General features: G+C 52.5%; 116 protein-coding genes and 4 tRNA genes (1 of these 120 running past the window's edge). 94 read left to right on the top strand and 26 right to left on the bottom strand.

Annotated elements, in window-relative coordinates; translation table 11 throughout:
• Positions 1–691 precede the first annotated feature (691 nt).
• Together VRZ32_RS09095 and VRZ32_RS09090 are read left to right on the top strand one after the other, a co-directional pair.
• Positions 692–1,675: a metal ABC transporter solute-binding protein, Zn/Mn family gene (locus VRZ32_RS09095; RefSeq protein WP_414525424.1), complete on the top strand. Its 984-nt coding sequence runs from the start codon at positions 692–694 to the stop codon at positions 1,673–1,675.
• Positions 1,676–1,778: 103 nt separating this feature from the next.
• Positions 1,779–2,279, top strand: coding sequence for a peptide deformylase (locus VRZ32_RS09090; RefSeq protein WP_414525423.1), 501 nt, complete (start codon positions 1,779–1,781; stop codon positions 2,277–2,279).
• A gap of 69 nt (positions 2,280–2,348) precedes the next feature.
• Here VRZ32_RS09090 and topA read toward each other — a convergent pair whose 3' ends face one another.
• A complete protein-coding gene (gene topA / locus VRZ32_RS09085) occupies positions 2,349–5,156 on the bottom strand; it encodes a type I DNA topoisomerase (RefSeq protein WP_414525422.1) in 2,808 nt (935 codons plus the stop codon).
• Between the two features lie 270 nt (positions 5,157–5,426).
• Between topA and VRZ32_RS09080 the strand changes: the two genes are divergently transcribed.
• Positions 5,427–5,795, top strand: coding sequence for a hypothetical protein (locus VRZ32_RS09080; protein ID WP_414525421.1), 369 nt, complete (start codon positions 5,427–5,429; stop codon positions 5,793–5,795).
• 88 nt (positions 5,796–5,883) lie between these two features.
• Positions 5,884–6,501, top strand: a complete 618-nt coding sequence (locus VRZ32_RS09075) for a copper chaperone PCu(A)C (RefSeq protein ID WP_414525420.1) — start codon at positions 5,884–5,886, stop codon at positions 6,499–6,501.
• A 98-nt stretch (positions 6,502–6,599) separates the two neighbouring features.
• Here the strand turns inward: VRZ32_RS09075 and VRZ32_RS09070 are convergent, their stop codons facing one another.
• Both VRZ32_RS09070 and VRZ32_RS09065 read right to left on the bottom strand, forming a co-directional pair.
• On the bottom strand, positions 6,600–7,001 hold the full coding sequence (locus VRZ32_RS09070) for a hypothetical protein (RefSeq protein WP_414525419.1): 402 nt from the start codon (positions 6,999–7,001) through the stop codon (positions 6,600–6,602).
• A 118-nt stretch (positions 7,002–7,119) separates the two neighbouring features.
• The gene (locus VRZ32_RS09065; protein WP_414525418.1) at positions 7,120–7,884 is read right to left on the bottom strand and encodes a hypothetical protein; all 765 of its coding nucleotides are present in this window, start codon (positions 7,882–7,884) and stop codon (positions 7,120–7,122) included.
• Between the two features lie 319 nt (positions 7,885–8,203).
• On the opposite strand from VRZ32_RS09065, the gene VRZ32_RS09060 reads away from it, so the two are divergent.
• On the top strand, positions 8,204–9,061 hold the full coding sequence (locus VRZ32_RS09060; RefSeq protein ID WP_414525417.1) for an SDR family NAD(P)-dependent oxidoreductase: 858 nt from the start codon (positions 8,204–8,206) through the stop codon (positions 9,059–9,061).
• A gap of 25 nt (positions 9,062–9,086) precedes the next feature.
• On the opposite strand, the gene ppk2 is transcribed toward VRZ32_RS09060, so the two are convergent.
• Complete coding sequence (gene ppk2 / locus VRZ32_RS09055) at positions 9,087–10,022, bottom strand: polyphosphate kinase 2 (RefSeq protein ID WP_414525416.1); 936 nt, start codon at positions 10,020–10,022, stop codon at positions 9,087–9,089.
• Between the two features lie 131 nt (positions 10,023–10,153).
• Here ppk2 and VRZ32_RS09050 point away from each other — a divergent pair, with 131 nt between their 5' ends.
• The 7 genes from VRZ32_RS09050 to phoB all read left to right on the top strand — a co-directional run bounded on the left by VRZ32_RS09050 (position 10,154) and on the right by phoB (position 17,181).
• Positions 10,154–11,428 (top strand): ATP-binding protein, encoded by a 1,275-nt coding sequence (locus VRZ32_RS09050; RefSeq protein WP_414525415.1) that lies wholly within the window; start codon positions 10,154–10,156, stop codon positions 11,426–11,428.
• 263 nt (positions 11,429–11,691) lie between these two features.
• Positions 11,692–12,711, top strand: coding sequence for a phosphate ABC transporter substrate-binding protein PstS (gene pstS, locus VRZ32_RS09045; protein ID WP_414525414.1), 1,020 nt, complete (start codon positions 11,692–11,694; stop codon positions 12,709–12,711).
• Between the two features lie 184 nt (positions 12,712–12,895).
• A complete protein-coding gene (pstC, locus tag VRZ32_RS09040) occupies positions 12,896–13,888 on the top strand; it encodes a phosphate ABC transporter permease subunit PstC (protein WP_414525413.1) in 993 nt (330 codons plus the stop codon).
• Between the two features lie 2 nt (positions 13,889–13,890).
• On the top strand, positions 13,891–14,730 hold the full coding sequence (gene pstA, locus VRZ32_RS09035; RefSeq protein WP_414525412.1) for a phosphate ABC transporter permease PstA: 840 nt from the start codon (positions 13,891–13,893) through the stop codon (positions 14,728–14,730).
• The gene (gene pstB, locus VRZ32_RS09030) at positions 14,727–15,536 is read left to right on the top strand and encodes a phosphate ABC transporter ATP-binding protein PstB (RefSeq protein ID WP_414525411.1); all 810 of its coding nucleotides are present in this window, start codon (positions 14,727–14,729) and stop codon (positions 15,534–15,536) included. Before pstA ends, pstB begins: the two co-directional genes overlap by 4 nt.
• Before the next feature lie 155 nt (positions 15,537–15,691).
• Positions 15,692–16,402, top strand: a complete 711-nt coding sequence (gene phoU, locus VRZ32_RS09025; RefSeq protein ID WP_414525410.1) for a phosphate signaling complex protein PhoU — start codon at positions 15,692–15,694, stop codon at positions 16,400–16,402.
• 71 nt (positions 16,403–16,473) lie between these two features.
• The gene (phoB, locus tag VRZ32_RS09020) at positions 16,474–17,181 is read left to right on the top strand and encodes a phosphate regulon transcriptional regulator PhoB (protein WP_414525408.1); all 708 of its coding nucleotides are present in this window, start codon (positions 16,474–16,476) and stop codon (positions 17,179–17,181) included.
• A 633-nt stretch (positions 17,182–17,814) separates the two neighbouring features.
• Here the strand turns inward: phoB and VRZ32_RS09015 are convergent.
• On the bottom strand, positions 17,815–18,420 hold the full coding sequence (locus tag VRZ32_RS09015) for a GcrA family cell cycle regulator (RefSeq protein ID WP_414525407.1): 606 nt from the start codon (positions 18,418–18,420) through the stop codon (positions 17,815–17,817).
• Between the two features lie 749 nt (positions 18,421–19,169).
• On the opposite strand from VRZ32_RS09015, the gene VRZ32_RS09010 reads away from it, so the two are divergent.
• The 4 genes from VRZ32_RS09010 to VRZ32_RS08995 are packed head-to-tail and all read left to right on the top strand — an operon-like array spanning position 19,170 to position 22,593.
• Entirely contained in the window at positions 19,170–20,348 is a 1,179-nt protein-coding gene (locus VRZ32_RS09010) for an aspartate aminotransferase family protein (protein WP_414525406.1), read from the top strand.
• 27 nt (positions 20,349–20,375) lie between these two features.
• On the top strand, positions 20,376–21,362 hold the full coding sequence (gene argF / locus VRZ32_RS09005) for an ornithine carbamoyltransferase (protein WP_414525405.1): 987 nt from the start codon (positions 20,376–20,378) through the stop codon (positions 21,360–21,362).
• Complete coding sequence (locus VRZ32_RS09000) at positions 21,359–22,372, top strand: Hsp33 family molecular chaperone (RefSeq protein WP_414525404.1); 1,014 nt, start codon at positions 21,359–21,361, stop codon at positions 22,370–22,372. Before argF ends, VRZ32_RS09000 begins: the two co-directional genes overlap by 4 nt.
• Complete coding sequence (locus VRZ32_RS08995; RefSeq protein ID WP_414525403.1) at positions 22,369–22,593, top strand: alkylphosphonate utilization protein; 225 nt, start codon at positions 22,369–22,371, stop codon at positions 22,591–22,593. The genes VRZ32_RS09000 and VRZ32_RS08995 overlap by 4 nt, the downstream gene beginning before the upstream one ends.
• Before the next feature lie 277 nt (positions 22,594–22,870).
• Here the strand turns inward: VRZ32_RS08995 and VRZ32_RS08990 are convergent, their stop codons facing one another.
• Complete coding sequence (locus VRZ32_RS08990; protein WP_414525402.1) at positions 22,871–23,386, bottom strand: group III truncated hemoglobin; 516 nt, start codon at positions 23,384–23,386, stop codon at positions 22,871–22,873.
• Between the two features lie 438 nt (positions 23,387–23,824).
• Between VRZ32_RS08990 and VRZ32_RS08985 the strand changes: the two genes are divergently transcribed.
• From VRZ32_RS08985 to VRZ32_RS08975, 3 genes are all read left to right on the top strand, one after another.
• The gene (locus VRZ32_RS08985) at positions 23,825–24,307 is read left to right on the top strand and encodes a type III secretion system chaperone (protein WP_414525401.1); all 483 of its coding nucleotides are present in this window, start codon (positions 23,825–23,827) and stop codon (positions 24,305–24,307) included.
• Between the two features lie 49 nt (positions 24,308–24,356).
• Positions 24,357–24,617, top strand: a complete 261-nt coding sequence (locus VRZ32_RS08980; protein ID WP_414525400.1) for a hypothetical protein — start codon at positions 24,357–24,359, stop codon at positions 24,615–24,617.
• 248 nt (positions 24,618–24,865) lie between these two features.
• On the top strand, positions 24,866–25,081 hold the full coding sequence (locus tag VRZ32_RS08975; protein WP_414525399.1) for a hypothetical protein: 216 nt from the start codon (positions 24,866–24,868) through the stop codon (positions 25,079–25,081).
• A 72-nt stretch (positions 25,082–25,153) separates the two neighbouring features.
• On the opposite strand, the gene VRZ32_RS08970 is transcribed toward VRZ32_RS08975, so the two are convergent.
• Positions 25,154–25,237, bottom strand: a tRNA-Leu gene (locus VRZ32_RS08970).
• Positions 25,238–25,324: 87 nt separating this feature from the next.
• On the bottom strand, positions 25,325–25,987 hold the full coding sequence (locus VRZ32_RS08965; RefSeq protein ID WP_414525398.1) for an alpha/beta hydrolase: 663 nt from the start codon (positions 25,985–25,987) through the stop codon (positions 25,325–25,327).
• 590 nt (positions 25,988–26,577) lie between these two features.
• Between VRZ32_RS08965 and VRZ32_RS08960 the strand changes: the two genes are divergently transcribed.
• The 7 genes from VRZ32_RS08960 to VRZ32_RS08930 all read left to right on the top strand — a co-directional run bounded on the left by VRZ32_RS08960 (position 26,578) and on the right by VRZ32_RS08930 (position 33,704).
• Positions 26,578–27,798, top strand: coding sequence for a cysteine desulfurase family protein (locus tag VRZ32_RS08960; RefSeq protein WP_414525397.1), 1,221 nt, complete (start codon positions 26,578–26,580; stop codon positions 27,796–27,798).
• Between the two features lie 55 nt (positions 27,799–27,853).
• Positions 27,854–29,326 (top strand): Fe-S cluster assembly protein SufB, encoded by a 1,473-nt coding sequence (sufB, locus tag VRZ32_RS08955; RefSeq protein WP_414525396.1) that lies wholly within the window; start codon positions 27,854–27,856, stop codon positions 29,324–29,326.
• Positions 29,327–29,417: 91 nt separating this feature from the next.
• Entirely contained in the window at positions 29,418–30,167 is a 750-nt protein-coding gene (sufC, locus tag VRZ32_RS08950; protein WP_414525395.1) for a Fe-S cluster assembly ATPase SufC, read from the top strand.
• A 7-nt stretch (positions 30,168–30,174) separates the two neighbouring features.
• A complete protein-coding gene (sufD, locus tag VRZ32_RS08945) occupies positions 30,175–31,500 on the top strand; it encodes a Fe-S cluster assembly protein SufD (RefSeq protein WP_414525394.1) in 1,326 nt (441 codons plus the stop codon).
• Between the two features lie 63 nt (positions 31,501–31,563).
• Complete coding sequence (locus VRZ32_RS08940) at positions 31,564–32,805, top strand: cysteine desulfurase (RefSeq protein ID WP_414525393.1); 1,242 nt, start codon at positions 31,564–31,566, stop codon at positions 32,803–32,805.
• Positions 32,806–32,835: 30 nt separating this feature from the next.
• Positions 32,836–33,189 (top strand): SUF system Fe-S cluster assembly protein, encoded by a 354-nt coding sequence (locus VRZ32_RS08935; protein WP_414525392.1) that lies wholly within the window; start codon positions 32,836–32,838, stop codon positions 33,187–33,189.
• An 89-nt stretch (positions 33,190–33,278) separates the two neighbouring features.
• Positions 33,279–33,704, top strand: a complete 426-nt coding sequence (locus tag VRZ32_RS08930) for a HesB/IscA family protein (protein WP_414525391.1) — start codon at positions 33,279–33,281, stop codon at positions 33,702–33,704.
• 107 nt (positions 33,705–33,811) lie between these two features.
• Here the strand turns inward: VRZ32_RS08930 and VRZ32_RS08925 are convergent, their stop codons facing one another.
• From VRZ32_RS08925 to VRZ32_RS08905, 5 genes are all read right to left on the bottom strand, one after another.
• Positions 33,812–34,675: a DUF1223 domain-containing protein gene (locus VRZ32_RS08925; RefSeq protein WP_414525390.1), complete on the bottom strand. Its 864-nt coding sequence runs from the start codon at positions 34,673–34,675 to the stop codon at positions 33,812–33,814.
• Between the two features lie 175 nt (positions 34,676–34,850).
• Entirely contained in the window at positions 34,851–35,789 is a 939-nt protein-coding gene (locus VRZ32_RS08920; protein WP_414526179.1) for a lipid A biosynthesis lauroyl acyltransferase, read from the bottom strand.
• 134 nt (positions 35,790–35,923) lie between these two features.
• Positions 35,924–36,589, bottom strand: coding sequence for a methionine ABC transporter permease (locus VRZ32_RS08915; protein WP_414526178.1), 666 nt, complete (start codon positions 36,587–36,589; stop codon positions 35,924–35,926).
• Entirely contained in the window at positions 36,579–37,700 is a 1,122-nt protein-coding gene (locus VRZ32_RS08910; protein WP_414525389.1) for a methionine ABC transporter ATP-binding protein, read from the bottom strand. Before VRZ32_RS08910 ends, VRZ32_RS08915 begins: the two co-directional genes overlap by 11 nt.
• A 204-nt stretch (positions 37,701–37,904) precedes the next feature.
• Complete coding sequence (locus VRZ32_RS08905) at positions 37,905–38,135, bottom strand: hypothetical protein (RefSeq protein ID WP_414525388.1); 231 nt, start codon at positions 38,133–38,135, stop codon at positions 37,905–37,907.
• A 661-nt stretch (positions 38,136–38,796) separates the two neighbouring features.
• On the opposite strand from VRZ32_RS08905, the gene VRZ32_RS08900 reads away from it, so the two are divergent.
• From VRZ32_RS08900 to gmk, 20 genes are all read left to right on the top strand, one after another.
• Entirely contained in the window at positions 38,797–39,858 is a 1,062-nt protein-coding gene (locus tag VRZ32_RS08900; RefSeq protein WP_414525387.1) for a sulfate ABC transporter substrate-binding protein, read from the top strand.
• 136 nt (positions 39,859–39,994) lie between these two features.
• Positions 39,995–40,861, top strand: coding sequence for a sulfate ABC transporter permease subunit CysT (gene cysT, locus VRZ32_RS08895; protein WP_414525386.1), 867 nt, complete (start codon positions 39,995–39,997; stop codon positions 40,859–40,861).
• On the top strand, positions 40,854–41,720 hold the full coding sequence (gene cysW / locus VRZ32_RS08890; protein ID WP_414525385.1) for a sulfate ABC transporter permease subunit CysW: 867 nt from the start codon (positions 40,854–40,856) through the stop codon (positions 41,718–41,720). Before cysT ends, cysW begins: the two co-directional genes overlap by 8 nt.
• Complete coding sequence (locus VRZ32_RS08885; protein WP_414525384.1) at positions 41,710–42,801, top strand: sulfate/molybdate ABC transporter ATP-binding protein; 1,092 nt, start codon at positions 41,710–41,712, stop codon at positions 42,799–42,801. The genes cysW and VRZ32_RS08885 overlap by 11 nt, the downstream gene beginning before the upstream one ends.
• Positions 42,802–42,940: 139 nt before the next feature.
• On the top strand, positions 42,941–43,300 hold the full coding sequence (locus VRZ32_RS08880; RefSeq protein ID WP_414525383.1) for a 2Fe-2S iron-sulfur cluster-binding protein: 360 nt from the start codon (positions 42,941–42,943) through the stop codon (positions 43,298–43,300).
• A 279-nt stretch (positions 43,301–43,579) separates the two neighbouring features.
• Positions 43,580–45,013 (top strand): siroheme synthase CysG, encoded by a 1,434-nt coding sequence (gene cysG, locus VRZ32_RS08875; protein ID WP_414525382.1) that lies wholly within the window; start codon positions 43,580–43,582, stop codon positions 45,011–45,013.
• A gap of 4 nt (positions 45,014–45,017) precedes the next feature.
• On the top strand, positions 45,018–45,353 hold the full coding sequence (locus VRZ32_RS08870) for a DUF2849 domain-containing protein (RefSeq protein ID WP_414525381.1): 336 nt from the start codon (positions 45,018–45,020) through the stop codon (positions 45,351–45,353).
• A gap of 18 nt (positions 45,354–45,371) precedes the next feature.
• On the top strand, positions 45,372–47,045 hold the full coding sequence (locus tag VRZ32_RS08865; RefSeq protein WP_414525380.1) for a nitrite/sulfite reductase: 1,674 nt from the start codon (positions 45,372–45,374) through the stop codon (positions 47,043–47,045).
• Positions 47,020–47,742 carry a phosphoadenylyl-sulfate reductase gene (locus VRZ32_RS08860; protein WP_414525379.1) on the top strand — a complete coding sequence of 241 codons (723 nt, stop codon included), beginning with the start codon at positions 47,020–47,022 and terminating at the stop codon, positions 47,740–47,742. The genes VRZ32_RS08865 and VRZ32_RS08860 overlap by 26 nt, the downstream gene beginning before the upstream one ends.
• Complete coding sequence (locus VRZ32_RS08855; RefSeq protein ID WP_414525378.1) at positions 47,742–48,263, top strand: DUF934 domain-containing protein; 522 nt, start codon at positions 47,742–47,744, stop codon at positions 48,261–48,263. Before VRZ32_RS08860 ends, VRZ32_RS08855 begins: the two co-directional genes overlap by 1 nt.
• 253 nt (positions 48,264–48,516) lie before the next feature.
• Complete coding sequence (gene cysD / locus VRZ32_RS08850; protein WP_414526177.1) at positions 48,517–49,368, top strand: sulfate adenylyltransferase subunit CysD; 852 nt, start codon at positions 48,517–48,519, stop codon at positions 49,366–49,368.
• The gene (cysN, locus tag VRZ32_RS08845; RefSeq protein ID WP_414525377.1) at positions 49,368–51,284 is read left to right on the top strand and encodes a sulfate adenylyltransferase subunit CysN; all 1,917 of its coding nucleotides are present in this window, start codon (positions 49,368–49,370) and stop codon (positions 51,282–51,284) included. The genes cysD and cysN overlap by 1 nt, the downstream gene beginning before the upstream one ends.
• Positions 51,285–51,557: 273 nt before the next feature.
• Positions 51,558–52,643: a recombinase RecA gene (gene recA, locus VRZ32_RS08840; protein WP_414525376.1), complete on the top strand. Its 1,086-nt coding sequence runs from the start codon at positions 51,558–51,560 to the stop codon at positions 52,641–52,643.
• A gap of 290 nt (positions 52,644–52,933) precedes the next feature.
• Positions 52,934–55,588, top strand: coding sequence for an alanine--tRNA ligase (gene alaS, locus VRZ32_RS08835; protein ID WP_414525375.1), 2,655 nt, complete (start codon positions 52,934–52,936; stop codon positions 55,586–55,588).
• A gap of 27 nt (positions 55,589–55,615) precedes the next feature.
• Positions 55,616–56,569 (top strand): ACP S-malonyltransferase, encoded by a 954-nt coding sequence (gene fabD, locus VRZ32_RS08830; protein WP_414525374.1) that lies wholly within the window; start codon positions 55,616–55,618, stop codon positions 56,567–56,569.
• A gap of 13 nt (positions 56,570–56,582) precedes the next feature.
• On the top strand, positions 56,583–57,323 hold the full coding sequence (gene fabG, locus VRZ32_RS08825; protein ID WP_414525373.1) for a 3-oxoacyl-[acyl-carrier-protein] reductase: 741 nt from the start codon (positions 56,583–56,585) through the stop codon (positions 57,321–57,323).
• Positions 57,324–57,911: 588 nt separating this feature from the next.
• On the top strand, positions 57,912–58,151 hold the full coding sequence (locus VRZ32_RS08820) for an acyl carrier protein (protein WP_414525372.1): 240 nt from the start codon (positions 57,912–57,914) through the stop codon (positions 58,149–58,151).
• A gap of 94 nt (positions 58,152–58,245) precedes the next feature.
• A complete protein-coding gene (gene fabF, locus VRZ32_RS08815; protein ID WP_414525371.1) occupies positions 58,246–59,511 on the top strand; it encodes a beta-ketoacyl-ACP synthase II in 1,266 nt (421 codons plus the stop codon).
• A gap of 135 nt (positions 59,512–59,646) precedes the next feature.
• On the top strand, positions 59,647–60,990 hold the full coding sequence (gene mltG, locus VRZ32_RS08810; RefSeq protein WP_414525370.1) for an endolytic transglycosylase MltG: 1,344 nt from the start codon (positions 59,647–59,649) through the stop codon (positions 60,988–60,990).
• 30 nt (positions 60,991–61,020) lie between these two features.
• Positions 61,021–61,662 carry a guanylate kinase gene (gene gmk / locus VRZ32_RS08805; protein ID WP_414525369.1) on the top strand — a complete coding sequence of 214 codons (642 nt, stop codon included), beginning with the start codon at positions 61,021–61,023 and terminating at the stop codon, positions 61,660–61,662.
• Between the two features lie 68 nt (positions 61,663–61,730).
• On the opposite strand, the gene rsmA is transcribed toward gmk, so the two are convergent.
• From rsmA to lptF, 4 genes are all read right to left on the bottom strand, one after another.
• Entirely contained in the window at positions 61,731–62,609 is an 879-nt protein-coding gene (rsmA, locus tag VRZ32_RS08800; protein WP_414526176.1) for a 16S rRNA (adenine(1518)-N(6)/adenine(1519)-N(6))-dimethyltransferase RsmA, read from the bottom strand.
• Positions 62,610–62,622: 13 nt separating this feature from the next.
• On the bottom strand, positions 62,623–65,130 hold the full coding sequence (locus tag VRZ32_RS08795) for an LPS-assembly protein LptD (protein ID WP_414525368.1): 2,508 nt from the start codon (positions 65,128–65,130) through the stop codon (positions 62,623–62,625).
• Between the two features lie 137 nt (positions 65,131–65,267).
• Positions 65,268–66,353 carry an LPS export ABC transporter permease LptG gene (lptG, locus tag VRZ32_RS08790; protein ID WP_414525367.1) on the bottom strand — a complete coding sequence of 362 codons (1,086 nt, stop codon included), beginning with the start codon at positions 66,351–66,353 and terminating at the stop codon, positions 65,268–65,270.
• Positions 66,354–67,505: an LPS export ABC transporter permease LptF gene (gene lptF, locus VRZ32_RS08785; RefSeq protein WP_414525366.1), complete on the bottom strand. Its 1,152-nt coding sequence runs from the start codon at positions 67,503–67,505 to the stop codon at positions 66,354–66,356.
• Positions 67,506–67,961: 456 nt separating this feature from the next.
• On the opposite strand from lptF, the gene VRZ32_RS08780 reads away from it, so the two are divergent.
• From VRZ32_RS08780 to VRZ32_RS08770, 3 genes are read left to right on the top strand one after another with little or no spacing between them, the layout of a single operon-like run.
• Positions 67,962–69,464 (top strand): leucyl aminopeptidase, encoded by a 1,503-nt coding sequence (locus VRZ32_RS08780; protein ID WP_414525365.1) that lies wholly within the window; start codon positions 67,962–67,964, stop codon positions 69,462–69,464.
• Positions 69,461–69,913, top strand: a complete 453-nt coding sequence (locus tag VRZ32_RS08775; protein ID WP_414525364.1) for a DNA polymerase III subunit chi — start codon at positions 69,461–69,463, stop codon at positions 69,911–69,913. Before VRZ32_RS08780 ends, VRZ32_RS08775 begins: the two co-directional genes overlap by 4 nt.
• A 34-nt stretch (positions 69,914–69,947) precedes the next feature.
• Positions 69,948–71,486, top strand: coding sequence for a S10 family peptidase (locus VRZ32_RS08770; protein WP_414525363.1), 1,539 nt, complete (start codon positions 69,948–69,950; stop codon positions 71,484–71,486).
• A 73-nt stretch (positions 71,487–71,559) separates the two neighbouring features.
• Here the strand turns inward: VRZ32_RS08770 and VRZ32_RS08765 are convergent, their stop codons facing one another.
• From VRZ32_RS08765 to VRZ32_RS08755, 3 genes are all read right to left on the bottom strand, one after another.
• On the bottom strand, positions 71,560–71,925 hold the full coding sequence (locus VRZ32_RS08765) for a PRC-barrel domain-containing protein (protein WP_414525362.1): 366 nt from the start codon (positions 71,923–71,925) through the stop codon (positions 71,560–71,562).
• A gap of 162 nt (positions 71,926–72,087) precedes the next feature.
• The gene (gene tyrS, locus VRZ32_RS08760; RefSeq protein WP_414525361.1) at positions 72,088–73,344 is read right to left on the bottom strand and encodes a tyrosine--tRNA ligase; all 1,257 of its coding nucleotides are present in this window, start codon (positions 73,342–73,344) and stop codon (positions 72,088–72,090) included.
• 209 nt (positions 73,345–73,553) lie between these two features.
• Entirely contained in the window at positions 73,554–73,877 is a 324-nt protein-coding gene (locus tag VRZ32_RS08755; protein WP_414525360.1) for a hypothetical protein, read from the bottom strand.
• Between the two features lie 572 nt (positions 73,878–74,449).
• Here VRZ32_RS08755 and VRZ32_RS08750 point away from each other — a divergent pair.
• Complete coding sequence (locus tag VRZ32_RS08750; protein ID WP_414525359.1) at positions 74,450–75,589, top strand: anhydro-N-acetylmuramic acid kinase; 1,140 nt, start codon at positions 74,450–74,452, stop codon at positions 75,587–75,589.
• A gap of 390 nt (positions 75,590–75,979) precedes the next feature.
• Here VRZ32_RS08750 and VRZ32_RS08745 read toward each other — a convergent pair whose 3' ends face one another.
• Positions 75,980–77,662, bottom strand: a complete 1,683-nt coding sequence (locus tag VRZ32_RS08745) for an MFS transporter (RefSeq protein WP_414525358.1) — start codon at positions 77,660–77,662, stop codon at positions 75,980–75,982.
• Positions 77,663–77,974: 312 nt separating this feature from the next.
• The gene (gene rlmB, locus VRZ32_RS08740; protein WP_414525357.1) at positions 77,975–78,811 is read right to left on the bottom strand and encodes a 23S rRNA (guanosine(2251)-2'-O)-methyltransferase RlmB; all 837 of its coding nucleotides are present in this window, start codon (positions 78,809–78,811) and stop codon (positions 77,975–77,977) included.
• Positions 78,812–79,020: 209 nt separating this feature from the next.
• Here rlmB and VRZ32_RS08735 point away from each other — a divergent pair.
• The 38 genes from VRZ32_RS08735 to crcB all read left to right on the top strand — a co-directional run bounded on the left by VRZ32_RS08735 (position 79,021) and on the right by crcB (position 103,630).
• Positions 79,021–79,105, top strand: a tRNA-Tyr gene (locus tag VRZ32_RS08735).
• 22 nt (positions 79,106–79,127) lie between these two features.
• Positions 79,128–79,201, top strand: a tRNA-Gly gene (locus tag VRZ32_RS08730).
• 191 nt (positions 79,202–79,392) lie between these two features.
• Positions 79,393–80,583, top strand: a complete 1,191-nt coding sequence (gene tuf / locus VRZ32_RS08725; RefSeq protein WP_414525353.1) for an elongation factor Tu — start codon at positions 79,393–79,395, stop codon at positions 80,581–80,583.
• A 91-nt stretch (positions 80,584–80,674) separates the two neighbouring features.
• Positions 80,675–80,751 (top strand) — tRNA-Trp (locus VRZ32_RS08720).
• 577 nt (positions 80,752–81,328) lie between these two features.
• Positions 81,329–81,700: a 30S ribosomal protein S12 gene (gene rpsL / locus VRZ32_RS08715; protein WP_414525356.1), complete on the top strand. Its 372-nt coding sequence runs from the start codon at positions 81,329–81,331 to the stop codon at positions 81,698–81,700.
• Between the two features lie 95 nt (positions 81,701–81,795).
• A complete protein-coding gene (rpsG, locus tag VRZ32_RS08710) occupies positions 81,796–82,266 on the top strand; it encodes a 30S ribosomal protein S7 (protein WP_414525355.1) in 471 nt (156 codons plus the stop codon).
• 27 nt (positions 82,267–82,293) lie between these two features.
• Entirely contained in the window at positions 82,294–84,363 is a 2,070-nt protein-coding gene (gene fusA / locus VRZ32_RS08705) for an elongation factor G (RefSeq protein WP_414525354.1), read from the top strand.
• A gap of 89 nt (positions 84,364–84,452) precedes the next feature.
• Entirely contained in the window at positions 84,453–85,643 is a 1,191-nt protein-coding gene (gene tuf / locus VRZ32_RS08700; RefSeq protein WP_414525353.1) for an elongation factor Tu, read from the top strand.
• 71 nt (positions 85,644–85,714) lie between these two features.
• On the top strand, positions 85,715–86,023 hold the full coding sequence (gene rpsJ / locus VRZ32_RS08695) for a 30S ribosomal protein S10 (protein WP_166949830.1): 309 nt from the start codon (positions 85,715–85,717) through the stop codon (positions 86,021–86,023).
• A 49-nt stretch (positions 86,024–86,072) separates the two neighbouring features.
• Complete coding sequence (gene rplC, locus VRZ32_RS08690; protein WP_414525352.1) at positions 86,073–86,792, top strand: 50S ribosomal protein L3; 720 nt, start codon at positions 86,073–86,075, stop codon at positions 86,790–86,792.
• The gene (gene rplD, locus VRZ32_RS08685) at positions 86,789–87,409 is read left to right on the top strand and encodes a 50S ribosomal protein L4 (protein WP_414525351.1); all 621 of its coding nucleotides are present in this window, start codon (positions 86,789–86,791) and stop codon (positions 87,407–87,409) included. Before rplC ends, rplD begins: the two co-directional genes overlap by 4 nt.
• Positions 87,406–87,702 (top strand): 50S ribosomal protein L23, encoded by a 297-nt coding sequence (locus VRZ32_RS08680; protein WP_414525350.1) that lies wholly within the window; start codon positions 87,406–87,408, stop codon positions 87,700–87,702. Before rplD ends, VRZ32_RS08680 begins: the two co-directional genes overlap by 4 nt.
• Positions 87,703–87,723: 21 nt before the next feature.
• Positions 87,724–88,563 (top strand): 50S ribosomal protein L2, encoded by an 840-nt coding sequence (rplB, locus tag VRZ32_RS08675; protein ID WP_414525349.1) that lies wholly within the window; start codon positions 87,724–87,726, stop codon positions 88,561–88,563.
• A 10-nt stretch (positions 88,564–88,573) separates the two neighbouring features.
• Positions 88,574–88,852, top strand: a complete 279-nt coding sequence (gene rpsS / locus VRZ32_RS08670) for a 30S ribosomal protein S19 (protein ID WP_414525348.1) — start codon at positions 88,574–88,576, stop codon at positions 88,850–88,852.
• Positions 88,853–88,857: 5 nt separating this feature from the next.
• Entirely contained in the window at positions 88,858–89,238 is a 381-nt protein-coding gene (gene rplV / locus VRZ32_RS08665; protein WP_414525347.1) for a 50S ribosomal protein L22, read from the top strand.
• A 10-nt stretch (positions 89,239–89,248) separates the two neighbouring features.
• Positions 89,249–89,959, top strand: coding sequence for a 30S ribosomal protein S3 (gene rpsC / locus VRZ32_RS08660; protein WP_414525346.1), 711 nt, complete (start codon positions 89,249–89,251; stop codon positions 89,957–89,959).
• A 20-nt stretch (positions 89,960–89,979) separates the two neighbouring features.
• Positions 89,980–90,393, top strand: coding sequence for a 50S ribosomal protein L16 (gene rplP / locus VRZ32_RS08655; protein ID WP_414525345.1), 414 nt, complete (start codon positions 89,980–89,982; stop codon positions 90,391–90,393).
• 11 nt (positions 90,394–90,404) lie between these two features.
• On the top strand, positions 90,405–90,620 hold the full coding sequence (gene rpmC, locus VRZ32_RS08650) for a 50S ribosomal protein L29 (protein ID WP_414525344.1): 216 nt from the start codon (positions 90,405–90,407) through the stop codon (positions 90,618–90,620).
• 10 nt (positions 90,621–90,630) lie between these two features.
• Positions 90,631–90,882: a 30S ribosomal protein S17 gene (gene rpsQ, locus VRZ32_RS08645; RefSeq protein ID WP_414525343.1), complete on the top strand. Its 252-nt coding sequence runs from the start codon at positions 90,631–90,633 to the stop codon at positions 90,880–90,882.
• Positions 90,883–90,972: 90 nt separating this feature from the next.
• Positions 90,973–91,341, top strand: a complete 369-nt coding sequence (gene rplN / locus VRZ32_RS08640) for a 50S ribosomal protein L14 (protein WP_414525342.1) — start codon at positions 90,973–90,975, stop codon at positions 91,339–91,341.
• Positions 91,341–91,658 carry a 50S ribosomal protein L24 gene (gene rplX / locus VRZ32_RS08635; protein WP_414525341.1) on the top strand — a complete coding sequence of 106 codons (318 nt, stop codon included), beginning with the start codon at positions 91,341–91,343 and terminating at the stop codon, positions 91,656–91,658. The genes rplN and rplX overlap by 1 nt, the downstream gene beginning before the upstream one ends.
• Positions 91,651–92,226 carry a 50S ribosomal protein L5 gene (gene rplE, locus VRZ32_RS08630; protein WP_414525340.1) on the top strand — a complete coding sequence of 192 codons (576 nt, stop codon included), beginning with the start codon at positions 91,651–91,653 and terminating at the stop codon, positions 92,224–92,226. The genes rplX and rplE overlap by 8 nt, the downstream gene beginning before the upstream one ends.
• Positions 92,227–92,266: 40 nt before the next feature.
• A complete protein-coding gene (gene rpsN / locus VRZ32_RS08625; RefSeq protein ID WP_414525339.1) occupies positions 92,267–92,572 on the top strand; it encodes a 30S ribosomal protein S14 in 306 nt (101 codons plus the stop codon).
• Positions 92,573–92,585: 13 nt separating this feature from the next.
• On the top strand, positions 92,586–92,984 hold the full coding sequence (gene rpsH, locus VRZ32_RS08620) for a 30S ribosomal protein S8 (RefSeq protein WP_414525338.1): 399 nt from the start codon (positions 92,586–92,588) through the stop codon (positions 92,982–92,984).
• A 61-nt stretch (positions 92,985–93,045) separates the two neighbouring features.
• Positions 93,046–93,579 carry a 50S ribosomal protein L6 gene (gene rplF, locus VRZ32_RS08615; protein ID WP_414525337.1) on the top strand — a complete coding sequence of 178 codons (534 nt, stop codon included), beginning with the start codon at positions 93,046–93,048 and terminating at the stop codon, positions 93,577–93,579.
• 12 nt (positions 93,580–93,591) lie between these two features.
• Positions 93,592–93,954 carry a 50S ribosomal protein L18 gene (gene rplR, locus VRZ32_RS08610; protein WP_414525336.1) on the top strand — a complete coding sequence of 121 codons (363 nt, stop codon included), beginning with the start codon at positions 93,592–93,594 and terminating at the stop codon, positions 93,952–93,954.
• A gap of 83 nt (positions 93,955–94,037) precedes the next feature.
• Complete coding sequence (gene rpsE / locus VRZ32_RS08605) at positions 94,038–94,607, top strand: 30S ribosomal protein S5 (RefSeq protein ID WP_414525335.1); 570 nt, start codon at positions 94,038–94,040, stop codon at positions 94,605–94,607.
• A 12-nt stretch (positions 94,608–94,619) separates the two neighbouring features.
• On the top strand, positions 94,620–94,832 hold the full coding sequence (gene rpmD / locus VRZ32_RS08600) for a 50S ribosomal protein L30 (protein ID WP_414525334.1): 213 nt from the start codon (positions 94,620–94,622) through the stop codon (positions 94,830–94,832).
• A gap of 10 nt (positions 94,833–94,842) precedes the next feature.
• On the top strand, positions 94,843–95,322 hold the full coding sequence (rplO, locus tag VRZ32_RS08595; protein ID WP_414525333.1) for a 50S ribosomal protein L15: 480 nt from the start codon (positions 94,843–94,845) through the stop codon (positions 95,320–95,322).
• A 221-nt stretch (positions 95,323–95,543) separates the two neighbouring features.
• The gene (secY, locus tag VRZ32_RS08590; protein WP_414526175.1) at positions 95,544–96,881 is read left to right on the top strand and encodes a preprotein translocase subunit SecY; all 1,338 of its coding nucleotides are present in this window, start codon (positions 95,544–95,546) and stop codon (positions 96,879–96,881) included.
• Entirely contained in the window at positions 96,878–97,474 is a 597-nt protein-coding gene (locus tag VRZ32_RS08585; protein ID WP_414525332.1) for an adenylate kinase, read from the top strand. Before secY ends, VRZ32_RS08585 begins: the two co-directional genes overlap by 4 nt.
• 145 nt (positions 97,475–97,619) lie before the next feature.
• Positions 97,620–97,988, top strand: a complete 369-nt coding sequence (gene rpsM, locus VRZ32_RS08580; RefSeq protein WP_414525331.1) for a 30S ribosomal protein S13 — start codon at positions 97,620–97,622, stop codon at positions 97,986–97,988.
• A gap of 137 nt (positions 97,989–98,125) precedes the next feature.
• Positions 98,126–98,515 (top strand): 30S ribosomal protein S11, encoded by a 390-nt coding sequence (rpsK, locus tag VRZ32_RS08575; RefSeq protein WP_414525330.1) that lies wholly within the window; start codon positions 98,126–98,128, stop codon positions 98,513–98,515.
• Between the two features lie 112 nt (positions 98,516–98,627).
• Positions 98,628–99,647, top strand: coding sequence for a DNA-directed RNA polymerase subunit alpha (locus VRZ32_RS08570; protein ID WP_414526174.1), 1,020 nt, complete (start codon positions 98,628–98,630; stop codon positions 99,645–99,647).
• Positions 99,648–99,785: 138 nt separating this feature from the next.
• Complete coding sequence (rplQ, locus tag VRZ32_RS08565) at positions 99,786–100,202, top strand: 50S ribosomal protein L17 (protein WP_414525329.1); 417 nt, start codon at positions 99,786–99,788, stop codon at positions 100,200–100,202.
• Positions 100,203–100,387: 185 nt separating this feature from the next.
• Entirely contained in the window at positions 100,388–101,833 is a 1,446-nt protein-coding gene (locus VRZ32_RS08560; RefSeq protein WP_414525328.1) for a Do family serine endopeptidase, read from the top strand.
• Between the two features lie 97 nt (positions 101,834–101,930).
• Positions 101,931–103,244, top strand: coding sequence for a replication-associated recombination protein A (locus VRZ32_RS08555; protein WP_414525327.1), 1,314 nt, complete (start codon positions 101,931–101,933; stop codon positions 103,242–103,244).
• On the top strand, positions 103,241–103,630 hold the full coding sequence (crcB, locus tag VRZ32_RS08550; RefSeq protein ID WP_414525326.1) for a fluoride efflux transporter CrcB: 390 nt from the start codon (positions 103,241–103,243) through the stop codon (positions 103,628–103,630). The genes VRZ32_RS08555 and crcB overlap by 4 nt, the downstream gene beginning before the upstream one ends.
• A 150-nt stretch (positions 103,631–103,780) precedes the next feature.
• Here the strand turns inward: crcB and VRZ32_RS08545 are convergent, their stop codons facing one another.
• Entirely contained in the window at positions 103,781–104,008 is a 228-nt protein-coding gene (locus VRZ32_RS08545; protein ID WP_414525325.1) for a helix-turn-helix domain-containing protein, read from the bottom strand.
• 12 nt (positions 104,009–104,020) lie between these two features.
• The gene (locus VRZ32_RS08540; protein WP_414525324.1) at positions 104,021–104,614 is read right to left on the bottom strand and encodes a DUF2975 domain-containing protein; all 594 of its coding nucleotides are present in this window, start codon (positions 104,612–104,614) and stop codon (positions 104,021–104,023) included.
• Positions 104,615–104,817: 203 nt separating this feature from the next.
• Between VRZ32_RS08540 and VRZ32_RS08535 the strand changes: the two genes are divergently transcribed.
• Positions 104,818–106,083, top strand: a complete 1,266-nt coding sequence (locus tag VRZ32_RS08535; protein WP_414525323.1) for an RluA family pseudouridine synthase — start codon at positions 104,818–104,820, stop codon at positions 106,081–106,083.
• A gap of 85 nt (positions 106,084–106,168) precedes the next feature.
• Here VRZ32_RS08535 and metC read toward each other — a convergent pair whose 3' ends face one another.
• Positions 106,169–107,362 carry a cystathionine beta-lyase gene (metC, locus tag VRZ32_RS08530; RefSeq protein WP_414525322.1) on the bottom strand — a complete coding sequence of 398 codons (1,194 nt, stop codon included), beginning with the start codon at positions 107,360–107,362 and terminating at the stop codon, positions 106,169–106,171.
• Between the two features lie 344 nt (positions 107,363–107,706).
• Between metC and VRZ32_RS08525 the strand changes: the two genes are divergently transcribed.
• The 5 genes from VRZ32_RS08525 to VRZ32_RS08505 all read left to right on the top strand — a co-directional run bounded on the left by VRZ32_RS08525 (position 107,707) and on the right by VRZ32_RS08505 (position 113,022).
• Positions 107,707–108,729: an amino acid ABC transporter substrate-binding protein gene (locus tag VRZ32_RS08525; RefSeq protein ID WP_414525321.1), complete on the top strand. Its 1,023-nt coding sequence runs from the start codon at positions 107,707–107,709 to the stop codon at positions 108,727–108,729.
• A gap of 248 nt (positions 108,730–108,977) precedes the next feature.
• Positions 108,978–110,168 (top strand): amino acid ABC transporter permease, encoded by a 1,191-nt coding sequence (locus tag VRZ32_RS08520; RefSeq protein WP_414525320.1) that lies wholly within the window; start codon positions 108,978–108,980, stop codon positions 110,166–110,168.
• A gap of 9 nt (positions 110,169–110,177) precedes the next feature.
• A complete protein-coding gene (locus VRZ32_RS08515; RefSeq protein ID WP_414525319.1) occupies positions 110,178–111,356 on the top strand; it encodes an amino acid ABC transporter permease in 1,179 nt (392 codons plus the stop codon).
• Positions 111,357–111,418: 62 nt separating this feature from the next.
• Entirely contained in the window at positions 111,419–112,135 is a 717-nt protein-coding gene (locus VRZ32_RS08510) for an amino acid ABC transporter ATP-binding protein (RefSeq protein WP_414526173.1), read from the top strand.
• Positions 112,136–112,515: 380 nt separating this feature from the next.
• Complete coding sequence (locus tag VRZ32_RS08505) at positions 112,516–113,022, top strand: hypothetical protein (RefSeq protein WP_414525318.1); 507 nt, start codon at positions 112,516–112,518, stop codon at positions 113,020–113,022.
• Between the two features lie 217 nt (positions 113,023–113,239).
• Here the strand turns inward: VRZ32_RS08505 and VRZ32_RS08500 are convergent, their stop codons facing one another.
• A protein-coding gene (locus VRZ32_RS08500; protein ID WP_414525317.1) for a type III secretion system chaperone crosses the window boundary here: on the bottom strand, positions 113,240–113,414 show its final stretch. The gene runs 296 nt beyond the window's last position; the window shows 175 of its 471 coding nt (coding positions 297–471); the start codon falls outside the window, past its right edge; the stop codon is at positions 113,240–113,242.

The following is a 113,414-nucleotide window of genomic DNA, read 5'->3' as shown; positions in this document are numbered from 1 at the left end:
TCGTCTCGCACTGACATAAATTTCCATGCATCCAGGAGCCACTGCACCAGCATCGCTACCCTATTGATCGGACGGAATCACATATGACGGACGGCTGATCAATGGCACAAGTTGTCGGACAACTCTATACCACGCATGCATTTTTTGGAGGCCGCGCTGTTGCACTGATATGTTACATACGCAATCTCAGCTGCTTACGGCATAGTTTTGATTTCTTACATTTTGTTAAGGTGCAGCGCGAGAATGTCTGTGGCTGTAAGGCGCAATAAACAATAATCTCAATCCTGAGATCACTTAATCAATACCAGTAAATTAACAATCTGGGGACGCATTTGCCTAACGCAACTCCGGAAATGCATCCCCATAACTGAAAATTAACGCATTATTAACATTTTCATTGTGCCAAAAATCACACGGAATGTGCAGCTCTGAATCGGTCGTATAGTGCTGGTTTTATTGGATAATATCTGTTTTATACTGACTTCAAGTTTCTACGTGTTAACATCTCTTGCTAAGCCCCCGCCTTATCCGTCGCCCCCCATCGTACTGCTAATTCAGCCTCACTTGGTGCCTTTGAGGGCGCCCGTAAGCCTTGGCGGTAAATGACAATCGCATTGCGGCAACACTTGTGCAGATGCAATAAGTCCGCTATATTTGCAATTGCGATCCATTTGCAAAAACGAAGGTTATGATGCGCAAACTGACGAGGCGATCAATTCTGGTGCGATCCGCTGTGGCCGCTGCGGCATTCGCTGCCGCTTGCACAGTTGGTCTGGGGCCGGTGTTGGCTGCAGAGAAGCTTAATGTTGTTGCGACTAGCGGGTATATTGCCGATGCGATCAGAAATGTTGGCGGAGATCATGTCACGGTAAAGACACTTCTTGGTCCCGGTGTCGATCCCCATCTTTACCGGCAGACGAGTTCCGATATCGCTCTGGCTACAAAGGCCGACGTGGTTTTCTGGCACGGTTTGCATCTGGAGGCGCAGTTATTATCGTTTCTCGAAGGCCTTGCCGTGCGCAAACCTGTGATTGCCCTGGCGGAGAGTGTGCCGAAAGATCAGCTGCTGAGCGCTGATGCGGATGCCGCATTGCCCGATCCCCACATCTGGTTCGATCCGCGTTTGTGGGTTCATGTTGTTGAAGCTGCACGTGATTCTCTCATTCGTTTGTGCCCTGAAGGAAAGGCCGATTTTGAGGTGAACGCGCAGCGCTATCTGGCGGAAATTTCGAAGATTGCTGATTACGCATCGGCTTCCTTGGCCTCTGTACCAGCTTCATCGCGGGTGCTGGTAACGGCGCATGATGCCTTTAATTATTTTGGGCGGGCCTATCAGTTTGAGGTTGCAGGTATCCAGGGTATCTCCACCGAAAGCGAAGCGGGGCTGCGCCGGATTGAAGAACTGGTGGATATGCTCGTGAAGCGCAATATCGGTGCGATATTTGTCGAGTCTTCGGTTTCTGATCGCAATGTAAAAGCGCTGATAGAAGGCGCGGCAGCAAAGGGCCATAAAGTTGTTGTCGGCGGCGAGTTGTTCTCGGATGCTACCGGTGAGGCTGGTACCTATGAGGGCACCTACATCGGTGTTATCGACCACAATGCAACCATCATCACCCGCGCACTTGGCGGTGGCGCGCCAGAGAAGGGCATCAGCGGGCAGCTGGCTGGCATGTAAGCTCTGGCATCAGCAGTTAATCTGGAATAAGCATGCCGGCCTTTCATGATGGAAGGTGTGCCTTGATATTGGTATTTTCACTTCTGGCATTTGAGAGATTCAGGTGGCGAAACGGCCTATCATTCTTTTTCCCGATCCACGGTTGCGAACTCCAGCACGTGCTATTGGGGTATTCGATGACGCTCTCAAGGTGCTCGCTCACGATCTGTTGGAAACCATGCGCGCTGCGCCCGGCATTGGCATAACCGCCTGCCACATTGGTATTCTGGAACGTGTGGTGGTCATTGAGCTGCCGGAGCAGGCAGAGCCAGCATTTTATATCAACCCGGAAGTCATATGGGCATCGGATGAGTTAATGCGCTATGATGAGGGTAGCGTATCGATGCCGGGTGTTATTGAGGCAATCGAACGTCCGAAGCAAGTGCGACTTCGCTGGCAGGATTTGGCAGGGGCTTCGCATGAGGGTGATGCCGAGGGGCTCTTGGCAATCTGCTTGCAACATGAGATCGATCAACTCGATGGCATTTTCTGGCTTGATCGCTTATCGCGCCTCAAGCGGGAACGTGTGGTGCGTCGGTATGAGAAATTGCGCTTGAGTGCTTGAGTTACAAATTTGAAACAAAAAACCCGCACCTGAAGGCGCGGGTTTTTATCAGCTGTCTGCAGCGCGGTTTTATTCTGCCCCGGCCTCTGCGGCCTTTTTCGTTGTGCGCTTGCGAGCGGGAGCCTTTGGCTTATCTGCCCCTTCATCAGTAGTTTCCGAAGCAGCTTTCTTAGTAGCTGGTTTTTTAGCGGCGGTTGTCTTGGCTGTGGTAGCCTTCTTGGCAGTCGTAGCCTTTTTGGTAGTAGCCGCGGCCTTCTTCGCTGGAGCTTTCTTTGCAGGTGCCTTCTTCTTGCCCGTGGCGCGCTTGGCGCGAAGCAGTATGACGGCCTCTTCAAGCGTGTAGCTTTCGGACTCTATGCCCTTGGGCAGCGTGGCATTGGTCGTGCCGTCTGTCACGTAGGCACCATAACGGCCTGCCTTCAGCGAGATGGTCTTGCCGGTTTCAGGCTCTTCGCCTAGCACCTTGCCGGGATCTGACGCCGCACCTCGGCGACCGCCACCCTGCTCCTTGGTGATGATCAAGTCGATGGCGCGGTTTGCGCCAATCTCAAGCACGTCATCATCCTTGCCAAGGCTGGCAAAGGTTTTTTCGTGTTGAACGTAAGGGCCAAAGCGTCCGATGCCAGCCTTGATTGGCTTGCCGGACTCAGGGTGCGTTGCTACCGGACGCGGCAGCGACAGCAGCTTAAGGGCGATTTCCAAATCGATATTATCAGGCGCCAGGCCACGCGGGATTGTCTGACGTTTAGGCTTCTCTTTGGTCTTGGCAGCTTTTTTATCAGCCTTTGCATCTTCGCTTTTTGTCTCTTCACCCTTGGCGTCATCGCCTTCGGGGGCATCGCCGCCGAGCTGGATGTAGGGGCCAAAGCGGCCGTCGCGTAGCGTTACATCAAGGCCGGTTTCCGGGTCTTTGCCCAGCACTTTCGGCCCGCCATCGCCAGCACCGCCTTCACCTTCACCAGCCGAGAGCTGACGCGTATAGCGGCATTCGGGGTAGTTTGAGCAACCGATGAACGAGCCAAACTTGCCAATCTTCAGCGACAATTTACCGTTACCACAGGATGGGCAGGCCCGTGGATCGCCGCCATCTGCACGCGCGGGGAAGATGCGTGGAGCCAGGACATCGTTGAGCGAGTCGATGACCTGCGTCATCCGCAGTTCGCGTGTACCCTCGATGGCAGCAATGAAGTCACGCCAGAAATCCCGGAGAACCTCTTTCCAGTCGATCTCGTGGTTCGACACACGGTCGAGCTTTTCCTCAAGATCGGCCGTGAAGTCGTACTCTACGTAGCGCTGGAAAAAGCTTTCCAGAAACGCCGTAACGATACGGCCCTTGTCTTCTGGCACGAGACGTTTTTTGTCGATGCGCACATATTCGCGCTCCCGCAGCACAGCGAGAACAGCTGCGTAGGTGGAGGGGCGGCCGATGCCGAGTTCTTCCATGCGCTTCACAAGGCTGGCCTCGGTAAAGCGTGGTGGCGGCTCTGTGAAGTGCTGTGTTGCGCGGATTTCACGACGTTCAAGCACTTCGCCAGCCTTCATGGCTGGCAGGCGACCGCCGTCTTCATCAGCTTCGTCATCGCGGCCTTCTTGATAGAGCTTGAGGAAGCCATCGAACACGACAACCTGGCCCGTGGCGCGTAGATCAAGTGTGCGTGCGCCCACTTGCGCCTTGATTTCTGCGGTGGTGCGTTCAAGCACCGCCGATTCCATCTGACTCGCGATTGTACGCGTCCAGATGAGGTCGTAGAGCTTTGCCTGCTCAGGATCGAGATAGCGTGCCACGGATGAGGGCAAGCGGCCTGCATCAGTGGGGCGAATAGCCTCATGCGCTTCCTGCGCATTCTTGGCTTTGGTGGTATACTTGCGGGCAACGCCGGGCACATATTTATCGCCGAACGTGCGGCCAATGACGGCGCGCGTTGCGCTCACGGCTTCTGGCGCCATGTCGACACCATCAGTTCGCATATAAGTGATCAGACCTACAGTCTCGCCACCGATCTCCACGCCTTCATAAAGTCGCTGCGCGAGTTGCATGGTACGCGCTGGGGCAAAGCCCAGTTTGCGTGAGGCTTCCTGCTGCAGTGTCGAGGTTGTGAATGGTGGTTGCGGATGGCGCCGGGTGGGCTTGGCCTCGATGTCGGCTACGGAAAATGCGGCAGCTTGCAGCGCCTGCTTGAAGGCTGCAGCCTCTTCGCCATTGCCGATATCCAGCCGGGTGATCTTCTTGCCGTCCGCACCAACCAGACGTGCTTCGAATGGCGCACCGGCATCCGTTGCAAGCAGGGCAACCAGCGACCAGTATTCACGGGTTATGAAGGTTTCAATTTCACGCTCGCGATCGCAAACAAGGCGCAGCGCAACTGATTGTACACGCCCAGCCGAGCGTGCGCCCGGCAGCTTGCGCCACAGCACTGGTGAGAGGTTGAAGCCGACGAGATAATCCAGTGCGCGACGCGCCAGATAAGCATCCACAAGCGCCTGATCGATCTGGCGTGGGTTTGCCATGGCCTCGGCGACCGAATCACGCGTGATGGCGTTGAAGGTCACACGCTCGACTGGCAGGTCTTTCAGCAATTTTTTCTGTGTCAGCGCTTCAATGACGTGCCAGGAGATGGCCTCACCTTCGCGATCCGGATCGGTTGCGAGAATGAGCTTTTCAGCTCCCTTCACAGCACGTGCGATATCCGCAACGCGCTTGGCGCCACGGTCCTCGACCTGCCAGATCATGGCGAAATCAGCGTCTGGATCAACCGAACCGTCCTTGGCGGGTAGATCGCGGATGTGGCCGAAGGACGCCAACACCTCATAATCTGGACCAAGGTACTTGTTGATCGTCTTCGCTTTTGCGGGCGACTCGACGACAACGACTTTCATGATTCCATCCCTGACAGCTGAGACAATGATTGCACTTGAGTTTTATGCAATGGGCGCGATAAGTGGGGGCAAAAGGGTGCACAAGTCAAATGGTGCTGCGCATCTTTCTTGCAAATAGTCAGGCAATTCGCTGCATATGTGGTTGATTTTGCCTTTATCGTTATGTCCGCAAACAGGCATCTGATGGTCGGTTATTCCAACATAACCTATTGTGATATTTCGCTTAATCGCATAATGCGACAAGTGATAACCATGCTTGTGGCTTATGGCATGGCGGCGCATCTCATATTGTTTGCATTCGCTGTTACTGCAATGTCTGTCGGCATGCAGGGGCAGGGTGATTCCTTATTTGCCGGTTCCGCATCGACACAGCGGCTGATTATGGTGCTTTGTCGCCCCAGCACGCTCTGGACTGATGGCACCGATGCAAATGATGCCGACATGCCAGATGGCACGCACCTACGCGGCTGTTGTGGTGTCTGCGCAGTGCAGAGCGCTGGCTTGTGGGATGCGCCTGCCGATTATTTCTCGATATCGCCTTACCGTGAGAGCGCGGAACTTCGCTGGCTTATCGGGGCTGTGGCCGTATCCGATTGTGAAAGTATCACGCCTTCAGCGCGCGGGCCGCCAGTTGTTTGATGGTACGGCAATCGCTATTTATTTTCTCAAGTTTACATGGCGCTGATCAATCCGCAAAAAATGCGGTATCGCGCTTTGGAGATCTATCATGACAGCTAACACGAATGCTTTCACCCGTTTTGCCGCTCGCACTTCTTTCATCGCGGCTCTCGCTTTGACAACAGTGGCGTTCGCATCAATGGCGCATGCTGAATGCGAATGCAGCAAGGATCAGGAAGCAGCAACCCAGATGACGCAGGCAACACCTGTGGCGGATATTGTGGTTGATGGTCTCACCATCTCCCAGCCATGGTCACGTGCAACCGCTAAGGGCGCTCGCGTGGCAGGTGGTTATCTTGTGCTCACGAATAAGAGTGACAAGGATGATGTCCTGCTTTCTGGCTCCACCGATATTTCGGAAAAATTTGAAGTGCACGAAATGGCCGTCACCGATGGCGTGATGCGTATGCGCAAGCTCGCAGATGGCCTGCCCATCAAGGCTGGAGAAACTGTCGAGCTGAAGCCAGGCAGCTACCACGCTATGTTCATCGATATGAAGCGCCCGCTATTGGAAGGTGATACCTTCACCGTCGATATGGTATTCAAGAATGCCGGCAAGGTGCCGGTCAAGTTCACTGTTCGTGGAATTGGTGCGCGCGATGCTGGCCATGCTGAAAAGCACACACATAAAAATGACAAGGCCGAGAAGGCAACACACGTTAACTAAGCAATTCTGACAATAGGCAGTATCTGTCTTTGTATGAAGCGATAATCGCTGAGAGAGATGAGATTGGTTCTTCTCTCTCAGTTTGCAGCGAATGCGGTTTAAGCGCGCTGTAGCGCTGGAATAAAGCGCAGCGTGAAAATGCGCCCTGCAACTGATTGACCGAACGATGCGCTGAAGCTCAAGGGCGTGCAGGCCAGAAATGCATCCGCGATCGACTGCAGAAACGCACGTGAGCGTGCATCATCATTGCCCAAGCGGGAAAATGTGATTTGCGGTGGGCCCATGAGGTTGCCATCACGCTTGAAACTAAAACGAGCCGTTGCACTGAGACCTTCAGACCCTGCAGGTGGTTGCCAGCAGGATTTCAGCGCGGAGCTGATATCGCGAGGAGTGGTGATGAGCGCAGAATGTGCCGTGGCGGCGCCGTTGGCTGCTGGTAACGATAACTGGCCGCAAACGAAAGCCGTTGCTATGAAAAAATGATAGCGCCAATGAGGCATTCTTCTTACCTCCAGGCCGATCAGATGTTAGCTTATCCCCATGCCTGGAATGAAGCAATGCGGGCGGTCAAACATCAATGCTTCATGGTGCATGAGATGCATTTGTTTATCGTTCTAATTAATCGTCCAAACCCGGGGGGAGGAGCATTAAGTCACCTATTTTATCCCCAAACCAGCTATCGGCGAGGATATCAAGGGCCTTATAGTGAAAAGCAACGATTGCGCCTCCTACATGACCTACACCAGAGAGAATGGTATTGCCGGCTTGTTGGGACAGCGAACTTGCAGAGTCGCGTATTACTTCGCTTGAACTCTTGATCCTAAATTGTTCTTTATAGCGCGCGTCCAAAGGACTGAAGGTTCTTTCCAGTTGGATGGCCGTTGCGAGAATGAACTTATTCGCAGGTCTTGAATGCGGCATTAAAAGCTTTTGAAGTTCCTGAAGCTTGATGTTTAATTCGCAAAAATTATTGGAGTCTTCAAGAGGAACAAGCCACTCACTTGGAGGAACACCAAGTTGTTTTGGCAATGTGTTCGCGAGACCTTTGAATGTCGAACTTTCTCCAATTTGCTTAACAATTCGCATGGCTTCAGCTTGGGCAGCCATTGCGTCGCCACCCCAGTGGTTAAGCAGGAATGCAGCGGCTTTTGTATCCGTACCAAGAAATTTGGCCGCTTCTTCAGCATTGATAAAGAAGCGTGAAATCACTTTCGCTACAAGATTTGGCATCCAGCTTGATGGGCTAGCATGGTGAGCGACGGTTTTATTGATCGCCCAGGCCGACCAAGAACCTGCCTTAATGGTGCTCGGTAAAGCAGACAGCGAAGGTGTATTGCCCGCATTGGCAGGTAATTGCGCTGAAACTGTATTAATAGCAGTCATTGATAAATCCTAATCCGCAATAATTACTATAAATTGTAACACCAATTCAAAACCGAAATTCCAACCATTACCACTGACTGGCTTTAGTCTGTTTGATTGTCAATTTGTCGCTCGAAAGTCAAGCTTGTTATAGGTTATGACGATGCTAATTTATAATTAAGTATTTTTTATGGTTCCAGTCGGATTTCCATATTAACTATTTGAAATAATTGATGTATTTCAATGGTTGGGGATGATCTCAAGGCAACTGGGGTTGCGTGGTCGAATGGGCTGAGGCATTGTCCCAGCCCTGAAGACGCATCCGGGTGGGAGAAAAACAATGACTGTCAACGCTTCAGCTAGCCAAACAGCAGAAAATAAGAACACCTTACCACGCAGACTTGAGGGCCGAACTGCGCTCATTACTGGCGCTTCGCGTGGGATTGGACGAGGCGTGGCGCTGCGTTTTGCGCGTGAGGGTGCAACTGTTGCCATCAATGATCGCGATGGGGGAGCGGATGCTGAGGCTACGCTCGCCGATCTCCATGCTGCCACTCGGGAATCAGGCTTTGCGCCATGCGATCATCGTCTGATAATGGCTGATATCGCCTCGCCTGAAGCTGTGCCTGCTATGATTGACGCAGCTGTGGCAGAGTTGGGGCGACTTGATATTCTCGTCAATAATGCTGGCATTCAATATGAAGAGCCAAGCGAGTCATTTGATGATGCGCGCTTTGCCCGTGTGCTGGAAGTGAACCTGATTGGGGCTGCGCGTGCGTCGCGGGGCGCAATTGCGCACTTTCTCAGCCGTGAAGGTGGTGGCGTTATCATCAATACGTCGAGCGTACATGCGCTCATCCCCAAGCCGGGTTATTTATCCTATTCGCTATCCAAAGCGGGCATCACCAACCTCACGCGTACGCTGGCGCTGGAGTTTGCAGGCCGTGGCATTCGTGTGAATGCTGTTGGCCCGGGCGCTGTGATTACCGATATCAACGCCGCCTGGAAGGATAACCCCAAAGAGCGCGCGATGGTGGAAAGTCATATCCCGCTTGGTTATGCAGCTGAGGTTGATGATATTTCGCCCGTATTTGCCTTTCTGGCATCTGATGATGCACGCTACATCACTGGCCAAACGCTCTATGCCTGTGGAGGGTTGACGCTGTTTGGCGAGTTTCGTGAGAACTGGTCTTCCTGAGGCTGTTTTGGAGAAAGGCGGCGGTTCAATCGTCGCCATTCGCAATAGGTTCTCCGCCTTTGCACAGAAAACGCTTTGCAGACAGTATGACACCGGAGTCTTTCTCGCCGATCGCTTCCAGATCCTTATCATTATAAGGCGTTACTGTGAGTACGTGGCGAATGATGGCAAGACGTGCGCGTAACTTATCATTGCCACGAATGATGGTCCATGGTGCATATGCGGTGCTTGTGTGCTCAATCATACGGTCGAATGCGCGCGAATATGCATCGAAATGGTCGATGGCCGCATAATCTATCGGTGATAGCTTCCAGTGCTTGAGTGGGTCATGTTGGCGTGCATGCAGGCGTGCCATTTGCATTTCTGGCCCAATCGTCAGCAAAATCTTGATAAGGCGGATACCATCATTGGTCCAAAGCTTTTCAACGATGGGTGCTTCATGCAGAAAGCGCTCTGTCTGATTGGGGGCGCAGAACCCCATCACTTCCTCTACACCCGCCCGGTTATACCAGGAGCGGTCGAATAGCACAATTTCGCCAGCGGTCGGTAGTTCATTGATATAACGCTGAAAATACCATTGCTGTGCTTCAACGTTTGAAGGACGGGGCAATGCGACAGTGCGCACGGATCGTGGGTTTAGATGCTGAGTAAAACGGGTGATTGCGCCACCTTTGCCAGAGCCATCTCGTCCTTCAAACACAATAACCAGGCGCTCCTGGGCATCGCGCACCCACGTTGCGAGCTTGAGAAGTTCTATTTGCAGGCTACGCAGCTCTTTTTTATAAATTTTGCGCGATAGTTTCTCATCATAAGGAAACCCGCCGGAACGCATGGCCGCATCAGCAATGGCTGGGGGCAGTTCCGGTGCGGTGATGTCGAATTGTGCGAAAATGTCTTTTGGCAGTGTGTGGTCAGTTTGCGTTTTGGGGGATTTCTGGCTTTTTTTGTTATGCTTGGCCACCTTGCCGTCTCCCTGTCATGAATTTCGTGACATGATAACCTGTTATAAAGAACACGAAAGCAGTTTGCCGCAAATCCCGAGATTTCATGTGCGCTGTATCAATTAAAGATGGAATAGAGCAGGGACGCCATATGGAGTTGAGTGCACGCACAATTGCGCTTCGATCTGCTGCGTTGGCCAGTGCTATATTTGTGATGATAGCGCTGCTTCAAGGCGCATTTTATTGGGGCTTGCTGGTTGCTTGCACCCTGTCGATGCTAGCGGCCGCGGCCTTCTTTCGTGATGAACATCCATTGCATGGGCGGATCAGAGGGCGAGGCAGCAAGCCTGTTACGTTGGCTGGTATAGTGCCCGTCGAGTTGTTGGCAGGCTTTCCCGATCCGGTGGTGGTAGTTGATCAGCGCGGTATTGTCGTGCAGCTCAATCCGGCTGCTCGCGCATTATTTCCGCTGTTGGTTGAGGCGCGGCCATTGGCATTTATTGTGCGCGCACCCGCCGTACTCGAAGGCATCGACACGGTGCTTCAAGGCGGTGTCGCTATGGAGGCGGAATTTCGTGAACATGGTTTGGTCGAGCGCACTTTAGTTGCCCATATCGCACCCTTGGCTTCAGAGGCGAGAGAGGGAAGGGATGGCGTGATGTTAGTGATCCGCGATCTTACAAGCGCCCGCCGTCTGGAGCATATGCGGGCAGATTTTGTGGCTAACGCCAGCCATGAATTGCGCACACCGCTTGCCTCGCTCATCGGTTTTATCGAGACCTTGCAAGGGTCTGCCCGCAATGATGAGAGCGCCCGTGAGCGCTTCCTTGTTATCATGCGTGAGCAGGCCAGGCGCATGTCGCGGCTGATTGACGATCTGCTGTCATTATCGCGCATTGAAATGCATCTGCACGTTCCACCAAGCGGTAAGGTTGAGATGGGGGGGCTGGTGCGCCATATCATTGAGACACTTGCACCGCTTGCCAAAGAGCGCGGTGTGATTGTGATGCTTGAGCAGGTTGCGCCTTCTCTGTTTGTCAATGGGGATCGTGATGAGCTGCTGCGTGTGGTTGAGAACCTTATCGAGAATGCAATCAAATATGGCCAGGCAGGCGGCCGTGTGGATGTCTCGGTCAAGGTCGCGCCATTTGCGGATAAGCCCGGTGAGAATGCGATTGTGATGGAAGTGCGTGACTATGGCCCCGGCATTTTCCCGGAGCATCTGCCACGCCTGACGGAACGTTTCTACCGGGCGGATATTGCGGATAGCCGCGAGAAAGGCGGCACGGGGCTTGGCCTGGCTATTGTGAAGCACATCGTCAATCGCCATCGTGGGCGTCTTGATATCGTGAGCAGGCATGGTGAGGGGGCGCTGTTCCGAGTATCGCTTCCGAAAATTAATAATGAGCCTGAGATGGTAAGTTAATGATGGCGTAGCGTAAAAAACAATTCTGAAACAGATAGATAGAAGGAGTTTGGAGCGTAGGAATCAGTAATAAAGCGCACCATCCTCTAGTAAGAATTTTCGCAAAAGGCATGATTACGGCTGCACTGTCATTGAAGCGTCATCCATACGTCATAGAGCTGTGTGGCCGGTGAAGACATACCGGTCTGTCCATGACGACGATGCTACGTAGGCCGCAACATGGCGGCAGATAGTCTAGACATTCGCAATTTTGGAGACGTGCCGTGAAGTTTTCCCACCTCTATGCTGCTGTTGGTCTTGCTGCCGTTGCTTTTTCTGCGCCGGCCTTCGCCCAAACCGTGACGGGTGCTGGCGCCAGCTTTCCTGCGCCTGTTTATGGGAAGTGGGCTGAGGCGTTCAACAAGGAAACCGGTATCCAGATTAATTATCAGTCCAGCGGTTCCGGCAACGGCATCAAGTCAATCAAAGGCAACACCGTTGTGTTTGGGGCCACCGATGCGCCACTTTCCGGCAAGGACCTTGAGGATGCGGGTCTTGTGCAGTTCCCCACCGTTATCGGGGGCGTTGTGCCGATTGTGAACATTGAAGGTATCAAGCCGGGCGAGCTTGCGCTTGATGGCGATACACTGGCCAAGATTTTTATGGGTGACATCAAGCAGTGGGACGATGCAGCCATCAAGGCGCTGAACCCTGATGTGAAACTGCCTGCGACAGCCATCGCTGTCGTGCGTCGTGCTGACTCATCTGGCACGACATTCAATTTCACAAGCTATCTGTCGAAGGTCAGCGCGGATTGGAAAGACAAGCTCGGCGTTGGCACAACGGTGCAATGGCCGGTGGGGCTTGGCGCGCCTGGTAACGATGGCGTGGCCAACAACGTAGCCAAAATCTCAGGCGCAGTTGGTTACGTTGAATATATCTACGCGAAGAAAAACAAGCTCTCGCATACCCGCCTGAAGAACAAGGCTGGCAAGTTGGTTGAACCCGATATCGCTTCTTTCCAGGCGGCTGCGGCAAATGCTGATTGGAAGAGCGTGCCCGGTTTCGGCGTAATCCTTGCTGATGAGCCAGGTGATGCTTCGTGGCCCATCACAGCTGCAACTTTCATTCTTATGCACAAAGAGCCGAAGGATAAGGCGCAGTCGGCAACGGCGCTGCAGTTCTTTGATTGGGCTTACAATAAGGGTGGTTCGATTGCTGAAGAGTTGGCGTACATTCCATTGCCCAATACTTTGACGGATGAAATCCGTGCGGTTTGGGCTGCTGAGATTAAGGATAAATAAGCAGCGGCTTTGCTTGAATGCTTGCGAGGGGATACTGCAAAAAGTACCCCTCGTTCCTTCCACGGCGGCGTTTTGTCTTGCTGATTGCTGAGTGAGTGCGATAGGTTTCGGCCGTCGCTCGCTATTGAGGCAAATCAGGACTGCGGGTCGATGAAAGCTCCTTTCGCACATAGTCAGAGAAGTCATGGCCGACGTTGCAATCAAAGACACGCCTCCTCCTGATGCTGCTGCGCAGAACAGGGCGCGCGCGCTACAGCGGTTCAGGCAGGGTGATGCTTTCTTTTTCCATATGACGCGAACGGCGGCGCTTCTGGTGCTGGCTCTCATGTTCGCTATCATGGTGTCGCTTGCCTATGGTGCATGGCCTGCGTTCAGCCAGTTTGGCCTTGATTTTTTCATCTCGCAATCGTGGGATCCGAACGCTGAAAAGTTCGGCGCACTCGCTACAATTTACGGCACGCTGATGACATCGCTGATTGCGATGCTGATTGCAGTTCCGGTGGGGATCGGCATTGCTGTATTTCTCACCGAGCTATGTCCGCAATCATTGCGCCGCCCCATCGGCATTGCAGTTGAACTGCTCGCAGGCATTCCATCGATCATCTATGGCATTTGGGGCTTCTTTGTCTTTGCGCCCTTCCTGCAGCAAACATTGCAGCCATTCCTGATCTCGTTTTTTGGTCCGGTGCCAATCCTGAATGCGGTATTTGCGGGGCCTCCCTATGGGTTGGGCACGCTGACGGCAGGTCTTATTCTGGCGATTATGGTGCTGCCATTCGTGGCTTCGGTTTCACGTGATGTGTTTGAGACCGTACCATCCGTGATGAAAGAAGCAGCCTATGGCTTGGGTTGCACCACGTGGGAAGTGGTGCGCAATGTCGTTATTCCGCATACCCGCGTGGGCCTCGTCGGCGGTGTCATGCTGGCGCTGGGGCGTGCGCTTGGTGAGACGATGGCGGTGACATTCGTTATCGGTAATGCCAAGCAGATATCGGCTTCAATCCTGCAGCCGGGTACAACAATTTCTGCGACCATCGCGCTTGAATATGCTGAGGCATCGGAAGGGCTCTATCGCTCATCACTGGTTGCGCTTGGCCTTATCCTGTTTGTCATCAGCTTCATTGTGCTGGCAATAGCCCGCTTGATGCTGGCGCGTCTTAATAAAGCGGGAACGTGATCATGGTCTCTTACTCATCTCGCAGACGCAAGAATGCCATCACCATGGGCTTATGCCTGGCTGCAGCATTATTTGGTATCTTGTGGTTAGTGATGATCTTAGGGGTGCTCGTCTGGGAAGGTTTTTCAGGGCTATCCTGGTCCGTCTTTACGGAAATTACGCCAAGTATGGGCAGCGATGGTGGCGGTCTTCTGAATGCGATTGTCGGCTCATTGATGATGACGTTCTTCGCTGTATTGATCGGTACCCCGCTGGGTATTCTCGCAGGTACATATATGGCGGAGTATGGCCGCTATCATCCGCTGACAAGTATTGTGCGTTTTATCAATGATATCCTGCTCTCGGCGCCTTCTATTGTCATTGGCCTCTTCATTTATGAAGTGCTTGTGGCGCCCTTCGGCGGGTTTTCGGGCTGGGCTGGCTCTGCGGCGCTCGCCGTGATCGTTATTCCGGTTGTGGTGCGCACCACTGAAGATATGCTGTTGCTTGTGCCCAGCCAGTTGCGTGAGGCTGCAATGGCGTTAGGGCTGCCGCGCTCGGTTGTGATCCGGCAGGTGGCGTATAAGGCAGCGCTTGCTGGCATGGTGACAGGTGTGCTGCTGGCGGTTGCACGCGTCAGTGGTGAAACGGCTCCGTTGCTGTTTACGGCGCTTAGCAACAACTTCATGTCGACGTCGATGTCTCAGCCGATAGCGAGCCTTCCGGTTGTGATCTACAACTTCACCAAAACGCCCGATGAAAACATGCAGCAACTGGCCTGGACAGGCGCTTTGCTGATCACCTTCACGGTTCTTGCAATGAGCATCACGGCACGCGCCCTTTCGTCGAGGATTAAGAAATGACCAGTCACAGCGTCATACAATCAACGCCGTCGAGCATTTCAGCTGAGTCGCTGACCGAAAAGGTTTTGGTGCGCAATCTCAAATTCTACTACGGCGATAATCTGGCGCTGAAGGGCATCAACCTCCCGCTCTATAACGGGATCGTGACGGCATTCATCGGCCCCTCCGGTTGTGGTAAATCGACACTGCTGCGGGTGCTGAACCGCATGTACGATCTCTATCCCGGCCAGCGTGCGGAAGGTGAGGTGCTGATTGACGGTCAGAACGTGCTCAGTCCCGGTCAGGATCTCAACGCCTTGCGCGCCAAGGTCGGCATGGTATTTCAGAAGCCGACGCCTTTTCCGATGTCGATCTATGATAACATTGCGTTTGGTGTGCGCCTGTATGAAAATCTCAACAAGGCGGATATGGATGAGCGGGTCGAATCCTCGTTGCGCCGCGCCGCCATCTGGAATGAAGTGAAGGATAAGCTGGGCGCTTCCGGCCAGAGTCTTTCCGGCGGTCAGCAACAGCGTCTGTGTATTGCACGTACGGTTGCGGTAAAGCCGGAGGTCATTCTGTTCGATGAGCCATGCTCGGCGCTCGATCCGATTTCCACCTCCAAGGTGGAAGAATTGATCGACGAGTTGAAGGAAGATTATACGATCGCTATTGTCACGCATAACATGCAGCAGGCTGCGCGCGTTTCGCAGTTTACGGCGTTTATGTATCTGGGTGAACTGGTGGAATTTGCGGAAACGACCAAAATTTTCACCACGCCACAGGATAAACGCACGCAGGATTATATTACAGGTCGTTTTGGCTAGCGAAAATCGCATTAAATCTGAAATGCAATTTGGCGCTAGATCATTGTTAGTGCATCAGGTTTATTCAAAAAGCGGTATCCACTTTTTGATTTGATGCAAAGTCTAAGACGCAGGTGGCAAGTGCCTGCACTGTTTCTGTACAGGGGTATTTGGCAATGGCCGAACATATCGTAACTGCTTTTGACGCCGATCTCGAACTCTTGCGTAGCAAGATCGCCGAAATGGGCGGTATCGCCGAAAAAATGCTGGACGATTCCACGCGTGCCCTCGTGCGTCGCGACAGCGCCCTTGCCCAGCAGGTAATCGATGCAGACGTGCGTCTTGATAATCTGCAACGTGAAATTGAAGAGCTTGCTGTTGTCACCATCGCACGGCGCCAGCCGGTGGCAGTGGATCTGCGCGATATCATCTCCGCCATTCGGGTTGCGGGTGATATCGAGCGGATTGGCGATCTGGCAAAAAATACCTCGAAGCGCGTTTTGGCTATCAGCAATGAGTTGCAGCCTGCGAAGATCGTTGGTGGCGTGCAGCACATGAGTGACCTCGTGCAGGCACAGCTGAAAGACGTGCTTGATGCTTATGCCCAGCGCGATGAGAAGAAGGCGCTGGAAGTATGGAACAGCGATGAACGGATCGATGCGCTCTATAACTCGATCTTCCGTGAGCTGCTGACCTATATGATGGAAGACACGCGCAACATTACTTTCTGTACGCATCTTCTTTTCCTGGCCAAGAATATTGAGCGGATCGGCGATCACACGACAAACGTCGCTGAGACAATCTACTTCCTGACCACTGGTGAGACCCTCGCGGCAGAGCGCCCCAAGGGCGATACCACAAGCTTTGCGACAACCGCATCGCTCTGACAAAATACCTTACTTGCATCATGGCAGGCCTTATGATGCATGCTTAACGAGTTTGGCGATGGCACGAGGATATGATGGCAGGACCGCGTATTCTGATCGTTGAAGATGAGGAAGCACTAACGCTGCTCCTTCGTTATAATCTTGAAGCCGAAGGTTATTCTGTCGATAGCGTGGCGCGTGGTGATGATGCCGAAATACGGCTCAGAGAGCAGGCGCCCGATCTCATTCTGCTCGATTGGATGCTGCCGGGTATCTCTGGCATCGAATTGTGCCGCCGTGTGCGTGCGCGTTCTGAGACTGAGCGTCTTCCGATCATCATGCTGACAGCCCGCGGTGAGGAGGGGGAGCGTATTCGCGGCCTTGCTACCGGAGCTGATGATTATGTGGTGAAGCCTTTTTCCGTGCCAGAGCTTCTCGCCCGCGTGCGCGCCCTGCTAAGGCGCGCAAAGCCCAGCCAGGTGGCGACATTGCTGCTGGCAGGCGATATTGAGCTTGATCGTGAAACCCGCCGTGTGCGTCGCAGTGGTCATGAGCTCCATTTGGGCCCGACGGAATTCAAGCTGCTCGAATTTCTGATGCAAAGCCCAGGCCGGGTTTACACCCGCGAGCAATTGCTCAACAGCGTTTGGGGGCATGACGTCTATATCGATGAGCGAACCGTGGATGTGCACGTTGGCCGTCTACGCAAAGCCATCAACACCAAGCGCACCCAGGACCCCATCCGCACCGTACGCGGTGCGGGTTACTCCTTCGATGAAACCTTCTCCAGGATGTATTGATCTTCGCGCCATGGTGGCCTGCAAATGGAGGCTTTCTGCGCTTCCGGTGCTCACGTACTTATGTACGCTGCGCGCCGGTTCTCGAAAACCACCATTTTCGGCTCACCCTGACGCGAAGCTCAACACATCCTGCGTTCGTGTGCTTGCAGCGGTTCCTTTTTAGTGGTCTGCATGTGATGACTGTCTCTGCGCCGTAGGCTCACGTGCTTATGTATGTTGCGAGGCGGTTCTCGATCGCTACCATTTTCGGCTCACCCTGGCGCGAAGCTCAACACATCCTGCGTTCGTGTGCTTGCAGCGGTTCCTTTTTAGTGGTCTGCATGTGATGACTGTCTGTGCGCCATAGGCTCACGTGCTTATGTATGTTGCGAGCCGGTTTTTGATCGCTACCATTTTTGGCTCCCCCTGACACGAAGCTGAGCGCATCCTGCGGTCATGTGCTTGCACGGTTTTATTTGGGGGGCTTGCAAGTGGTGGTTGTCTGTACTGCTGGAGCGATGGCTACTTTGTTTTAACTCATCCTGACGCGATAGTATGCCGCAAATAAAAAGCCGCCTCGGATGCCGGGCGGCTTTTACATTCTTGTAGCTAACTGCAAACACTCGATTAGCAGGTGTTGCCTATGTCACGCAGTTATGCGCGCTTGCGATCGCGGCGGCGTTCCATCACTGGCTGGTAAGCGATGCTCGCGTGGTGTGCGCAATAAGGCATGCCCGTAGACGAACGTGCGCCGCAGAAACGGAAGTTTGGTGATGTCGGATCGCCCACAGGCCAACGGCACATGAACTCACGCAGATCCATAATCGTCACGCGCTCAGACAGCGGTACAACGACGTTATCATGCGCAACAGGAAATTCCCGGATAGCAGGCGCAGCAACAGGCGCTGGAGCAACAGGAGCAGCAGCAAGGGCGGTATTTCCGAACGCAGCTGCAATCGGCCGTGGGGCCGGTGCAGGTGTAGCAACAGATGCTGATGAAGGCGCCGCTTGACGAGCAACCGGTGCCGTTGGCTGAGGCACTGGTGCCGGTGCTTTACGTGGAGCCGGGCGTGCAGTTGTTGCTGCAACAGGCGTCTTCGTGCGTCCCGATAGGCCAAGACGATGCACTTTGCCAATCACTGCATTTCGGCTGACGCCACCAATTTCAGTGGCGATCTGGCTTGCGCTCAGTCCGTCGCCCCAGAGTTTACGCAGTTGCTCAACGCGTTCATCAGTCCAGGTATTGCCAGGATCGCTCATAAATAATGCTCCATCGTGCCGCGCTTCGAACGGAATCCTACATCTCACCGGCAAATGAATGATCGCCAGATGCAACGTTCTACCTAAGAGGAAAACGCCGAGAGGAAGAAGGCCGAACGACATATCGTGGCCATTAAACGGGAAACTACAATATGCCGTGACTCCCCGGCAAGAGTCTTGCGTGCAACAGCGCGCATTTTCCCACAGGAGAGATCGTAAACAAATGTTTGATGTTGCGAAAAAGCCTGTGAATGCAGGCTATTTAATGGCAGTGACGTAAAAAAGTTACTCACAGGCATAAAATCGATACTGGCTGTGTCCTGACTACGCTCATGAAGACAAGTGCCTCATTGACCCGAAAATAGCGTAGCCTAGCGGACGGAACTGCAGTTATCGTGGACTGACGTTGAAACAAAAACTTGCTGTGATGGCAAAATCAACTTGAATGTCACTGCTGGTGCCCTTAAATTGCAGGTGTCGCCGCCCTTAGGGCGGCTTTTTCTGTTGTCCATCTTGCAACTGGGTGTCTGTGCGTGGGCAGCCAGCTTTAAGGGCTGGTGGACAAACGGCGAGGTGGTGCAATGACGTGCGTTAGAGTTGAGGGATCAGCTTGGAATGCAGATTGATTGCATTGCTATCAGATAACGCAAACTGTTTGAGTGCCTTACGTTTCGCCATTCTGGCGCAAAAGCTGCCATGCTGGTCTGCGTATTCCACGTGGGCTACTTTCATGCTTGGAGTATCATACTGTGACGTCGCCAATTCTGCCGACTTATGCGCGGGCCGAGGTTGTTTTTGAAACGGGTGAGGGTGTATGGCTTGTGGCGCGTGACGGCAAGCGATACCTCGATTTGGGCTCGGGCATTGCCGTGAATGCGCTTGGGCATGCCCATCCGCGTCTGGTGGCTGCGCTGACGGCACAGGCTGAGAAACTTTGGCACGTCTCGAACCTGTTCCAGATTCCGCAGGCTGAGCAGCTTGCGCAGCGGCTGGTGGATGCCAGTTTTGCTGATATGGTGTTCTTCACCAATTCAGGTGCTGAGGCGCTTGAGGCTTCGATCAAGATGGCGCGCAAGTACCATGCGGTTAGCGGTCATCCAGAGCGGTTCCGCATTATTACTTTTGAGGGCGCGTTTCACGGACGTACGCTGGCAACGATCGCAGCTGGTGGTCAGGCGAAGCATCTTGAAGGCTTTGGACCTAAGGTTGAAGGCTTCGATCAGGTGCCATTCGGTGATTGGCAGGCGCTTGCTGCTGCCATCACACCAGAGACGGGCGCTATTCTGATTGAGCCCGTGCAGGGCGAAGGCGGCATTCGCTCGGTGTCTCCCAATGATATGCGCCTTCTGCGCCGGATTGCGGACGACAATGGCTTGCTGCTGATCCTTGACGAGGTGCAGAGCGGTGTGGGGCGGACGGGTAAGCTGTTCGCACATGAATGGTCGGGCATCAAGCCGGATATTATTGCGATTGCCAAGGGTATTGGCGGTGGCTTCCCACTGGGCGCATGCTTGGCCACGCGTGAAGCTGCCAAGGGCATGACGCTTGGCACGCACGGCACAACGTTTGGCGGCAACCCGCTGGCGACGGCTGTTGGCAATGCGGTATTGGATGAAATTCTGGCGCCAGGTTTTCTGGATGGCGTGCAGGCAAAGGCCGGTCTTTTACGCCAGCGTCTTGCTCAACTGAAAGACACTTATCCGGATGTCATTGAGGATGTCAGGGGTGAGGGCTTGATGCTGGGCCTCAAATTAAAGGTGCAGAACACTGATTTCGTCAAAACAGCACTCGCACATCAACTTGTGGTGATTGCAGCTAGCGATAACGTTGTGCGTCTTCTGCCGGCGCTGACTATCAGCGAGGCGGAAATCAGCGAAGCATTTGTGCGGCTGAATGACGTTGCAGCCACGCTCAGCGCGCAAAAGTAGACAAGACTAAGTAGAAAGAAACGCAGAATGACTAACGTCAACGCAGCGGCGGGCAAAGGGGTGCGCCACTTTCTCGATCTCACGGATTTCACCGGTGAGCAATTGCGTGCGGTGCTTGATCTGGGTGCGGCTATCAAGGCGCGCCGGGTCAAGGGCGCACGTCAGGCTAACCGTCCGCTGGATGGCAAAGTGCTGGCGATGATTTTTGACAAGCCCTCCACCCGCACGCGTGTGTCATTCGATGTCGGTATCCGTGAGCTGGGCGGCGAGCCGCTGATGCTGACAGGCGCAGAAATGCAATTGGGAAGAGGTGAGTCCATTCCCGATACAGCACGTGTTTTGTCACGCTTTGTTGATGCGATTATGATCCGTATTCTCGATCATGCTGCGATGTTGGAGCTTGCTGAATTTTCGACGGTTCCGGTCATTAATGGTCTTACCAAGCTGTCGCATCCCTGCCAGATTATGGCGGATCTGATGACATTTGAAGAGCATCGTGGCCCTATCAATGGCCGCACGGTAGCGTGGACGGGGGATGCAAATAATGTGCTCACGTCCTGGATTCATGCAGCTGTAAAGTTTGACTTCAAAATAGCGGTCGCGGCACCTGCTGATCTTGGGCCACGCACGGAGTTGTTGAACTGGGCACGTCGTCACGGCAATGAGATTCTGGTGACACAGGATCCGTTTGAGGCAGTAGCGGGCGCGGATGCGGTTATTACTGATTGCTGGGTATCGATGGGCGATGATGATGAACGCTATCGCCATAATCTGCTCCGGCCCTATCAGGTGAATGAAAAATTGATGGCGGCCGCCAATAAAGACGCGATATTTATGCACTGCCTGCCTGCGCATCGCGGTGAAGAAGTAACGGATGCGGTGATGGATGGTCCGCAATCGGTGGTATTCGATGAAGCTGAAAATCGGCTACACGCGCAAAAAGGCGTGATGGCATGGTGCTTGGGTGTTGATATCGCAGATGTTGTCGCACCGCATGGAGGCGCACAACTATGAATGCTCAGGAAAAAAATGTAGCCACGCACGGGGGCGTGGATGACAGCGTATTGCCTTTCGCGGTTGAGGGGTTGGATGTGCGTGGGCGCGTTGTGCGCCTGGGTCATGCGATCGATATGATCCTGGCACGGCATGCATATCCGCCAGCGGTTGCAAGGGTGGTCGGTGAAGCGGCGGCGCTGACGGCGTTATTAGGCTCGGCACTCAAGTTCACCGGACAGTTCCAGCTGCAGACGCGTTCTGACGGTCCGATTGAGATGATCGTGGTGGACTTTGATGCACCAGATCGTCTGCGCGCTTATGCCCGTTTCGATGCGGAGCGTGTACATGCTGCGGAAGCTGCTGGCGATCTATCGACGGGCACATTGCTCGGACGGGGTCATTTGGCGTTAACGGTTGATCAGGGCGCAGATATGGCGCGCTATCAAGGCATCGTCGCCCTGGAAGGGGGCGACTTTGAAGATGTCGCGCATACTTATTTCCAGCAGTCGGAGCAGATTCCAACACGGGTGCGCCTTGCCGTTGGCGAGGAAATCATGGGTGTGGGCGATGCGCGGCGCATGGGCTATCGTGCTGGCGGATTGTTGGTGCAGTTTCTGCCGCAGGCAGCAGGGAACGTTGCTGATGCTCTGCAGGACCAGGGTATCAATGTCGACGAGAACGGCGCCGAGGAGGCAAGTGCCGATGATCGTTGGCAGGAAGCCCATCTGCTGGTCGATACAGTGGAAGATCACGAGCTGATCGACTCAACCGTATCGAGTGAGCGGCTTCTGTTCAGGCTGTTCCACGAGCGCGGAGTGCGGGTATTTGATACCCAGCCCGTGCATGAAGCCTGCCGGTGCGATCAGGAGCGTATCCTGACAATGCTGAAAAGTTTTGATGATGACGACCGCCAGCACATGGTGGGGGATGATGGGCGGATTGGTGTGACGTGCGAGTTCTGCTCACGCCATTATGATATCAATCCGGTGGATGTGGGCGTCAATGTAGAAAAAGGAAATGAGTTATGAGTGACGAAGTTATCGTGAAGGATAGCAATGGAACGAAGCTGTCGGATGGGGATTCCGTCACCCTGATCAAGGATCTGAAGGTGAAGGGCACCTCAGAGACATTGAAACGTGGCACCATGATTAAAAACATCCACCTCAATGGAAATGCTGGTGAAGTGGAAGCAAATACAAAGCAAGTCAGAGGTCTGGTGCTTAAAACCGAGTTTGTGAAGAAGGCTTAAGGTCTACAATATTAAACCAGAATGGATATCATCCTAGGGTTTAATGCAGGCACAGAGAAAGGGCATCGCTGCGGATATTATTTATCGCGCGATGTTCTGGAGCAAGTTGCAGTAAAATATAAAGATTAGAGCGCAATTCTGATTCTTAGCAGAACATCCGCGCTCGAGGTAATGAGAATCAGAAGTTGACTAAGATGGACGCGCAAATTTGAACGAGGCGCTCCTGTTTCTGGCCTCGCTGTCTCAAAAATCATTAAAAACTACACATCCTAAGGACTTATGCCCTCCCTCCTGCCACCTTTCGGGGAGGGGGACTGGTATCTTCGAGCGCAACTTCAGTTGATAATTGCGGATTGATAAAGCGCTCATCGCGTTTAAGTATGGCGCCGTTTTTTGCAGCCACTCCATATTCAAGGCTTTCGGCAATCCGGCGTGCGCGCTCAATGAAGTGCTCAGCGGCTTTTGGCGGGCATACATCTTGCGCCACTTGCATAAAGAGTTTCAGCCAGAGATCAAAATGTCGTGAGTCGATAGGCAGATTCATATGCTTTGGCATCGGTCGCCCATGATACCGACCGCTCATAAGTGCGACAGACGACCAGAAAAGGCGCATTTGGGACAAGTGATTATCCCAATCCGACACATGCGCATTAAAGATTGGGCCGAGCACTGCATCTTCACGTACACGGCCATAAAAGACATCGACGAGATCCGAGATCATCTTGTCGTCTATACCAGTCTGAGCCGTAATCTCAGCAATAATCTGCGCTCTGCGCCCTGCATCTTCTTCCATGAAACACTCCGTGCGCATGCGCGAAAATAAGAGCTTAAATAATTAAGCTTATTACCAACCATTATATTACGGCTCTCGCTTTTCGAGTAGCGCAACAGAGTCGCAGCTGGATTGCGTTTGGCAAGCGTGTTGAAAATATGGCAATTTTGGGCCATCAAGGTGCTAAAAATGGCGGACTGTTGACATATTTCGTTTTTGAGGTAACATTAGAAAATATTAGGTACGCATATTCAAATTTTACCCGTGTGTAGTGTTTAAGAAAATCTTGCTTTCTTGTCAGCATTTAGGAGTGTTGAGTTTTTCTATGCAAAACGAGGTGACATTTATTTCATAATTGTCAGCTGAATCTATTTTGTAATTCCCCATTTCTCGCATATATTAAGCTACTCGCTTGGTAATGAGGGTTTTGGGCTTGAGTTAAAGTTCAGGAGCAGTTTGATGAGCGATGTTCGTGCAGCGGTCTCTTTGGATGCGGAAACGCTTTTGTCGGGTTTTGGAAAGTATATTGGTCTTTCCGGCTTGACCTTTGGCGAACAAGGCTTTGTGGGCTTGATGTTTGATGATCATGCGCTCAACATCCTTTACGATGGATCGCGAGATGCATTTGTAATTTATGGGCCGCTTGGCTCCATCCCAACGAACGATGACGGGTTTTTCCGCCGTTTATCAGCAGAATGCCACTATTCCGTATTTAACGGAGAAGGAGCGCTGACGGTTGATGAGCAGCACGGTCAGATCGTATGGTCAGACATTGTGCCGCTTAGTGATCTGACGCAGGAGCGTTTTCAGGAAAAACTGAGGGCTGCTGTAGATCAAATTGAATTCTTGAAGGGGTCGTTGTTTGAAGCGCTCTCTCGCGGCGATCATGATCGCGTTGTTATCTCAAACGTAACAGGTGAGGAAGCATTTGTGCGAATTTGAGTTCTGATTATATCATCGTGGCGATGTATATATTTGAAGAGGTGTATTCATGTCGAGCATTAGTGGCAATTCAACTGCGAATACGATTGGTTCTGTTCAGATGCAGACGGGCAATAACGTCGCATCGTCTGGTAGTGGGCAGGTTTGGGGGCGGAATGTTACAGTTGCATCTGGGACATCGCCAGTGCTTGCTAAGTCTACTCTCCCTAAGGGCATTAGTGATGGGGGTACGAGTTTAGCTGATCGGACCGTAGCGCAGCATTCCACCCCTTCAACTCCACCGTTTTCTCCATCACGGCTAGCGCGATAGCATCTCGATTCAGGCCAATTATTGAAATTGATAGGCTTGAAGCAATGGATGTTTCTGGAAAGCATCATTACTTTTAGCTGGCGCTTTGGTGAGGTCAGGCAGAGTGTTCTTTGCCTGACCTTTGTGCATTTTGCTGCGACAATGCATCCTCTTGCTAGAGACCGTCATTTAAGCAATCTCAATTTCTGTAAGTAGCAACAGGGGCTGGATATCCTGGCTATACAAGCTGTTGCTGTAAGGAAAATGCGATGTTGCTCAGGTTTGCCTATTCCTTGCCCTTGTTGGGCTGGTTATTGCGAGATGCCGTTCGCGGAGGGTTGTCGGCCAAGCTGTGGTTTACAGCCAATCTGGGAATGATCTGGCTTTTGTTGATTGTTCTGTTCGGCTATCCTGCTTTTATAATTGCAGCAATTGCCATGGCTTTGGGCATGTTAATAATTCTGGTATTGCTCACTGCAGGATGAGCTTCTCGCTTCCATCCTGCAGGTGCAGGTTGCAGCCAACCGATAGTTCAACGGAAATGTTGTTCTATAATATGGTGCGGACGGCGGGACTCGAACCCGCAAGCCAGAGGCGTGGCATTTTAAGTGCCATGCGTATACCAATTCCGCCACGTCCGCATCTGATGTGCACGGTACAATATCCTGCACCGAGCCTTTAGGCATTCGTCAATCTGCCGAACGCCTAAGGTTATCATGCATTATTTGTCACGCATTTTCTTCGGATGCAACAGGGCCCAGGCGTTTATCAAGGTATGAATCCACAGTTGCGATCAATGGCTCGACCTGACCATCGAAAAAGTGGTTCGCGCCAGGAATGATTGCATGCTCGATCAGGATGCCTTTTTGCGTCTTCACCTTCTCGATGACGCTAATCACTTCCCGCAGGGGGGCAACACGATCCTGCTCGCCGTGAATGAACAGGCCCGATGAAGGGCATGGTGCCAGGAACGAGAAATCATAACGGTTTGCCATCGCTGCAATTGACAGGAAGCCCTCGACCTCTGGCCGGCGCATCAGCAATTGCATGCCGATCCATGCGCCAAAGGAGACGCCTGCGATCCAGCAATTGCGCGCTTCCGGGTTTACGGACTGCACCCAATCAAGCGCTGCAGCTGCATCCGACAACTCGCCTGCACCATGGTCAAAATTGCCTTGAGAGCGGCCAACGCCACGAAAATTGAACCTTAATGCCGAGAAACCACGCTTCACGAACGTGTAATACAGATTGTAAACAATCTGGTTGTTCATTGTGCCGCCGAACTGTGGGTGCGGGTGCAGGATGAGTGCAATCGGCGCGCCCCTTTCCTTGGCAGGATGATAACGTCCCTCTATGCGACCGGATGGACCGGAAAAAATGATCTCAGGCATCTAACACCATATATAGCAGTTTGCGTTCAGTGTGATCTCAAACTGAACGTAAGTTGCGGAAAATTATAGAATTTAGAGCAGATTGCAGCATGGCTTATATTTAAGCAACAATGCAACTACTCTGACGATGCGTAATGCAGCTTACGCATTAGTAAAGAAACGAAGTGCCACAGCTTCTGCATCCAATTGCTGCCGCAAAGGCCCATATATTATGGCGAGTGGGCAGATAAGGGACTGTCGAAGTGATGGGCATGACAGCTTGGCCTTTAGTGCGCGTTGCTCTATTTAATTTTAGCAGTTACAGCATCAGCCACATGGATTGAATGCCAAAGCAAAAATTTGAAGCGACAACGCATTAGTCGCCAGAATATGCATTACAGAGACTGGTGTTTTGCTACATTAGTTCCTGAATGATTATTCTGACATAACGTTACGTGACATATCATGCAGTCTCTGTACCACAATGGTGGGGGGGAAAAGCAAGCATATTGCGACAACGGATTGGGAGGGCATGGTTGAAATGGTTACGCAAGCGTGCATCCGTGCAAATATGTCTGTGCCTGTATTGAAGCTGCAAGAGAGCTGATCGAATGACGAGAGCGCGAGTTTATCTCGATTTCAATGCAACGGCCCCTTTGCGCCCTGAGGTGCTGGCCGCCATGACGCAGGCGCTTGCGCAATGCGGTAACCCGTCATCGGTGCACACGGAAGGCCGTGCGGCTCATAAGCGGATTGAGGATGCGCGCGCGCAAGTCGCGGCGCTTGTTGGTGCGCGGGCCGAAGATGTCATCTTTACCGCTGGCGGCTCCGAGGCCAATACAATGGCATTGACGCCGCTTGTGCGGCTTACCGGTGCTTGCTCTATCAACGGTTGTAAGGTTGAAGCGTCGCGCCCGATAACGCGACTTTTTATTGGCGCGACAGAGCATCCCAGCGTGCTGGCGGGAGGAGGGTTCGCGTCCGAGTATATTGAGCGCATTCCCGTAGATCAGGCAGGTGTGCTGCAGCTTGAATGGCTTGCTGATAGGCTGGCCTCATTTGTGCAGAATGAGCCTGAGGCGTCGTTCCTTGTCAGCGTGCAGATGGCGAACAGCGAAACAGGGGTGCTGCAACCCATCAGAGAGATTGCAGCGCTTGTGCACAATGCAGGCGGGATAATCCATACGGATGCTGTGCAGGTGGCCGGACGTATCGCGATCGATATCGGGGAGCTTGGTGTTGATATGCTGACGCTGTCGGCGCACAAGCTCGGCGGGCCGCAAGGTGTTGGTGCGCTTATACTTGCAGCCCATGGGGTGGACCTTGGCGCGCCGCTTGTGCGTGGCGGTGGACAGGAGCGAGGACGACGCGCTGGTACAGAGAATGTTGCAGGCATTGCAGGCTTTGGCGTGGCCGCAGAGCTTGCATTGAACGACATCAACGCGTATCCAGCGCGCTTATATTCGTTGCGTGATGGATTCGAACAACGATTGTTTGCTATGTTACCGCAAGCAGTATTGTTTGGTGGGGAAGCGCCTCGTCTTGGTAATACCAGTGCCTTTGCGGTGCCGGGGCTAAAGGCGGAAACGATGCTGATGGCGCTTGATCTCGCTGGTGTCGCGGTTTCCTCCGGATCGGCCTGTTCTTCCGGCAAGGTTCGGCGCTCGCATGTGCTTGAAGCCATGTCGGTGGCGCCAGATGTGGCGGAAGGAGCGTTAAGGGTCAGTTTTGGCTGGTCCTCATGCGAGAGCGATGTTGAATTTTTCGTGACGGCTTTGGAAAAAGCCGTTGGCATGCTTATATCCCGTCAGAAAGGTCGCCATGCGGCTTGACGTGATGCGTGCCATAACAACCCGCAGTCCTTGAAACTGCGACAGGAGTTGTGTGATGTCTGCGGTGCAGGAGACCATCGATAGCGTTCGCGCGCTCGATGTTGATCAGTATAAGTACGGGTTCGAAACTGTGCTTGAGGTCGATAAGGCCCCGAAGGGCCTGAATGAGGATATCGTTCGCCTGATCTCGGCTAAAAAAGGCGAGCCTGAGTGGATGACGGAATGGCGCCTTGATGCCTATCGGCGCTGGGTCATCCTGCGTGAGCCAGACTGGGCGCGCGTGAATTATCCAAAGATCGATTATCAAGAGTTGTACTATTATGCAGCTCCGAAGTTGAATGCTGCGCCTAAATCGCTCGATGAGGTCGATCCCGAAATTCTCAAAACATATGAGAAGCTTGGCATTCCCTTGCGTGAGCAGGAGATACTGGCGGGCGTTGAGCCTTCACGCCGGGTGGCTGTGGATGCGGTGTTTGACTCCGTGTCAGTCGTCACAACCTTCAAGGAAGAGTTGCGCAAGGCGGGTGTGATTTTCTGCCCGATCTCCGAGGCTATCCGCGAATATCCAGAGCTGGTAAAGAAGTACCTCGGTACCGTGGTACCTGTGACGGATAACTACTTTGCCACGTTGAATTCTGCCGTGTTTACGGACGGATCATTCGTTTACGTGCCGGAAGGTGTGCGCTGCCCCATGGAGCTGTCCACCTACTTCCGCATCAACGAGCGCAATACGGGACAGTTTGAACGCACGCTTATCATCGCAGATAAGGGCTCTTACGTCAGCTATCTTGAGGGCTGCACCGCGCCTGCGCGTGATGAAAATCAGCTGCATGCAGCCGTTGTTGAGCTTATCGCGCTGGATGATGCCGAAATTAAATACTCCACCGTGCAGAATTGGTATCCGGGCGATTCAGAGGGCAAGGGTGGCGTGTACAACTTCGTCACCAAGCGTGGCGATTGCCGGGGCAAGAACTCAAAGATTTCCTGGACGCAGGTCGAAACCGGATCGGCGATCACGTGGAAATATCCGTCATGCATTTTGCGGGGCGATAATTCGCAGGGCGAGTTCTATTCCATCGCGATATCGAACGGTTATCAGCAGGTCGATTCCGGCACTAAGATGATCCATCTGGGGCGCAATACCTCCAGCCGTATCATTTCGAAGGGTATTGCGGCCGGGCGGTCTGAGAATACCTATCGTGGTTTGGTGTCTGCGCATCGGCGGGCGACGGGTGCACGCAATTTCACCAATTGTGACTCGCTGCTGATAGGCGATAAATGTGGGGCGCATACGGTGCCTTACATTGAATCGAAGAACGCCAGCGCTATCTTCGAGCATGAAGCCACAACATCGAAAATCTCGGATGATCAGCTGTTTTACTGCCTCCAGCGCGGGCTTGATGCTGAAGAGGCGACGGCTTTGATCGTGAATGGCTTTGTCAAGGAAGTGCTGCAGCAATTGCCTATGGAATTTGCTGTCGAGGCGCAAAAGCTGATTTCGATCAGCCTTGAAGGTTCAGTGGGATAATCGTCGACACCGAAGGGGGGTTGGTTGCTGCCTGATGATTGAGGCACCCAGCCTTGCCGGCGTCACTATGAAGGATTTAAGGGAAACAAAAATGATCGAAATCAAAAACCTGGTGGTGGAAATAGAAGGCAATCGCATCCTGAACGGTCTTGACCTGACCGTGAAGGATGGTGAAGTGGCCGCCATCATGGGCCCGAATGGATCAGGCAAGTCAACGCTGAGCTATGTTATTGCCGGTAAAGATGATTATGAGGTTCTTGAAGGCGAAGTGCTGCTCAACGGTGAGAACATTCTTGAGATGGATCCGCATGAGCGTGCGGCCAAGGGTGTGTTTCTGGCGTTCCAGTATCCTTTGGAAATCCCTGGCGTTGCTACCATGTCGTTCCTCAAGGCGGTTCTTAACGCACAGCGCAAATCGCGCGGCGAGATTGAGCTGACGACGCCTGATTTCATGCGTCGCGTGAAGGTGGCGGCTGAGCATCTGCAGATCAATCCTGAAATGCTCAAGCGCGCGCTGAACGTTGGCTTCTCTGGTGGTGAGAAGAAGCGGATGGAAATTCTGCAGATGGCGCTGCTTGAGCCAACATTCTGCATTCTGGATGAAACAGATTCCGGTCTTGATATCGATGCGCTGCGCGTTGTGTCGGAAGGTGTGAATGCGCTTCGGGATCCTAAGCGTTCATTCCTGGTCATCACCCATTATCAGCGCCTGCTGAACCACATTGTGCCCGACACCGTGCACGTGATGTCAAAGGGGCGCATCGTGCGTTCTGGCGGCAAGGAGCTGGCGCTTGAGTTGGAAGCTAGCGGCTATGCTGAATATGCAACCGAGGCGGCGTGAGATTGACATGACCGATATCGCGCCCACTCGTCCAAAAATTGAACGCACGACAGCCGAAAATCAGATCGTCGCGCACTTTCAAGCCTTGCATGGCGATCTTCCAAGTGGGGACGGCATTGAGCTGAATCGCGCTGGTGCCATCGCCTCGTTCGAGCGTGATGGCTTGCCGACCCGGCGGGTGGAGGAGTGGAAATACACTGATCTGCGCGCCCTGATGCATGAAGCCGCTCCTCTGGCATTGCGTCCGTCTGCTGAGGAGATGGCGAAAGGCCTTGAGAAGGCAGAGGTTTTTACGGACCTATCGGCCTCGCGAATTGATTTCGTCAATGGCTATCTGGCAGGTGCGGATAGCGCGCTAGAGGGCGTGGCGGTTATCCCGTTTGCGCAAGCGTTGGCCGAGAATCATCCGGCGCTCAGCAATCTGAACAGGGTTGAAGTGGCGCGAGGCAATGCGTTGCTTGGGCTGAACACTGCGTTTCTGACTGATGGCGTCATTGTGCATGTGGCTGAAGAGCAGGCTATTGCGACGCCTCTGCATTTGCGATTCGTCAACCAGGGTGAAGCGCCATTTGCGACCGCGCCGCGTGTTTTGGTGGTGGTGGATAAGGGGGCTTCCCTCACCATCGTGGAAACGCACGAGAGCGCGATTGCCGTGCAGCCTAACAGCGTGGTCGAGTTTGTTATCGGTGATAACGCGCGTGTCGAGCACGTACGGGTGAATGCTGAGGCATCTGACGCGCTGGCGATGTCCACGCTCACAGCCGTGATTGGTGCCAAGGCAGACTTCCACTCTATCAATGTATTGGCAGGGGCGAAGGTCTCGCGTCATCAGTTGTTTGTGGCCTATGAAGGCGAAAATGCGCATGTCACTCTTGGCGGCATAACGGTGATATCTGGCAATGAGCACGCGGATACAACGCTTGTTGTCGATCATGCTGTGCCTGGTGGTGAGAGTCGGGAGCTGTTCAAAACCGTTATCGCAGGCGATGCGACGGGTGTGTTCCAGGGCAAAATCATTGTACGTCCTGATGCGCAGAAAACTGATGGTCGTATGATGTCGGCTGCGTTATTAGTGTCGCCGGGTGCGACAATGAATAACAAGCCTGAGCTCGAAATTTGGGCAGACGATGTGCAATGCGCACACGGTGCAACCTGTGGCGAGCTGGACCATGAACTGCTGTTTTATCTGATGGCGCGCGGGCTTCCGCGAGCTGAAGCTGAAGCATTACTGCTGCAGGCATTTATCGGCGAAGCGCTTGAACTCATTACAGATGAGACCATGCGTGAGGCGGTTAGCGCCGTTGCGGTAAAAAGGGTAGCAAATCTTCCATAAGTGTGGGTTTATGGACAACGTGTGCACTGCACAAACGAGCGGTAGTGCTGAAACGAGGGATCTATGAACAGCGCGGTAACGACTGGCAGTTATGACGTAGAGGCGGTACGCCGAGATTTTCCGATTTTGTCGCGGGAAGTCTATGGCAAGCCGCTGGTCTATCTGGATAGCGCTGCTTCCGCACAGAAGCCCCGTGCTGTTATCGATGCGATTAGCCGCACCTATGAGCATGAATATGCCAATGTTCATAGAGGGTTGCATTATCTCGCCAATGCGGTGACAGAAGCTTTCGAAGATGCGCGTGAGACCGTGCGTCACTTTCTGAATGCGGAAAGCACGGATGAGATCGTGTTTACGCGCTCAGCGACGGAATCAATCAATCTCGTAGCTGACGCTTTTGGACGTGCGCATATCGAAGAGGGCGATGAGATTGTCCTATCGATTCTTGAGCATCATTCCAATATCGTGCCATGGCACTTCCTGCGCGAGCGCAAGGGGGCTGTGCTGAAGTGGGCGCCTGTGGATGACGACGGCAATTTTTTGCTGGATGAGTTTGAGGCGCTGCTGACATCCCGCACGAAAATCGTCGCCATCACACAGATGTCGAACGTGCTTGGCACCATTTTGCCGATCAAGGATATCGTCCGTATCGCACATGCGCGCGGCATTCCGGTGTTGGTCGATGGCAGCCAGGGTGCAGTGCATCTGCCCGTTGATGTGCGCGATCTCGATGCGGATTTTTACGTTTTCACCGGTCATAAGGTCTATGGACCAACGGGCATTGGCGTACTTTATGGCAAGGCACGCTGGCTGGAATCGCTGCCGCCTTTTAATGGTGGCGGCGAAATGATCGAGAGCGTCACTCTCGATACCGTAACCTACAACACGCCTCCGCATCGTTTCGAGGCTGGTACGCCGCCGATTGTTGAGGCAATCGGGCTGGCGGCTGCACTTCGCTATGTTGATCAATTGGGGCGTAGTGCGGTGCTGAACCATGAAATTCAGCTGCGAAACTATGCGCATCAGCAAGTTGGAGCGCTGAATTCCATCCGGATTATAGGGCGTGCGCGTGACAAGGGGGCTATTTTATCGTTCGAGATGCGCGGAGCGCATCCGCATGATGTGGCCACTATTATTGATCGCGCTGGCGTTGCGGTACGTGCTGGTACACATTGTGCGCAGCCGCTACTGAAGCGCTTTGGCACAACAGCCACATGCCGCGCCTCGTTTGCGCTGTACAATACGCGTGAAGAGGTGGACATTCTGGTTGAGGCCTTGAAAAAAGCAGAGCAGCTTTTTGCCTGATATTCATCGCGTGATCTTTGGGAGTTCTTTGTGAGCGACGAAAATAACAAAAACGTTTCTGCCCTGCCTGAAGGTGAGGTTGAGCGGCTGACTGAAGACATCATCGTTGCGCTGAAGACCGTGTTCGATCCCGAAATTCCGGTCGATATTTACGAGCTTGGCCTGATCTATCGCGTTGATATTGGTGATGATCGCAACATCGATATCGACATGACACTCACCGCTCCCGGTTGCCCTGTAGCTGGCGAAATGCCTGGCTGGGTGGAAAATGCGGTTGGCTCTATTCCAGGTGTGCAGAGTGTGACCGTTAACATGGTATTTGACCCGCCATGGGATCAGAGCCGCATGTCGGATGAAGCACGGGTTGCGCTTGATATGTGGTGAGCCTCTCGACGATGAGCACAATCGTGCTTATCTTGAGAAGCAACATGCTTTTTGCGGGGCCTTGAACCCTAGCTGAAGGACTTATCGCAATGACATCGCAAGATGCGCCAGTAACAGAAACACCCGCACCCAGGAAGCGCCCGCGCTTTCAGGTTTTGAGCTTAACCGAGGCTGCAGCTGAGCGGCTTCGCGAAATTATGGAAAATTCCGATACGCCCGTTGAAGCAGTGCGCCTTGGTGTCAAAAAAGGTGGCTGTGCGGGCATGGAATACACCATGGAATATGCGCAAAGCATCGTCCCGGGTGAGGATGTGGTTGAAGATAAGGGCGTGAAGCTGGTTATTGATCCTAAAGCCGTACTTTTTCTGCTTGGCACGGAGATGGATTTCAAAGTCGGCAAAATGTCGTCCGGTTTTGTTTTCAATAATCCCAATCAGACATCCGCTTGTGGTTGTGGCGAGTCCGTAGAAATTCAGCCTGCCTCTCCTGAAGCACTAGCGCAGGCGGGTGTTTAAAGCGCTAAACGTTCTGAGCATCAGAACAGCGCTCCAATTTCTATGTTTCAGCGCAACTGGCATTCATTTGAATAATCAAATTGAACGCAAGCTGCTTTAGGCTGGCTTTAATTAATCGGTAGAGACTGCGCTCTTGCCGATACGAAAGTAGCGGCACCCAGCATGCGACCGGGAGTTGCGGTGCTTCCGCTTTGCACGAGAATAGCAAACCCATCCGTGTTATCCGGCATTGCCTCGATATTCTGTAGGCTCAGCGTAACAGGTGTATTGGGTGCAGCAGTTGTTGGCATTGTACCGAGCGGCACGAGATCGCGTACGACATTCATGTACGAAAGTATGCTGCCTTTATTTTCTCCGCTCCCAATCGCCACCGTTTGTGCCCGATAGAATGGGGCCAGTATGATTGAAGCATTTTCCGGGGAGCTTGCCATTGATGGTGTGATGTTGACGCGAAAGCCTTCACCCTCAGGAATAATATCGATTGCTAGTGGCAATGCGGGAGTAGAGGCGATGGCAGCAGCCGGGGTGATAGGCGCAAGGGCTTTTCTCATGGCAACGACATCTGAGCCCAATAGATGCGCATCACCATTGATGACCGCTTGCGGTGTGTAGATGCGGCGCTCACCGCGCATTTTGGCGTAAGTGCGCTGGCGCTTGGTGAACTTTTCATTGGCCAAAGTATCGCGCCAGCCCAGATAATCCCAGCACGTCACAGGCATTGTGAGCACAACAATGCCGCTATCAAAGGCATAGTCGCACATAAGAGCATCGGCTGGCGGGCAAGCAGCACAGCCTTGGCTGGTAAATAATTCCACGACCGCACGAGCAGCATGCTTTGGCTGGCTTTGCTGTGCCACAGCGGGTGAAGCGATAACCAGCAGGCTGCCTATAACGCTGCCACCGATAGTCTTGCCAAATTTTCTGAAGACACTGGCAGCGTTCAAGCTGCGGGGAAGGAGCTGTCGGAGCATGACTTTCCTAAGCATCTGCCGGTTCATAGATTGCAATAGCCGTTAATGATTGATCCGATTTTCAAATTGTACGTAAGCTTTCCCCTCAAGCATAAGGGGGCCGCCTGCGATTCATCCAGCTTTCAGATCGCTCAGCCACTAATGAACAGCAACAGGCACCGGAAAGAAAATCACTTTAGGGTGACGGCGACTTAACGTTTGCCGGTACGCGCCAACGCCGGTGCATCCATAGCCATTGTTCAGGATGCTCACGCACCCAGCCTTCTACCACTGCAGTCATCGCCGCCATGGCGGCAGCAGGGTCGATTTGCCCATCCGCATCCCGTGGAAGATCGAGGGGTGGGGTTAATTCAAGACGAAAACGATGACCGGGAAGCCGGATAACGCGCACACCATGTACCGGACAGTCAAAACGCTTCGCGAATTTGCCAAGGATTGGATTGGTCAGGGCAGGGCGGTTGAAAAAGGGCACTGTTACGCCGCGGGTAAAGTGCTGGTCAATCAGCATGCCGAGATGGCCACCGTTTTCCAGCACATTTGACATCACGAAAGCGGCCCCCTGACGTGCGGCTTGCAGATTACCCATGGTCCGCGATCGCACTTCATGTACAGCACGGGCAACGGCGGGGTCATTTGGGGCGCGAAAAATTGCTGTTGTATCAAGACCATACTTGCTGGCGCAGATCGCTGGAAGCTCCCAGTTGCCCAAATGCGCTGAGAAAATGATTCCAGGACGATTGTCGTCGCGCAAAGCTATGAAGTGTTCGATACCCGCGACTTCGGTGCGTGAATCTGGCTTGGGGTCGTCATAATCATAATCGAACAGCGTATCGAGATGGGCGTACTCAGCGCCCGTGCGGCCAAGATTTTCCCAGGCGCCGAGCGCGATTTTCTTAACGCGCGCCTCATCAGCCTCAGGATAAGCCGCGCGGATATTAGCGAGTGCAATGCGATGAACTGGCAGCCATGGCCCGATGGTGCGCGCTACTGCCCCCCCCCAGTCACTGGCACGGTTTGGACCAAGCAAGCGCAGAAAGCCGAAAAAGCCGCGTATGGCGCCTACCATGATGCATTCGACAATGGATGACCCAAGTTTCTTAATGGTCGCAACCACCGTTTTGATACGCAACGCCACAGCTCACACCTAAAATAATAGTCGCCGGATGTGCGACTAAATGAAAACACCCCCTTCTAGAGGAAGGAGGTGCAATATAAAACCATTCTTATGAGGTATAAGCGCGAAAAAGCTTAGCTGTGTCTTATCCGCTTGTTTACACGCCGCGCCAGAATATCGCCGACGCTCTGTACCGCCTGCACCAGCACAATCAGTACGACGACGACAATCAGCATTACTTCCGGCATGAAGCGCTGATAACCATAGCGAATGCCCAGATCGCCAAGGCCGCCGCCGCCAACCACGCCGACAATGGCAGAGTAACCAATCAGACTGACCACAGCGAGCGTCAACCCAAGAATAATGCCCGGAAGCGCCTCCGGCACCAGCACCTTGCGCACGATTTGCATGGGAGTGGCACCCATTGCCCGTGCAGCTTCGACTAGCCCTTGATCAACCTCCCGCACCGCACTTTCCACGAGGCGTGCGATGAAGGGGAAGGCTGCCATCGTTAAAGGTACTATGGCAGCCGTTGAGCCAATTGATGTACCAGCAATCAATCGCGTAAACGGAATGATCGATACGGCGAGAATAATGAAGGGGGTTGAGCGCAGAGCATTGGCGATTGCGCCGATCACGGTGTTTGCCCATGGACTTGCAAAAAGCTCACCACGCTGGCTTGTCGCGAGATAAATGCCCAATGGAATGCCTATCAGCCCGCCAAAGAATGACGAGAGCATTACCATGTAGAGTGTATCCCAGGTGGCATTGCCGATCAGGCGCAGCACATCAAACGAGATCGCGGGAAGCCACATAGCCTAAAACCTCCGTATCGAGATCACGTGTTGTCAGGAATTCAATCACTTTAGCCACAATATCCGGCGTGCCAGGGATGCCGACGATCATCACCCCAAAGGGTCGCTCGCCAATGGCATCGATGGTGCCGCCCAGTATGTTGACATCAATACCAAGCTCACGCGAGATTTGCGATAGGATGGGGTGCGTCGCAAACGGCCCACGGAAAATGATGCGCACCACCGTTTCAAAGCCGGGAGCCGGTTCATGATGGAGGTGGCTTGCGACGAAGGGCGGCAGCGCGCGCCCCGTCTCTGCTGCAAGGAATGCACGTGTTGTCGGGTGCTGGGGACGGGTGAAGACGTCGAAAACATTGCCTTGCTCGACAATGCGCCCGCCATCAAGCACCGCCATATCCTGCGCGATTGCCCGGATCACCGACATCTCATGCGTGATCAGCAGGATGGTGACGCCTAGCTCACGATTGATTGTGGAGAGTAGCGATAAAATGGATTGCGTAGTTTCGGGGTCTAATGCGGAGGTGGCTTCATCGGAGAGAAGCACCTTTGGGTTGGTCGCAAGCGCGCGCGCAATGCCCACCCGCTGTTTTTGTCCGCCGGAGAGCTCAGCCGGGTAACGATCGCGTTTATCCTCAAGCCCCACAAGTGCGATGAGACGCTCAACCTGTTCACGAATGCTGTGCTTTGGTGCGCCGGAAATTTCGAGCGGTAGCGCGATGTTATCAAAAACCGTACGCGAAGAGAGCAAATTAAAATGTTGGAAAACCATGCCGATGTTGCGGCGCACGTCGCGTAATTTGCGCTCTGATAATCGCGCGACATCAACGCCATCCACAATCAATTGACCGCTAGATGGTGTTTCAAGCCCGTTCACAAGTCGGATCAAGGTTGATTTGCCAGCGCCACTGCGCCCGATGACGCCAAGCACGGAACCCGCTTGTACTTCAAGATCAATACCTGAGAGGGCCTCAATCGCTTTACCATCGCGGCGTGCAGGAAAGCGCTTGGTGATGCCGATCAGGCGCACCATAGCGGAAGGCGTGGCCGATGAAGCTACGGCGTTGTGCGGGCTATTGGGGGAATCGACGATGCTCATGCTTCGTCATGTCCCATGCACAGGCTGCTGGCAAGAGGTCATCATGTAAGAGGTGCATATAAGCTGTGTTGCTGATGCCATCTTTCGGCATCGCTTAACGCCGGGCAACGATTGTCGCCCGGCTATGTATTCATGAATTATGATGGTTTGCTCAAATGCTAGGCATTCAGCACGAAAACGATGCGGCATAGGCAACGCTATGCATCAAGCCGTCATGTAATCGTCTTCATCATGAGCATCTTTCATAATGCCCGTACCGCGACGCTTTGCGAGCAGCTTGCGGGCAGCACGTTCAGCGGTTTGTGGATCTGGGAAGATGTGGCCATTCAAGTCGTTAAATGCGTTTTCCGACGCATGGAAACGAAAGCCATGGGTATCCCGCGCAATGATGCCTGCGGGCTTGCCAGAAACTTCTATCAGGTAGTTGTCAAACATGTCAGCTCCCACCGGTTGTTGCCGGTCTCTTCATGCAAATTCAGGGCCAAATGGAACGCAACTATCGCGAACAGACGAAACACGCTGTTGACGCAAAACATACGTTCATGACGGCCGCATGACGGGAGGTGTTTTGAAGGTGATGTGCCATTGATTTTGCAGCGTTTTTATCCCTAATGATCATTTTTTTAGCAGTGTTCTTGATTATCCAAGAAAGTGCCATGGTGCCTCTCCTGCTGTTGGAGCACAGATTTTCCGCCTTATCGACGGTTATTCCAGAAACCCGTGCACGCAATGAGCCCACGAACTCACTCGTGCCGCTTTAGCGTTTGGTATCGCGGCGCAAGCTGTGCTTTCAAATCACCGCGGCCCGTGACTTGCAGGAATTGGCTGCAAATCAGCGAGCACCTTCTGTATGGCTTACTTTTGCCGCAATGTCAACAATATATATATTACATAGAATTTATATATTTTTATAGCGTATAATCTGATTATGTATGCACGCCAATATCTTGAGTAATTCTAATCTAGGGACGTCAGTTGCAAGGCGAGCATTAAATTACTTCCAGAAAATGTTAATTAATAAATTCTACAAAAAGACTATTGAATTTATCGAATATGTCGACAATAATGGCTCATCATTTGGATGGAGATGGCCGTTATGTTTTCCAGACACGCATTTATATCGCGACGAGGGTATCTCAGAGGGCTCTTTGCATGCGCTGCTGCAACTACAATAGCATTAGCAGGTGTCATGACGACAATGCCTGCGCAGGCTCAGACAACGCTGCTCAATGTCTCATACGATCCTACCCGTGAGCTTTATCGGCAAATCAATAAGTTATTTCAGGCTGAATGGAAGAAGCAAACGGGTGAGGACATCATTGTGCGCGTTTCGCATGGTGGTTCAGGTGGGCAAGCCAATAAGGTTATTGAAGGCCTTGAAGCTGATGTGGTGACACTTGGCATTCCTTCAGACATCGATCTGATTGCGCGCGAGACCAGCCTGATCCCTAAGGATTGGCGTGAAAAGCTGCCTAATAATGCACTGCCTTATACATCGACCGTTGTGTTTGTTGTGCGCAAGGATAATCCGAAGAACATCAACGACTGGAATGATCTTGCTCGTCCAGATGTGAAGGTGATCACGCCAAATCCCAAGACATCAGCCGGTGGGCGTTGGAATTTTCTCGCAGCATGGGGATACGTGCTTGATCAGGGCGGAGATGATGCCAAGGCGCGGGAATTCGTGACGCAGATTTATAAAAACGTTCCCGTGCTCGATCCGGGCGCACGTGGCTCAACCATCAGCTTTGCGCGGCACGATTTGGGTGATGTGTTGCCTGCCTGGGAGAATGAAGCGCAGCTTATTCTTTCAGAGTTTGGTCGAGATAAATTTGATGTGGTTGTGCCCAAGCTCTCAATCAATGCTGAGCCACCCGTGGCGCTGGTGGTTGGCAATGTCGACAAAAAGGGCACACGCAAAGCGGCTGAGGCTTATCTGAACTTCCTTTATACGCCTGAAGCTCAGACCGTGATTGCCCAACATTCCTACCGTCCCTCACGGCCTGAGACAGTAGCGAAAGGAAGCGCGCCTGAATTCAAGGAGCTGAAGTTATTCCGCGCCGAAGACAAGTTTGGTGATTGGGCAACCATTCAGAAGCGGTTCTTTGGCGAAAACGCGGTCTTCGATGAGATCAGCAAGAATATCGCGCAGAAATAAACTTGAGCAGACATAAGTTAGAGCGCTGGACGTTCTGTAATGCCGCCGTGATCTTCCGGGAACTGTGATGCAACTTAAGCATTGTTTCTGTGCGCGGCGGATACCACTTCTCACTTAGTCGAAAGTGCGTTGCAACATGACAGCAACCGCGACAGCAGGGCGGGCGTTTCTTCCCCGCTTCCGACAGCAAAGCGTGATACCGGGCTTCGGTATCGCGTTTGGCTTTACGCTTGTTTATCTGAGTATCATCGTACTCATTCCATTGGGTGGTTTGATACTACGCGCTTCTGGCATCGGCTTTGCAGGGTTCTGGGCGGTGGCGACGGATACCCGTGTCATGGCCGCATTGAAGCTTAGCTTTGGCGTGTCATTTCTGGCGGCAGTCGTTTCGGCGGCTTTTGGTTTTCTGATCGCCTGGGTTTTGACACGTTATCAGTTTCCGGGGCGGCGATTGGTTGATGCAATGGTCGATTTGCCCTTTGCCCTGCCCACTGCCGTTGCGGGCATAGCACTTTCAGCGCTTTATGCGCAGAATGGCTTTATCGGCAGTTTGTTTGCATCTTACGGCATCAAGATCGCTTATACACCAATCGGTATCTTCATTGCGATGGTGTTCGTGAGCATCCCGTTTACGGTACGCACGGTGCAGCCGTTGATTGCGGAAATCGACCGTGAACTGGAAGAGGCATCCGCGACGCTGGGTGCGCATCGCGGCCAAACGATCTGGCGGGTGCTGGTGCCGCCACTCATCCCAGCCATCCTGACGGGCTTGGCCTTGGCTTTTGCGCGCGCGGTTGGTGAATATGGATCGGTGATCTTTATCGCCGGAAATCTGCCCTACGTATCCGAAATTGCGCCGCTGCTGATTGTGATCAAGCTCGAAGAGTTTGACTACACAGGTGCGACGGCCATCGCGACGATCATGCTGGTGATCTCATTCTCGGTATTGCTCCTGATCAATCTCATACAGGCTTGGAGCCGCAAGAGGTTTGGCTATGTCTGAGATCAAACATCAAGCGCCAGCCCGTGCCGTTACGACTGAAAGCCGTGTGGCGCAGCGCATCGCAATTGGAGTGGCGTTGCTATTCCTGGCGCTCTTTCTGCTGCTGCCGCTTGTTACGGTGTTTATTGAGGCGTTCAAGCGTGGCTTCGACATTTATCTGGCCGCCTTCGCTGAACCTGATGCGCAAGCAGCAATACGCCTCACCCTTCTTGTTGCAGCCATTGCGGTGCCACTCAACCTTGTTTTTGGTGTTGCGGCATCATGGGCAATTGCGAAATTCAAGTTCCCCGGCAAGAGCTTTCTAATCACGCTGATCGATTTGCCGTTTTCGGTTTCGCCTGTGGTGTCCGGGCTTATCTTCGTGCTGTTGTTTGGCGCCCAGGGGTATCTGGGGCCGTTTCTGCGCGAACATAACATCAGCATCATCTTTGCCTTGCCGGGCATCGTTATCGCCACAATGTTCGTGACGTTTCCCTTTGTCGCACGCGAACTCATTCCCCTGATGCAGGAACAAGGAAATACCGATGAAGAAGCTGCTCTGTCGTTAGGGGCCTCGGGTTTCACCGTTTTTCGTACGGTAACATTGCCAAATATCCGCTGGGGCCTGTTGTACGGCGTGCTGCTGTGCAATGCGCGGGCTATGGGCGAGTTTGGTGCTGTCGCTGTTGTTTCCGGCCATATTCGCGGCGTGACAAACACCATGCCGCTTCACATCGAGATCCTGTACAATGAATACAACATCTCAGCCGCATTTGCGGTCGCTTCGCTCCTTGCCCTCCTCGCCCTCGTCACGCTCGCTGCCAAGTCCATCCTTGAATGGCGCTTTGCAGAATCCTTTGCAGGGCGCGGTGGGCACTAAAGCGCCCGGCATCGCGACAGGTGCCGTTGGTATCCGTGTGAGTGGCATCGAAAAGTATTTCGAGGGCACGACTGCCGCCAATGGGGCAAGGGCGCTGCGGGGTGTTGATCTGGCCATCCAGCCAGGTGAACTCGTGGCACTGTTGGGGCCATCGGGATCTGGCAAAACCACGCTGTTACGGATCATCGCAGGCCTTGAGTTTGCGACAGCGGGCAATGTGTTTTTCGGTGCGGAAGACGCAACGCATCTGACGGTACAGCAGCGCCGTGTTGGTTTCGTGTTCCAGCACTACGCGTTATTCAAACATCTGAGTGTCGCGGACAATATTGCCTATGGGCTGAATGTGCGCCCGCGTGCTGAACGGCCATCCTCTGCCATAATCAAACAGCGGGTCGCGGATCTTATCGATTTGGTGCAGCTCTCAGACCTTGGCGGCCGGTACCCGGCACAGCTTTCGGGTGGCCAGCGCCAACGGGTTGCATTGGCGCGGGCGCTGGCTGTGGAACCCCGCGTGTTGCTTCTCGATGAACCTTTTGGTGCGCTCGATGCCAAGGTGCGCAAGGATTTGCGTCGTTGGCTGCGCGACATTCACGATCGCACCGGCCACACGACAGTTTTCGTAACGCACGATCAGGACGAAGCGCTTGAACTGGCCGACCGCGTGGCCATCCTCAACAATGGCAGGATAGAGCAGGTCGGCACGCCGGATGATATCTACGAAAATCCGGCATCGCCTTTTGTGCTGTCGTTCCTTGGCGATACGGTTTCGTTACCGGTTGATGTCAGGGAGCGCGGCGTCTGGTTGGCGGGCGATCGGTTGGATGTCGATGCATCGGGTGCTGAGGATGGGCGCGCTGATCTCTTCCTGCGGCCAAACGAGGTTTTCTTGACGGGTCCAGAGGTCGGAATTCCGGGAATTATCGTATCGCTGCGACGCACGGTGAGCGGCCGGCGGGCGGAGGTGCGTGTGGCTTTATCGGATACCTTGATCGAGGTGGATGTGCCCTCAGAATTCTCGCCAGCGGTAAATGATCGCGTTGGATTGGTGCTGAAAAAGGCACGTCTTTTTTCCGCTCCATGACGATATATGCATCTGGTGCAAGGTAGGGCTTCTTTCGAGGCGCAGAAAACTGCACCTTGATTGCTAAAAAGATGCTATCTAGCGCGGCAAATCAGCGTAATCCGGCGCGCGGTGGCGGCGTACGGTTGTGGAGAGTGGAATGAGTTCTGGAAACGCGGCGGCTGCGCCACAGGAAGATTTGATGATCCGTGTCATCGATCGGGAAGGTGTCGAGCACACGCTTGCGGCCATAGAAGGTTGGCGGGTGATGGAAGTCATCCGCGATTGGGGCCTGGATATCAAAGCGGAATGCGGCGGTGCATGCGCATGCGCGACTTGCCATGTCTATGTTGATGAGGAGTGGGTGGAGGCAATACAGCCTGCAACCGACGAGGAAATCGACAAGCTTGATGAAGCTCCGATGGTGGAGCGCAACTCGCGGCTTTCCTGCCAGATACTGGTTTCGCCGGAAATCAATGGTTTGCGGGTAAAGCTCGCGCCGGGCTCTGAGAGCGACTGAGCATAGTGATTAATTTAAAGGGCTGCTTGAAAACCTCAAGCGGCCTTTTTTACACTAAAATTATATACTTTTTGGGTTATTAATTAATACAAAATTATTATGTATTTTTAAATCAAAACTCATGTGCTAATGTGATTTGTCGGAATTTGCGACTTTTACTGTGCAATTTGCGCAGTCAATGCGCATCGATATCATGTCATTGCATTCACGGCCTGATGTGGCTTTGGGCGAAATTTCATCAGAGATGTGAAAGCGTTATCACAGGGTGGCGATCAAGCTGTGGCTCGTTTGCGATTTTTCCCGGTTTCATATGATGTCGCCGGTCGTGCGCTGATCCTCGCGGGAGGCGGGGAAGAGGCGCTTGCCAAGCTTCGGCTGTTACTGCGCACTGAGGGCAGACCAGCTGTGTATGCAGCGCAAGTCTCCCCTGCGCTTGCTGCACTTATCGATGAGCATGAGCTGGCGTGGTATGATCGCGAACCTTTGCTTGAAGATATCAAAGGTGCGGCACTGTTTTTCGTGGCGACGGGCGATGAGGAGCGCGACATCGCGCTGGCCAGGCTTGGCCTCGAGAGCGGTGTGCCGGTCAATGTCGTGGACCGTATTGAGCTGTGCGATTTTGCAATCCCTGCCATTGTTGATCGGGCGCCAATTTCGATTGCCATTGCCACAGATGGTTTTGCGCCGGTGCTGGCGCAGCGTGTGAGGGCAGCGATTGAGGCTTTGCTGGCGCCAGAATTTGGGCGTCTTGGCGAATTGGCGCGTGTGGTGCGTGATAATGTAAGTGCTGCTCTCCCCACCAATGCGAGCCGTCGCCGGTTTTGGTCATCGTTGTTTGATGGGCGAGGCGCAGAGCTGGCGTTGGCGGGCGATATAGAGGGTGCGCGCCAACACGTGCTGGCGGATCTCTCGCAGTTTGATATCGATAAGAATGACGGCGTTGTCTGGCTGATCGGCGCGGGGCCGGGTGCCGAGGATCTCCTGACATTGCGCGCACAACGCCTGCTGCAGCAAGCGGATGTGATTGTGCATGATCAGCTGGTGCCTGAAGCCGTGGTGTCGATGGGGCGTCGGGATGCGTTGCGCATTTCTGTTGGCAAGGCCAAGGGCAAGCATTCTGCAACTCAAAGTGAAATCAATGATCTGCTGGTAAAACTGGCTCAGGAAGGCCGCCATGTTGCGCGTTTGAAAGCAGGCGATCCGCTGGTTTTTGGGCGCGGCGGGGAAGAGATTGCGGCGTTACGAAATGCAGGTGTACGCTACACAATCGTGCCCGGCGTGACAGCTGCGCTGGCGGCGGCGGCGGATTATGCCGTGCCGCTGACATTGCGGGGTGTTTCGTCCTCCGTAGTATTTGCTACTGGCCACGGGGCCGATGGGGCGGAGCCGAATGGGTGGCCGGAAGTGGCACGCGCAGGCGGCACAATCGGCGTGTACATGGGGCGCACTGTTGCGGCGCAAACTTATGAACGACTTGTCGCCCATGGTGTTTCACCATCAACGCCTGTTGCCGCAATCGAGAATGCAGGCCGCAAGGATAGCCGCGCGTTGATTGGTGCGCTCGCTGATCTTCCGGCGCTGGCTCAACGTGATGATGTGACAGGTCCGGTGTTGATCCTGGTGGGTGAGGCCGTGGCCGCAGGTGATTTCGATGCGGCTGCCCCCATCGTCCCGCAGCAGATAACCAGTCCTACGCTTGTGGCGGCGGAGTAATTTCATGAAGCGCGATGCTAAAGCCTCCATTCCGCAGGTATTGACTGCCAATGCGCTGCATTCCGGGCTGGTTGTATTCCGGTCTGCGAGTGGCGATTGGTCCACGCATATCAATGATGCGCAGGTCGTCGATGATGCCGAGGCCGCTGAAACACTCAACGCAGCGGGCGTTGCGGATGAAGCGCGCAATCTCGTTGTGGGGCCATACCTTGTGAATGTCCGGGTTGAGGGCGCGGTCATCACGCCGCTCGTCCTGCGCGAGGCCATTCGCGCGGCTGGTGGGCCAACGGCAAGCACCTCCATCATTCTGGCGCGTGCTGCGTCCGTTTCAACCGCCTGAAGCATACGGGATTTTGCGATGTATCGTTATGATGAATTCGACCATCGTTTTGTGACTGGCCGCGTCGACGAGTTCCGCGATCAGGTGCGTCGTCGTTTGAGTGGTGAGCTGACCGAAGAAGAGTTCCGCCCGCTGCGTCTGATGAATGGTGTATATCTTCAATTGCATGCCTATATGCTGCGGGTGGCCATTCCATACGGCACGCTGAGCAGCGCCAAGCTGCGCGGCCTTGCTCATGTGGCGCGCCGGTATGACAAGGGCTATGGCCACTTCACCACGCGTCAGAACATCCAGTTCAACTGGATCAGGCTGGAGGATGTGCCGGACATTCTCGCCGACCTTGCCGAGGTTGAGCTGCACGCCATCCAGACTTCGGGCAATTGCATCCGCAATGTCTCAGCCGATCATTTCTCTGCCGCCGCGCGCGATGAAATAGCGGATCCGCGTGTCTATGCGGAAATTCTGCGGCAATGGTCATCGCTGCATCCTGAGTTCACCTATCTGCCGCGCAAGTTCAAGATTGCAGTGAACGGTGCCACGCATGATCGAGCTGCCATTCAGGTGCATGATATCGGCCTGCAGATTGTGAGCAATGAAGCGGGCGAACGCGGATTTACTGTTTATGTCGGTGGTGGATTGGGGCGCACGCCAATGATTGGCAAAAAAGTGCGCGATTTTCTGCCGGAAGGCGAGTTGCTCAGCTATTGCGAGGCCATTCTGCGCGTCTACAACCAGTTCGGGCGACGCGATAATAAATACAAGGCACGCGCGAAAATCATGCTGCACGAGGCGGGTCTTGATGTCGTGCGGCGACAGATTGAAGAGGAATACGAGGATATCAAGCGCCGGGGCGATCTCACACTTCCAGGCGATGAAATCGAGGCCATCAGCGCTTACTTCGCCGTGCCCAATTTTGAGACATTGCCGGAGCGCTCAGAGGTGCTGGAACGCGCCCGACTTATCGATGCGCAGCTTGCCGATTTTGTGGCGCACAATGTCGAGCCGCATAAAGCGGCGGGCTATGGCATCGTCACCATTTCGCTGAAGGCGACAGGCGCTGTGCCGGGTGATGCCACCGCCGAGCAGATGGACGCTATTGCCGACATTGCCGAGCGCTATTCTTTTGATGAACTACGTGTCAGCCACGAGCAAAACCTCGTATTGCCGCATGTGAAGCTAGATGATTTGCCGGCCGTTTTTGCGGCCCTGCAAAAAGCGGGCGTGGGCACGGGCAATGCCGGGCTGATCACGGATATCATGTGTTGTCCTGGCCTCGACTATTGCTCGCTGGCGAATGCACGCTCTATCCCTTTGGCGCAGCGTATCAGCGAGCGGTTTGAGGATATCGCACGGCAGCATGAAATCGGTGATTTGAAGATCAAGATCTCAGGCTGCATCAATGCTTGTGGTCATCATCATGTCGCGCACATTGGCATTCTGGGTGTCGATCGGAAGGGCGAAGAGTTTTATCAGATCACACTGGGTGGATCGGGTGATGATAGTTGCTCAATCGGCGGGATCGTTGGGCGCGGGTTTTCGACCGATGATGTCGTTGATGCCATCGAGACAATCGTGAACACCTATGTCGCACAACGCGAAAGTGCAGATGAGCCATTTCTGGCGTTCTTCCGCCGTGTTGGTGAGGCACCGTTCAAGGAGGCCCTTTATGGCGCAGATCCCGTTGCCGCATGAGTCTTCTGCGCTGAATGACGCTTATGGTCATCTGTCGGCAGAGACCGTGTTGCAGTTGGCGATAACGGAACTGTTTGCGCAGGAAATTGCGCTGGTTTCGAGCTTCGGGGCTGAATCGGCCGTGCTATTGCATATGGCATCCCGCCTCGATCCGGCCATTCCGGTTGTATTTATCGATACAGGACGGTTGTTTCCCGAAACCTTGCAATATCGCAATAAGCTGATTGACCGCCTTGGGCTGAAAGACGTGCGCAGCGTCGGCCCCGATACGGATACTATGGAGGCGGCCGATCCCTATGGCGCGTTATTCAGCATGGATCCTGATCGTTGCTGCCATCTGCGCAAGGTTGAGCCCCTGGCTAAGGCGTTGCTGCCGTTTTCAGCATGGATTACCGGTCGCAAGCGTTTTCAGGCGGCGACGCGTGAGGTGCTTCCGGTGTTTGAGGCAGACAGTACCCACATCAAGATTTCGCCGCTCGCCAAGTGGGGGGCAGGAGAGCTTGTAGCGTATTTGCGTGCGCATGATTTGCCGCGACATCCGCTGGTTGCCCAAGGATATCCCTCCATCGGCTGCGCACCCTGCACCTCGCCTGTTGCAGAGGGCGAAGATGCGCGGGCAGGGCGGTGGCGTGGGCAAGCAAAGACAGAATGTGGCATCCACCTCACGCCCACGCATGTTACCAAAAGGAGTGCCTGATGGCTCTGTTCAAAAAGGGCGCGCTGGTCGAGGACGAATGGCAACTCGCCGCAGAAGATGCACCATTGCCAAGGCAGGGGCATATCATTGTCGGCAAGGCGCGTTATCTGGCCGAGAAGGATGACCTGGCCACACGAGAGGCGCCCATAGGCCTGTTGCTGCAATCGGGCGAGGTGCTCGACGGGCTGGAGCAGGACGTGCACCGCTTTGCATTGATCGTGCTTGATATTCCCAAATATGTCGATGGTCGTGCGTACTCAACGGCCCGCATTCTGCGCGACCGGCTTGGGTATCGCGGCGAGCTTCGGGCGCAGGGTAATGTGTTGCGGGATCAGGTTAGCTTCCTGCATCGCTGTGGTTTTGATGCGCTGGATGTTACCCATGCGGGAACGATTGAGGCGCTGCTCTCAGGCGCTATCGTGTTTGTGCACGAGCATTATCAGCCTGCCTCGCTAGAGGGCCAAGAGGAAGCACCCAGCGGTTTCCGCCGCAGGCTGCGCGTCACCCAGGGCGACGCATAGAGCGTTTCTCGATAAATCTGATGCAGCTGAGACGCGCTATATCTTTGTTTGTGCATCAAATTTATCCAGAAAACAGTGTCCATTTTTGGGTTTGATGCATAGTGCCTCGCTATCTTTAGTTTGTATAAGCTTTCAGGTGTCTCGCATGCTCTCAACAGAACAAGTCACGGGAGAGGTTTCTTCTCCAAATGCGATTGTCGGGAGACGTCTATCCCCGCATCTCGCGTGGCTGGAGGCGCAGTCCATTCATATCATGCGTGAGGTGGCGGCTGAGTTTCGCAAGCCTGTGATGCTGTATTCCATCGGCAAGGATTCGGCGGTAATGCTGCATTTGGCGCGCAAGGCCTTCTTTCCATCCAGGCCGCCCTTCCCGCTGTTGCACGTCGATACCACCTGGAAGTTCCGCGAGATGATCACGTTTCGTGATGCAATTGCCGAGCGTTACAGATGGTCACTGCTTGTGCATGTGAATGAAGAGGGCGTGCGGCGCGGTATTAGCCCGTTTGTATCAGGCTCTGCCGTGCATACGCAGGTGATGAAAACTGAAGCTCTAAAGCAGGCGCTCGATGCAGGCGGCTACGATGCAGCCTTCGGAGGTGCGCGTCGTGATGAGGAAAAAAGCCGGGCGAAGGAGCGCGTGTTTTCTCACCGCACCGCAACTCACGCTTGGGACCCGCGCAATCAGCGCCCGGAACTCTGGCATCTGTATAACACGCAGATCGCCAAGGGAGAATCCATGCGCGTCTTTCCGTTGTCAAACTGGACTGAGAAGGACATCTGGCAATACATTGCGGCAGAAAACATTCCCGTGGTGCCACTCTATTTCGCGGCAGAGCGGCCGGTGGTTGAGCGCGATGGGGCGCTTATCATGGTTGATGATGAGCGCTTTCCGCTCAGATTCGGTGAGAAGCCGCAACTGCGCAAAGTTCGCTTTCGTACGCTGGGTTGCTATCCATTGACGGGGGCTATTCCCTCTGATGCTGAAACGCTGGAAGATATCATCGCAGAACTCGAAACCTCTTCGGTTTCCGAGCGGCAAGGGCGGGTGATTGATAATGATGGCGGCGCGTCGATGGAGCGCAAAAAACGCGAGGGGTATTTCTGATGACCACCGCACTCTTCGCGGCAAACTCCTCCGCAGCAAATATTGCCACGCGCGGGCTATTGCGTTTTCTCACGTGTGGCTCTGTCGATGATGGGAAATCCACGTTGATCGGGCGCTTACTCTACGAGACCAGCGCTGTTCTCGATGATCAGCTCGTCGCCCTGACGGATGACTCCAGACGCGTTGGCACAACCGGCGATGATATCGACTTCGCCTTATTGGTCGATGGCCTTGAGGCTGAGCGCGAACAGGGCATCACGATTGATGTTGCCTATCGCTATTTCGCGACGTCGCGCCGTTCGTTCATCGTTGCGGACACGCCTGGTCATGAACAATACACGCGTAATATGGCAACTGGTGCCTCGAATGCCGATTTGGCTATTTTGCTGATCGATGCACGTAAGGGCCTGCTGACACAAACACGACGACACAGCATCATTGCATCGCTGCTAGGCATCCGCCACGTGGTGCTGGCGGTGAATAAGATCGACCTTGTCGGATTCGATCAGGCAACGTTTGATGCTATTGTTGCCGATTATCATGCCTTCGCAAAGGAGCTGGGTTTCAGCACGATTGAAGCCATCCCGCTGTCTGCGCGCTTCGGCGACAATATCGTAACACCGAGTGCATCCACGCCCTGGTACTCCGGCCCAACGCTGCTGGGCCACCTTGAGACCATTGATGTGAGTGAGAGTGGCGATGAAGGTCCATTCCGCTTTCCGGTCCAATGGGTCAATCGGCCAAATCTTGATTTTCGCGGTTTTTCGGGCACGGTCGCAGATGGGCGCATAAAGGTGGGCGATACGGTTGTGGCTGCAGGCTCCGGCAAGCGCAGTACAGTTGCACGCATCGTCACCTTTGATGGTGATTTACCACAGGCACAAGCGGGTGATGCGATAACGCTTGTTCTGGCCGATGAGATCGACGCACCACGCGGTGAGGTCTTTACAGATGCCCGTCATCGCCCGGTTGTCGCGACACGTTTCACCGCGCGTCTTGTCTGGATGGCGGATGAGATGTTGCTGCCGGGGCGCTCGTATAACCTGAAAATAGGCACTAGAACTGTGCCGGCAACGGTGCGCGTTATCCGCCATTATCTTGACATCGAAACGCTGGTGCAAAAACCGGTGGTCTCGCTTGGCCTTAACGCTATTGGGCTTGTGGAGATCGAAACGCTGGTGCCGATCGCATTCGATCCCTACGTTGAAAATCATCAGACAGGCGCATTCATTCTAATTGATCGCTTTACCCATGCGACAGCCGCTGCAGGGATGGCGATTGAAGCGCTTGGCGCAACGAACGTTCATCGCCATGGCTTTGATGTAGACCGCGCCGCTCGTGCCGACATCAAGCATCAGCGCCCGCTTGTGTTGTGGTTCACGGGCTTGCCGGGATCAGGCAAGTCAACCATCGCCAATCTCGTGGAAGCGAAATTGCACGCGCTGGGTCGTCATACCATGACGCTTGATGGTGACGCCTTGCGGCAGGGCCTGAACGCTGATTTGGGCTTTGATGCGTCTGCTCGCACAGAGAACATTCGGCGTGTCGGCGAAGTCGCGCGGCTTATGGCCGATGCGGGGCTGATTGTGCTGTGCGCCTTCGTTTCCCCCTTCCGTGCGGATCGGGACCGCGTGCGTGAGCGCTTTGCGTCTGATGAGTTTGTGGAGATTTTTGTGGATGCCTCGGCTGAACTCTGTGCCGAACGCGATCCCAAGGGCCTTTATGCGCAAGCGAAAGAGGGCAAAATCCTTGCCTTCACCGGCATCGGACAGCAATACGAGCCACCCCTGCGTCCTGAAATTCACCTTGATGCCGCAGGCCCTGATCCCGAAGCCTTAGCTGCAAGGGTTGTGGCGCAGGTTGAGGCCTTGATTACCCATGCCGAACAAAGTGCAGAATCATCAGCGGAGCTCTGAGTAGGTCATACGGAAAAGAGTGATTTGCAAGGCATGGGAATCACAGCTTTGCTCTTTTCTGCGTTGGGGTAAGTTAATCAAAGGACAAGTTTCCTAATGGATCACACCCTTACTATCCGCAGAAATCTTAAACTTACACAGAATGATGCAATAGCTTTTGAAAACTTTAAAAGGAACATAAAAAGAACTTGCGAGTCGGAACAAATTATGTACATTGGGGCCGATAAAGGATGCATTGAAATAATAAGCAGCCTACCATAAGGATGTTCCAAAATGTCTCAGGCCGGTTTGCGACTCGTAGAAGGTAGTTCCATGGATAAGACAAAGGCGCTCGACGCCGCTTTGAGCCAGATTGAACGTGCATTTGGCAAGGGTTCGATTATGCGGCTTGGCAAGGGGCAGGGGCAGGTCGAAATTGATACTGTGTCGACGGGTTCGCTGGGCCTCGATATTGCGCTGGGCGTAGGTGGTTTGCCGCGTGGACGTGTGATCGAGATTTTTGGCCCCGAATCATCGGGTAAGACAACGCTGACATTGCACACGATTGCTGAGGCGCAGAAGCGTGGCGGCACTTGTGCGTTTATCGACGCGGAACATGCGCTTGATCCAGTCTATGCGCGCAAGCTTGGCGTAAACCTTGATGATCTGCTGATTTCGCAGCCTGACACGGGTGAGCAAGCCCTCGAAATTTGCGACACACTTGTGCGTTCCGGCGCCATTGACGTGCTTGTCGTTGATTCGGTTGCGGCATTGACGCCGCGCGCTGAAATCGAAGGCGAAATGGGCGATGTGCAGCCAGGTCTGCAGGCTCGCCTGATGAGTCAGGCTCTACGCAAGCTCACCGGCTCGATCTCTCGTTCCAATACAATGGTGATTTTCATCAACCAGATCCGCATGAAGATCGGCGTGGTCTATGGTTCGCCTGAGGTCACGACGGGCGGGAATGCCTTGAAATTCTATGCATCCGTGCGCCTTGATATCCGTCGTTCTACTGCGATTAAGGATCGGGAAGAGGTTATTGGCAACACGACGCGCGTCAAGGTTGTTAAAAACAAGGTTGCGCCGCCTTTCAAGCAGGTTGAATTCGACATCATGTATGGCGAAGGCATATCGAAGCTTGGCGAATTGCTTGATCTTGGTGTCAAGGGCGGCATCGTGGACAAGTCGGGCGCATGGTTCTCATATGATAGCCAGCGGTTAGGGCAAGGGCGTGAGAACTCCAAGCAGTTCCTCAGGAGCAACCCCGAAATCGCCGATCGTATTGAGGCTGCAATCCGCCAGAACTCATCCATTCTTGCAGATCGCATTCTTGAGAATATTGATCCGATGGCTGAAGACACGGATGAAGGTGAAGCTTAAGCGACGCTTGATGGCATTTTTGCAGGCCTGAATTGTGCGCGGATGGCGTAAATCCGCGTCACAATGGTCCATTTTGAATGCTGTAAAATGACAATCCTGTAATTTCGTGATTTTCAGATGGATGAAATCCATTTAGAAGGAGCGTTTGGAGAGCCATCCGGTTGATGATCGAATGGCGTCTGTCAGGGCGTTTTTGGCAGCTACGTAGATTGACGCAAACGCTTGAAGTCAAAATTGACAGGAGGCGAGCGCGGATCGCGCGCAAGCCAGCATGGTGCAGGTAGGACTAAATGAGCGGCGTTAACGAGATCCGGTCCACATTTTTGAATTATTTCGCGGCCAATGGTCATGAGATCGTGGCGTCAAGCCCGCTCGTGCCGCGCAATGATCCCACGCTGATGTTCACCAACGCTGGCATGGTTCCGTTCAAGAACGTGTTTACTGGCGTTGAAAAGCGTCCTTACTCGCGTGCTGTCAGTGCTCAGAAGTGCGTGCGTGCAGGTGGCAAGCACAATGATCTGGATAATGTAGGCTACACGGCTCGCCACCACACCTTCTTTGAAATGCTCGGCAATTTTTCCTTTGGAGATTACTTCAAGGAAAACGCTATTGAACTTGCGTGGAAGCTCATCACGAAAGAGTATGGCCTGCCTGAGAAGAAGCTTCTTGTAACAGTTTTCTCCGAAGACGATGAAGCAGCGATGTTGTGGAAGAAGATTGCGGGCTTGTCGGACGACAAGATCATCCGCATCCCCACATCAGACAACTTCTGGACAATGGGCGATACCGGGCCTTGCGGTCCTTGCTCTGAAATTTTCTACGATCATGGCGATCATATAGCCGGTGGTCCTCCTGGTAGCCCTGATCAAGATGGTGATCGTTTCATCGAGATCTGGAATCTCGTGTTCATGCAATATGATCAGACGGGACCGGATCAGCGTCTGCTGCTGCCACGTCCGTCGATTGATACTGGCATGGGGCTGGAGCGTATTTCTGCTGTTCTTCAGGGCACGCACGATAACTACGCCACGGATCTGATGAGGGCGCTAATTGAAGCCGTTGCCAATGCAACAGGCGTTGATCCTGATGGTCCACAGTCAGTCAGCCATCGCGTTATTGCAGATCATTTGCGTGCATCGGCCTTCCTGGTTGCTGATGGCGTTTTGCCTTCAAACGAAGGTCGCGGTTATGTTGTGCGCCGTATTATGCGCCGTGCCATGCGCCATGCTCAGCTGCTTGGATCGCGTGATCCTTTGATGTGGCGGCTCGTGCCCGCGTTGGTTCGGCAAATGGGGCAGGCCTATCCTGAACTGGTGCGCGCTGAATCGCTGATCACTGAAACGCTGCATCTGGAAGAAAAGCGGTTCCGCAAGACGCTGGAGCGCGGCCTGACGATATTGGATTCCGAAAGTAGCAATCTCAATGCGGGCGATCAGCTCTCGGGTGAGGTCGCGTTTACGCTCTACGACACCTATGGCTTCCCGCTTGATCTGACACAGGATGCATTGCGTCCGCGCTCCATTGCTGTTGATTTGCAAGGGTTTGATGCGGCGATGACTCGCCAGCGCCAACTTGCGCGCGCTGCATGGTCTGGTTCGGGTGAAGCTGCTACCGAGACATTATGGTTCGGGCTGAAGGATCGCTTGGGCGCGACAGAATTCCTTGGTTACGAGGTGGGGGCTGCAGAAGGTGTCGTGTCCGCGCTAATCCACGAGGGCAATGAAGTTACATCGCTTAAAGCGGGTGATGAGGGGCTACTGCTTGTCAACCAGACACCATTCTATGGTGAATCGGGCGGTCAGGTTGGGGACACGGGACATATTCTTGCGCCAGGCCTCAAGGCTGAAGTACTTGGCACTTCAAAAAAGCTTAGCGATCTCTTCATTCATCGCATCCGCATGGTTGAGGGTGAGCTGGTGGTTGGTGCGGCGGTTGAGTTGGTGGTGGACAATGAGCGCCATCGCGCTATTCGTTCCAACCATTCTGCCACGCACCTTTTGCATGAAGCACTGCGCGAAATACTGGGCGATCACGTAGCGCAAAAGGGCTCGCTGGTTGCACCTGATCGTCTGCGTTTTGATTTCAGCCATCCGACACCAATCAGTGCCAATGAATTGCGTCAGATCGAAGATTTGGCCAACAAATTCGTACTGCGTAATGAGCCGGTCGAGACGCGTTTAATGGCGGTCGATGAGGCGATTGAAACTGGTGCAAGGGCGCTGTTTGGTGAAAAATACGGTGACGAGGTTCGTGTCGTCACAATGGGTACGCGTCCCGAAGCGGGCGGCAAGGTATTTTCGGTCGAACTGTGCGGCGGTACGCATGTTGCGCGTACGGGCGATATCGGTTTGATCCGTATTGTCTCCGAAGGGGCGGTCGCATCGGGTGTGCGCCGTCTTGAGGCCATGACAGGTGAAGTTGCAAGAAGGCATTTGATTGAAGAAAGCCAGTTGCTGCATGGACTTGCTGATTTGCTCCGTACGCCAGTCAATGAAACGGGGCCGCGCCTGGAGGCTTTGATCGAGGAGCGCCGGAAGTTGGAGCGCGATTTGACCGAGACGCGTAAAAAGCTTGCTCTTGGTGGCAATTCAGGTGCTGAAGAGCCGGTGCTGGAAGTGGGTGGAACACGCCTTCTGGCGCGTGCTGTAGCGGGCATTGAGACAAAAGACCTTAAGAGCCTTGCTGATGATGCGAAAAAGCGCGTTGGCTCAGGCGTTGTTGCGATTATTGGCGTTGCAGAGGATGGCAAGGCCGGCATAGTGGTCGGTGTCACAGATGATGTCAGCGATCGTTTTGATGCGGTTGCACTGGTGCGGATAGGTGCAGAAAAGCTTGGCGGCAAGGGTGGCGGAGGACGTCGTGATCTCGCCCAGGCAGGCGGCCCTAATGCTGATAAGGCTCAGGAAGCACTTGATGCGATCGCAGCTGCGATCGCTGGGAATTAATAAGACGGATTGGTTGCGGAGGAAAAAATGACAATTGCGTTGACCTTTCCGGGGCAGGGCAGTCAGGCGCTTGGCATGGGCAAAGCGCTTGCAGAAAATTTTAGTGTTGCGAAGCGTGTGTTCGACGAAGTGGATGATGCACTTGGTCAGCATCTCAGCCGTGTGATGTGGGAAGGGCCGCTTGAGGACCTATCGCTCACCGTCAATACCCAGCCAGCGTTGATGGCCGTGAGCCTTGCGGTGGTGCGGGTGCTTGAGAGCGAGGCTGATCTCGATATTGCCCGGGATGTGGCATTTGTTGCAGGACATTCACTGGGTGAATATTCCGCTCTGGCAAGCGCCCGCAGCCTCGGCGTTGCTGATACGGCGCGCCTATTGCGCATTCGCGGTGAAGCTATGCAGCAGGCGGTGCCTGTTGGGGAGGGCGCTATGGCGGCGCTTCTTGGCCTTGATTTTGATGACGCTGCAGCGATTGCGGCTGAAGCAGCGCAGAAAGATGTATGCGCTGCTGCTAATGACAACGGTCCAGGGCAGGTCGTTATTTCGGGGCATGTGGCTGCGGTCAACCGCGCCATTGAACTGGCACAGGCGCGTGGAGCAAAGCGTGCGATTCTGTTGCCAGTGTCTGCGCCTTTCCATTGTCCATTGATGCAGCCTGCGGCGGACCGCATGCGCGAGGCATTGGCAAATGTTGAAGTGCGGGAGCCACTCGTTCCCGTGTTTGCCAATGTATTGGCGGCGCCCATTTCAAGCCCGGCCGATATTCGTGATTCGCTGGTGGCGCAAGTCACAGGTACCGTGCGTTGGCGCGAAAGTGTTGTAGCCATGGCGGCAGAAGGCGTTGACGCCTTCTTTGAGCTTGGCACAGGTAAGGTATTGACAGGATTAGCAAAGCGAATTTCTTCGGGGGCGCGTGCTATCTCTGTTGGTGGTCCAGATGATGTTGAGGGTTTTCTCGCCGCTCTGACCGCTTCACGATAAAAGGGGAAACATCGTGTTTGATTTGACGGGCAAGAAGGCCTTGGTAACGGGTGCAACCGGTGGTCTTGGCGGTGAGATTGCCAAGGCCTTGCATGCGCGTGGAGCAGAGGTTGCGCTATCGGGTACGCGTCGTGAGGCATTGGAAGTATTAGCGAAAGAGCTTGGCGAACGTGTATATATCACACCGGCTAACCTTGCTGATGCAGCGGATGTTGAGGCGCTTGTTCCAGCGGCTGAGGTTGCGCTTGGCGGTGGTATTGATATTCTGGTGAACAATGCAGGCGTGACGCGTGATAACCTATTTATGCGCATGAAGGATGAAGAGTGGGATACGGTTATTGCCGTTAATCTTACAGCAGCCTTCAGGTTATCACGCGCTGTTCTCAAGGGAATGATGCGTCGCCGTTCTGGTCGTATTATCGGTATCAGTTCAGTCGTTGGCACCACAGGTAATCCAGGGCAGGGCAACTATGCAGCCTCGAAAGCTGGCCTGATTGGCATGTCCAAGTCACTGGCTGCTGAGGTTGCAAGCCGCAACATCACTGTAAATGTGGTTGCGCCTGGCTTTATCGAATCGCCAATGACTGATGTGCTCAACGACAAGCAGAAAGAAGCGATTCTCGGTCGCGTGCCAGTCGGTCGGCTTGGATCAGGTATGGATATTGCGGCAGCTGTCGTTTATCTGGCGTCTGACGAAGCAGGTTACGTTACCGGCCAAACACTTCATGTGAATGGCGGAATGGCAATGATATAAGGAGGTTACGACCATTTTGAAAAAATAAAAACGGTCGTTTCTTTTCTCGCTAATTGGTAAGTAGTGTGTTAACAACCATGGTCAAGTTTGCATGAATGATTGTGCATGGCATGCGCTATGTGATCGTATTAATGCAGTTGGAAATCGTTTTTCCAGCTTGAATGCGTAAGGCTTGCCACACGAAACCAAAGAACGGACCCTGCCTTGCGTCTAGATTTGATGTTTCATCAAAGAACTGGAAGAGGGCTATGGTTCTTGTCCTGCGTTTTTGTTGTCTGATAAGGCAAGATGGAAGAAATTTAAGCTTGCGGTGACGTATCGTGTTGCGTTACCGGATGCTTGTTTGAGGTGATTTGGGGCGTTATTGACTTCTCAGGCATGAATTTTTATTCGGTTTGTGAGGTTATGCCCTGATTTTCGCGTCATTGGGTTGTATGCGTTGCCGTGCTCGTGTAGCGAGTGTTGCCTTGATAAAGGGTGCATATGCCGCTTACGGATGTCAGCGCCCTTGACAAAAATGCCAGTAGCGACAATGTCCGAGCCGCAAAGATGCTTGGATTTGTCAGTTGATATAATGAGGACTGAATTATGAGCGATATCGCTGAACGCGTGAAGAAGATTGTTATCGAACACCTGGGCGTTGAAGCCGACAAGGTGACGGAGTCTGCAAACTTCATCGACGATCTGGGCGCAGACAGCCTTGACACTGTCGAGTTGGTTATGGCGTTCGAAGAAGGCTTCGGCGTTGAGATTCCGGATGACGCTGCTGAAACGATCGTCACCGTTGGCGATGCTATCAAGTTCCTTGAAAAGAACGTTTCTGCCTAATGTTTCTCGTCGTAGCGTGGGTTGAGGGAACGTACGGCGTCGCCGAATTCGGTCCGGACGCTGGCGCAATTGGCGAAACTATAGGTGGTAGGGCATGAGACGCGTTGTTGTCACTGGCTTGGGCGTCGTCTCGCCCTTGGGTAACGGAACAGAAGTTACCTGGCGTAAGCTTCTGTCGGGCGTTAGTGGTGCCCGACGGATTGATACGTTTGAGACGTCGGATCTACCTTGCCAGATTGCCTGCTCAATTCCCCTTGGGCATACGACGGAAGGCAGCTTCAATCCAGATGATTGGATGGAGCCTAAAGAACAGCGCAAGGTTGATCCGTTCATCGTTTATGCGGTGGCAGCAGCCAAGCAGGCTCTTGACGATGCTGGTTGGCATCCGACGACCTATGACGATCAGATTGCCAGTGGCGTCTTGATCGGCTCCGGGATTGGTGGTGTTGGTGGCATTTATGATGCCTCCATTGTCCTCCATGAGCGGGGTCCACGGCGTATTTCGCCATTCTTTATTCCCGGCCGATTAATTAATTTGGCATCTGGCTATGTGTCGATTGCTAACGGCTTAAAGGGCCCGAATCATTCTGTTGTTACGGCCTGCTCCACAGGTGCGCATGCTATTGGCGATGCGGCACGTTTAGTGGCGCTGGGTGACGCTGATGTAATGGTGGCTGGCGGCAGCGAATCGCCGATCAACCGGCTTGCTGTTGCAGGCTTTGCCGCGTGTCGAGCATTATCAACCTCTTTCAATGACATGCCGGAACGCGCTTCTCGTCCCTATGATAAGGATCGTGATGGCTTTGTGATGGGCGAAGGTGCTGGGGTCGTTGTGCTGGAGGAACGTGAGCACGCCATTGCACGTGGTGCTAAAATTTACGCTGAAGTGGTTGGGTATGGCCTGTCCGGCGATGCCTATCATATCACTTCGCCTGCTGAAGATGGTGATGGTGCTTATCGCTGCATGCAGGCAGCGCTTAAGCGCGCGGGCCTCGCTGCGGGTGATATTGATTACATCAATGCACATGGTACCTCGACGCCACTTGGTGATGAGATTGAGCTCAGGGCTGTTGAGAGGCTGCTGGGTGATTCTGCTGGGCGTGTATTAATGTCATCTACAAAGTCCTCGATCGGCCATTTATTGGGGGCTGCAGGAGCGGTAGAAGCAATTTTCGGTGTACTTGCCATCCGTGATCAGATCGTACCGGCAACGCTTAACCTCGATAATCCATCGGTAGAGACCGCAATTAATATTGTTGCGCATGAGGCTCGTCAGGCTTCGGTTGGTACCGTATTGTCTAACTCATTCGGCTTTGGCGGTACGAACGCATCGCTGATCTTCCGCCATCCAGATCTTTGATGGTGTAAGGTAAGGTGGCGTGCTTTCGCCACAATTATTGCTATAGTCTTACTGCACAGTGAGAGTGAAGCAGGCATTGCAGCATACAGTTATGTGCTAATGCATTTAATTGACTTATGAGGGGGACGGCTTTGTATGGTTGATGACAGGCATCATGGACCGTCAGCCTCGCAATCAGGCAATGGTGGCGATGCACTCTACAACCGCGCTGCACCACGATCTCCGGGCGAGGCTATCAAGCCAACAGCCGCCCCTCCTCCTCCCCCACGAACGCGTTTAAGGCGACGGAATGGAGGATTTTTATCCGCGCTCAGTGCGTTTCTGACCCTGCTGTTGATAGGCGTAGTTGCTGTCGGTTCCGTAGTCTATTTCGGACGCCAGGAATTTTATGCGCGCGGGCCACTGAAGGAAACACAGATTGTTACCGTTAAGGGCGGCAATCAGACGGTTGCGGAAGCACTGCAACGTGAAGGTGTCATTGATCACGCGCTCATATTTGTAATGGGGCTACATGCGCTTGGTGCCAATAATAGCATCAAAGCAGGAGAGTATGCTTTTCAAGCCGGCGCCAGTATGAAGGACGTTATGGATACGCTTGTCGCAGGCAAAAGTGTGTTGCATTCCATAACTATTCCCGAAGGTCTCACAAGCGATCAGATAGTCGCAAGGCTGCTGGCCAATGATTTACTTACAGGTGAGATCAAGCCGATTCCACTTGAAGGGTCATTGCTGCCAGAAACCTATATGGTGCCGCGTGGCACGACGCGCCAAGCGGTGATTGACCGTATGGCAGCTGAGCATCGCAAAGTTGTGGCAGAAGCTTGGGAAGCGCGGGCAAAGAACCTTCCGATTAAATCACCCGAAGAGCTCGTTGTTCTAGCCTCGATCGTGGAGAAGGAAACTGGCGTGCCTGAAGAACGGGCTCGTGTGGCGGCCGTTTTTACAAACCGATTGAAGCAAGGGATGAAGCTGCAATCCGACCCAACAATTGTTTACGGAATCGTTGCTGGTAAAGGAACCCTTGGTCGCGGCATCCGCAAAAGCGAAATTACCGAAGCGACTCCTTATAATACCTATGTAATAAGCGGCCTTCCAGCAGGGCCGATTGCAAACCCGGGGCGTGCGTCGCTTGTGGCCGCGGCAAAGCCGGCCGCTGTTGATGATATTTATTTTGTTGCTGATGGCACCGGCGGGCATCAGTTTGCTAAAAGCCTTGATGAACATAATCGTAATGTTCGCGCATGGCGAAAAATAGAGGCTGGCCGGACTGCATCTCAGAGTTTTGATCGGGTTGATGAAGAGGATAGCGTCGACGATGAAGCAGGAAGACGCAGTGAGTTGCTTGATAGCGAGAGCGGGACAAAGGGGCTAGCCAAAGCATTTGATGCTTCTGAAGGTACAAAGCTCGATCCGTTGAAAAACAAGACTTATGATCTGACATCGCCCAAAACAGTGCCACAGTTGCGTTCTGTCCAGTAAAAAGTGTGCGTTTTAAGTTCAGGAAAGAGAATGACAGCCGATAATACAATTCAGCGTCGTGGGCTGATGCTTATTTTGTCCTCACCTTCGGGAGCGGGCAAAACCACGATGACGCGCGATCTATTGCAGCTCGGCGATGTCTCTCTCTCCATCTCTGCAACTACCCGTCCTCGTCGCCCATCGGAAATTGATGGTGTTCATTATCATTTTATGGAGCGCGATGAGTTCATTTTCCAGCGGGATCGTGGCGATTTTCTTGAGTGGGCAGAGGTACATGGCAATCTCTATGGTACGCCGCGTAAACCTGCTCACGAAACATTAGCGCGTGGTCGCGATATGGTGTTCGATGTGGATTGGCAAGGTACATTGCAAATTCTTGAGCACATGCGGGATGATGCTGTAACCGTGTTCATTCTACCACCATCAATGGCCGAGTTACGTAATCGGCTAGAGCGGCGCGCTGAAGACGCTCAGGAAGTCATCAATCAACGTCTGCTCAATGCGCGCGAAGAAATTCGCCGTTGGAGTGCTTATGATTATGTGATCGTCAATGATGATCTTGATTATGCATTTAAATCATTGTTGTCGATTTTGGCAGCTGAAAGGCTCAAGCGTGTTCGTAGGACTGGCCTACCAGTTTTTGTTGAGAGCCTATTGAATAATGACGTTTGAAAATAAATATTATTGATTGAAGTCTGCGTTCGCTTAAAATTTAGAAACGAACGCAGGCTGTTTTTATTTTAAGCTCTTATGCTGTTGCGCAAAGTATCATAAAGATTTGCAAGGTGGACAAAATCAGCCACCGCAATCTCTTCAGCACGAGCAGTTGGCAAGAGTCCAGCTTGTTGAATCAATTCGGTTGTGTCTAGATTTAAACCCGACAAATCAAGGCTTTTAAGGCTCTGCCGCAGCATTTTACGGCGCTGTCCAAAGGCGGCTAAGGTCACCATTTCAAGTGTTGAAGTGCGTACCGTGTCAGGTGAAGGGCGCGGGACCAAGTGTACAATTGATGACGTGATTTTAGGTGGTGGGACGAAGGCAGATGCTGGCACATCAAAAAGAATATGTGCCTCAGTCCGCCAGCCGCATAATACGCCAAGGCGACCGTAATCTTTCGGATCCTTCGGAGTTGCAACAATACGCTCTGCCACTTCACGCTGGAACATGAGCGTAAGCGATTGCCACCATGGTGCCCAACGCTCGGCTGTTAACCACCCGGTTAGGAGAGGCGTTGCAACGTTATAGGGCAAGTTAGCCACAATGCGAGCCGGACCGTCATCAAGATATGGAGTGATGTCTGTTTCTAGGGCATCGCCCTCAATTACAGTTAATCTGCCCGGATAGCGCTCGGCAATTTGTGCCAAAATAGGTAGACAGCGAGAGTCACGTTCAATTGCAATGACACGCTTAGCGCCATTAGCAAGTAATGCACGCGTTAAACCTCCAGGGCCGGGACCAACTTCAACAACGGTGACACCGTCCAATGGGCCAGATGATCGCGCAATCCGTGCGGTGAGATTTAGATCAAACAAGAAGTTCTGGCCAAGTGATTTTTTGGCCAGCAAACCATGGTCCCTAACAATATCGCGCAGGGGGGGGAGATCATCAATTTGATTCATATGAGTGACAAACTTACTGGGCGATGCCATCAGATGTGTTGTTGCTGCCGCCGACATCTTGCGAGAAGCTAATTCCGCCGAGTGTCCGTAGCTCAAGTCGTACCATAACAGATGTATCTGAGCGCTTTGTTCCTGATGATCTGTCTTTCATGGTAGAATTATAAGTAACGCCGAAAACCACGCACTCATCCTGATAGGTCATACCAAGCGACATATAACCGGGCGTCCAGGTGTTCGATTTAGTGTAGTTCGATGTGAGCCCTGCAGAATATTCGTAACGTGTGCGCAGATCACGATCGAGATCGAACATCACAGATCCATTGACGGACCAATTTTCATTCATTTTCAGTGATGCGCTTGGGCCAAGGCCCGTACGTCTATATGGGTAGCCGAGGCCCGGTTGGGCTTCATAGCGAGCAAAAACCAAGCCTGTATTGAGAGGGCCAAATGAAGCGTTAGCCTGGCCATCGAGGCGATTGACCGAAAAGTCATTTTCATCAAAACGGGCATGACCAAGGAAAGAAAGGCCTTGACGCGGCGCGATATAAAGGCCGGCAACGTAATCAGACTGAGTGTTTTGTAAGCCTGAATCTTGCCCAGCATGTGCGATGTCATATTGGCGGTAGGAGTTGCGCCCGCCTATCTGGTAAGATTGCCCAAACATTGCCTGGCCAAAGGCACCGCTATCCGTTTGCACGGAATACTTCAGGCCAACATTAGCGCGTATACCACCTTCATCTCGATCGTAGCCGCCAAATTTATTCCATGCGAAAAGATTTGTGTCGTCGAAAACGACGCTTTGAGAATCTTCATTAGGTAATTGGCCGATGCGGGTTTCGTTCGGACGTGCAACGATTTGTGCAATTGGCTCAAGCGTGTGCGTGCCCCATTTTTCAGTGTTTGCCACAAATGGGAAACGGTACTCAATGCCCGCCGTTGGCATCACACGCGAGCTGATGTTGTCGTTTCCGTTGGTGTTCAGGAAGTTGCCGATCTCACCATTCTGAAAACGCGTCGCGTTCAGACTGCGGGCGAAGCCATCCACACGCAGGCCAGCAAATGGTTGCCAGACCTGTCCCAGTGGATCTATGAAATCACGACGCCAGTTAAGACTGGTTGAAGCACGCGTGTAGCGCCCACCAATACCACGCACAAGACATTGATTCTGATCAAACACAGCGCAGGTGGAATAGGGCATGCCGCTTGGGAAGTAATTGGCAGTATATCCCGGAACCGCTTGGAATTGCGCTGCATCGCGCGTGAGATTGGTCACATTGAAATCAAGCTCAAGCTCACCGCCAATTTTGCCAGGGCCCTTGAAGCGACGATTGTAATCAAGCGTTGGCGCAACGATTGGCTGCTGCTTTTGCCAATCATCCTGCGAAAGTGTCTTGAAATAATAACCGCGCAAGTCAAAGAACGCCGTGTCGCTGCGGCCTTGCAGGAATGCAGTCGAGGTCGATTCCTTGAAAAAGGTACTGGTTAGGCTTTCGCTGCGGATTCTGTAATTATCCAGAAACCACTTGTCGCTCAGCAGTGCCGCATCCCAGCCCCAGTGCCAGAAACGGTTAATGTCAAAGCGTCCCGAGCTCTCGATGGAGCCACGGAAATCGCGGTTTCTCGGACCGTAGGGAGACGCGAGGAAGACGCTGTCATCCTGCTGGAAAATACCTGCAGCGCGGATATTATAAGAGCCAGTCAGAAAGCGCTGGCGCCATTCAGCCTGTCCCAAAACACCCTGTTTTGTCAGGAATGTAGGAGTGAGAGTTAGATCATAGTCAGGTGCAGGCGCCCAGAAAAACGGCGTTGTAATGCCGAAACCAGTCGCTGATGAGTAGACATAACGCGGTGTCAACAGGCCCGTCTTGCGGCGCACTGTGGGATCCGGCGTTGAGAAATACGGAATATAGGCAAGAGGAACGCCGTAGAACTCAAGCGTGGCATCCTCATAGTAAATCATCTGCTCGCTATTGTTATGAATAATGCGTGCAGCCTTCACCTGCCATAGTGGCGGGCGAGTTGGATCTTCTTTGCAGGCCTCGCAGGCAGTGTAGGTGCCTTTGGTGAAGGTGGTTGTTTCCCCTTCACTGCGCTCAGCACGAGGGGCGGAAAAGCGCGTGTTTTCCGACGTCTCAACGTGCAGTGAGTCGATAAAGCCATCACGGAAATCGTCTGTCAGCTCGAAGCGATCGCCGCTGGCGACTGTACCGTCGGTCTCACGCAGCTGGGCATTGCCCTCGGCCAAAACACGGTTGGTATTCCGGTCATAAGTGACGCGGTCCGCCTGCAGGGTGCGACCTTGATAATACAGGCTCACATTTCCAACTGCCGAGACGGTGTTTTTATCGTTATCGTAAACAATCTCTTTGGCATCAACGACAAGATTGTCGCCATCCGAGCGCTCTCCCGCAGCCGCGAAGCGCTCATTCAGCGTTTGCTGAGCATGCGCGAGCGACACGGGCAAAAGCGTTGCGCCGAGTGCAGTCATTATCGCGATGCGGGCGACGGAACCAAGTCTCAAGCGCAAACTCCTCAACTAAAACACGGTAGATATATAAGCCAACTCAGTCTGATGCATATTTATGAAGAAGTATTTCACGAAAAATGCTTGCTCTCCGATTTCACGCACCTGTTGCTGCTCTCGACACGTGCACTGATTTAGCCATCTTCCTGGTATAGTAAAGCAAGGACACCCAGCAAGCTGCCGACTACCCCTGGAAGCCAAGCTGCCACGGTGGGTGATAGAATCCCTGCACCCCCCAGATCTTGCATGATCTCCGTCGCTACATAAAGCACGAAGCCGGCCACAACGCCACCCAGAACAAGCTTCGCAACGCCACCAAATCGAAAGAACCTTAAGGAAACGGAAGCGGCGATTAACACCATTGCTACCAGCAGCAAGGGGCGCGCCATCAGCACTTCATATTGAAGGCGATAGGGGCGCGCATCGAGGCCCGCTTGCTCCGTGCGCTCAATCACGTCGGGCAGCTGCCAGAAAGACACTGAACTGGCCGCTGTAAATGACTGACGGACCTGGGCTGGCGCTAAAGTTGTCGCGAGGAGATAAGAATTATGAGCCCGCGGTTCCTCGTTCAGGGACATCACCCGTGCGTTAACAAGCTCCCAATAGCCATCAAAAAGCTGCGCGCTGGGAGCTTCAATTCGTTCCAGAAAACCGCCTTTGTCATCGAACAGAAACACAGTCACATTCACGAGAGTGGCGGTTTCATCGATCGCTGAGCTCGCGCGCAGAATCGCTTGCCCATCGATGCTACGTTGGCGAATCCATATATTTTGCCGACTTAGAGAGGAGCCTTGCGAAAAAATTGTTGCCTCTAATGTCGCAGCCCGGTGGCGCAAGGTGGCCGAAAGGGGATTGTAAAGCGTGACTGAAATCACACCCAGCAGCAAAGCCACTATAACGGGTGGTTGCAAAAAGCCCCAGGCGGAGATGCCAACCGAGCGTGCGATCACCAGTTCAAGACGCCGGCTGAGGTTCAACAAAGTTGCAATGCTGCCAAAGAGCACTGCGAAAGGAAGAACCTCCTCTGTTACCGAAGGAGTGCGCAGTAAAGACAGCCAGGCCATCAGATGAGCTGAGGCATTGGGTGCATCCCCCGCGCGGCGCATCAGCTCCACAAAATCGAGAGTGTACACCAGAATGAACACAGTGCCGAACACAACGCCAATGGTTGTGAGGAAGCGCTTGGCGAAATACTGTCCGAGAGTGGGGCCAATCAGCATCTATGCACCTCTCAACGTAACAGGGCGCATAAGCGACAAGCGACGAAGGATGGCGTTGGTTAAAGCGCGCACGCGGGGGCCTTCGAAGATAATAAAGAGTGCCAGTGCGCTAGAAATAAGCGGTGCGCCATAAATGCCCAGCACTGCCAAAGGCTCGCGCACAATCGCACTCGATGCGAAGAACCCTATTATGCGTACGAGACCCACTGCTGCGACAGCCAGCGCAATTGCCACGCCGCGCCCCTGGCGCGTTGTACGCGCTTCACCCAGTGCAGCAAAAGCAATCAGCATAAAAGAAATGCAATAGAGCGGGGCCGTAAAGCGATCATGTAACTCAGCCCGGAAACGCCCCGATTGCAGTTTGTAGACCGGATCTTCCGGATCGGGGGCCAGAAGGGCTGCGGTTGAGCGCTCTCGTGGACGATAGATCGTTTCAGCTTCACTGGCTGCGAATACCGAGAGATTTAGGGCATAGCGCTGGAAGGTGACGATGGCGGCATCGCGGCTGTTCTTCTCCTGCTGCTGGACAGAGCCGTTTTCGAGCACAAGAAAGCTTTGGTTATCAACGGTTACAGTCCGCCCGCGTTCAGCAATATAGACGGCGACCTTTTCAGGATCGCGCTCATCCTGCATGAAAATGCCCAATAATGCGTCGCCAGCTTTTTCGCGATAATGAAAGGTGATGCCCGAATCGAGTGTCGTGAACTGGCCTTCCTTTACGATATTGGAAACGAAATCAGCGCGGATATTGGTGATCACGTCACGCAATGTGTTGAAGCTCTGCGGCATAAGATACAGCGTCATCGATGCTACCAGCGCAAACACAGCCACACCAATGGTTGCGAACGGGCGCAGCAAACGTCCTGGCGCTATGCCGGCGGCGCTCATGACGATGAGCTCGGAATCACTATTGAGCTTGTTCAACGCATAAAGCGTAGCAATGAAAAGTGCGACCGGCGCAATAATCACCACAAGTGCGGGCAACGACAGAAGCGTGACCAGCATGAAGATGCCAAGCGTCTGCCCTTGCCCTGTAACCAGATCAAGCTGGCGCAGAATTTGGGTGATCCAGATGATAAGGGTCAGTGCGAGAAAGCAGGCAACAAAGGCGACCGTTACGTTGCGCAGGATGTAGCGTTCGATCAATGTCATCACGATACCATATAACTGCGCGCAGGCGCGGGCCGGGCGATAATGCATCAAACCAGACAGCGGATGCCGCTTTGGTATTTGATACATGAACAAACGGATAGAAGGCCGGACGTTCTGATAGCATCAGAACTGCGCTCTAATCCTTAGGCTTTACCGCAACTTGCATTCAAATTAAATGCAAACTGCTCCGAAGCAAAAAGCGCTTCAGTCATTTTTGTTTTATCCGACAGAATCGACACAAAAACCAGATATGCCGCCAAAGGAACTAATAGGTTCTTGCGTATTCGGCAAGTTCGTTGCCGCTCCTATCGACCACAGGGCATATCGATGCGACGATTAGCAGCGTGGGTGCTTATTCCACAATTCAGGATATTTTCAGGCAGAGACGATGACGCGAGCCGCTGAAAATGCTCTGATCGCGACCGATAGCTGTTTGATAGTAATGTGAGGATGTTCATGACCGGCCGTATCAAGGTAGATTTTAAAGCTCTGGAGCGCCCGGAGGGGGGCGAAGTGGTGGTGTTTGCCGATGAAAATCTCTCGGTATCACCCTATACGGCTGCCTGGCTGGGCGATGCCGGACTGGAGCTTGTACGGCGCGCGGCAAAGGTCGAAAAATTCAAGGGAAAAGCCAAGAAGGCCCTTATTCTCACAGCACCCAAGGGGATCAATGCTGACCGGTTGATCGTCATTGGAACCGGCAAGGATGTTGCTGCTAATGACTGGTCGCAACTGGGCGGGGTGACCTTTGCCAAACTTAATGGGCAGAGAGCGCATGTGCTGTTTGATCTGCCAGGCGAGGGCCGATTTACAGCCGAATCAGCGGGTGACTTTGCGCTCGGTCTAAGCCTGCGCGCTTATCGTTTTGATCTCTATAAAACCAAAAAGCATGATGACACGAGCGATGCCGAGGATGATGAACCAAAGGTCGTAATCATTAATCTCGCAGACCCAACAGGAGCCAAGGCCGCGCGGAAAGCGGCAAAGGCTGTTGCTGAAGGGGTAAATGTTGCGCGCGATCTTGTTAACGAGCCACCGAATGTCCTGAACCCGGAAGAGTTTGCGCGTCGCGCTGGCGAGCTGGCCAAGCTTGATGTCGCGGTTGAGGTGATCGATGAAAGCGAACTGGAGCGTTTAGGCTTTGGCGCTCTTGTTGCGGTTGGGCTTGGTTCGCGGTTTGATACCAAGCTGGTGGTTCTGCGCTGGAATGGTGCGGATAAGGATGTTGCGCCGATCGCTTTTGTTGGCAAAGGTGTAACATTCGATACCGGTGGTATTTCAATCAAGCCTGCTGCCAGCATGGAGGATATGAAGGGCGATATGGCGGGCGCTGCCGCTGTTGTTGGTCTGATGCACACGCTTGCTACCCGCAAGGCCAAGGTCAACGCTATTGGTGTGATCGGCCTTGTTGAAAATATGCCAGACGGAAAGGCTCAGCGGCCAGGCGATATCGTCAAGTCGCTGTCGGGGCAGACGATTGAAATCATCAATACGGATGCGGAAGGCCGCCTCGTATTGGCTGATGCGCTTTGGTACACGCAGGAGCGTTTCAAACCGCAGTTCGTCATCAACCTGGCGACACTTACTGGTGCGATTCTTGTTGCATTAGGGCAGGAAAATGCAGGCCTGTTCTCGAATAATGATGAATTATCTGCCTATCTGACCGAGGCCGGCAAGGCCACGGGTGAGACTGTATGGCGCCTGCCGCTGCAGCCTGAATATGATAAGCTGATCGATTCCAAATTCGCTGATATGAAGAATACCGGCGGACGGTATGCGGGTTCGATCACTGCAGCCCAGTTCTTGCAGCGCTTTATCAAGGATACGCCATGGGCGCATCTCGATATCGCCGGCACCGGCATGGCCGCGAAGCAGACAGATACGAACCAGTCCTGGGGATCAGGCTGGGGCGTGCGTATGCTTGATCGTCTCGTGCGGGATCATTACGAAGCCTCATGACCGAGATTCTGTTTTACCACCTGCAACGTCAGCCGCTTGAAGCGGTGCTTCCGACGCTTGTCGAAAAGAGCATCGAACGCGGTTGGCGCGTAGCCATTGAGGTGCCGGGGCCAGAGCGGCTTTCGGCTCTCGACGATCATCTATGGACTTATCGCGATGAAAGTTTCCTGCCGCATGCGACAGATCAGGTCGCTGATTGTGCCGATGAGCGCATTCTGCTGACCTCTGGCAGCGCCAATCTGAATAAGGCGGATGTACGCTTTCTCGTGGATGGCGCGGTGGTTGGTGAGGATATCGAGTCCTATCAACGCATCATCCTGATGTTCGATGGCAACGATGACGTGGCTCTCTCTCGTGCGCGGGAAGAGTGGCGCAAAATTCGCGCCTTGGGGCATGAAGCAACCTATTGGCAGCAGGATGAAATGGGCCGCTGGGCCAAAAAAGGCTAAGCCTTGCATAATAATGCATAGGGAAGGAACCAAGATGCTTAAGTCGCCTGCCGCCCTTGGCTTGTTCATGGCCCTGCTGTTTATCGTGCCGCTTCCGGCCGCAAAAGCACAGGATAAAGAAACGCCACCACAGCAAGCGCAAGCGGCCGAGCCGCGGCGCGGCGATGAGGGGCTGCGTCTTCCGCCTCGCAAAACTGTTGTGCAGTCATTGGAAATTGCAGGCAAAAAGCAGGATTATAAAGTCACTGCGGGCAGTATCGTGTTGCGCAATGATTCTGGCGATCCCCAAGCGGAAGTGGGCTTTATCGCCTATACGCTTGAAGGACAGCCGGCGAGCAAAAGGCCGATTACGTTTGCCTTCAACGGTGGACCTGGTGCGGCGTCTGCCTATCTGAATTTTGGTGCGATAGGCCCAAAACGGATTTCCTTCGGCAACAATGGCGAGGGGCCATCTTCTCCTGCTATCCTGAATGATAATCCCGAGACCTGGCTTGATTTTACGGATCTTGTTTTCATCGATCCGGTGGGGACGGGTTATAGCCGTTTCGTGAATGATAATCGCGAGTTGAAGCGCTCTGTCTGGTCGGTTGATGGTGACATCAATGCGCTTGCTGCGGTGGTGCGCCGCTATCTCGTTGAATTTGATCGCATGTCTTCGCCTAAATATCTCGTAGGTGAGAGCTATGGCGGTTTTCGCGTGCCTAAACTTGCTCATCGTTTACAGACAAATGAAGGTGTCGGCGTATCTGGAATCATCATGATTTCGCCGGTGCTGGATTTTATCTCGCAGTCAGATAGCGATGGTTCACCTCTTGCCTTCGCAGCGCGGCTGCCATCTCTTGCCGCGCTGGCGTTGGAAAAGAAGGGTGAGCCGATCAATCGAGATTCGTTAGCCAACGTTGAGGAATATGCTCGTACTAACTATGTAGTCGATTTATTGCGCGGCCCGCGTGATAAGGCGGCTGTTGGGCGAGTTGTGGATCAAATTACGGCCTTCACAGGTCTTGATCGTGCGTTTGTAGAGCGTCAGGCAGGTCGACTTGATCTTCAAGGTCTTGCACGCGAACTGGGGCGTGATCGGCAATCGGTCGCAAGCCTTTATGATGGAACGGTACTCGGTGCTGATCCTGTGCCGTTTGTTCTCTCTTTCACGCCAAAAGACCCAATTCTGCACGCAAGCGTGGCGCCACTCACCAGCGTTGCAGTAGATTTTCTGAATCGAACTGTTGGGTGGCGCGTCGATGCGCCGTATCAATTGCTCAGTCAGGATGTTTTTTCGAACTGGAACTGGGGTGGGAATGGCAATGAGCCGCATGAAGCAGTGAGTAATCTGCGCGAGGCTCTGGCGCTTGATCCCAATCTTAACGCTCTAGTGGTGCACGGCGCTACCGACCTTGTGACGCCTTACTTCGATAGCCAGCTAGCGCTTGATCGTCTTACAGCGTTGGGCGGGGATGCCGATAAGGGGCGTGTTGGGTTAGAGGTTTTGCGTGGAGGACATATGTTCTATGTCCATAATGACTCACGGGCAGCCCTGAAAGAAGCTGCCCGCAAGCTCTACCCCCTCGATTAGATTGGACGAGTGGCGCGTCACTAGCGTTTATTGATTAGTTTTGCGCCATCACTCCACTCATCCGAATTAATGCCTACATCCAGTAGGGGCCGCTTCCATAATAATCATGAACGCGTTTTTCATAATCGCGGTCGCCCCAATGCGGATCCTCATCTTCACTGAAGGTTGGGCCGCCCTCTAGCTGCTCGCGCGTGAGATGAACGACATAGCCGCCCATATTGGTGTCATATGTCAATGTTGACCAAGGCAGTGGATGATAATCTGATCCCATGCCCAAAAAGCCACCAAATGACATGACAGCGTATGCAACGCGACCTGTTTGCTTATCAATCATGAGGTCATGGATGCTGCCGAGGTTTTCTCCTTCGGCATTATAAACGGTTGTGCCGGCAACTTTATCTGCGCCGATCAATGTACCGGTTGTGTCAAGACGACCCATCATTCCCTCCTTAGAGTATTGGCCGGAATGTCTATGAGACATCCCGGTTCACTCCGATGCTAAAAGATAGCGAATGCTGCAGTCTATCATCCGGATATTATAACAGCACTTGCTTCGGATACTCTGTAAACGAAGCGAAGGTGATGGTTGTTCCAGGAAAAATTATGCAATCTTCAGCAAAATGTGTTTCTTCTTGCCAAGAGAAAGCTTGATCAAACCTTCTGATGTGAGATCAGAAGGGGTTAGTCTCGCCTTTTCATCTGTCACGATGACATCATTCACCTTCAGGCCACCGCCCTTAATCTGCCGACGTGCTTCGCTGGTGGAGGTAACAAGCCCTGTGTGGTCAGGACCAAAGGCTGCCAACACGCCAAGGCCTGCCTCAAGCACATCACGTGTGATGACATGGCTTGGAAGGTCCTGCGCCAACGCGCCTTCCTCGAATGTTTTGCGGGCTGTTTCAGCTGCCGCATTTGCAGCCTCACGGCCATGTAACAGAGCAGTAACTTCTGTAGCCAGAATCTTCTTGGCATCGTTACGCTCTGCGCCTTCCAGCGCTTCAAGACGGGTGATTTCTTCGAGGGGCAGATCGGTGAAGATGCGCAGGAAGCGGCCGACATCGGCATCTTCCGTGTTGCGCCAGTACTGCCACAGCCCATAAGGCGCCAGCATATCTTCGTTCAACCAGACAGCACCGCCCGCGGACTTGCCCATCTTGGCACCTGACGAGGTGGTGAGCAGTGGCGAGGTTAGTGCATAGAGGGGATTGTTATCAATACGGCGCCCCAGTTCCATTCCATTGATGATATTACCCCATTGATCGGAGCCGCCCATCTGCAACTGGCAGCCGTAACGGCGCGACAGCTCAAGGAAGTCGTATGCCTGCAAAATCATGTAGTTGAATTCAAGGAACGACAGGGATTGATCGCGATCAAGGCGCGACTTCACCGATTCGAAACTTAGCATGCGATTGACAGAGAAATGCCGTCCGATGTCACGCAAGAATGGGATGTACTCGAGTTTATCGAGCCATTCAGCATTATCAACCATAATGGCATCGGTAGGGCCGTCGCCAAATGTCAGGAAACGCGAAAACACCTTTTTGATGCTCTGCTTGTTCGCTTCGATCTGCGCATCATCTAGCAGTGGGCGAGCGTCATCGCGGAATGAGGGGTCACCGATGCGGGTGGTGCCGCCGCCCATGAGCACGATTGGCCGGTGTCCAGCTTGCTGAAGACGGCGCAGCATCATGATGTTCGTCATGTGCCCCACGTGCAGACTTGCTGCCGTGAGGTCATAGCCTACATAAGCCGTGATCGTTCCATTCAAGGCCAGTGCATCGAGGCCTTCGGCGTCGGAAATCTGGTGGATGAGGCCGCGATCATTGAGCGCGCGGAGGAAGTCTGAACGATAGGTCATCAAATTTTCGGCTTCATGCTAGTGCTACATGTGGACGCATTGTCCATTCGTCTGGCTGGAGCGCAAGGTGCGTTTCCAGTCCGTTACACCAAATGACAAGGTCATATGATTGCAACGTGAAGCCGGTCTATATCAGGTCATTCGCTGTTTGGAAATCAGACCATTGGGAAGCATTGGCGTTTATCGTATCGGGCCTAGAAATAGTGCCGTTATGAAGAACTCCAGATTTCCTCATAAGATAAAACCAGTGAGCCGGTTTTAGTGCTCTTATACTCGATGGAGACCTCTTTGCTCAGGCCGTTCTTAAGATCGAGGGTGTAGCGGCAGCGATACTGATCGTATGACTCGTTGTAGATAATTGTTTTAGGTGCACGCAACTGGATGATTTCAGTTTCTGCTGCGGTGAACTCAGGCAAAATTCGCAGGTCGTTCAAAACATCATTGCTGAACTCTGGTGAGTCGCAGTTAGCTTGTGCAAGGGATATGCCCATAAAAGGTAATAAAATAAGCGAGAGAGCAATAGATCTAACCATAATATTCCTCAAATCAAGTTGATTGTATTAGTGGTTGGGGGAAGAGGTAGTAATATTTATACATCAAATAATTCTATTTCTCTTAAATGCATAAGCATCCAGAAAAACTAGGGCTAGCCACGCTTTTTGTATGCCTTGGTGTAAACAGATTCAGTTTTTCGCCATTGCTTAGCCATAATATATAGCATTTTAAGAAACGGCAAGAGGTTTTTATTAAATAAAAATAAAAGCATAAAACAAGAATAAATTTATGGAAATTCTATCAATTTAATTAATTTATAAATAATGATTGAATTAATTGTTTTGTTTGCTGTGTTTTGTTATGTATGTATTGTGTTTTAATTGTGTCTTTCTTGTTGTTCTGCATTTATGATTTCCTATCATCTAATGGAATGGGTCTATAGTGAGGCAATTTTTTGTTTGCTCCTATTATGCTATGAAAAGCTTGATGCCAAAAATAACCAAGCAGAAATGATAATTTATCATGCGTGTTATTAAGTATGCTGCTCTATAGTTCGCATTATTAATAGAGTTATATAGAATAGTATTTCGCATACGGAGTAGGGAGCGATATGGCGGAACGGATTTGGCGGGTGATTGGCCTTATGAGTGGCACGTCGATGGATGGTATCGATGTGGCACTGCTGGAGACAGATGGCATTTCGATTGAGCGTCTTGGTCCTGCCGGCTTCCATCCTTATGATCCGAGCGACAGAAAGTTGCTGCGTGATGCGATGAAGGTCGCCGCTTCCCTTACAGATCGGGCTGCTCGTCCTGGTATTTTGGCAGATGCGGAAGCCATGGTTACGCATCGCCATATTCGCGCAATCGATAGTTTTTTGTCCTCTTGCCAACTGAATCGAGAAACAGTTGATTTGATTGGTTTTCATGGGCAAACGATGATTCATCGTCCTGAAATTGGGTTGACAGTGCAGATTGGTGATGGGCCCAAGCTCGCTGAGCACACGGGCATTCCGGTTGTGTATGATTTTCGCGCAGCAGACGTGGCTGCTGGGGGGCAGGGTGCGCCGTTGGTTCCGCTGTTCCATGGTGCCCTGGTGCGTAAAGCCCAGCTTGAGGGCCCAGTTGCAGTGCTCAATCTGGGAGGAATTGCCAACGTTTCCTATATCGATAGTGCTGATAATGACCAGTTGATTGCTTGCGATACGGGGCCCGCTAACGCGCTGATCGATGATTTCATGCTGAAGCGCATAGGGGTGCCGATTGACCGTAATGGGGCCTGCGCAAGCCGGGGAGCCGTGGATGAGGCGGTGCTTAATGCTTTGATGGGGCATGATTATTTCAATAAGCCACCACCAAAGTCACTTGATCGGGATGCCTTCATGCTTCCAGATTTAACAGCGCTGTCTGATGAAGATGGTGCGGCAACGCTTACTGAGTTTACCGCTCGCGCTGTCGCGCATATCATGCGCTTCTTACCGAAGCCCCCTGTATTGTGGGTGTTGTGTGGCGGTGGCGCTCGCAATCCAGAGATGGTGCGCCGGATTGGTGCCCACGTTGGTGTGCCCACAATTATTTCGGATGAGTTGGGGTGGTCTGCAGATGCGCTGGAAGCACAGGCCTTTGCCTATCTTGCGGTTCGCAGCCTAAGGAAATTGCCGCTTACTCTGCCGGCAACAACCAGTGTGCCTGTGCCAGTATGTGGCGGGGTGCTTGCGGGATCAGGGGCGGCTGCATCACTTCAGAAGTGAAGGGTTTTAAAGTTGTTTAGCGCTCCCGGCGATGCCGCTGCAGTTGCAGTCATCATTGCCGACTTGGGGTTCCTTGTCCGTATTTTTCTGAGGTGTAGGAAAAGGAATATTGTTTTCAAATTGCAATCGCCATCATTATTAATAATGATATACAATTATTTATAATAAGGGCTTGGTCAGTCTTTGTGTATTTGTTGAAATATTATGATTTTCTGGCGTACGTAACGTTAATGTAATTAGAGCATTCACACGTAACATAAGCTAGACATTATGCGGGTATTCATGAGGAAAGATCCTCTGCGCCATAATGTAAAAATAAGCTGCGCCGCCTTCTCGCATTTAACCGAAATCGAAGCGAGATGGCGGCGCAGCTATTAGTGCACGCAGTTATCAGGTGTCGTACGTGTTGATGTCACGCTTGTATGTTTCTGGCACAAACAGCAGACCAATAACCAAGGTCATTATGGCGATAGTGATTGGATACCATAGGCCATAGTAGATATTACCTGTCGCGGCTACCATGGCGAAGATCGTTGGAGGCAAGAAGCCGCCAAACCAGCCGTTACCAATGTGATAAGGCAGCGACATACCCGAGTAGCGGATACGCGTTGGGAATAGTTCCACGAGCTGAGCGGCGATTGGGCCATAGACCATGGTCACCAATAGTACGAGCACGAACAGGATTCCAACCGTTAGCGGGTAGTTCATTTTGGCGGGATCTGCCTTGGCGGGATAACCAGCTTCGCGGATTGCGGCCGTCAATTCGGCTTGGAATTGTGCGGTGCGTGCAGTGCGCTCTTCAGGTGGCAAGCTGCGGGCATCAAATGCATCAAAGCTACGATCACCAACCTTGATCGACGCGATGGTGCCAGCTGGTGCGGCAACATTATCATAATTCACCGAATTACGTGCCAGGAAGCTTTTGGCAATATCACAGGAAGAGGTGAACTGTGCCGTTCCAACAGGATTGAACTGGAATGAGCACTCAGCCGGATTGGCTACCACTGTTACGGGCGCAGAGGCTTGTGCTGCGGCCAGGTCAGGGTTTGCTGCGCGTGTTAGAGCGTTAAATAATGGGAAGTAAAGAAGTGCAGCTAACAGGCAGCCACCTAAAATAATCGGCTTTCGGCCGATCTTGTCTGATAACCAGCCGAATACGACGAAAAACGGCGTGGCAAACAGAAGGGCGATGGCAATCTGGATATTGGCCGTGGCCGAATCAACCTTCAGCGTCTGTGTGAGAAAGAAGAGAGCGTAGAACTGGCCCGTGTACCAGACAACAGCCTGCCCCGCTGTGCTGCCAAAAAGCGCATAAAGGCCGATCTTGGCATTTTTCCAGGTGCCAAAAGCTTCCTTCAGAGGGGCCTTGGAGCCAGTGCCTTCAGCTTTCATCTTTTTGAAGGAGGGGGATTCTTCCAGTTGTGTTCGAATCCATACGGATATAGCCAGCAGAATGATCGAGACAAGGAAGGGAATTCGCCAGCCCCACGCAGCAAAGGCTTCTTCGCCTAACCAGGTGCGTATGCCCAAGATTACCAGCAATGACAGGAATAACCCAAGTGTTGCTGTTGTTTGAATGAAGCTGGTATAGAAACCGCGTCGACCTCTAGGGGCGTGTTCTGCAACATAAGTTGCCGCTCCACCATATTCGCCGCCTAGCGCCAGGCCCTGAAGCAAACGCAGTGCAATTAACGCAACTGGTGCCAAAATACCAATAGATGCGTAATTGGGCAGTAGGCCGACGATAAACGTTGAAAGTCCCATCAGAATGATGGTGATCAAGAAGGTATATTTACGGCCGACCAGATCGCCAAGGCGACCGAAGAACAGCGAACCGAATGGACGAACGGCAAAACCTGCAGCAAAAGCAAGTAGGGCAAAAATGAAGCCCGCAGTCGGGTTCACGCCCGAAAAGAATTGCGCTGCAATAATCGCCGATAATGAGCCATAGAGATAGAAATCATACCATTCAAAAACAGTGCCAAGCGAAGAGGCAATAATCACCTTTCGCTCTTCTTTAGTCATAGGGGCGGCTTTGGGCTTGGCCCCGCCCGTTGTGCTGGCAAAGGTCATGGTAATGGTCCCTCGTTGCGTTTCCTCAACGTCAACCAAACTGGCCGCAATCAGACAGCCGCTTGGCCCGAACGCCGACCGCTCTCTTCTGGAGCATGCCGGTTATTGTCGGAAATCATCACAGGACCAACCAAAGGAAGCCTGTGACAATCTATCGCGATTCATAATAGTTGCAACGGAAACCGTTGTCGCTTGGACATAAGTCTTTAGACAAAAGTATTAGGCAGGTTCCTCCCGCTTGTTTTCTTCATTATCAAAAACAGCGGGTGGAAGAGGGCTGTATAGGTGAGCGCGCTATACAGCCATGGCTAATTAATTCTCTGAAGCGAGCCTTGAAGTAACAGCATATAGTGAGATTGCTGCTGCGTTCGAGACATTCAGGCTTTTGATCTTTCCTGGCACATCAAGGCGCGCCAACATATTGCAGCGCTCCCTCGTAAGCTGTCGCAAGCCTTTGCCCTCCGCGCCCAAGACCAATGCCAGAGGACGCCGCATGGGGATTGCTCCCAATGTTTCTTCGCCTTCAGAATCCAGGCCGATACATTGATAGCCGCGTTCCGAGAGTGTTTGCAGCGCGCCAGCAAGGTTGCGTACGGTTACAAAAGGAACATGCTCAAGACCACCAGAGGCAGATTTCGCCAATACACCGGTAGTCGCGGGGCTATGTCGGGCGGTCGTCAAAATCGCATCAATACCAAAGGCGCAAGCTGTGCGGACGATAGCGCCGACATTATGCGGATCAGTAATTTGGTCTAGCACCAGAATCAACGAATTGGGCGCAAGATCCTCAACGGTGAGCGATTCGAGCGAATCAGCATAAAGCAACATGCCCTGATGCACGGCATCTGCGCTCACACGTTGATCGATCTCTGATGGACGAACAATGGTTGGTTGAATTGGAAGGCTGTGGAAAACCTCGGCTAATCGTCTAGCCGCATTTTCTGTTACCATCAGCGAACGGAAGCGCCTTGCAGGATTAGCGAGCGCCTCGGATACGGCATGCCAACCATAGAGAACAACGCCGTCATTTGCTTCTTCAGGAAAGACAGAATTGGCTTGTCGCCCAGGGTTTGGACGGCGCGTGAACCTGGTTGCCTGTTGGCGGTAAGGGGGCTTTTTGTGATGCTTGGAAGAGAAATTGTCGGTCATTCGATTGCCTTATGATTGAAGGCTATTCGTCGCATAAGTGTGAACAATTGACCAGATCGCATTTGAAAAACCTCGATTAGGTGTTGACACTGGTGGCTGCTCCGCTCTAAGAAACGCCCCGCTGCTTCCGCAGATGTGAACGCCGCCTCGCTGATCTTTGAATCAATACGGGGAGGGAGTTCAAAAGCGGTAGTCTGCTGGAATGGGCCGGAGGAGTGCCCGAGTGGTTAAAGGGGACGGACTGTAAATCCGTTGGCTACGCCTACGTTGGTTCGAAACCAACCTCCTCCACCACCCATTCTGGGACTGTTATCGCGCGGGTGTAGCTCAATGGTAGAGCAACAGCCTTCCAAGCTGATGACGAGGGTTCGATTCCCTTCACCCGCTCCAATTAGTAGTACATCCAAGGTCTGCTCAGTTATTGCTGTAGCTGATATTGTGATCTGCTGTTGGGCGAACTAGCAGAAACGAATTACAAAATGGCGCTGTCTCGGTTGTTATGATGATCGATGAGGCGCTTGGGGACTATCTGCCACTAGAGGGCAGAGGTCGTTTCAGGATGGGACGAGAGAGCTACGTCAATGGCGAAGGAAAAGTTTGAGCGGACGAAGCCGCATTGTAACATCGGAACGATTGGTCACGTTGACCATGGCAAGACGTCATTGACGGCTGCGATCACGAAGGTTCTTGCCGAGGCTGGTGGCGCTTCGTTTACGGCGTACGATCAAATCGATAAGGCGCCAGAAGAAAAAGCACGTGGTATCACCATCTCAACATCCCACGTTGAGTACGAAACCGCAAACCGTCACTATGCACACGTTGATTGCCCCGGGCACGCCGACTACGTGAAGAACATGATCACGGGTGCTGCTCAGATGGACGGCGCGATTCTGGTTGTGTCATCTGCTGACGGTCCAATGCCCCAGACGCGTGAGCACATTCTGCTCGCTCGCCAGGTTGGTGTTCCTGCGCTTGTCGTGTTCATGAACAAGGTCGACCAGGTGGATGATCCGGAGCTTCTTGAGCTTGTAGAGCTCGAGATCCGTGAGCTTCTGTCAAAATATGAATTCCCTGGCGATGACATTCCTGTTGTCAAGGGTTCTGCACTTGCAGCACTTGAAGATACGAACCGTGAAATCGGTCACGATGCCGTTCTGAAGCTGATGGAAGCAGTCGATGCATACATCCCACAGCCAGAGCGCCCAGTTGACCAGCCATTCCTGATGCCAGTTGAGGATGTATTCTCAATCTCTGGTCGTGGTACGGTTGTAACGGGTCGTGTTGAGCGCGGTATCATCAAGGTTGGTGAAGAAATCGAAGTTGTTGGCATTCGTCCAACAATCAAGACGACGGTCACCGGCGTTGAAATGTTCCGCAAGCTTCTTGATCAAGGTCAGGCAGGCGACAATATCGGTGCGCTGCTTCGCGGCACGAAGCGTGAAGACGTTGAGCGCGGCCAGGTTCTTGCAAAGCCCGGTTCAGTGAAGCCTCACACCAAGTTCAAGGCTGAGGCTTATATCCTGACAAAGGAAGAGGGTGGCCGTCATACGCCGTTCTTTGGTAACTACCGTCCGCAGTTCTACTTCCGTACAACGGACGTCACGGGTATCGTTCACCTGCCAGAAGGCACGGAAATGGTGATGCCTGGCGATAACATCTCTGTCGAAGTGCACCTGATCGTTCCGATCGCAATGGAAGAGAAGCTGCGCTTCGCTATCCGTGAAGGTGGTCGCACCGTCGGCGCAGGCGTCGTCGCCGAAATTATCGAGTGATTTAGGAAAAAAGTTCTGGAAACATATTCTTAACGGGTGTGTTTTCGAGAATCATCAGATATATGGATACGACGGTTTCGCCGTATCCTTTAGGAGTGTAGCTCAATTGGCTAGAGCACCGGTCTCCAAAACCGGGGGTTGGGGGTTCGAGTCCCTCCACTCCTGCCATCTGGCAGGAAAGCTAAAGGACTCTATTTATAGAGAGTGCGTAACGCTAGCCTGATATCGATCTGGTGCAGATTGATATCAGGCTTGTGCTATTTTTAGAGAAGCGGTCGTTTTTTGGTCGTTTTTCTAATGCATGGTCAGGGTAATGTTTAAGCGCATCCTGATTTGATAATTTGGTTGACGGATTTTAATTTCCTTTTAGGTTCTCCCCTTGACGGGCGCCGAATCTGAATGTAAGTAAGTCCAACTTTCGGTAAGCCGTAGGTGTTCTGATTTTGAGGCGCCAAGCCTTGATGGGTGAACCTTAAACGTTGCCGTTTCTAGCACCGACTGGCCGCAAGTAAGGCTTGATTGTCAGATCTGGAGCATGACCTGGTGAAAGCTTGGTCCTCTGCATGTGCAAGTGCTTGCTGCTAAGAGTGGCAGGCACGTTTGTACTTTGTCTGTCGGCGGTCCTGATTGGGGCGGTGCGGCGTTTCAGGTGTTCAGGGCCTTATGGCGCTGGAAAGTAATTGGCCAACGGCCGACTTGATGGATGGTCAATACTGTCCAGCGGTTGAAAGCGAGAGAAGATAGTATGCCGACGATCAGCCAGCTGATCCGCAAGCCGCGGACGGCGCAGAAAAGCCGGAATAAGGTTCCTGCTCTTGAGTCCTGCCCGCAGAAGCGGGGTGTTTGCACGCGCGTTTATACAACGACGCCTAAGAAGCCTAACTCGGCTCTCCGTAAGGTTGCTAAGGTTCGTTTGACGAATGGCTTTGAGGTGATCGGTTATATTCCTGGTGAAGGTCATAACCTGCAAGAGCACTCCGTGGTCATGATCCGTGGCGGTCGTGTAAAGGATTTGCCGGGTGTGCGTTACCACATCTTGCGCGGTGTTCTTGATACGCAGGGTGTTAAAAACCGTAAGCAGCGCCGTTCAAAGTATGGTGCTAAGCGTCCTAAGTAAGAGCCGTTAAGGGGTTCTTATTGGGTGTTTTTCGAGGTAATTCGGATAATCGCAGCGTAGCTCGGTTATCATCAAAGTAGGCGGAGCGAAAGCCGATGTCCCGTCGCCATAGTGCGGAAAAGCGTGAGATTATTCCGGATGCAAAGTTCGGTGATATTATCGTCACGAAGTTCATGAATTCCATCATGCGTGATGGTAAAAAGTCCGCTGCCGAGGCTATTGTCTATGGCGCGTTTGATATCGTTGAGCAGAAGCTGAAAACTGAGCCCCTCGCTGTGTTTAAGCAGGCGCTTGATAATGTTGCTCCTGCAATTGAAGTTCGCTCGCGCCGTGTTGGTGGTGCGACGTATCAGGTACCGGTCGAGGTTCGTAATGAGCGTCGTCAAGCGTTGGCCATTCGCTGGCTTATTCAGGCAGCTCGTGCTCGCAACGATCGTACGATGATTGAGCGCTTGTCAGCTGAGTTGATGGATGCGTCGAGCAGCCGTGGTAACGCCGTTAAGAAGCGTGAAGATACGCATCGTATGGCTGAAGCTAATCGCGCCTTCTCGCATTATCGCTGGTAAAGAACCGGGTCAAACGGAGCTACGACGATGTCTCGCACACATCCTATTGCCGATTACCGTAACTTCGGAATCATGGCGCATATCGACGCCGGTAAGACGACGACGACCGAGCGCATTCTTTTCTTTACGGGCAAGAACCACAAAATTGGTGAAACGCACGAAGGTGCGGCAACCATGGACTGGATGGATCAGGAGCAGGAGCGTGGTATTACCATTACTTCTGCTGCAACTACCTGTTTCTGGAAAGACCATCGTCTGAACATCATTGACACCCCTGGTCATGTTGACTTCACGATTGAAGTTGAGCGTTCACTGCGTGTTCTTGATGGTGCTGTGTGTGTTCTTGACGGTAGTCAGGGTGTTGAGCCTCAGACTGAGACTGTTTGGCGTCAAGCTGACAAGTATGATGTGCCGCGCATCGTTTTTGTTAACAAAATGGACAAGGTCGGTTCCGATCTGTTCAAATGTGTTGACTCGATCATTGATCGTGTTGCCGGTAAACCTGTTCTGTTGCAGATTCCAATTGGCGTTGAAAACGACTTTATCGGCGTTGTCGATCTAATCGCGCAAAAGGCAATCTATTACCGCGATAGCACTGGAACTCCAGAAGTCACGGATATTCCTGCAGACCTCGCCGAGCAAGCTGCAGAGTATCGTCTGAAGCTAATCGAAGCATCTGTTGAGCTGGATGACGATGTAATGGCTGCTTACCTGGATGGTAAAGAGCCGGATGCTGAAACGTTGCATCGTTTGGTTCGCACGGCTGTTCAGGCGCGTGCTTATCATCCCGTTCTTTGTGGTTCAGCGTTTAAAAATCGCGGTATTCATCCATTATTGGATGCAGTGGTGGCTTATTTGCCGTCGCCAATTGATCGTGGTGCGATTAAAGGCACTGATGTCAAGACCGAGGAGCCGACGGAGCGCTTGCCTTCCGATGACGAGCCTTTCTCTATGCTCGCGTTCAAGATTATGGACGATCCTTTCGTTGGCACAATCACATTCTGCCGTGTTTATTCCGGTTGTGTGAAGTCTGGTGATACTGTTCTGAATTCGACCCGCGAGAAGAAAGAGCGTGTCGGGCGTATGCTCTTGATGCATGCAAACAATCGTGAAGATATCAAGGAAGCTTATGCGGGTGATATTGTCGCTTTGGCAAGTCTCAAGGATGTTCGTACCGGCGATACGCTTTGTGATCCATTAAAAGGCGTAGTGCTGGAGCGCATGGAGTTTCCTGAGCCTGTTATTGAGATTGCGATTGAGCCTAAGTCTAAGGCTGATCAGGAAAAACTTGGTATTGCTTTGTCCAAGCTAGCGGCCGAAGATCCTTCTTTCCGTGTTTCGACGGATACTGAATCTGGCCAAACTATTCTTAAGGGAATGGGTGAGCTTCATCTTGATATTAAGGTCGACATTTTACGTCGTACTTATAAGGTAGATGCTAACGTCGGTGCACCTCAAGTAGCTTACCGTGAGCGTATCTCTAAAAAAGTAGAGATTGATTATACGCATAAAAAACAGACTGGTGGTACAGGTCAGTTTGCTCGCGTTAAGTTAGTGGTCGAGCCTGCAGAAGCTGGTACTGGTTATTCGTTTTCTTCTAAGGTCGTTGGTGGTTCGGTGCCTAAGGAGTACATTCCTGGTGTCGAGAAGGGGCTGGAAAGCGTCTTGGGTGCGGGTATTCTTGCTGGCTTCCCTGTGGTCGACCTTAAGATCGAATTGATTGACGGTGCATACCATGAAGTTGATTCATCGGCGTTAGCCTTTGAAATTGCTGCACGTGCTGCACTTCGTGATGCTCTACAAAAGGGTGGATCGGTGTTACTTGAGCCTGTTATGAAGGTTGAAGTTGTGACACCGGAAGACTATACAGGCTCAGTGATCGGCGATCTTAATTCTCGCCGTGGCCAGATCCAAGGTCAAGATATGCGTGGTAACGCGGTCGTCGTTGATGCGATGGTTCCGTTGGCCAACATGTTTGGCTATGTCAATACATTGCGATCCATGAGTCAGGGACGCGCAACTTACACGATGCAGTTTGACCATTACGAGCAGGTGCCGTCAGCGGTCGCTCAAGAGGTTCAGGCCAAGTACGCATAAGCATCTAGGTGCTTCGGGTATTGGGTTTAAGCTTCATCATTCAGGAATTTATTCGACGTTAGGTCGAGTTGTTTTCAGGGAGCCGCAAGATGGCGAAGGAAAAGTTTGAGCGGACGAAGCCGCATTGTAACATCGGAACGATTGGTCACGTTGACCATGGCAAGACGTCATTGACGGCTGCGATCACGAAGGTTCTTGCCGAGGCTGGTGGCGCTTCGTTTACGGCGTACGATCAAATCGATAAGGCGCCAGAAGAAAAAGCACGTGGTATCACCATCTCAACATCCCACGTTGAGTACGAAACCGCAAACCGTCACTATGCACACGTTGATTGCCCCGGGCACGCCGACTACGTGAAGAACATGATCACGGGTGCTGCTCAGATGGACGGCGCGATTCTGGTTGTGTCATCTGCTGACGGTCCAATGCCCCAGACGCGTGAGCACATTCTGCTCGCTCGCCAGGTTGGTGTTCCTGCGCTTGTCGTGTTCATGAACAAGGTCGACCAGGTGGATGATCCGGAGCTTCTTGAGCTTGTAGAGCTCGAGATCCGTGAGCTTCTGTCAAAATATGAATTCCCTGGCGATGACATTCCTGTTGTCAAGGGTTCTGCACTTGCAGCACTTGAAGATACGAACCGTGAAATCGGTCACGATGCCGTTCTGAAGCTGATGGAAGCAGTCGATGCATACATCCCACAGCCAGAGCGCCCAGTTGACCAGCCATTCCTGATGCCAGTTGAGGATGTATTCTCAATCTCTGGTCGTGGTACGGTTGTAACGGGTCGTGTTGAGCGCGGTATCATCAAGGTTGGTGAAGAAATCGAAGTTGTTGGCATTCGTCCAACAATCAAGACGACGGTCACCGGCGTTGAAATGTTCCGCAAGCTTCTTGATCAAGGTCAGGCAGGCGACAATATCGGTGCGCTGCTTCGCGGCACGAAGCGTGAAGACGTTGAGCGCGGCCAGGTTCTTGCAAAGCCCGGTTCAGTGAAGCCTCACACCAAGTTCAAGGCTGAGGCTTATATCCTGACAAAGGAAGAGGGTGGCCGTCATACGCCGTTCTTTGGTAACTACCGTCCGCAGTTCTACTTCCGTACAACGGACGTCACGGGTATCGTTCACCTGCCAGAAGGCACGGAAATGGTGATGCCTGGCGATAACATCTCTGTCGAAGTGCACCTGATCGTTCCGATCGCAATGGAAGAGAAGCTGCGCTTCGCTATCCGTGAAGGTGGTCGCACCGTCGGCGCAGGCGTCGTCGCCGAAATTATCGAGTGATTTATTTGCGGTGGATGCTGAACTAATATTCAGTATCCACAATTAGCCGGGATCGGCCTGAGGTTTCTGTCATGACTGGTCAGAATATCCGCATTCGCCTTAAGGCGTTCGATCATCGTGTGTTGGATGCGTCCACGCTCGAGATTGTTTCGACCGCAAAGAGGACGGGTGCGAAGGTGCGGGGTCCGATCCCGCTGCCTACGCGTATTAAGAAGTTTACTGTAAATCGTTCACCGCACATCGATAAGAAGTCGCGTGAACAATTCGAGATGCGTACTCATCTACGCGTTCTCGATATCGTTGAACCCACACCTCAGACGGTTGATGCTTTGATGAAGCTTGATCTTGCTGCTGGTGTAGACGTGGAAATCAGGCTCTGACTTCCCTTTGGGGAATGTCAGAGCCAGGAACGCCCTGGAGGATATGCTCATGCGCTCCGGCGTCATCGCAAAAAAAGTCGGGATGACTCGCATCTTTACAGATGCGGGTGAGCATATCCCGGTAACAGTTTTAAAAGTCGACAACTGTCAGGTTGTTGCACACTTAACTGTTGAGAAAAATGGTTACACCGCGCTGCAAGTTGGTGTTGGCGTAGCTAAAGTTAAGAATGTTTCTAAGGCTGAGCGTGGGCATTATGCCAATGCCCAAGTAGAGCCTAAAAAGAAGCTTGCGGAATTTCGAGTTGCTCCAGGTCAGGAAATTCCGGTTGGTGCTGAAATCACTGTTGATCACTTCGTTCCAGGTCAGTTTGTGGACGTGACGGGTGTAAGCACTGGTAAAGGGTTCGCTGGCGGTATGAAGCGGTGGAACTTCGGCGGTTTGCGTGCGACACACGGTGTGTCTGTCTCGCATCGCTCAATTGGTTCAACTGGTGGTCGTCAAGATCCAGGCAAGACCTTTAAAAACAAAAAGATGCCTGGTCATCTTGGTTCAGAGCGCGTAACCACGCAAAATCTGCGTGTTGTTCAAACGGATGTTGAACGCGGTCTTATACTGGTAGAAGGTGCGGTGCCGGGTGTTGCCGGGGGGTGGATCACGGTTCGCGACGCAGTGAAGCGCACGCTTCCAAAGGAGGCTCCTGTGCCGGGTAGTTTTCGCGAGAGCAGTGCTGATGCAGTGACCGCTGTAGGGCAGGAGAGCGCGGAATGAAGCTCGACATTACGACGCTCGACGGCGGCAAAGCCGGTGCGATCGAGCTTGATGAAACAATTTTTGGTCTTGAGCCAAGAGCCGATCTAATTCAACGTTATGTTCGGTGGCAGCTTGCTGGTCGTCAGGCCGGTACACATAAGTCACTTGGTCGTGCGGAAATTTCCCGTACGGGTAAGAAAGTCTATCGTCAGAAGGGAACCGGCGGTGCTCGTCATGGTTCGGCGCGTGCACCGCAATACCGCGGTGGTGGTAAGGCGTTCGGTCCAATTGTGCGTGATCACACGCATGATTTGCCTAAGAAGGTACGTCAGCTTGCTCTTAAGCACGCTCTTTCGTCTAAGATGAAGACACAGACGCTTATTGTCATTGATGATGCGTGTTCAGCTAATCCTAAGACGAAGGTGCTTAAAGAGCAATTCATTAAGCTTGGCCTTTCGAATGCTTTGGTGATTGGTGGTGTCGAGATTGATGTAAACTTTGGTCTTGCCGCCCGCAACATTCCGAACGTTGATGTTTTGCCGGTTCAAGGTATTAATGTTTATGACATTCTGCGGCGGGATACGCTTGTTCTGACGAGGGCTGCCGTAGACGCGCTGGAGGCACGTTTCAAATGATTATTGACCCGCGCCACTATGATGTAATTGTCGGCCCTGTGATTACTGAAAAGGCAACAGCCCTTTCAGAGCATAATAAGGTCGTATTCAAAGTCGCTAAGACAGCGACGAAGCCGCAAATCAAGATGGCTGTTGAAAAGCTGTTTGATGTCAAGGTTGAAAGCGTTAATACGCTAGTGACTAAGGGCAAAACAAAGCGTTTCAAAGGTATGCTTGGTCAGCGGTCCGACGTCAAAAAAGCTGTTGTGACTCTTGCAGAGGGCCATAACATCGATATGACGACAGGCTTGTGAAGCTGGTGAAGGAGTGAACCGATGGCTTTGAAGCACTTCAAACCGGTTACGCCAAGCCAGCGTCAGCTGGTGATTGTCGACCGGACGGGGCTACATCGTGGTGCCCCCGAGAAGACGCTGACTGAAGGTCTTACCCGTAAGGGTGGGCGCAATAATAACGGGCGCATTACAGTGCGCTTCCGTGGTGGCGGACATAAGCGCACTTATCGCATTGTGGACTTCAAGCGTCGCGAGCGCATTGGTGAAGTCGCAGCTGTTGAGCGGATTGAGTACGATCCTAACCGTAGCGCATTCATTGCGTTGCTGGCATTCCCCGATGGTAGCAAGTCTTATATTCTTGCGCCGCAGCGTTTGAATGTTGGCGATTCGGTGACATCTGGCGAGCAGGTTGATATTAAGCCTGGAAATGCTTTGCCTTTGGCAAGTATTCCCGTTGGTACGATCGTGCATAATGTCGAGCTTAAGATTGGTAAAGGTGGAACGATTGCTCGTTCAGCTGGTGCTTATGCGCAGATAGTCGGTCGTGACCAGGGTTATGTTATCTTGCGTCTCAACTCGGGCGAGCAGCGTCTTGTGCACGGTCAGTGTTTTGCTACCGTTGGTGCGGTGTCAAATCCTGACCACATGAACACCAATAAGGGTAAGGCTGGTCGTTCGCGCTGGCTGGGTCGCCGTCCGCATAACCGTGGTGTGACGATGAACCCGATTGACCATCCACACGGTGGTGGTGAAGGGCGTACGTCGGGTGGTCGTCATCCGGTTACACCTTGGGGTAAGCCGACGAAGGGCAAGAAGACCCGTTCCAATAAACGGACGGATACCTTCATTGTGTCCAGCCGTCACACAAAGAAGAAGAGGTAAGGGGCGCGCAATGGCACGTTCTACTTGGAAGGGCCCGTTTGTTGACGGCTATGTCCTTAAGAAGGCTGAGGCCGCTCGTGCGTCCGGCCGTTCTGATGTGATCAAGATTTGGAGCCGTCGCTCCACGATTTTGCCTCACTTCGTTGGGCTGACGTTTGGCGTATATAACGGTCAAAAGCACATTCCGGTCGCGGTAAGCGAGGAGATGGTTGGTCATAAGTTTGGTGAGTTCTCACCAACACGGACGTTCCACGGTCACGCTGCCGACAAGAAAGCGAAGAGGAGATAGGCCCCATGGGTAAGGCATCTGCTCCCCGCACACTGAAGGACAACGAAGCCAAGGCTGTGGCGCGCAATTTGCGCGTCTCGCCTCAGAAGCTTAACTTGGTTGCGCAGCTGATTCGTGGCAAGAAAGTTGATCGTGCACTGGCCGATCTGCAGTTTAGCCGTAAACGTATTGCAATCGATGTCCGTAAGGCACTTGAAAGTGCTATCGCTAATGCTGAGAACAATCATGAGCTTGATATAGACGATCTAGTCGTCGCTGAAGCTTTTGTAGGCAAGGGTCTTGTCATGAAGCGGTTCCATGCACGTGCACGTGGCCGCGGCGCACGTATCGAAAAGCCGTTTTCGCACCTGACAATTGTTGTGCGTGAAATCGCGACAGAGGCTTGAGGAGAAGACGATGGGTCAGAAGGTCAATCCGGTCGGCCTACGTCTTGGTATCAACCGGACGTGGGACTCTCGCTGGTATGCAGGCAAAGGTGAATATGGCCGTCTGCTGCATGAAGATATCGCTATTCGCGAAGCGCTGATGAAGCAACTGAAGCAGGCAGCGGTATCGCGTATTATTATTGAGCGTCCGCACCGAAAGGCCCGTGTGACCATTTATTCGGCGCGTCCGGGTGTGGTCATCGGCAAAAAAGGCGCGGACATCGAGAAGCTGCGCAAAATAGTTGCCAAGCTTACGGATGCGGAAGTAAGCATCAATATTGTTGAGGTGCGTAAGCCCGAAACTGATGCGACGCTTGTTGCTGATTCAATTGCGCAACAACTGGAACGGCGTGTGGCATTTCGCCGCGCCATGAAGCGTGCAGTGCAATCTGCGATGCGTTTGGGTGCTGAAGGCATTCGAATTAACTGTTCTGGCCGTTTAGGCGGCGCAGAGATCGCGCGTGTTGAATGGTACCGTGAGGGTCGTGTGCCACTTCACACCTTGCGTGCTGATATCGATTATGGTATAGGCACAGCCTTCACCACGTATGGTACGTGCGGAATCAAGGTTTGGATCTTTAAGGGCGAGATCCTAGAGCACGATCCAATGGCGCAGGATAAGCGGCTAGCGGATGAGGGTAGCGGTCAACGCTCCCACGGTCGCCGTGATTCTGCGGCTTGAAGGAGCGGGAGTTAGGATAAATGCTTCAGCCCAAGAAGACAAAGTTTCGTAAGCAGTTCAAAGGCCGTATCCATGGAGAGGCCAAGGGCGGCACAGATTTGAATTTTGGCGAGTTCGGTCTTAAAGCTCTGGAACCCGAACGGGTAACGGCGCGTCAGATTGAAGCTGCTCGCCGTGCCATTACGCGCCAGATGAAACGTCAAGGGCGCGTATGGATTCGTATTTTCCCGGACGTCCCAGTTACGGACAAACCCGCGGAAGTGCGCATGGGTAAAGGTAAGGGTGCCCCTGACTATTGGGCTGCTCGTGTTAAGCCGGGCCGTGTAATGTTCGAGCTGGGTGGCGTTAATGAGGAAATCGCCCGTGAGGCGCTTCGTCTAGGTGCTGCCAAGCTTCCGATCAAGACGCGGTTCGTTCAGCGCATCGCCGAGTAAGGGAGGGCGACATGGCATCAACGCAGAGGCTCTCCGACATTAAAGTGTTGTCGGCTGATCAGCTCCAAGATGAGCTTGTTAAGCTCAAAAAAGAGCAGTTTAACCTGCGTTTTCAGCGTGCTACCGGGCAGCTTGAAAACACAGGCCGTGTGAAGGAAGTGCGCCGCGATATCGCGCGCGTAAAGACGTTCCAGCAGGCGAAGCTCGCCAGTGCGGGCAAGGCTTGAGGAGGCGACAATGCCAAAACGTATATTGCAAGGCGTCGTCGTTAGCGACAAGCAAGACAAGACGGTTGTTGTTAAGGTGGAGCGTCGTTTTACGCACCCATTGCTTAAAAAGACCGTTCGTCGTACGAAGAACTACCACGCGCACGATGAGTCAAATTTGGTCAAGGCTGGTCAAATAGTTTGGATCGAGGAGACACGTCCATTGTCGCGACTAAAGTCTTGGATTGTTTTGCCAGATGGGCAGACTAATTCGGAAGCTTAAGTTCATTAAGAAGGCGAGGGGACCGCAAGATCCCCGTCAGGCGTAGTCCGAAAGATGGAAACCGTCTGAGACAGAGAAAGGATCTATGCCATGATCCAGATGCAGACTAATCTCGATGTCGCTGATAATTCAGGCGCTCGTCGTGTCATGTGCATCAAGGTGCTTGGTGGCGCAAAGCGCAAGTATGCCGGCGTTGGCGACATTATAGTTGTGTCCGTGAAAGAGGCTATTCCACGTGGTCGCGTGAAAAAGGGCGATGTGTTAAAGGCTGTTGTCGTACGTACGGCGAAGGATATTCGGCGCGTTGATGGCTCCGTGATCCGCTTTGACAATAATGCGGCGGTGTTGATTAATGCTCAGAAAGAGCCGATTGGCACGCGTATTTTTGGTCCCGTTCCGCGTGAACTGCGCTCTAAGAATCATATGAAGATTATTTCCCTTGCCCCTGAGGTGTTGTAATGGCGGCCAAGATCAAGAAGGGCGATAAGATCGTCGTGCTTGCTGGCCGTGATAAGGGCCAGACAGGCGAAGTGCTTCGAGTAATCCCGGATGAAGCGCGTGCGCTCGTTCGCGGAGTTAATTTAGTCAAACGCCATACGCGTCAGACGACAAGCAATGAAGGCGGCATTATCTCTAAAGAGGCACCGCTTCATTTGTCCAATATCGCAATTGCTGATCCAAAGGATGGTCAGCCTACGCGTGTTGGATTTAAGGTTCTGGAAGACGGGCGCAAGGTTCGCTTTGCCAAGCGTTCGGGAGATGTGATCGATGTCTGAGGCCATCACTGATCTGGGCGCAAACTATGTTCCGCGCCTGCGTAAGCATTACGATGAGGTCGTGCGTGCGAAGATGATTGAGGAGTTCGGTTATAAGAACCCCTTCCAAGTACCGACCATTGAAAAAGTCGTGATCAATATGGGTGTTGGCGAATCTGTTGCCGATTCTAAGAAGGCTGCAGTGGCGGCTGGTGATTTGGCGTTGATTGCTGGTCAAAAGCCTGTTATTACCAAAGCCCGTAAGGCTATTGCGTCGTTTAAGCTGCGCGAAAACATGCCAATCGGCGCTAAGGTGACACTTCGTAAGACGCGTATGTATGAATTCCTTGATCGTCTTGTCACCGTGGCTTTGCCGCGTGTGCGTGACTTCCGTGGTCTGAACGCTAAATCATTCGATGGTCGTGGAAATTTTGCTCTTGGTCTTAAAGAGCACCTTGTGTTTCCAGAAATTGACTACGATAAAGTTGATTCACCATGGGGTATGGATATCATCGTTGTGACGACTGCGCGCACGGATGATGAAGCCCGCGCGCTATTGAAGCACTTCAACTTCCCGTTCCGGCAGTGAGAGTTTTTCCTCTTATACGCGGACACCGGAGATAAAATATATGGCTAAGAAAAGTTCAATCGAGAAAAACAAGCGTCGTATTGCCTTGGTTAAGCGTTATGCTATCAAGCGCACAGAATTGCTTGCTGCCGCTAATAATGAGGCGCTGCCAATTGAGGAGCGTTTTGAAGCGCGCCTCAAGCTAGCTGCATTGCCTCGTAACTCAGCCCCGACGCGTGTTCGCAACCGTTGCGAAGTTACGGGTCGTCCACGCGCATTTTATCGTCAGCTGCGCATGTCGCGTATCGCATTGCGGGAATTGGGTTCACAAGGCCTAGTACCCGGTCTTGTGAAGTCAAGCTGGTAAGGAGGTCGAAAACATGGCGATCAACGATCCGCTTGGCGATTTGCTCACTCGTATCCGTAACGCGCAAATGCGCCGTCGCGGTAAGATTACAACGCCTGGCTCTAAGCTGCGTGCGCGTGTGCTTGAAGTGCTGCAGACAGAGGGTTATATCCGTGGCTTTACGTCGACAGAGTATGGCAATGGTCGTACCGAGTTTGAGGTTGAGTTGAAGTATTTTGACGGTGAGCCCGTTATCCGTTCCATCCAGCGCGTGTCTAAGCCTGGCCGTCGTGTTTACGCATCGGTCGATACGTTGCCACGCGTTGCCGATGGCCTTGGTGTTGTTATTCTTTCAACGCCGAAGGGGGTCATGGCTGACCACACGGCGCGCGAAATTAACGTGGGCGGTGAGGTGCTTTGTCAAGTGTTCTAAAATCGCCTTTAGTGATTTGGGGATTTGTCAAGCATTGCAGTGAGAACCACGGGAGGCCATTATGTCTCGTATCGGGAAAAAGCCGGTTCCAGTTCCGGCGGGTGTGACGGCGACCGTAACTGGTCAGGCTGTCAAAGTTAAGGGTGCGAAGGGTGAGCTGTCGTTCGTCGTGCCTGATGAGGTTTACGTTGAGCTGAAGGACGGAGCCATCAAGGTGGATCCTCGCGATGACTCTAAAAGTGCGCGTTCTCTTTGGGGGACGTCACGGTCGCAGATTGCTAACCTTATGACGGGCGTGTCGCAGGGCTTTGAAAAGAAGCTTGAGATCAATGGAGTGGGTTACAAAGCTGCAGTTCAAGGCAAGATCCTGAAGCTGTCGCTTGGTTTCAGTCACGATGTTGATTTCCCGATTCCAGCTGGAATCTTGATTGCAACACCGAAGCCAACGGAAATTATTGTCAGCGGTATCAATGCTCAGGAAGTCGGGCAAACGGCTGCCAAAATTCGTGATTATCGTCGTCCAGAACCTTACAAAGGCAAGGGCGTGAAATACGCGAATGAGTTCATCTTCCGTAAGGAAGGCAAGAAGAAGTAAGGATGCGCAGCGATGGCTGATAAACTCAGTTCCACGGATCGCCGGAGGGCTCGAGTCCGTCGTGCGCTTCGTGCGGCGGCTAACGGGCGGTTACGCCTCTCCGTTCACCGTTCTTCAAAGCAGATTTACGCACAGATTATCGACGATGCACAGGGACGTACCTTGGCCCACGCTTCGACACTCGAGAAAGATGTACGTGAAACAATAAAGACCGGTGCCGATATTGAAGCAGCAAAGATCGTTGGTAAGTTAATTGCCGAGCGTGCAGTTGCTGCTGGGGTTAAGGAAGTTGTCTTTGACCGTGGTGCATTCATTTACCACGGTCGAGTCAGGGCCTTAGCCGAGGCTGCACGTGAAAGTGGTTTAAGCTTCTGATCGAATGATTTCATTTATCAGATTAACGGCGGATTGTTTAATCATGCGAGCGGGGGCCGCCGCCCCGCGTCAGTGAGACTGTTATGGCAAAAGAACGTCAGCAACAGCGTGACCGTGAAGAGCGCGATAGCGAGTTTACGGATAAGCTGGTTCATATTAATCGTGTTGCCAAGGTTGTTAAGGGTGGTCGTCGCTTCGGCTTCGCAGCTCTTGTTGTGATTGGTGATCAGAAGGGGCGTGTGGGGTTTGGCCACGGTAAAGCCCGTGAAGTTCCGGAAGCGATTCGCAAAGCGACAGAAGCAGCTAAGCGTGCGCTTGTGCGCGTTCCGCTAAAGGAAGGTCGCACGCTTCACCACGACGTGGCAGGTCGTTGGGGGGCTGGCAAGGTTATCCTGCGCTCTGCTCCTCCTGGTACCGGTATTATTGCTGGTGGTCCGATGCGCGCTGTGTTTGAGACACTTGGCGTGGCGGATGTGGTAGCGAAGTCGATAGGTTCATCAAACCCTTACAATTTGGTTCGCGCCACTTTTGATGCGCTGAAGCATGAGGACAGCCCACGGTCTGTTGCTGCTCGCCGCGGTCTGAAGGTTTCGACTCTGCAAGCGCGTCGCCGTGACGCCTCTGAGGGCGAAACATCTAACGCAGAAGCGTGAGGGGGCTGATCGATGGCTAACAAGACAGCAAAAACGCTGATCGTCGAACAGACTGGCAGCCCTATCCGTCGCCCGGCTTATCAGCGTCAAACGTTGATGGGGCTTGGGCTTAATAAGATCCGTCGTCGTTCTGAGCTGGAGGATACTCCGGCGGTTCGTGGCATGATCGAAAAGGTCAAGCACCTCGTGCGCGTCGTTTCGGACGCTTCCGAACACGATAAGTGAGGATCGCGCAATGGTAAAATTGAACGAGATTTCGGATAATGCGGGTGCCGTGAAGGGACGCATGCGCGTCGGTCGTGGTATTGGTTCCGGTAAAGGTAAGACAGGTGGACGCGGCGTTAAAGGCCAGAAGTCCCGATCAGGTGTCGCTATTAAGGGCTTCGAAGGTGGTCAGATGCCCATCCATCGTCGTCTTCCAAAGCGAGGCTTCAACAATATTTTTGCCAAGGACTTCAATGAAGTCAACATTGGTCGGGTACAAGAAGCCATTGAAGCTGGTAAGATCGATGCATCGCAGCCTATTACTAATGAGGTATTAGTTGCTGCAGGCGTTATTTCTAAACTACGTGATGGCGTTCGCATTCTCGGTGTTGGCGAGTTAAAGACGAAGGTATCATTTTCCGTTGCTGGGGCATCCAAGTCTGCAGTAGCTGCGATTGAGAGCGTCGGTGGATCAGTTACTGTTCTATCTGCTCAGGCAGTAGAGGCGTAAGCTTATCTCTATATAATGTTTGGTAGTGGCGACACGGGGAGAAATCTCTGACTGTCGCCATTGTCGTGTAATGAGGTAGAGAAATCTGATACGAAGCTACTAGCAGATTCCCTGCGCCTTGTTTTATGTTTTCCATGCGCCACTTTCTATTAGGTGAAACAGCTGTTATCTCACCTGAAGATTATTTGGCGTTAATCGACTATCCCGAGGATTTGATAGCCATGGCATCGGCAGCGGAACAGCTTGCGGCAAATCTTAATTTCGGTGCTTTTACAAAGGCCGAAGAGCTCAAAAAGCGTATCTGGTTTACATTAGGGGCGCTAATTGTTTATCGCATGGGAACGTACATCCCGTTGCCTGGTATAAATCCGCAGGCCGTGGCGGATATTTTTCAGCAGACACAAGGTGGTGTGCTCGGTCTGTTTAATATGTTTTCTGGCGGTGCTGTTGGCCGTATGGCTATTTTTGCACTGAATATCATGCCGTATATTTCAGCATCGATCATTGTCCAACTGCTCACGAGTGTTTTGCCTTCGCTCGAAGCACTAAAAAAGGATGGTGAAGCTGGGCGCAAAGTTATTAATCAGTACACTCGTTATTTAACTGTTGTGCTTGCTATTTTTCAGGCATGGGGGATTGCTTTTGGGCTCGAAAGCTCTGCAAGTGTAGTTTTAGATCCGGGGGTGTTTTTCCGTATTTCGACAGTCATTACATTGGTTGGCGGCACCATGTTTCTGATGTGGCTGGGCGAGCAGATCACCTCACGTGGTATTGGCAACGGAACCTCGCTTATCATCTTTGCAGGTATCGTTGCAGAGTTGCCAAGTGCGATTGGTGGAACACTAGAACTTGGACGTCAGGGCGCCTTATCAACTGGCATTATCCTTGGCGTTATTGTGATGTCTATTGCCGTAATCGCCTTCATTGTTTTCATGGAGCGCGCGCAACGTAGGTTGCTAATCAATTACCCAAAGCGGCAGGTTGGCAACCGCCTTTATGAAGGGCAGACATCGTTTTTACCACTGAAATTAAATACGGCTGGTGTAATTCCGCCCATTTTTGCTTCTTCTCTTTTGCTTCTCCCAACAACTATTGCGAGTTTTTCTCAAGCCAGTGGCAACACGGGATTTTTGGGGTCCATCGCATCTTATCTTGCCCATGGCAGACCAGCCTATATGGTGCTTTATGTCGCGTTGATCGTGTTTTTTGCTTTCTTTTACACGGCGATTGTTTTTAATCCAACTGAAACCGCTGATAATCTAAAAAAGCATGGTGGGTTCATACCGGGTATTCGCCCTGGAGAACGGACTGCAAACTATATCGACTACGTATTGACTCGTATTACGGTTCTCGGTGCAGCTTATATCGCATTGATCTGTCTTCTACCTGAGTTGCTTATTTCTTATGCATCCCTTCCATTTTATTTCGGTGGAACATCGCTGCTAATTGTTGTGAGCGTGACAATGGATACAGTCGCTCAGGTGCATGGGCATCTTATGGCACATCAATACGAAGGGTTGGTTAAGAAGTCGAAACTAAGGGGAGCAAGAAGGCGATGAGACTGATTTTTCTGGGGCCACCCGGGGCGGGCAAAGGAACGCAGGCGAGGCGACTTGTCGAAAAATACAGCATTCCGCAGCTCTCTACAGGTGACATGTTACGCGCAGCAGTTGCTGCCGGAACGTCCATAGGTCTTAAAGCGAAAGCCGTTATGGAGGCGGGGCAACTAGTATCAGATGACATTGTCATTGGTATTATTGTTGACCGAATTGAAGAACCTGATGCCCATGACGGGTTTATCCTTGATGGTTTTCCGCGAACGGTTGCGCAGGCCGAGGCTCTCGATGCTGCGTTAAAAATCAAGTCCCAGAAAATTGATATGGCGCTTGAGCTAAAGGTTGATCACGATAAATTGGTTAATAGGATTGTTAACCGGGCCGAAGAATCTCGTACACGTGGAGAGGAAGTTCGGAAGGATGACGATCCGGAAGTCTTCAAAAACCGCCTTGCGGCTTATGAGCGTGATACGGCTATTGTTGCCCCTTATTATAAAAAGCAGGGGCTGCTTGTGGAAATCGACGGTCAGCAACCAATTGATGTCGTAACTGAATCAATTCAAAAAGCGTTATCGTCTATCTTGACGAATGGATGAAGATTGATTAAAGGGTCATCCTTCCCTTGAATCAGGTGGCTATAATCGGTTTATTCGATTTTACTAGCTGGTATCAGGCGCACAGGGGCCGGCCTCCACCGGACGTGTGCCATTTTCCGCCCTCGGGCAATAGATGGAGTTGAGCGTGGCTCGTATAGCAGGTGTAAATATTCCGACAGGCAAGCGCGTTGTAATTGCGCTGCAATATATTCATGGCATCGGTCCCAAGAAGGCCCAGGAAATTGTTGAGAAAGTCAACATTCCTGCAGAGCGTCGTGTGAATGAGCTGTCGGATGCGCAAGTTTTGCAGATTCGTGAGACGATTGACAGTGACTACATCGTAGAAGGTGATCTGCGTCGTGAAGTGTCCATGAACATCAAGCGGCTTATGGATCTTGGTTGCTACCGTGGTTTGCGTCATCGCCGTAATCTTCCGGTGCGCGGCCAGCGTACTCATACAAACGCTCGTACCCGTAAGGGTAAAGCTAAGCCAATCGCTGGTAAGAAGAAATAATCTAGGTAGCGCACTACCGAATTGTCGCCGTGGTCTTTGCTGCGGCGGCAAAGCTTGCTTTTAGGCAAGCGTATTTGTTTAACACAATCATCCCTAGCGCCTGGCATCACGGGCGCGTTTGAAGGATTTGGAAGATTATGGCAAAAGAAGCAACCCGTATCCGCCGTCGTGAACGCAAGAACATTGCGTCTGGCGTGGCTCATGTCAATGCATCGTTCAACAACACGATGATTACTATCACTGATGCACAGGGTAACACGATTTCGTGGTGTTCAGCTGGCGCAATGGGTTTCAAGGGCTCGCGCAAGTCAACCCCTTATGCAGCGCAGGTTGCTGCTGAAGATGCTGCGCGCAAGGCCGCAGATCACGGTATGCGTACCATTGAGGTTGAGGTGACAGGTCCTGGTTCAGGCCGTGAATCTGCATTGCGGGCGTTGCAGTCAGCCGGTTTTACGGTGACGTCGATTCGTGATGTTACGCCAATTCCGCACAACGGCTGCCGTCCGCGTAAGCGCCGCCGCGTTTGATGCGTCTTATTTGATGTCCCGGCTGTGCAGTATAGGCTGTGCAGCCATTTTGTCCGTTGGCTAGGCTTTTCCATCAAGTCTTTTGCCGCGGTCGAGCACTTTAAGAGGTGCGATCGTGATCCAGAAAAACTGGCAGGAACTCATCAAGCCCAACAAGCTGCAGGTGACGCCCGGTGATGATTCTCGTCGTGTTGCGACGGTTGTTGCTGAGCCGTTGGAACGCGGTTTCGGTTTGACGTTAGGAAATGCCCTTCGTCGTGTTCTGCTGTCGTCTCTTCAAGGCGCTGCAGTGCAGGCAGTTCAAATCGATGGTGTGTTGCACGAGTTTTCGTCCATACCTGGCGTGCGGGAAGATGTTACTGACATCATTCTCAATGTTAAGGCCATTGCTATTAAGATGCAGGGGGAGGGCTCCAAGCGCTTAACTTTGCGTAAGCAAGGGCCTGGAGTTGTGACGGCTGGCGATATTGCAACTGTTGGCGATATCCAGATCCTGAATCCGGAGCTGGTATTGTTGACGCTTGATGATGGCGCAGAGATCCGCATCGAATTTACGGTGAGTTCTGGTAAGGGTTATGTACCTTCCGAGCGTAACCGTCCTGAAGATGCACCGATCGGCTTGATTGCCATTGACAGCCTTTACAGTCCTGTGAAGAAGGTCTCCTACCGTGTTGAAAATACGCGTGAAGGTCAGATCCTTGACTATGACAAGTTAACGTTGACCGTTGAGACCAATGGTTCGATTGCTCCTGACGATGCCGTTGCTTTCGCCGCTCGCATTTTGCAGGATCAGCTTGCTGTATTTGTCAACTTTGAAGAGCCTCGTCGCGAGGAAGCCGCGGTCACAACGCCGCAGCTACCTTTCAATCCGGCGCTCCTCAAGAAGGTGGACGAGTTGGAACTGTCTGTTCGTTCAGCCAACTGTCTCAAGAACGACAATATCGTCTATATCGGCGATCTCATTCAGAAGACCGAAGCAGAAATGCTGCGTACGCCCAATTTTGGTCGCAAGTCGCTGAATGAAATCAAGGAAGTGCTGGCATCAATGGGCCTGCACCTTGGTATGGAGGTCACAGGTTGGCCGCCTGAGAATATCGAAGAGCTAGCCAAGCGCTTCGAGGAGCACTACTAGAAGATCTTACGGTAGTAAGCTAAGGCGTGACGTTCTCTTCGTTTGTGAACGTCACGTTTCTATAATCGATCATATAAACAACTGAATAATGAGGCGACCGTACCGTGGCACGGCGGTTGCTCAATGAAGGAGTTAGCCATGCGTCATGGTTTCGCCCATCGCCGTTTTAATCGCACCGTCTCACACCGTAAGGCGATGTTTGCTAATCTTGCATCTGCGCTGATCAAGCATGAGCAGATTGTTACTACCTTGCCAAAGGCGAAGGATCTCCGTCCTATCGTTGAGAAGCTGATCACACTTGGCAAGCGTGGTGATCTGCATGCACGTCGTCAAGCTATTGCTGAGCTGCGCGATCCAGTTATCGTACGCAAGCTGTTTGATGTTCTTGGCCCACGCTATAAGGACCGTAATGGTGGTTACACTCGCGTTCTTAAGGCAGGTTTCCGCTACGGCGATAATGCACCTGTTGGTGTGATTGAATTCGTAGACCGTGATATCAGCGCAAAGGGCAAGGATTCCGGCCCAATCCAGGTTGCTGCTGAAGCGCAGGCATAAGAATAATTTATGCGAGTATAAAATATTGAGCGTCGCAATTGCATATGATGTATTAAGCGGCGCTCTAATAATTTTATAGTGTTATAGGTGGCTTTCGGGCCGCCTTTTTTTACGTCACAAGCTAAGTTGCCTTTTAGAATATAATATAGCCATTCTCCCGCCAATATTCTGATGGATGATAAAGAATGACTAAGATCAAGCTAATTCTATGCGGGTTTGTGGCACTTTGGATTGTGTCGTCAGTTGCGATTGTTCGTGCTTCTGACTTTGCGCATTCTCAACTTGACACAGCTGAACAGCAGCGAGTGCTACCTGGAGCGCGCTCAGGTGTATTGTTGTCGCTTGCTCCTGTGGTGCGCCAGATTGCACCGTCTGTGGTGAACGTTTATGGCGAGCGGGTTGAGCAGCGGCAGTCTCATCCATTTCAAAAGGACCCATTTTTCCAGCAATTTTTTGGAAATAATGGCTTTGGCATTCCGCAAGAGCGGGTGCAGAGATCGCTTGGGTCGGGGATTATTGTTGATGCCTCCGGTCTTGTAATCACTAATCATCACGTGATTGCTGATATGACCGAGGTGAAGGTTTCCCTTCACGACAAGCGCGAATATTCGGCTAAGGTTGTACTGAGTGATGCGCGCAGTGATCTTGCTGTTTTGCGGATTGATGGACAGGGGCCATTTCCAGCGGCACAGTTAGGCGACTCTGAAGGCCTTGAAGTGGGCGACTTCGTGATGGCGCTGGGCAACCCCTTTGGTGTGGGGCAAACTGTAACGCAGGGTATTGTCTCGGCTCTTGCTCGCACGCAAGCGGGGATTAGCGATTTTCAGTCCTTTATTCAGACTGACGCTGCGATCAATCCCGGCAATTCGGGTGGTCCACTTGTAGATCTCAATGGTAATGTGATTGGGATTAATACGGCGATTTTTTCTCGGTCTGGAGGTAATCACGGTATCGGTTTTGCTGTGCCAGCCGCAATGGTACGATTAGTGCTTGAAGCCGCGCGCACGGGTGATGGCATGGTTCGTCGTCCATGGCTTGGCGCGAGCTTGCAGGCTGTTAATCAAGAAATTGCGCACAGTATGGGACTTGAACAACCCCTGGGTGCGCTTGTCGCTTCCGTTGCGGATGCTGGGCCTGCTGCTCTGGCTGGGCTTAGACCAGGAGATGTAATTATCGCAGTTGCTGGGCATTCTGTGGATGATCCTGATGCTTTTGGCTACCATTTTTCTTCGCGTCCACTTTCTGGCAAAATTGACCTGAGAGTTTTACGAGAAGGCAAAACGCTTACTTTTCCTATCGCATTACAAGCTGCACCCGAGAAGCCTGCGCGTGACCCGATAACGGCGGGCTCCACCCCGATATCTCCCTTTGTCGGCATTACGGTTGTGAATTTATCTCCTGCCCTTGCGGAAGAAATGACCATAATCCATGCTGATAAAGGGGTTATTATACTTGATCCTGGCGCTGCAGCGCGGTTTGGATTTCGAGCGGGGGATATTCTGGTATCTGTAAATGAGCGCATTATAGAAAATACGCGGGATTTTGATGCTGTCTGGCGGATTAAGCCCACAATTTGGCGAGTGGTTGTGAATCGTCAGGGGCGGATATTGCGTTCTGAGTTTCAAGGATGAGAGCGTTGTCTGTTATAAGAATACGGATGCTTGTTTAATCTGCGCATGCTAGGTGGTAATATGACACCTTATGCCACTTTCGAGCTAGTAAATCTTTATGCCAAACCTTTTCTCAGCCGCTGGTCTAGAAAACCACGCACCGCGTCCATTAGCTGATCGGTTGCGGCCGACGCGGCTTGCTGAGGTTGTCGGGCAGGAGCATTTGACTGGCACGGATGGCGCGTTGACGCGCTTGTTGCGTTCAGGTTCGATTGGTAGCCTGATCTTCTGGGGGCCGCCGGGCACGGGTAAAACAACAGTTGCACGATTGTTGGCTGGTGAGACCAATTTGGTTTTCGAGTCAATGTCGGCGATTTTCTCAGGCGTTAATGATCTTAAAAAAGCATTTGATCTTGCGCGAGCCCGCCGAGAAAATGGGCAGGGTACGCTGCTGTTCGTTGATGAGATCCATCGCTTCAATAGATCGCAACTGGATGCGTTTTTGCCTGTGATGGAAGATGGCACGATCACGCTCGTCGGCGCCACTACCGAAAATCCTTCATTTGCGCTTAATGCAGCTTTGTTATCTCGTGCGCGTGTGATGACTTTTCATTCCCTTGATGAGGGGGCCATTCTCAGCTTGCTAGCACGTGCAGAGGAGGTGGAAGGGCGCCCGTTGCCGCTTGATGACGAGGCACGTTTGTCGCTCGTGCGGATGGCTGATGGTGATGGTCGGGCGGCGCTTACCTTGGTTGAAGAATTATGGCGGGCGGCTTCTGAGGACGAAGTGTTTACCTCCGCCCAGTTGCAGGAGGTGCTGCAGCGGCGTGCGCCTATTTATGACAAATCGCAGGATGGGCACTATAATCTGATCTCCGCGCTACATAAAACGGTGCGTGGATCCGATCCCGATGCTGCGCTTTATTATCTCGCACGCATGCTGGATGCGGGAGAGGACCCATTATATTTAGCCAGAAGACTGGTGCGAATGGCTGTTGAGGATATCGGCCTCGCTGATCCGCAGGCGCTTGGTATCGCTAATGCAGCCAAAGATGCTTATGAATTTTTAGGCTCTCCGGAAGGGGAGCTGGCGCTTGCACAAGTGGTTATCTATCTGGCGACAGCGCCAAAATCGAACGCGGCTTATGTTGCCTATAAACAGGCGCGTAAAGTTGCGAAGGCCGGTGGATCTGCGATGCCACCAAAGGTTATTCTGAATGCGCCTACAAAATTTATGCAGTCGGAGGGCTATGGTGCGGGATATGCCTATGATCACGATCAGCCCGATGCATTTTCAGGGCAGAATTATTGGCCGGATGCTCTTGGCCGTCAGAAATTTTATGAGCCAGTAGAACGTGGATTTGAGCGCGATATCCGCAAGCGCCTTGCATGGTGGGAAAAGCTGCGCGCTGAACGGCAGGAAAACCAGTGAGCGTGTACTCTGCAATAACGGTGTTTTTGGGTGCGGGGATCGGTGGCGTGCTGCGTTGGTTTGTTAGCATGACTGCGGCCCGATGGTTCGGTTATGGCTTTCCTTGGGGCACACTGATTGTGAATGTTAGTGGCTCCGCCGTTATGGGGCTGCTGGCAGGATTCTTTTTGAGCCGTACCGACGCGGGCCATTGGCAAACAGCGCGGTTGTTTATGATGACGGGCGTACTGGGTGGTTACACGACATTTTCCTCGTTCTCCCTTGAAGCGATTGCGCTTTGGGAAGAAGGGCAGATGTGGGCAGCTTTAGGCTATAGCTTGGGTTCAGTCGTGCTGGCATTTGCAGGGCTTGTAATTGGGCTTATTGTAATGCGGAGCTGGGCGTAAATTTTTTTGAAAGCCTTCCTTGATTAGAAAAATCCAGGAAGGCCCTATATTTATAGCCTTGAATGAGGCATGGCAAAGAGGCTTTGCTCTTAGTTATTACTCATCATTTATGTAGGTGTCTTATTCTAATAAACTTAGATAAGGCATATCTTAATCAATTTCGGGGGATGACGGTATATCTTCCCTAAACTCCAGTATGTCTCCTGGCTGACACTGCAGGTGGTGACAGATTGCTTCCAGCGTGGAGAATCTGATTGCTTTTGCTTTCCCTGTTTTCAGAATAGATAGGTTCTGAATAGAAACATCGACTTTTTCTGATAGCTCTTGCAGGCGCATTTTTCGTTTTGCCAGCATAATGTCTAGATTGACGACAATCATTGGATCGCGCCCCTATACTGTAAGCTGTTGTTCAGCATGTATTTTGCTGGCTTCTGACATGACCAGGGAAATGATGAAGATCACAAGCCCTAAGAAGAGCAGATAGAGTTGAGGACTCCCTACGCTCACAGAGATCATGCGTTCACCGGGCGGGTTATTAAAAGTCATAGCGAATATGAAGGCGGTTTCACTAACTGACGTTGCAATCAGAGCATCCAGAATGAGAAGTATTCCAATCTTTCGAAAGCAGGATGCATTATCGTCGCTAAAAATATTGCCTTCACGATAGTTCTTAAAGACAGTTCGCAGCAGCCATAGACACACGAACATTGGTACAGTTCCTATCGCAATCGCTAATAAGCCTAACGCCAATGTCTCACCACTCCACGATGCAGCGTTGATTTCATCCCATGAGACTCCCAGAACTCTTGAGAAAGCCCAGAAGCTTTCTTCTGTCCCTGCAGAAATAGATTCTTGGCTTGAAGTGGATGACGCATTGTTTATTTTTGCTGATAAAAGTGGACCAAAATTGAAGAAAGCATATGCGGCCATAACGATATATAGAGACGTGATTGCAATTGTACTGATGCGTTTTATCTTTTCCATGATCCCCTCACTGTTAACGGCCCTGCGCCGTGTCGTTTTCTGAATATCATTCCTATTTTAGATAACAAGATAAATTTAATGAAAAACGATAAAAAATTATCGATCAACGCTATTTTGAAATGTGATGGTTGCGTTGGTGCGCTGATGCTGTATGGGTTTCAGATTCAACGTGCGTTGGGCGAGTTATCAGACGGAGCAGGGTTATGAGTACTTCACGCGGGGGCGGACGCTCCAGCAAGTCATTTGGATCAGGTGGAGGCGCTCAACCAAGCCGACCGTTTCGGGGTGGGAAAGCTGTGCGGCCAAGATCAAAGGCTGGTGATGATGCTCCTCGCGCAGCTGAAGGCCGCACATCCTTTGGTGGGAAAAAGTCTTTGACCGGAAAGGCACCCTCTCGCCAGGGCGCGCCCTCGCAAGTGCCCTCGCTGCCAACACGGGCTGAGCGCAAGGCTGAGGCTACAGCTGTTCTTGCCACGGGCGTGCAGACCCTTACAGTGACTGCCGATGAAGCTGATATGCGCCTTGACCGATTCTTGACGGCGCGCTTTCCGCAGCTGCCATTCACACATATTCAGCGTATCGTGCGCAAGGGTGAGCTGCGTGTGGATGGCAAGCGCGTGAAACCCAATGACAGGTTGGCCGAAGGGCAGGCCATTCGTGTGCCGCCGCTGAAGATCGATGAGCGCCCCGCAGCTCCCCAAAGTCTCAAACATGGCGGCGATGATCTCGCATTCCTGAAGTCAATCACGCTTTATGAAGATAAAGATGTGTTGGTCATCAATAAACCTATGGGCCTTGCGGTGCAGGGTGGATCGGGTACGACGCGTCATGTCGATGGCATGCTCGATTCCATGATGGATGCGCATGGTCAGAAGCCGCGTCTGGTGCATCGTCTCGATAAGGATACGGCAGGGTGCCTTGTTATTGCCAAGACGCGGTTTGCGGCGACGGCGCTGGCCAAGAGTTTCCGCTCACGGACGGCACGCAAGGTTTATTGGGCACTGGTGGCTGGCGTGCCAAGAGTGAAGCAGGGGCGTATTTCGACCTATCTGGCGCGTGAGGAAATGCTCAATGGTGATTCCCGTATGGCCGTTGCGCAGCACGGCGATGATGGGGCAAGCCATGCGGTGACGTACTACGCCATGATTGACAACGTGGCGCAAAAGCTTGCCTGGCTTTCGCTTAAGCCTGTAACGGGGCGCACCCATCAGTTGCGTGCACATACAGCGCATATCGGCAATCCAATTGTTGGAGACCCGAAATACTTCAATGTCGAGAACTGGGAATTGCCCGGAGGCATTCAGAAGAAGCTGCACCTTCTGGCGCGTCGCATTGTGATTGCTCATCCGCGTACAGGTCAGCCGTTGGATATTACCGCACCTTTGCCGCCTCATATGCAGCAATCCTGGAATCTGCTTGGTTTCGATGCTGATCGGTTTGATCCGATTGTGGATGCTCCGGATGAATAAGCGGACGTGAGAACTGCTGCTGTCTCATAAAGACTGCGCGTGAGATGATCTCGCGCGCAGCTGATCTTCAATGCTGAAATGCGGCTTATTCTCTGGCGGCTGCATTAAGACGTTCCAGCCCTTGTTCCAGATCCGCCTTAAGATCCTGCACATCTTCGAGGCCGATGTGCAGGCGGATGGTTGGTCCCTCTGGGGTCCAAGCGGTTGCGCTTCGAAATTGTGCTGCATCGAACGGTAGCGCGAGGCTTTCGTAGCCCCCCCAGGAATATCCGAGCCCGAATAACGACAGGTTATCAAGAAACGCAGCTACTGCCTTTTGTGGCACGGGTTTCAGGACAATTGAGAAGAGGCCGGTTGCGCCATTAAAATCACGCTTCCATAGAGCGTGCCCCGGATGACTTTCCAGCGCCGGGTAAAGCACGCGAGAGACCTCGGGGCGGGTTTCCAGCCATTGCGCAATTTCCAGGGCGGAGCGCTGATGTGCATCAAGCCTAACGCCGAGGGTTCGAATGCCGCGCAGCAGTAAATAAGCATCATCCGGCGCAACACACATGCCCAAATCACCATGGGTTCTAAGCAGCGCTGAACGGCATCGAGCATTGGCTGAGACGGTGCCGAAGAGAACGTCTGAATGACCACACAGATACTTTGTTGCGGATGAAATCGTCAGGTCAACCCCATGTGCATGTGCCGGAAAATAGAGCGGCGTTGCCCAGGTGTTATCCATCAACACGATGATATCGCGCTCATGGGCGGCCTCAGCGATTGCCGGGATGTCTTGCACTTCAAAGGTGAGGGAGCTGGGTGCCTCAGTAAATACAGCACGGGTGTTAGGGCGGAAGAGGCTTGCTATATCAGCTCCGACCACTGGATCATAGTAGGTGACCTCAACGCCATAACGCGTCAGCACATTGTTGCAAAACGTGCGGATGGGATCATAGGCCGCATCCGTCATCAACAGATGATCGCCGGCTTTTAAGCAGGACAGGAGAGCTGTGGACACTGCTGACAGGCCGGATGGGCAAAGCACAACGGCCTCGCCGCCTTCCATAGCGCAGACGGCTTCTTGCAGGGCAGTTGTGGTGGGTGAGCCTCTCCGTCCGTAACCATATCGGTTCGTGCGGCAAGCTAAATCCTGTATCGTTGGAAACAGAATTGTCGAGCCATGGTAAACAGGCGGATTGACGAAGCCAAATGCCTCCTCAGGGTGGCGCCCCGCAACAGACAGGCGCGTATCTTTATTGAGATTGGCAATGTCTTCAGCTGAAAATTTACGCATGGCGTGTGGCCGTCCTGATTCACGTGTAAGCTCTGACTGTGGCGCGCGGAACTTTGCTATACAAGGGCACGTTGTGCCAGATGTGGCATGCTTTAAAGATATGATATGTGCTGCAAAAAGCGACAACATATTCAGATTGAGCACATTATCACCTTGACCTGAATGGAAAAGTCGATTGTGATGGTCACTGTACACATTTGTTCAGCCAAGGTGCTGTGCAACATAATAAAAACGCAGAGGGGACGAGCCATTCCTGCTCGTCGAGACGTTAAAGATGCGAGAGCTTATGCTGTAGCTGTATAGCTATTGCAAGCGGTGTCCTATGTGTAATTTGGGGGCTATTCATGATGAAAAAAACGTTGGCTGTACTTGTTATGGGCGCTATTGCCGGAGCGGCTGGGGTATCCGCCTCTTCCGCTGCGACGCTGGATCAGGTTAAGCAGCGTGGTGCACTTCATTGCGGCACCAATCCGGGCCTTGCAGGGTTCGCTGTTGCCAATGACAAGGGGCAGTGGACAGGTTTTGATATCGCATTCTGCCGTGCAATTTCTGCTGCAATTTTTGATGATCCAAACAAGATCAAGTTCCTGCCGCTGACTGCGAAGGATCGCTTTACTGCCGTGCAATCGGGTGAAGTGGACGTACTGATCCGTAACACCACCTATACGATGTCACGTGATACGACGCTTGGCCTGAATTTTGGTCCCGTGAACTATTACGATGGCCAGGGCTTCATCGTGCGCAGTTCGCTGGATGTGAAATCTGCCAAAGAGCTTGAGAGTGCATCTGTTTGCGTGCAGCAAGGCACCACAACCGAGCTGAACCTTGCTGACTTCTTCCGCTCCCATAACATCAAGTATGAACCGGTAACCTATCAATCAGCTGTTGAAGCTGTAAAAGCATATGATTCCGGTCGTTGTGATGCGTTTACGACGGATGCGTCTGCGCTTTATGCCGAGCGCCTGCGTTTGACGACGCCGGATGATCATGTGGTATTGAGTGACATCATCTCCAAGGAGCCCTTCGCGCCAGTGGTGCGTCAGGGGGATGATCAATGGCTTGATCTCGTGACCTGGACCACAAATGCGCTGATCAATGCTGAAGAGCTTGGCGTGACCAAGGCTAACATTGACGAACAGCTGAAGTCACAGAACCCTGAAGTGCGCCGTTTGCTGGGTGTTGAGGGCAACTTCGGCGAAGGCATCGGTTTGCCAGCTGATTGGGTGGTGCGCATGATCCGTCATGTTGGGAACTATGGTGAAATTTTCGCACAGAATCTGGGCGTTGATACGCCTCTGAAGATCGAGCGTGGACTGAATAACCAATGGAACAACGGCGGTATTCTATACGCTCCGCCAATTCGCTAATAATTTTGCCGGGGGCGCTTGTCGTCCCCGGCATTCTGCCCGCTATTTTCCAAACATAGGTGTCGGCTGAAGCGTTATGCGCTGGAAAATTATCCTGTATATGTATAGTCTTAACTTTCCTCAAGTAATGTTCAGGTATTGGGGGATGGCGTTTAAAGACCCTTTAAAATTTACGGTCGTTGATGTTTACGCGTTAATTGGGAGCGAGATGAATGACTGGAACAACATCTGTTCGGGAGGCGCCGACTATGTCCAGTAAGATATCTGATCCACGTGATACATCCGCTTCGTTTATTTATAATCCCATTGTGCGCGGCATTGTGTATCAGGTCTTGCTCGTCGCCGCTGCTGCTTTTCTACTTTACGAAGCCTCGACGAATGCCATCGAGAATATGAGTCGGCTCGGCATCGTTTCGGGTTTTGCATTTTGGGATGCGCCCGCAGGTTTTGATATAAACCAGCGCCTTATCGAATACAGCTCTTCCTATTCAACCTATGGTCAGGCGTTTTGGGTTGGTTTGCTGAATACCCTGCTTGTTTCGGGCATTGGTATTGTTCTGGCGACAATCATAGGCTTCATCGTGGGGATTGCGCGTTTGTCGCGGAACTGGGTTATTTCAATCCTGGCTGCGAGCTATGTTGAGTTCTTCCGCAATATTCCACTGCTTCTGCAGTTATATATCTGGTACAACGCCGTTTTGCGTGCGTTGCCTGCACCCCGTAATTCGCTGACGGTAGCTGATGCCGCGTTCCTCAATAACCGTGGTTTATTTTTTCCCAGACCCGAATTTGGCGCTGGTAGCTTGATGCTGTTTATTGGCATTGGCCTGTCATTGGTCATGATTGCCCTTTACCGTCGCTGGGCGCGTAAGGATCAGGAGCAGACCGGCAGGCAACATCCAACGGGCATGATATCGTTGCTTATACTGCTAGTTTTTGCAGCGGTTTTCTGGTTTGCAGCAGGGCAGCCTGTGACTTTCAATATGCCGGCACATCGTGGTTTCAATGTTTCGGGTGGTTTGCAGATTTATCCCGAATTCGCTGCATTGCTGCTGGGCCTGAGTATCTATACAGGTGCATTTATTGCAGAAATCGTGCGGGCGGGGATCACATCTGTTGCCCGCGGGCAAACTGAGGCCGCGCATGCTCTAGGATTGCGTTCGGGCATAACGCAGCGGCTTATTATCGTGCCGCAGGCTATGCGCGTGATTGTGCCGCCTCTGACAAGCCAGTTGCTGAATCTGGTCAAAAACTCTTCACTGGCGGTTGCCATTGGTTATCCGGATCTGGTGCAGGTATTCATGGGAACGGTGCTTAACCAAACGGGACAGGCCATCGAATGTGTGCTGATTACAATGGGGGTCTACCTGCTGCTGAGTCTGCTGATCTCCCTGGCGATGAACATCTACAATCGCCGTGTAGCGATTGTAGAACGATAGGAGGTGACGATGACATCTGACAACATTGTCCCTTCAACACGCAGAGCCTTTCTCCTCCGCGAATTCATGCCTGCCAGCAAGCCCCCGGTGCTTTCACGTGGTCCGGTTGCATGGGTGCGTTCAAATTTATTGTCATCGCCACTCAATGTGGTGATGACGCTGATTGGCTTTTATCTGATTTATATACTCCTGCCGCCGATTATCCGGTTCCTGTTTATTGATGCTGTCTGGACGGGCGATGATCGCAATGCCTGTCTTGCATCGGAAGTGGGCCATGAGGTAGGGGCTTGCTGGGCTTATGTCGGTTCGCGGTTGCGCTTTTTTGTCTACGGCGCTTATCCGGATGGGCAGCTGTGGCGGGTCAATCTGGTATTTGTGCTGTGCGCCATTGGTATCGTGTGGCTGCTATCGCGACGCATGCCACGCAAGGGGCTGGGCTCGATTTACTTCTTTGCCATTTTCCCAGTGGCATCTTTCATCCTGCTTTACGGCTGGCCTTCGATTGGCCTTCAGCGCGTTGATACGTCGCTGTGGGGCGGCATCGTTGTAACGCTGGTGGTGGCCTTTACCGGTATTGTGGTGTCGCTGCCATTTGGCGTTCTGTTGGCCCTGGGACGACGGTCATCACTGCCTTTGGTAAAGCTGATTTCAGTTATTTTCATTGAATTCTGGCGTGGTGTCCCCCTGATCACGGTGTTGATCATGGCCAATACGATGTTGCCACTATTTTTGCCGGGCAACATGTCGCCTGACAAATTGCTACGCCCCATTGTTGGTGTTGCGCTGTTTGCTTCGGCCTACATGGCAGAAGTGGTGCGCGGTGGTTTGCAGGCAATTCCTAAAGGACAAGTTGAGGGTGCGCAGTCAATTGGCCTGAATTACTGGCAGACAACCCGTTTGATAGTCTTGCCGCAGGCCTTGCGGATCGTTATCCCAGGGATAGTCAATACGTTCATTGGGCTGTTCAAGGATACATCGCTGGTGTCGATTGTCGGTATTTTCGATCTGATGCGCACCATTGAGGTATCGTTGGCTGATCCTAAATGGTCTACGCCGGTGACGGCGGCCACGGGATATGCCTTCGCAGCCATCTTTTATTTTGTATGCTGTTTCGGTATGTCTCGCTATTCTATTGCAATGGAACGGCGTTTGGCGACCGGCCATAATCGACAGGAGACGGATCAATGACAACTGCAGCGCATGAAGCCGGACGCGATGCGCGCCCTCTGGAAGGCGCACCAGCGATCCGTATGGTTGATGTCCACAAATGGTATGGCGAGTTTCACGTGCTACGCGATATCAACCTTGAGGTAGCTAAGGGTGAGCGCATCGTCATTTGCGGACCTTCTGGATCAGGTAAATCAACGTTGATCCGTTGCATAAACCGGCTGGAAGAGTTCCAGAAGGGGCGCATTATCGTTGGCGATGTAGAGCTGACCAACAATATCAAACGCATTGACGAAGTACGTCGTGATGTCGGTATGGTGTTCCAGCACTTCAATCTATTCCCGCACCTGACAATTTTGGAAAACTGCACACTCGCTCCGATTTGGGTTCGCAAGATGCCGAAGAAGGAAGCCGAGGCGATTGCCATGCGTTATCTTGAGCGGGTGAAGATCCCCGAGCAGGCGCATAAGTATCCGGGACAGCTTTCGGGCGGTCAGCAGCAGCGTGTTGCGATTGCTCGCTCCCTGTGCATGAATCCCAAGATCATGCTGTTCGATGAGCCTACCTCTGCACTCGATCCAGAAATGGTGAAGGAAGTGCTCGATACCATGGTGAGCTTGGCAGAAGAGGGAATGACCATGCTGGTTGTTACCCACGAAATGGGCTTTGCACGGCAGGTTGCTGATCGGGTGATTTTTATGGATCAGGGGCAGATTGTGGAGATGAATACGCCAAACGAATTCTTCTCCAATCCCCAGCATGAACGCACGAAGCTGTTTCTTGGGCAAATCCTGCATTAGGCGGATGCCCTTCTGGGATTTGAGATTAGTTTAAATCAATAAGTTAGAGCGTCTGCGTTGTTTTTTGAATTGCGAAGACGCTCAAGGCTCAGGACCTGTTAATTAACTTGCAATGATGTCATCCATCCATTGGCAAGTCCAAGATAAACAAGAAATGGTATTGAGTGGATGAACGCCATCCTTCGGACAGCGTCCTGACTTGCGATCTGCTATGTTAAGTTACTTGACCGAGGATATGCCCCGCTCTGCGTAACTTTCCTTGCATATCCTGGTATTACAAGAGAATTAACAGGTCCTGAGACTAGTCAAATACGGGGAAGGGGTGGATGCTGTGCGCCGCCCCTTGTCTGCACGCAGGATAAGTGGGGGCGGAACAGGATATGTTGTTTTTGATTTTTGTGGTCATTTTATCGCTTGTTGGCGCGGTCGTGCTATCGGCAGTGCTTGGGCGCCAAGGTGTATACGTTGCAGGAATAGCACTCTTGATCGGCGCGGGGATCGCGATATTGGGGCCTGTCGTTACATCTTGCCGCAGCTGCTGGACGGAAGTGCTGAGCCTTGCGGCATTCCTGTCATCGCCCTTTTTCATCGTTGGCTGGATTGCGCTGGCGCAGGCAAATGTTTTCCATGTTCCGCAAAAATTGCTTTATGGTTTGGGCGGTTTAATGGTGGTGCAGCTGCTATGGGCTTCTCGCGTTACGGTGTTCGCCACGTTTGAAGGAAACTGCCCGTGTGGTTCGGCACTTGCGGGTTTTATTTCCACGGAGCTGAATGCATCCGGCTTTGATCGGTTGGCTGGACCATGGTTCCTGACTGAAGCGATTGTGACGCTGGCTATTCTCATCAGTATCTGGCGCCGTGTACGGGTTAAACCAGATTTTGCTTAGAGCAGCATCGTTCAATGTGATTATTCAAGTGAATGTAAGGTGCGGTAGAATATAAAAATTAGAGCGCAGTTTGGGTTCATTCAGAACGTTCGGCGCTCTAATACGAATAAAGAATGCTCATGAACCGCTCTTTTTGGCAGGGTCTTCAAAGCAAAAAGGCAGCCAAGTTATGGCTGCCTTTTTTATTCTCAACGCACGCTCTTGAGGCTATGCGATATTACACACGCAATGATGCAAATTCTTCATCTGGTGGAGATGATGCAGATTGTGACGATGCTACGCCAAATTCACGCGAGTTGATCAGATTGCGCCATGCCTCTGCAACGTTGACGGACTTGCGGAAAAACTCTTCAAAGCTTTCCTGTGTCAGGCCCTCAAACGACAAATGATCA

This window comes from Pseudochelatococcus sp. G4_1912 (assembly GCF_047501465.1).
Lineage (GTDB): Bacteria > Pseudomonadota > Alphaproteobacteria > Rhizobiales > Beijerinckiaceae > Pseudochelatococcus.
This window is presented reverse-complemented; position numbering and strand designations above follow the sequence as displayed.

What these genes read in the sequence shown, in the direction of transcription:
- rpsL (WP_414525356.1), top strand. Translation starts at nt 81,329, where the DNA reads ATGCCGACGATCAGCCAGCTGATCCGCAAGCCGCGGACGGCGCAGAAA.
- VRZ32_RS08510 (WP_414526173.1), top strand. Translation starts at nt 111,419, where the DNA reads ATGGTTGATGTCCACAAATGGTATGGCGAGTTTCACGTGCTACGCGAT.
- VRZ32_RS09015 (WP_414525407.1), bottom strand. Translation starts at nt 18,420, where the DNA reads ATGAGCGATCCTGGCAATACCTGGACTGATGAACGCGTTGAGCAACTG.
- rsmA (WP_414526176.1), bottom strand. Translation starts at nt 62,609, where the DNA reads ATGAATCAAATTGATGATCTCCCCCCCCTGCGCGATATTGTTAGGGAC.
- phoU (WP_414525410.1), top strand. Translation starts at nt 15,692, where the DNA reads ATGGCCGAACATATCGTAACTGCTTTTGACGCCGATCTCGAACTCTTG.
- rplO (WP_414525333.1), top strand. Translation starts at nt 94,843, where the DNA reads ATGGTAAAATTGAACGAGATTTCGGATAATGCGGGTGCCGTGAAGGGA.
- VRZ32_RS08855 (WP_414525378.1), top strand. Translation starts at nt 47,742, where the DNA reads ATGGCTCTGTTCAAAAAGGGCGCGCTGGTCGAGGACGAATGGCAACTC.
- rpsC (WP_414525346.1), top strand. Translation starts at nt 89,249, where the DNA reads ATGGGTCAGAAGGTCAATCCGGTCGGCCTACGTCTTGGTATCAACCGG.
- VRZ32_RS09095 (WP_414525424.1), top strand. Translation starts at nt 692, where the DNA reads ATGCGCAAACTGACGAGGCGATCAATTCTGGTGCGATCCGCTGTGGCC.
- rpsG (WP_414525355.1), top strand. Translation starts at nt 81,796, where the DNA reads ATGTCCCGTCGCCATAGTGCGGAAAAGCGTGAGATTATTCCGGATGCA.
- VRZ32_RS08765 (WP_414525362.1), bottom strand. Translation starts at nt 71,925, where the DNA reads ATGGGTCGTCTTGACACAACCGGTACATTGATCGGCGCAGATAAAGTT.
- rplQ (WP_414525329.1), top strand. Translation starts at nt 99,786, where the DNA reads ATGCGTCATGGTTTCGCCCATCGCCGTTTTAATCGCACCGTCTCACAC.
- VRZ32_RS08980 (WP_414525400.1), top strand. Translation starts at nt 24,357, where the DNA reads ATGTCGAGCATTAGTGGCAATTCAACTGCGAATACGATTGGTTCTGTT.
- VRZ32_RS08940 (WP_414525393.1), top strand. Translation starts at nt 31,564, where the DNA reads ATGAACAGCGCGGTAACGACTGGCAGTTATGACGTAGAGGCGGTACGC.
- VRZ32_RS08585 (WP_414525332.1), top strand. Translation starts at nt 96,878, where the DNA reads ATGAGACTGATTTTTCTGGGGCCACCCGGGGCGGGCAAAGGAACGCAG.
- rpmD (WP_414525334.1), top strand. Translation starts at nt 94,620, where the DNA reads ATGGCTAACAAGACAGCAAAAACGCTGATCGTCGAACAGACTGGCAGC.
- rpsQ (WP_414525343.1), top strand. Translation starts at nt 90,631, where the DNA reads ATGCCAAAACGTATATTGCAAGGCGTCGTCGTTAGCGACAAGCAAGAC.
- VRZ32_RS08880 (WP_414525383.1), top strand. Translation starts at nt 42,941, where the DNA reads ATGAGTTCTGGAAACGCGGCGGCTGCGCCACAGGAAGATTTGATGATC.
- tyrS (WP_414525361.1), bottom strand. Translation starts at nt 73,344, where the DNA reads ATGACCTATCGTTCAGACTTCCTCCGCGCGCTCAATGATCGCGGCCTC.
- rplF (WP_414525337.1), top strand. Translation starts at nt 93,046, where the DNA reads ATGTCTCGTATCGGGAAAAAGCCGGTTCCAGTTCCGGCGGGTGTGACG.
- cysN (WP_414525377.1), top strand. Translation starts at nt 49,368, where the DNA reads ATGACCACCGCACTCTTCGCGGCAAACTCCTCCGCAGCAAATATTGCC.
- rpsN (WP_414525339.1), top strand. Translation starts at nt 92,267, where the DNA reads ATGGCTAAGAAAAGTTCAATCGAGAAAAACAAGCGTCGTATTGCCTTG.
- VRZ32_RS08905 (WP_414525388.1), bottom strand. Translation starts at nt 38,135, where the DNA reads ATGTTTGACAACTACCTGATAGAAGTTTCTGGCAAGCCCGCAGGCATC.
- fusA (WP_414525354.1), top strand. Translation starts at nt 82,294, where the DNA reads ATGTCTCGCACACATCCTATTGCCGATTACCGTAACTTCGGAATCATG.
- VRZ32_RS08820 (WP_414525372.1), top strand. Translation starts at nt 57,912, where the DNA reads ATGAGCGATATCGCTGAACGCGTGAAGAAGATTGTTATCGAACACCTG.
- VRZ32_RS08555 (WP_414525327.1), top strand. Translation starts at nt 101,931, where the DNA reads ATGCCAAACCTTTTCTCAGCCGCTGGTCTAGAAAACCACGCACCGCGT.
- VRZ32_RS08775 (WP_414525364.1), top strand. Translation starts at nt 69,461, where the DNA reads ATGACCGAGATTCTGTTTTACCACCTGCAACGTCAGCCGCTTGAAGCG.
- VRZ32_RS08965 (WP_414525398.1), bottom strand. Translation starts at nt 25,987, where the DNA reads ATGCCTGAGATCATTTTTTCCGGTCCATCCGGTCGCATAGAGGGACGT.
- tuf (WP_414525353.1), top strand. Translation starts at nt 79,393, where the DNA reads ATGGCGAAGGAAAAGTTTGAGCGGACGAAGCCGCATTGTAACATCGGA.
- sufB (WP_414525396.1), top strand. Translation starts at nt 27,854, where the DNA reads ATGTCTGCGGTGCAGGAGACCATCGATAGCGTTCGCGCGCTCGATGTT.
- rplC (WP_414525352.1), top strand. Translation starts at nt 86,073, where the DNA reads ATGCGCTCCGGCGTCATCGCAAAAAAAGTCGGGATGACTCGCATCTTT.
- VRZ32_RS08860 (WP_414525379.1), top strand. Translation starts at nt 47,020, where the DNA reads ATGGCGCAGATCCCGTTGCCGCATGAGTCTTCTGCGCTGAATGACGCT.
- VRZ32_RS08925 (WP_414525390.1), bottom strand. Translation starts at nt 34,675, where the DNA reads ATGCTCCGACAGCTCCTTCCCCGCAGCTTGAACGCTGCCAGTGTCTTC.
- phoB (WP_414525408.1), top strand. Translation starts at nt 16,474, where the DNA reads ATGATGGCAGGACCGCGTATTCTGATCGTTGAAGATGAGGAAGCACTA.
- cysW (WP_414525385.1), top strand. Translation starts at nt 40,854, where the DNA reads ATGTCTGAGATCAAACATCAAGCGCCAGCCCGTGCCGTTACGACTGAA.
- VRZ32_RS09075 (WP_414525420.1), top strand. Translation starts at nt 5,884, where the DNA reads ATGACAGCTAACACGAATGCTTTCACCCGTTTTGCCGCTCGCACTTCT.
- sufD (WP_414525394.1), top strand. Translation starts at nt 30,175, where the DNA reads ATGACCGATATCGCGCCCACTCGTCCAAAAATTGAACGCACGACAGCC.
- VRZ32_RS08745 (WP_414525358.1), bottom strand. Translation starts at nt 77,662, where the DNA reads ATGACCTTTGCCAGCACAACGGGCGGGGCCAAGCCCAAAGCCGCCCCT.
- pstA (WP_414525412.1), top strand. Translation starts at nt 13,891, where the DNA reads ATGGTCTCTTACTCATCTCGCAGACGCAAGAATGCCATCACCATGGGC.
- VRZ32_RS08870 (WP_414525381.1), top strand. Translation starts at nt 45,018, where the DNA reads ATGAAGCGCGATGCTAAAGCCTCCATTCCGCAGGTATTGACTGCCAAT.
- rpsK (WP_414525330.1), top strand. Translation starts at nt 98,126, where the DNA reads ATGGCAAAAGAAGCAACCCGTATCCGCCGTCGTGAACGCAAGAACATT.
- rplR (WP_414525336.1), top strand. Translation starts at nt 93,592, where the DNA reads ATGGCTGATAAACTCAGTTCCACGGATCGCCGGAGGGCTCGAGTCCGT.
- VRZ32_RS08560 (WP_414525328.1), top strand. Translation starts at nt 100,388, where the DNA reads ATGACTAAGATCAAGCTAATTCTATGCGGGTTTGTGGCACTTTGGATT.
- mltG (WP_414525370.1), top strand. Translation starts at nt 59,647, where the DNA reads ATGGTTGATGACAGGCATCATGGACCGTCAGCCTCGCAATCAGGCAAT.
- pstB (WP_414525411.1), top strand. Translation starts at nt 14,727, where the DNA reads ATGACCAGTCACAGCGTCATACAATCAACGCCGTCGAGCATTTCAGCT.
- cysD (WP_414526177.1), top strand. Translation starts at nt 48,517, where the DNA reads ATGCGTGAGGTGGCGGCTGAGTTTCGCAAGCCTGTGATGCTGTATTCC.
- rpsH (WP_414525338.1), top strand. Translation starts at nt 92,586, where the DNA reads ATGGCGATCAACGATCCGCTTGGCGATTTGCTCACTCGTATCCGTAAC.
- rlmB (WP_414525357.1), bottom strand. Translation starts at nt 78,811, where the DNA reads ATGACCGACAATTTCTCTTCCAAGCATCACAAAAAGCCCCCTTACCGC.
- rplD (WP_414525351.1), top strand. Translation starts at nt 86,789, where the DNA reads ATGAAGCTCGACATTACGACGCTCGACGGCGGCAAAGCCGGTGCGATC.
- fabD (WP_414525374.1), top strand. Translation starts at nt 55,616, where the DNA reads ATGACAATTGCGTTGACCTTTCCGGGGCAGGGCAGTCAGGCGCTTGGC.
- VRZ32_RS08520 (WP_414525320.1), top strand. Translation starts at nt 108,978, where the DNA reads ATGTCCAGTAAGATATCTGATCCACGTGATACATCCGCTTCGTTTATT.
- secY (WP_414526175.1), top strand. Translation starts at nt 95,544, where the DNA reads ATGGCATCGGCAGCGGAACAGCTTGCGGCAAATCTTAATTTCGGTGCT.
- sufC (WP_414525395.1), top strand. Translation starts at nt 29,418, where the DNA reads ATGATCGAAATCAAAAACCTGGTGGTGGAAATAGAAGGCAATCGCATC.
- tuf (WP_414525353.1), top strand. Translation starts at nt 84,453, where the DNA reads ATGGCGAAGGAAAAGTTTGAGCGGACGAAGCCGCATTGTAACATCGGA.
- gmk (WP_414525369.1), top strand. Translation starts at nt 61,021, where the DNA reads ATGACAGCCGATAATACAATTCAGCGTCGTGGGCTGATGCTTATTTTG.
- VRZ32_RS08680 (WP_414525350.1), top strand. Translation starts at nt 87,406, where the DNA reads ATGATTATTGACCCGCGCCACTATGATGTAATTGTCGGCCCTGTGATT.
- rplE (WP_414525340.1), top strand. Translation starts at nt 91,651, where the DNA reads ATGTCTGAGGCCATCACTGATCTGGGCGCAAACTATGTTCCGCGCCTG.
- VRZ32_RS08755 (WP_414525360.1), bottom strand. Translation starts at nt 73,877, where the DNA reads ATGGTTAGATCTATTGCTCTCTCGCTTATTTTATTACCTTTTATGGGC.
- alaS (WP_414525375.1), top strand. Translation starts at nt 52,934, where the DNA reads ATGAGCGGCGTTAACGAGATCCGGTCCACATTTTTGAATTATTTCGCG.
- VRZ32_RS08985 (WP_414525401.1), top strand. Translation starts at nt 23,825, where the DNA reads ATGAGCGATGTTCGTGCAGCGGTCTCTTTGGATGCGGAAACGCTTTTG.
- VRZ32_RS08865 (WP_414525380.1), top strand. Translation starts at nt 45,372, where the DNA reads ATGTATCGTTATGATGAATTCGACCATCGTTTTGTGACTGGCCGCGTC.
- rplB (WP_414525349.1), top strand. Translation starts at nt 87,724, where the DNA reads ATGGCTTTGAAGCACTTCAAACCGGTTACGCCAAGCCAGCGTCAGCTG.
- VRZ32_RS08975 (WP_414525399.1), top strand. Translation starts at nt 24,866, where the DNA reads ATGTTGCTCAGGTTTGCCTATTCCTTGCCCTTGTTGGGCTGGTTATTG.
- pstC (WP_414525413.1), top strand. Translation starts at nt 12,896, where the DNA reads ATGGCCGACGTTGCAATCAAAGACACGCCTCCTCCTGATGCTGCTGCG.
- topA (WP_414525422.1), bottom strand. Translation starts at nt 5,156, where the DNA reads ATGAAAGTCGTTGTCGTCGAGTCGCCCGCAAAAGCGAAGACGATCAAC.
- recA (WP_414525376.1), top strand. Translation starts at nt 51,558, where the DNA reads ATGTCTCAGGCCGGTTTGCGACTCGTAGAAGGTAGTTCCATGGATAAG.
- VRZ32_RS08780 (WP_414525365.1), top strand. Translation starts at nt 67,962, where the DNA reads ATGACCGGCCGTATCAAGGTAGATTTTAAAGCTCTGGAGCGCCCGGAG.
- VRZ32_RS08930 (WP_414525391.1), top strand. Translation starts at nt 33,279, where the DNA reads ATGACATCGCAAGATGCGCCAGTAACAGAAACACCCGCACCCAGGAAG.
- VRZ32_RS08525 (WP_414525321.1), top strand. Translation starts at nt 107,707, where the DNA reads ATGATGAAAAAAACGTTGGCTGTACTTGTTATGGGCGCTATTGCCGGA.
- VRZ32_RS09065 (WP_414525418.1), bottom strand. Translation starts at nt 7,884, where the DNA reads ATGACTGCTATTAATACAGTTTCAGCGCAATTACCTGCCAATGCGGGC.
- rpsJ (WP_166949830.1), top strand. Translation starts at nt 85,715, where the DNA reads ATGACTGGTCAGAATATCCGCATTCGCCTTAAGGCGTTCGATCATCGT.
- cysT (WP_414525386.1), top strand. Translation starts at nt 39,995, where the DNA reads ATGACAGCAACCGCGACAGCAGGGCGGGCGTTTCTTCCCCGCTTCCGA.
- VRZ32_RS08750 (WP_414525359.1), top strand. Translation starts at nt 74,450, where the DNA reads ATGGCGGAACGGATTTGGCGGGTGATTGGCCTTATGAGTGGCACGTCG.
- VRZ32_RS08770 (WP_414525363.1), top strand. Translation starts at nt 69,948, where the DNA reads ATGCTTAAGTCGCCTGCCGCCCTTGGCTTGTTCATGGCCCTGCTGTTT.
- VRZ32_RS08545 (WP_414525325.1), bottom strand. Translation starts at nt 104,008, where the DNA reads ATGATTGTCGTCAATCTAGACATTATGCTGGCAAAACGAAAAATGCGC.
- fabF (WP_414525371.1), top strand. Translation starts at nt 58,246, where the DNA reads ATGAGACGCGTTGTTGTCACTGGCTTGGGCGTCGTCTCGCCCTTGGGT.
- VRZ32_RS08910 (WP_414525389.1), bottom strand. Translation starts at nt 37,700, where the DNA reads ATGAGCATCGTCGATTCCCCCAATAGCCCGCACAACGCCGTAGCTTCA.
- VRZ32_RS09060 (WP_414525417.1), top strand. Translation starts at nt 8,204, where the DNA reads ATGACTGTCAACGCTTCAGCTAGCCAAACAGCAGAAAATAAGAACACC.
- rpmC (WP_414525344.1), top strand. Translation starts at nt 90,405, where the DNA reads ATGGCATCAACGCAGAGGCTCTCCGACATTAAAGTGTTGTCGGCTGAT.
- rplN (WP_414525342.1), top strand. Translation starts at nt 90,973, where the DNA reads ATGATCCAGATGCAGACTAATCTCGATGTCGCTGATAATTCAGGCGCT.
- VRZ32_RS08505 (WP_414525318.1), top strand. Translation starts at nt 112,516, where the DNA reads ATGTTGTTTTTGATTTTTGTGGTCATTTTATCGCTTGTTGGCGCGGTC.
- rplX (WP_414525341.1), top strand. Translation starts at nt 91,341, where the DNA reads ATGGCGGCCAAGATCAAGAAGGGCGATAAGATCGTCGTGCTTGCTGGC.
- VRZ32_RS08990 (WP_414525402.1), bottom strand. Translation starts at nt 23,386, where the DNA reads ATGGAAGAAGATGCAGGGCGCAGAGCGCAGATTATTGCTGAGATTACG.
- VRZ32_RS09050 (WP_414525415.1), top strand. Translation starts at nt 10,154, where the DNA reads ATGGAGTTGAGTGCACGCACAATTGCGCTTCGATCTGCTGCGTTGGCC.
- VRZ32_RS08900 (WP_414525387.1), top strand. Translation starts at nt 38,797, where the DNA reads ATGTTTTCCAGACACGCATTTATATCGCGACGAGGGTATCTCAGAGGG.
- VRZ32_RS09070 (WP_414525419.1), bottom strand. Translation starts at nt 7,001, where the DNA reads ATGCCTCATTGGCGCTATCATTTTTTCATAGCAACGGCTTTCGTTTGC.
- VRZ32_RS08535 (WP_414525323.1), top strand. Translation starts at nt 104,818, where the DNA reads ATGAGTACTTCACGCGGGGGCGGACGCTCCAGCAAGTCATTTGGATCA.
- metC (WP_414525322.1), bottom strand. Translation starts at nt 107,362, where the DNA reads ATGCGTAAATTTTCAGCTGAAGACATTGCCAATCTCAATAAAGATACG.
- rplV (WP_414525347.1), top strand. Translation starts at nt 88,858, where the DNA reads ATGGGTAAGGCATCTGCTCCCCGCACACTGAAGGACAACGAAGCCAAG.
- VRZ32_RS09080 (WP_414525421.1), top strand. Translation starts at nt 5,427, where the DNA reads ATGGCGGCGCATCTCATATTGTTTGCATTCGCTGTTACTGCAATGTCT.
- VRZ32_RS08960 (WP_414525397.1), top strand. Translation starts at nt 26,578, where the DNA reads ATGACGAGAGCGCGAGTTTATCTCGATTTCAATGCAACGGCCCCTTTG.
- VRZ32_RS08515 (WP_414525319.1), top strand. Translation starts at nt 110,178, where the DNA reads ATGACATCTGACAACATTGTCCCTTCAACACGCAGAGCCTTTCTCCTC.
- rpsS (WP_414525348.1), top strand. Translation starts at nt 88,574, where the DNA reads ATGGCACGTTCTACTTGGAAGGGCCCGTTTGTTGACGGCTATGTCCTT.
- rpsE (WP_414525335.1), top strand. Translation starts at nt 94,038, where the DNA reads ATGGCAAAAGAACGTCAGCAACAGCGTGACCGTGAAGAGCGCGATAGC.
- rplP (WP_414525345.1), top strand. Translation starts at nt 89,980, where the DNA reads ATGCTTCAGCCCAAGAAGACAAAGTTTCGTAAGCAGTTCAAAGGCCGT.
- VRZ32_RS08540 (WP_414525324.1), bottom strand. Translation starts at nt 104,614, where the DNA reads ATGGAAAAGATAAAACGCATCAGTACAATTGCAATCACGTCTCTATAT.
- lptG (WP_414525367.1), bottom strand. Translation starts at nt 66,353, where the DNA reads ATGCTGATTGGCCCCACTCTCGGACAGTATTTCGCCAAGCGCTTCCTC.
- lptF (WP_414525366.1), bottom strand. Translation starts at nt 67,505, where the DNA reads ATGACATTGATCGAACGCTACATCCTGCGCAACGTAACGGTCGCCTTT.
- VRZ32_RS09000 (WP_414525404.1), top strand. Translation starts at nt 21,359, where the DNA reads ATGAATGCTCAGGAAAAAAATGTAGCCACGCACGGGGGCGTGGATGAC.
- VRZ32_RS08995 (WP_414525403.1), top strand. Translation starts at nt 22,369, where the DNA reads ATGAGTGACGAAGTTATCGTGAAGGATAGCAATGGAACGAAGCTGTCG.
- argF (WP_414525405.1), top strand. Translation starts at nt 20,376, where the DNA reads ATGACTAACGTCAACGCAGCGGCGGGCAAAGGGGTGCGCCACTTTCTC.